The organism is Bradyrhizobium sp. Kon56, assembly GCF_055807635.1.
Genome location: NZ_JBVVOU010000004.1, coordinates 282309 through 394301, shown reverse-complemented (window position 1 = coordinate 394301; position 111993 = coordinate 282309). Strand labels below are relative to the sequence as shown.

At 64.5% G+C, this 111993-nt stretch carries 109 protein-coding genes, 1 tRNA gene, 4 pseudogenes and 1 riboswitch (1 of these 115 cut by a window edge); of the genes and pseudogenes, 45 read left to right on the top strand and 69 right to left on the bottom strand.

The window, feature by feature from the left end:
- A protein-coding gene (locus AC0L3B_RS09645) for a type III secretion system chaperone family protein (RefSeq protein WP_018453509.1) crosses the window boundary here: on the bottom strand, positions 1-325 show its 5' portion. The gene continues 176 nt to the left of window position 1, outside the view; the window shows 325 of its 501 coding nt (coding positions 1-325); it begins with the start codon at positions 323-325; the stop codon falls past the left edge of the window.
- Positions 326-712: 387 nt separating this feature from the next.
- Positions 713-870, top strand: a riboswitch (FMN riboswitch).
- A 76-nt stretch (positions 871-946) separates the two neighbouring features.
- Here AC0L3B_RS09645 and AC0L3B_RS09640 point away from each other — a divergent pair.
- Complete coding sequence (locus AC0L3B_RS09640) at positions 947-1510, top strand: 6,7-dimethyl-8-ribityllumazine synthase (protein WP_026232546.1); 564 nt, start codon at positions 947-949, stop codon at positions 1508-1510.
- Between the two features lie 75 nt (positions 1511-1585).
- Here the strand turns inward: AC0L3B_RS09640 and AC0L3B_RS09635 are convergent, their stop codons facing one another.
- The 8 genes from AC0L3B_RS09635 to AC0L3B_RS09600 form a co-directional block, all read right to left on the bottom strand.
- The gene (locus AC0L3B_RS09635; protein WP_085383806.1) at positions 1586-2620 is read right to left on the bottom strand and encodes a D-alanine--D-alanine ligase family protein; all 1035 of its coding nucleotides are present in this window, start codon (positions 2618-2620) and stop codon (positions 1586-1588) included.
- Positions 2617-3645 carry a putative zinc-binding metallopeptidase gene (locus tag AC0L3B_RS09630; RefSeq protein ID WP_085350066.1) on the bottom strand — a complete coding sequence of 343 codons (1029 nt, stop codon included), beginning with the start codon at positions 3643-3645 and terminating at the stop codon, positions 2617-2619. Before AC0L3B_RS09630 ends, AC0L3B_RS09635 begins: the two co-directional genes overlap by 4 nt.
- Before the next feature lie 239 nt (positions 3646-3884).
- Positions 3885-4838: a ribose-phosphate pyrophosphokinase gene (locus AC0L3B_RS09625; protein ID WP_007614838.1), complete on the bottom strand. Its 954-nt coding sequence runs from the start codon at positions 4836-4838 to the stop codon at positions 3885-3887.
- 193 nt (positions 4839-5031) lie between these two features.
- A complete protein-coding gene (locus AC0L3B_RS09620; protein ID WP_247489244.1) occupies positions 5032-5646 on the bottom strand; it encodes a hypothetical protein in 615 nt (204 codons plus the stop codon).
- Positions 5647-5759: 113 nt separating this feature from the next.
- On the bottom strand, positions 5760-6527 hold the full coding sequence (gene pgeF, locus AC0L3B_RS09615) for a peptidoglycan editing factor PgeF (protein WP_473380327.1): 768 nt from the start codon (positions 6525-6527) through the stop codon (positions 5760-5762).
- Positions 6524-7642 (bottom strand): class I SAM-dependent methyltransferase, encoded by a 1119-nt coding sequence (locus AC0L3B_RS09610; RefSeq protein WP_473380326.1) that lies wholly within the window; start codon positions 7640-7642, stop codon positions 6524-6526. Before AC0L3B_RS09610 ends, pgeF begins: the two co-directional genes overlap by 4 nt.
- Positions 7643-7663: 21 nt before the next feature.
- Positions 7664-8509, bottom strand: coding sequence for a prolipoprotein diacylglyceryl transferase (gene lgt, locus AC0L3B_RS09605; RefSeq protein WP_247489247.1), 846 nt, complete (start codon positions 8507-8509; stop codon positions 7664-7666).
- Positions 8510-8517: 8 nt separating this feature from the next.
- Complete coding sequence (locus AC0L3B_RS09600) at positions 8518-9255, bottom strand: dienelactone hydrolase family protein (protein WP_085350060.1); 738 nt, start codon at positions 9253-9255, stop codon at positions 8518-8520.
- Between the two features lie 169 nt (positions 9256-9424).
- Between AC0L3B_RS09600 and AC0L3B_RS09595 the strand changes: the two genes are divergently transcribed.
- The 4 genes from AC0L3B_RS09595 to ychF all read left to right on the top strand — a co-directional run bounded on the left by AC0L3B_RS09595 (position 9425) and on the right by ychF (position 12346).
- Positions 9425-9676, top strand: coding sequence for an accessory factor UbiK family protein (locus tag AC0L3B_RS09595; protein ID WP_007596812.1), 252 nt, complete (start codon positions 9425-9427; stop codon positions 9674-9676).
- A 183-nt stretch (positions 9677-9859) separates the two neighbouring features.
- Positions 9860-10579, top strand: coding sequence for a 50S ribosomal protein L25/general stress protein Ctc (locus AC0L3B_RS09590; protein WP_085358102.1), 720 nt, complete (start codon positions 9860-9862; stop codon positions 10577-10579).
- Positions 10580-10637: 58 nt separating this feature from the next.
- The gene (pth, locus tag AC0L3B_RS09585) at positions 10638-11243 is read left to right on the top strand and encodes an aminoacyl-tRNA hydrolase (RefSeq protein ID WP_085358104.1); all 606 of its coding nucleotides are present in this window, start codon (positions 10638-10640) and stop codon (positions 11241-11243) included.
- Positions 11244-11248: 5 nt separating this feature from the next.
- Positions 11249-12346, top strand: coding sequence for a redox-regulated ATPase YchF (gene ychF / locus AC0L3B_RS09580; protein ID WP_026232547.1), 1098 nt, complete (start codon positions 11249-11251; stop codon positions 12344-12346).
- A 29-nt stretch (positions 12347-12375) separates the two neighbouring features.
- Here ychF and AC0L3B_RS09575 read toward each other — a convergent pair whose 3' ends face one another.
- On the bottom strand, positions 12376-12672 hold the full coding sequence (locus AC0L3B_RS09575; RefSeq protein WP_018453524.1) for a DUF4282 domain-containing protein: 297 nt from the start codon (positions 12670-12672) through the stop codon (positions 12376-12378).
- Between the two features lie 178 nt (positions 12673-12850).
- Here AC0L3B_RS09575 and AC0L3B_RS09570 point away from each other — a divergent pair, with 178 nt between their 5' ends.
- The 3 genes from AC0L3B_RS09570 to AC0L3B_RS09560 all read left to right on the top strand — a co-directional run bounded on the left by AC0L3B_RS09570 (position 12851) and on the right by AC0L3B_RS09560 (position 14130).
- Positions 12851-13303, top strand: coding sequence for a MaoC family dehydratase (locus AC0L3B_RS09570; protein ID WP_473380325.1), 453 nt, complete (start codon positions 12851-12853; stop codon positions 13301-13303).
- Entirely contained in the window at positions 13303-13785 is a 483-nt protein-coding gene (locus tag AC0L3B_RS09565) for a MaoC family dehydratase (RefSeq protein WP_018453526.1), read from the top strand. The genes AC0L3B_RS09570 and AC0L3B_RS09565 overlap by 1 nt, the downstream gene beginning before the upstream one ends.
- Before the next feature lie 198 nt (positions 13786-13983).
- The gene (locus tag AC0L3B_RS09560; protein WP_007596790.1) at positions 13984-14130 is read left to right on the top strand and encodes a hypothetical protein; all 147 of its coding nucleotides are present in this window, start codon (positions 13984-13986) and stop codon (positions 14128-14130) included.
- A gap of 27 nt (positions 14131-14157) precedes the next feature.
- On the opposite strand, the gene AC0L3B_RS09555 is transcribed toward AC0L3B_RS09560, so the two are convergent.
- The 5 genes from AC0L3B_RS09555 to AC0L3B_RS09535 all read right to left on the bottom strand — a co-directional run bounded on the left by AC0L3B_RS09555 (position 14158) and on the right by AC0L3B_RS09535 (position 17481).
- A complete protein-coding gene (locus AC0L3B_RS09555; RefSeq protein WP_007614812.1) occupies positions 14158-14295 on the bottom strand; it encodes a hypothetical protein in 138 nt (45 codons plus the stop codon).
- A gap of 282 nt (positions 14296-14577) precedes the next feature.
- Positions 14578-15000: a hypothetical protein gene (locus tag AC0L3B_RS09550; protein WP_018453528.1), complete on the bottom strand. Its 423-nt coding sequence runs from the start codon at positions 14998-15000 to the stop codon at positions 14578-14580.
- Positions 15001-15240: 240 nt separating this feature from the next.
- Positions 15241-16158, bottom strand: coding sequence for a hypothetical protein (locus AC0L3B_RS09545; protein ID WP_026232548.1), 918 nt, complete (start codon positions 16156-16158; stop codon positions 15241-15243).
- 212 nt (positions 16159-16370) lie between these two features.
- Complete coding sequence (locus tag AC0L3B_RS09540; protein ID WP_018453530.1) at positions 16371-16811, bottom strand: nuclear transport factor 2 family protein; 441 nt, start codon at positions 16809-16811, stop codon at positions 16371-16373.
- Between the two features lie 217 nt (positions 16812-17028).
- Positions 17029-17481, bottom strand: a complete 453-nt coding sequence (locus AC0L3B_RS09535) for a nuclear transport factor 2 family protein (protein ID WP_473380324.1) — start codon at positions 17479-17481, stop codon at positions 17029-17031.
- Positions 17482-17756: 275 nt separating this feature from the next.
- On the opposite strand from AC0L3B_RS09535, the gene AC0L3B_RS09530 reads away from it, so the two are divergent.
- A complete protein-coding gene (locus AC0L3B_RS09530) occupies positions 17757-17996 on the top strand; it encodes a hypothetical protein (protein ID WP_018453532.1) in 240 nt (79 codons plus the stop codon).
- 166 nt (positions 17997-18162) lie between these two features.
- On the opposite strand, the gene AC0L3B_RS09525 is transcribed toward AC0L3B_RS09530, so the two are convergent.
- Positions 18163-18285, bottom strand: a complete 123-nt coding sequence (locus tag AC0L3B_RS09525; RefSeq protein WP_456653374.1) for a hypothetical protein — start codon at positions 18283-18285, stop codon at positions 18163-18165.
- A 28-nt stretch (positions 18286-18313) separates the two neighbouring features.
- Between AC0L3B_RS09525 and AC0L3B_RS09520 the strand changes: the two genes are divergently transcribed.
- Positions 18314-18487: a hypothetical protein gene (locus tag AC0L3B_RS09520; RefSeq protein WP_473380323.1), complete on the top strand. Its 174-nt coding sequence runs from the start codon at positions 18314-18316 to the stop codon at positions 18485-18487.
- Positions 18488-18556: 69 nt separating this feature from the next.
- Here AC0L3B_RS09520 and uvrB read toward each other — a convergent pair whose 3' ends face one another.
- The 4 genes from uvrB to AC0L3B_RS09500 all read right to left on the bottom strand — a co-directional run bounded on the left by uvrB (position 18557) and on the right by AC0L3B_RS09500 (position 23191).
- Positions 18557-21532 carry an excinuclease ABC subunit UvrB gene (uvrB, locus tag AC0L3B_RS09515; protein WP_473380322.1) on the bottom strand — a complete coding sequence of 992 codons (2976 nt, stop codon included), beginning with the start codon at positions 21530-21532 and terminating at the stop codon, positions 18557-18559.
- Between the two features lie 101 nt (positions 21533-21633).
- Positions 21634-21864 carry a hypothetical protein gene (locus AC0L3B_RS09510; protein WP_018453534.1) on the bottom strand — a complete coding sequence of 77 codons (231 nt, stop codon included), beginning with the start codon at positions 21862-21864 and terminating at the stop codon, positions 21634-21636.
- Between the two features lie 58 nt (positions 21865-21922).
- Positions 21923-22150, bottom strand: a complete 228-nt coding sequence (locus AC0L3B_RS09505; protein WP_007596778.1) for a hypothetical protein — start codon at positions 22148-22150, stop codon at positions 21923-21925.
- 123 nt (positions 22151-22273) lie between these two features.
- Positions 22274-23191 (bottom strand): LysR substrate-binding domain-containing protein, encoded by a 918-nt coding sequence (locus AC0L3B_RS09500; RefSeq protein WP_018453535.1) that lies wholly within the window; start codon positions 23189-23191, stop codon positions 22274-22276.
- A 122-nt stretch (positions 23192-23313) separates the two neighbouring features.
- On the opposite strand from AC0L3B_RS09500, the gene AC0L3B_RS09495 reads away from it, so the two are divergent.
- The 3 genes from AC0L3B_RS09495 (at position 23314) to AC0L3B_RS09485 (ending at position 25132) form a co-directional block, all read left to right on the top strand.
- Positions 23314-24093: a TSUP family transporter gene (locus tag AC0L3B_RS09495; protein ID WP_368507074.1), complete on the top strand. Its 780-nt coding sequence runs from the start codon at positions 23314-23316 to the stop codon at positions 24091-24093.
- Positions 24090-24320: a hypothetical protein gene (locus tag AC0L3B_RS09490; protein ID WP_473380321.1), complete on the top strand. Its 231-nt coding sequence runs from the start codon at positions 24090-24092 to the stop codon at positions 24318-24320. The genes AC0L3B_RS09495 and AC0L3B_RS09490 overlap by 4 nt, the downstream gene beginning before the upstream one ends.
- Before the next feature lie 113 nt (positions 24321-24433).
- Positions 24434-25132 carry a glutathione S-transferase family protein gene (locus AC0L3B_RS09485; protein ID WP_018453538.1) on the top strand — a complete coding sequence of 233 codons (699 nt, stop codon included), beginning with the start codon at positions 24434-24436 and terminating at the stop codon, positions 25130-25132.
- Positions 25133-25201: 69 nt separating this feature from the next.
- On the opposite strand, the gene AC0L3B_RS09480 is transcribed toward AC0L3B_RS09485, so the two are convergent.
- Complete coding sequence (locus AC0L3B_RS09480) at positions 25202-25393, bottom strand: cysteine-rich CWC family protein (RefSeq protein ID WP_083926324.1); 192 nt, start codon at positions 25391-25393, stop codon at positions 25202-25204.
- Positions 25394-25507: 114 nt separating this feature from the next.
- Here AC0L3B_RS09480 and AC0L3B_RS09475 point away from each other — a divergent pair, with 114 nt between their 5' ends.
- From AC0L3B_RS09475 to hmuQ, 3 genes are all read left to right on the top strand, one after another.
- Positions 25508-27112 carry a DUF1800 domain-containing protein gene (locus AC0L3B_RS09475; protein WP_473380320.1) on the top strand — a complete coding sequence of 535 codons (1605 nt, stop codon included), beginning with the start codon at positions 25508-25510 and terminating at the stop codon, positions 27110-27112.
- A gap of 2 nt (positions 27113-27114) precedes the next feature.
- On the top strand, positions 27115-28332 hold the full coding sequence (locus tag AC0L3B_RS09470; RefSeq protein WP_026232550.1) for a DUF1501 domain-containing protein: 1218 nt from the start codon (positions 27115-27117) through the stop codon (positions 28330-28332).
- Between the two features lie 80 nt (positions 28333-28412).
- On the top strand, positions 28413-28736 hold the full coding sequence (gene hmuQ, locus AC0L3B_RS09465; protein WP_007596764.1) for a heme-degrading protein HmuQ: 324 nt from the start codon (positions 28413-28415) through the stop codon (positions 28734-28736).
- 18 nt (positions 28737-28754) lie between these two features.
- On the opposite strand, the gene AC0L3B_RS09460 is transcribed toward hmuQ, so the two are convergent.
- From AC0L3B_RS09460 to AC0L3B_RS09435, 6 genes are all read right to left on the bottom strand, one after another.
- Positions 28755-29696, bottom strand: coding sequence for an aldo/keto reductase (locus AC0L3B_RS09460; RefSeq protein WP_018453541.1), 942 nt, complete (start codon positions 29694-29696; stop codon positions 28755-28757).
- A 274-nt stretch (positions 29697-29970) separates the two neighbouring features.
- On the bottom strand, positions 29971-30426 hold the full coding sequence (locus AC0L3B_RS09455) for a GNAT family N-acetyltransferase (protein WP_085348803.1): 456 nt from the start codon (positions 30424-30426) through the stop codon (positions 29971-29973).
- 66 nt (positions 30427-30492) lie between these two features.
- A complete protein-coding gene (locus tag AC0L3B_RS09450; protein ID WP_085360574.1) occupies positions 30493-31305 on the bottom strand; it encodes a PAS-domain containing protein in 813 nt (270 codons plus the stop codon).
- 129 nt (positions 31306-31434) lie between these two features.
- The gene (locus AC0L3B_RS09445; protein ID WP_018453544.1) at positions 31435-31629 is read right to left on the bottom strand and encodes a hypothetical protein; all 195 of its coding nucleotides are present in this window, start codon (positions 31627-31629) and stop codon (positions 31435-31437) included.
- 37 nt (positions 31630-31666) lie between these two features.
- Positions 31667-31843: a hypothetical protein gene (locus tag AC0L3B_RS09440; protein WP_007614766.1), complete on the bottom strand. Its 177-nt coding sequence runs from the start codon at positions 31841-31843 to the stop codon at positions 31667-31669.
- A gap of 155 nt (positions 31844-31998) precedes the next feature.
- Entirely contained in the window at positions 31999-32649 is a 651-nt protein-coding gene (locus tag AC0L3B_RS09435; RefSeq protein ID WP_018453545.1) for a glutathione S-transferase family protein, read from the bottom strand.
- 635 nt (positions 32650-33284) lie between these two features.
- Between AC0L3B_RS09435 and AC0L3B_RS09430 the strand changes: the two genes are divergently transcribed.
- The 8 genes from AC0L3B_RS09430 to AC0L3B_RS09395 all read left to right on the top strand — a co-directional run bounded on the left by AC0L3B_RS09430 (position 33285) and on the right by AC0L3B_RS09395 (position 42098).
- A complete protein-coding gene (locus AC0L3B_RS09430) occupies positions 33285-34487 on the top strand; it encodes a pyridoxal phosphate-dependent aminotransferase (protein WP_007596745.1) in 1203 nt (400 codons plus the stop codon).
- Between the two features lie 160 nt (positions 34488-34647).
- Positions 34648-35127: a DUF992 domain-containing protein gene (locus AC0L3B_RS09425; protein ID WP_027565351.1), complete on the top strand. Its 480-nt coding sequence runs from the start codon at positions 34648-34650 to the stop codon at positions 35125-35127.
- Positions 35128-35295: 168 nt separating this feature from the next.
- A complete protein-coding gene (locus AC0L3B_RS09420) occupies positions 35296-37344 on the top strand; it encodes an elongation factor G (protein WP_473380319.1) in 2049 nt (682 codons plus the stop codon).
- A 358-nt stretch (positions 37345-37702) separates the two neighbouring features.
- Positions 37703-37975, top strand: coding sequence for a helix-turn-helix domain-containing protein (locus AC0L3B_RS09415; RefSeq protein ID WP_007614761.1), 273 nt, complete (start codon positions 37703-37705; stop codon positions 37973-37975).
- Between the two features lie 109 nt (positions 37976-38084).
- On the top strand, positions 38085-39839 hold the full coding sequence (locus AC0L3B_RS09410; protein ID WP_018453548.1) for a SulP family inorganic anion transporter: 1755 nt from the start codon (positions 38085-38087) through the stop codon (positions 39837-39839).
- 93 nt (positions 39840-39932) lie between these two features.
- Complete coding sequence (locus AC0L3B_RS09405) at positions 39933-40766, top strand: shikimate dehydrogenase (RefSeq protein WP_085348799.1); 834 nt, start codon at positions 39933-39935, stop codon at positions 40764-40766.
- A 66-nt stretch (positions 40767-40832) separates the two neighbouring features.
- On the top strand, positions 40833-41459 hold the full coding sequence (locus AC0L3B_RS09400) for a hypothetical protein (RefSeq protein ID WP_085348798.1): 627 nt from the start codon (positions 40833-40835) through the stop codon (positions 41457-41459).
- Positions 41460-41474: 15 nt separating this feature from the next.
- Positions 41475-42098 (top strand): single stranded DNA-binding domain-containing protein, encoded by a 624-nt coding sequence (locus tag AC0L3B_RS09395; RefSeq protein ID WP_026232553.1) that lies wholly within the window; start codon positions 41475-41477, stop codon positions 42096-42098.
- 116 nt (positions 42099-42214) lie between these two features.
- Here AC0L3B_RS09395 and AC0L3B_RS09390 read toward each other — a convergent pair whose 3' ends face one another.
- Positions 42215-43351, bottom strand: a complete 1137-nt coding sequence (locus tag AC0L3B_RS09390; protein WP_018453552.1) for an alpha-hydroxy acid oxidase — start codon at positions 43349-43351, stop codon at positions 42215-42217.
- 134 nt (positions 43352-43485) lie between these two features.
- On the opposite strand from AC0L3B_RS09390, the gene AC0L3B_RS09385 reads away from it, so the two are divergent.
- From AC0L3B_RS09385 to AC0L3B_RS09335, 11 genes are all read left to right on the top strand, one after another.
- Entirely contained in the window at positions 43486-43653 is a 168-nt protein-coding gene (locus tag AC0L3B_RS09385) for a hypothetical protein (RefSeq protein ID WP_018453553.1), read from the top strand.
- A 220-nt stretch (positions 43654-43873) separates the two neighbouring features.
- Positions 43874-45217, top strand: coding sequence for a phosphoglucosamine mutase (gene glmM / locus AC0L3B_RS09380; protein WP_085348797.1), 1344 nt, complete (start codon positions 43874-43876; stop codon positions 45215-45217).
- A gap of 227 nt (positions 45218-45444) precedes the next feature.
- Positions 45445-46695, top strand: coding sequence for an MFS transporter (locus AC0L3B_RS09375; RefSeq protein WP_473380318.1), 1251 nt, complete (start codon positions 45445-45447; stop codon positions 46693-46695).
- Between the two features lie 235 nt (positions 46696-46930).
- Positions 46931-47770 carry an outer membrane protein gene (locus AC0L3B_RS09370; RefSeq protein WP_204512350.1) on the top strand — a complete coding sequence of 280 codons (840 nt, stop codon included), beginning with the start codon at positions 46931-46933 and terminating at the stop codon, positions 47768-47770.
- A gap of 167 nt (positions 47771-47937) precedes the next feature.
- Positions 47938-48816, top strand: coding sequence for an outer membrane protein (locus tag AC0L3B_RS09365; protein ID WP_231190258.1), 879 nt, complete (start codon positions 47938-47940; stop codon positions 48814-48816).
- Positions 48817-48884: 68 nt separating this feature from the next.
- Positions 48885-49475, top strand: coding sequence for a glutathione S-transferase family protein (locus AC0L3B_RS09360; RefSeq protein ID WP_085348793.1), 591 nt, complete (start codon positions 48885-48887; stop codon positions 49473-49475).
- A 25-nt stretch (positions 49476-49500) separates the two neighbouring features.
- Complete coding sequence (locus tag AC0L3B_RS09355; RefSeq protein ID WP_204512348.1) at positions 49501-49965, top strand: GNAT family N-acetyltransferase; 465 nt, start codon at positions 49501-49503, stop codon at positions 49963-49965.
- Positions 49966-50136: 171 nt separating this feature from the next.
- A complete protein-coding gene (locus AC0L3B_RS09350; RefSeq protein WP_231190264.1) occupies positions 50137-50328 on the top strand; it encodes a hypothetical protein in 192 nt (63 codons plus the stop codon).
- A 79-nt stretch (positions 50329-50407) separates the two neighbouring features.
- Positions 50408-51580 (top strand): phosphoserine transaminase, encoded by a 1173-nt coding sequence (locus AC0L3B_RS09345; RefSeq protein WP_085348790.1) that lies wholly within the window; start codon positions 50408-50410, stop codon positions 51578-51580.
- Positions 51581-51792: 212 nt separating this feature from the next.
- On the top strand, positions 51793-53382 hold the full coding sequence (serA, locus tag AC0L3B_RS09340; RefSeq protein ID WP_473380317.1) for a phosphoglycerate dehydrogenase: 1590 nt from the start codon (positions 51793-51795) through the stop codon (positions 53380-53382).
- 151 nt (positions 53383-53533) lie between these two features.
- Complete coding sequence (locus AC0L3B_RS09335) at positions 53534-54706, top strand: thiolase family protein (RefSeq protein WP_085360557.1); 1173 nt, start codon at positions 53534-53536, stop codon at positions 54704-54706.
- Between the two features lie 87 nt (positions 54707-54793).
- Here AC0L3B_RS09335 and AC0L3B_RS09330 read toward each other — a convergent pair whose 3' ends face one another.
- From AC0L3B_RS09330 to AC0L3B_RS09320, 3 genes are all read right to left on the bottom strand, one after another.
- Entirely contained in the window at positions 54794-55699 is a 906-nt protein-coding gene (locus AC0L3B_RS09330) for a hypothetical protein (RefSeq protein WP_377791877.1), read from the bottom strand.
- 570 nt (positions 55700-56269) lie between these two features.
- Positions 56270-56497, bottom strand: a complete 228-nt coding sequence (locus AC0L3B_RS09325) for a hypothetical protein (protein ID WP_085348786.1) — start codon at positions 56495-56497, stop codon at positions 56270-56272.
- Between the two features lie 42 nt (positions 56498-56539).
- Positions 56540-56728 (bottom strand): hypothetical protein, encoded by a 189-nt coding sequence (locus AC0L3B_RS09320; protein ID WP_018453567.1) that lies wholly within the window; start codon positions 56726-56728, stop codon positions 56540-56542.
- 151 nt (positions 56729-56879) lie between these two features.
- On the opposite strand from AC0L3B_RS09320, the gene AC0L3B_RS09315 reads away from it, so the two are divergent.
- The gene (locus AC0L3B_RS09315) at positions 56880-58883 is read left to right on the top strand and encodes a BTAD domain-containing putative transcriptional regulator (RefSeq protein ID WP_085360553.1); all 2004 of its coding nucleotides are present in this window, start codon (positions 56880-56882) and stop codon (positions 58881-58883) included.
- Between the two features lie 3 nt (positions 58884-58886).
- Here the strand turns inward: AC0L3B_RS09315 and AC0L3B_RS09310 are convergent, their stop codons facing one another.
- Positions 58887-59381 carry an MAPEG family protein gene (locus AC0L3B_RS09310; protein WP_143273320.1) on the bottom strand — a complete coding sequence of 165 codons (495 nt, stop codon included), beginning with the start codon at positions 59379-59381 and terminating at the stop codon, positions 58887-58889.
- Positions 59382-59471: 90 nt separating this feature from the next.
- Here AC0L3B_RS09310 and AC0L3B_RS09305 point away from each other — a divergent pair.
- Positions 59472-59618: pseudogene (locus AC0L3B_RS09305) on the top strand (acetyl-CoA C-acyltransferase); the annotation flags it as partial.
- Positions 59619-59708: 90 nt separating this feature from the next.
- Here the strand turns inward: AC0L3B_RS09305 and AC0L3B_RS09300 are convergent.
- Together AC0L3B_RS09300 and AC0L3B_RS09295 are read right to left on the bottom strand one after the other, a co-directional pair.
- On the bottom strand, positions 59709-60878 hold the full coding sequence (locus tag AC0L3B_RS09300) for an AI-2E family transporter (protein ID WP_473380316.1): 1170 nt from the start codon (positions 60876-60878) through the stop codon (positions 59709-59711).
- 190 nt (positions 60879-61068) lie between these two features.
- Positions 61069-64482, bottom strand: a complete 3414-nt coding sequence (locus AC0L3B_RS09295; protein ID WP_473380315.1) for a PAS domain-containing sensor histidine kinase — start codon at positions 64480-64482, stop codon at positions 61069-61071.
- Positions 64483-65009: 527 nt separating this feature from the next.
- On the opposite strand from AC0L3B_RS09295, the gene AC0L3B_RS09290 reads away from it, so the two are divergent.
- From AC0L3B_RS09290 to tcmP, 3 genes are all read left to right on the top strand, one after another.
- Positions 65010-65441, top strand: coding sequence for a phasin (locus AC0L3B_RS09290; RefSeq protein WP_018453573.1), 432 nt, complete (start codon positions 65010-65012; stop codon positions 65439-65441).
- A gap of 193 nt (positions 65442-65634) precedes the next feature.
- Positions 65635-65711, top strand: a tRNA-His gene (locus AC0L3B_RS09285).
- A gap of 250 nt (positions 65712-65961) precedes the next feature.
- Positions 65962-66852, top strand: a complete 891-nt coding sequence (gene tcmP / locus AC0L3B_RS09280) for a three-Cys-motif partner protein TcmP (protein ID WP_456653383.1) — start codon at positions 65962-65964, stop codon at positions 66850-66852.
- On the opposite strand, the gene AC0L3B_RS09275 is transcribed toward tcmP, so the two are convergent.
- The 3 genes from AC0L3B_RS09275 to AC0L3B_RS09265 form a co-directional block, all read right to left on the bottom strand.
- Positions 66819-67574, bottom strand: coding sequence for a DUF5131 family protein (locus AC0L3B_RS09275; protein ID WP_456653384.1), 756 nt, complete (start codon positions 67572-67574; stop codon positions 66819-66821). The two genes, tcmP and AC0L3B_RS09275, sit on opposite strands and share 34 nt — an antisense overlap.
- Positions 67575-67769: 195 nt before the next feature.
- Positions 67770-68294 carry a hypothetical protein gene (locus tag AC0L3B_RS09270; RefSeq protein WP_473380314.1) on the bottom strand — a complete coding sequence of 175 codons (525 nt, stop codon included), beginning with the start codon at positions 68292-68294 and terminating at the stop codon, positions 67770-67772.
- 227 nt (positions 68295-68521) lie between these two features.
- A complete protein-coding gene (locus tag AC0L3B_RS09265; RefSeq protein ID WP_456653386.1) occupies positions 68522-68926 on the bottom strand; it encodes a nuclear transport factor 2 family protein in 405 nt (134 codons plus the stop codon).
- Positions 68927-69416: 490 nt separating this feature from the next.
- Here AC0L3B_RS09265 and tenA point away from each other — a divergent pair, with 490 nt between their 5' ends.
- Positions 69417-70091 (top strand): thiaminase II, encoded by a 675-nt coding sequence (gene tenA, locus AC0L3B_RS09260; protein ID WP_473380313.1) that lies wholly within the window; start codon positions 69417-69419, stop codon positions 70089-70091.
- A gap of 214 nt (positions 70092-70305) precedes the next feature.
- Here tenA and AC0L3B_RS09255 read toward each other — a convergent pair whose 3' ends face one another.
- From AC0L3B_RS09255 to AC0L3B_RS09240, 4 genes are all read right to left on the bottom strand, one after another.
- Positions 70306-71376 carry a hypothetical protein gene (locus tag AC0L3B_RS09255; protein WP_085354353.1) on the bottom strand — a complete coding sequence of 357 codons (1071 nt, stop codon included), beginning with the start codon at positions 71374-71376 and terminating at the stop codon, positions 70306-70308.
- A gap of 240 nt (positions 71377-71616) precedes the next feature.
- On the bottom strand, positions 71617-72555 hold the full coding sequence (locus AC0L3B_RS09250; RefSeq protein ID WP_085348775.1) for an AEC family transporter: 939 nt from the start codon (positions 72553-72555) through the stop codon (positions 71617-71619).
- A gap of 6 nt (positions 72556-72561) precedes the next feature.
- Positions 72562-73485, bottom strand: a complete 924-nt coding sequence (locus AC0L3B_RS09245) for an HpcH/HpaI aldolase/citrate lyase family protein (protein ID WP_085360601.1) — start codon at positions 73483-73485, stop codon at positions 72562-72564.
- A gap of 2 nt (positions 73486-73487) precedes the next feature.
- Positions 73488-74654 carry a CaiB/BaiF CoA transferase family protein gene (locus AC0L3B_RS09240; RefSeq protein WP_085348774.1) on the bottom strand — a complete coding sequence of 389 codons (1167 nt, stop codon included), beginning with the start codon at positions 74652-74654 and terminating at the stop codon, positions 73488-73490.
- 322 nt (positions 74655-74976) lie between these two features.
- Between AC0L3B_RS09240 and AC0L3B_RS09235 the strand changes: the two genes are divergently transcribed.
- Both AC0L3B_RS09235 and AC0L3B_RS09230 read left to right on the top strand, forming a co-directional pair.
- Positions 74977-75339 carry a hypothetical protein gene (locus AC0L3B_RS09235; RefSeq protein ID WP_473380312.1) on the top strand — a complete coding sequence of 121 codons (363 nt, stop codon included), beginning with the start codon at positions 74977-74979 and terminating at the stop codon, positions 75337-75339.
- Positions 75340-75799: 460 nt separating this feature from the next.
- Positions 75800-76477: a ParA family protein gene (locus AC0L3B_RS09230; protein WP_007596685.1), complete on the top strand. Its 678-nt coding sequence runs from the start codon at positions 75800-75802 to the stop codon at positions 76475-76477.
- Between the two features lie 129 nt (positions 76478-76606).
- Here the strand turns inward: AC0L3B_RS09230 and AC0L3B_RS09225 are convergent, their stop codons facing one another.
- From AC0L3B_RS09225 to trxB, 5 genes and pseudogenes are all read right to left on the bottom strand, one after another.
- Positions 76607-76753, bottom strand: coding sequence for a hypothetical protein (locus tag AC0L3B_RS09225; protein WP_456769894.1), 147 nt, complete (start codon positions 76751-76753; stop codon positions 76607-76609).
- 128 nt (positions 76754-76881) lie between these two features.
- Positions 76882-77028, bottom strand: a complete 147-nt coding sequence (locus AC0L3B_RS09220; protein ID WP_162847256.1) for a hypothetical protein — start codon at positions 77026-77028, stop codon at positions 76882-76884.
- A 172-nt stretch (positions 77029-77200) separates the two neighbouring features.
- A pseudogene (locus tag AC0L3B_RS09215) lies at positions 77201-78111 on the bottom strand (4-hydroxy-tetrahydrodipicolinate synthase family protein).
- Between the two features lie 462 nt (positions 78112-78573).
- On the bottom strand, positions 78574-79497 hold the full coding sequence (locus AC0L3B_RS09210; protein WP_007614700.1) for a LysR family transcriptional regulator: 924 nt from the start codon (positions 79495-79497) through the stop codon (positions 78574-78576).
- 5 nt (positions 79498-79502) lie between these two features.
- On the bottom strand, positions 79503-80468 hold the full coding sequence (gene trxB / locus AC0L3B_RS09205; RefSeq protein ID WP_018453588.1) for a thioredoxin-disulfide reductase: 966 nt from the start codon (positions 80466-80468) through the stop codon (positions 79503-79505).
- 264 nt (positions 80469-80732) lie between these two features.
- On the opposite strand from trxB, the gene AC0L3B_RS09200 reads away from it, so the two are divergent.
- The gene (locus tag AC0L3B_RS09200) at positions 80733-81212 is read left to right on the top strand and encodes an Lrp/AsnC family transcriptional regulator (protein WP_007596676.1); all 480 of its coding nucleotides are present in this window, start codon (positions 80733-80735) and stop codon (positions 81210-81212) included.
- A gap of 116 nt (positions 81213-81328) precedes the next feature.
- Here AC0L3B_RS09200 and greA read toward each other — a convergent pair whose 3' ends face one another.
- From greA to rsmH, 21 genes and pseudogenes are all read right to left on the bottom strand, one after another.
- Positions 81329-81802, bottom strand: a complete 474-nt coding sequence (gene greA, locus AC0L3B_RS09195) for a transcription elongation factor GreA (protein ID WP_007596674.1) — start codon at positions 81800-81802, stop codon at positions 81329-81331.
- Positions 81803-82014: 212 nt separating this feature from the next.
- Positions 82015-84000: pseudogene (gene carB / locus AC0L3B_RS09190) on the bottom strand (carbamoyl-phosphate synthase large subunit); the annotation flags it as partial.
- A gap of 3 nt (positions 84001-84003) precedes the next feature.
- Positions 84004-85029: pseudogene (ligA, locus tag AC0L3B_RS09185) on the bottom strand (NAD-dependent DNA ligase LigA); the annotation flags it as partial.
- 162 nt (positions 85030-85191) lie between these two features.
- Positions 85192-86865, bottom strand: coding sequence for a DNA repair protein RecN (gene recN / locus AC0L3B_RS09180; protein ID WP_473380311.1), 1674 nt, complete (start codon positions 86863-86865; stop codon positions 85192-85194).
- A 13-nt stretch (positions 86866-86878) separates the two neighbouring features.
- A complete protein-coding gene (locus tag AC0L3B_RS09175; RefSeq protein WP_026232697.1) occupies positions 86879-87784 on the bottom strand; it encodes an outer membrane protein assembly factor BamD in 906 nt (301 codons plus the stop codon).
- A gap of 296 nt (positions 87785-88080) precedes the next feature.
- Positions 88081-89043: a UDP-3-O-acyl-N-acetylglucosamine deacetylase gene (gene lpxC / locus AC0L3B_RS09170; RefSeq protein ID WP_026232696.1), complete on the bottom strand. Its 963-nt coding sequence runs from the start codon at positions 89041-89043 to the stop codon at positions 88081-88083.
- Positions 89044-89400: 357 nt separating this feature from the next.
- Positions 89401-91206 (bottom strand): cell division protein FtsZ, encoded by a 1806-nt coding sequence (gene ftsZ / locus AC0L3B_RS09165; protein WP_018454245.1) that lies wholly within the window; start codon positions 91204-91206, stop codon positions 89401-89403.
- 87 nt (positions 91207-91293) lie between these two features.
- The gene (ftsA, locus tag AC0L3B_RS09160; protein WP_018454244.1) at positions 91294-92616 is read right to left on the bottom strand and encodes a cell division protein FtsA; all 1323 of its coding nucleotides are present in this window, start codon (positions 92614-92616) and stop codon (positions 91294-91296) included.
- Positions 92613-93641 (bottom strand): cell division protein FtsQ/DivIB, encoded by a 1029-nt coding sequence (locus AC0L3B_RS09155; RefSeq protein ID WP_026232695.1) that lies wholly within the window; start codon positions 93639-93641, stop codon positions 92613-92615. The genes ftsA and AC0L3B_RS09155 overlap by 4 nt, the downstream gene beginning before the upstream one ends.
- A 350-nt stretch (positions 93642-93991) precedes the next feature.
- The gene (locus tag AC0L3B_RS09150; protein WP_085349138.1) at positions 93992-94978 is read right to left on the bottom strand and encodes a D-alanine--D-alanine ligase family protein; all 987 of its coding nucleotides are present in this window, start codon (positions 94976-94978) and stop codon (positions 93992-93994) included.
- 22 nt (positions 94979-95000) lie between these two features.
- Positions 95001-95921 (bottom strand): UDP-N-acetylmuramate dehydrogenase, encoded by a 921-nt coding sequence (gene murB, locus AC0L3B_RS09145; RefSeq protein ID WP_473380310.1) that lies wholly within the window; start codon positions 95919-95921, stop codon positions 95001-95003.
- A 4-nt stretch (positions 95922-95925) separates the two neighbouring features.
- The gene (gene murC, locus AC0L3B_RS09140; protein ID WP_026232694.1) at positions 95926-97329 is read right to left on the bottom strand and encodes a UDP-N-acetylmuramate--L-alanine ligase; all 1404 of its coding nucleotides are present in this window, start codon (positions 97327-97329) and stop codon (positions 95926-95928) included.
- Positions 97330-97467: 138 nt separating this feature from the next.
- Complete coding sequence (gene murG / locus AC0L3B_RS09135) at positions 97468-98568, bottom strand: undecaprenyldiphospho-muramoylpentapeptide beta-N-acetylglucosaminyltransferase (RefSeq protein WP_473380309.1); 1101 nt, start codon at positions 98566-98568, stop codon at positions 97468-97470.
- Between the two features lie 111 nt (positions 98569-98679).
- Entirely contained in the window at positions 98680-99831 is a 1152-nt protein-coding gene (gene ftsW / locus AC0L3B_RS09130) for a putative lipid II flippase FtsW (protein WP_018454238.1), read from the bottom strand.
- 238 nt (positions 99832-100069) lie between these two features.
- Positions 100070-101470, bottom strand: coding sequence for a UDP-N-acetylmuramoyl-L-alanine--D-glutamate ligase (murD, locus tag AC0L3B_RS09125; protein WP_018454237.1), 1401 nt, complete (start codon positions 101468-101470; stop codon positions 100070-100072).
- A 7-nt stretch (positions 101471-101477) separates the two neighbouring features.
- The gene (mraY, locus tag AC0L3B_RS09120; RefSeq protein WP_007600847.1) at positions 101478-102581 is read right to left on the bottom strand and encodes a phospho-N-acetylmuramoyl-pentapeptide-transferase; all 1104 of its coding nucleotides are present in this window, start codon (positions 102579-102581) and stop codon (positions 101478-101480) included.
- Positions 102582-102744: 163 nt separating this feature from the next.
- Positions 102745-104124, bottom strand: a complete 1380-nt coding sequence (locus tag AC0L3B_RS09115) for a UDP-N-acetylmuramoyl-tripeptide--D-alanyl-D-alanine ligase (protein WP_018454236.1) — start codon at positions 104122-104124, stop codon at positions 102745-102747.
- Positions 104121-105593 carry a UDP-N-acetylmuramoyl-L-alanyl-D-glutamate--2,6-diaminopimelate ligase gene (locus tag AC0L3B_RS09110; protein ID WP_018454235.1) on the bottom strand — a complete coding sequence of 491 codons (1473 nt, stop codon included), beginning with the start codon at positions 105591-105593 and terminating at the stop codon, positions 104121-104123. The genes AC0L3B_RS09115 and AC0L3B_RS09110 overlap by 4 nt, the downstream gene beginning before the upstream one ends.
- Positions 105594-105677: 84 nt before the next feature.
- Entirely contained in the window at positions 105678-107432 is a 1755-nt protein-coding gene (locus AC0L3B_RS09105; RefSeq protein ID WP_018454234.1) for a peptidoglycan D,D-transpeptidase FtsI family protein, read from the bottom strand.
- On the bottom strand, positions 107429-107821 hold the full coding sequence (ftsL, locus tag AC0L3B_RS09100; RefSeq protein ID WP_018454233.1) for a cell division protein FtsL: 393 nt from the start codon (positions 107819-107821) through the stop codon (positions 107429-107431). The genes AC0L3B_RS09105 and ftsL overlap by 4 nt, the downstream gene beginning before the upstream one ends.
- Before the next feature lie 3 nt (positions 107822-107824).
- On the bottom strand, positions 107825-108814 hold the full coding sequence (gene rsmH, locus AC0L3B_RS09095; protein ID WP_018454232.1) for a 16S rRNA (cytosine(1402)-N(4))-methyltransferase RsmH: 990 nt from the start codon (positions 108812-108814) through the stop codon (positions 107825-107827).
- 524 nt (positions 108815-109338) lie between these two features.
- On the opposite strand from rsmH, the gene AC0L3B_RS09090 reads away from it, so the two are divergent.
- The gene (locus AC0L3B_RS09090) at positions 109339-110121 is read left to right on the top strand and encodes an N-acetylmuramoyl-L-alanine amidase (RefSeq protein ID WP_085349089.1); all 783 of its coding nucleotides are present in this window, start codon (positions 109339-109341) and stop codon (positions 110119-110121) included.
- A 120-nt stretch (positions 110122-110241) separates the two neighbouring features.
- Here AC0L3B_RS09090 and AC0L3B_RS09085 read toward each other — a convergent pair whose 3' ends face one another.
- Complete coding sequence (locus AC0L3B_RS09085; protein ID WP_247294871.1) at positions 110242-111474, bottom strand: RNA polymerase sigma factor; 1233 nt, start codon at positions 111472-111474, stop codon at positions 110242-110244.
- A 22-nt stretch (positions 111475-111496) separates the two neighbouring features.
- The gene (locus tag AC0L3B_RS09080) at positions 111497-111850 is read right to left on the bottom strand and encodes a YciI family protein (RefSeq protein WP_018454229.1); all 354 of its coding nucleotides are present in this window, start codon (positions 111848-111850) and stop codon (positions 111497-111499) included.
- Positions 111851-111993 lie beyond the last annotated feature (143 nt).

The window sequence follows — 111993 nt, the reverse complement described above, 5'->3', positions numbered from 1 at the left end:
CCTGCCGGTGCATGATCATGCCGGTGGTGGTCCACAGGTCGAAGTGCCCGACCCACAATTGCTCGTTGACCGCGGCCACGAGCCGCTGGACCTCCGGTCGCCGCGCAACCGGGATCTTCATGTCGAACGCGCAGGCCAGATGCAGCGCCTCGATCTCGCCCATCCAGGTGAAGGAGATCTGGTAGTCGGTCCATTGTCCCTTGGAGACAATCGTGAGTTCGTCTTCGCCGGAGCGTTCGAACGGCCAGTTGTTGCTGGCAGCGATATCCTCGACCACCGCGAGCGGATGGTTTTTGGAATCGATGGTGCCTTCGAGCAGGGACATGCCGTCTCGACCTCTTGCCTTTTTGTTGTCTTTGATACGCACGCGGTTGGTCCGGCGCGCGCTCCCTTAAATCTTGCTAAGGCGATCCATTCGGATCAGCGCGGGCTTGTCGCGGATCAACTGATGTGATTTGCGGAATCTGCGCAACTGGCTGCCGAGTCCGTCCACAAGTCAGGACTCGTTCGTCCACAGCTCATCTCCGCCACAATTATTAACGGGAAGAACAAATCGGAATCGGATTCGATGGCCCGCCAATCGCTAATTCCGTCGCGTGCCCCCTGGACCGCCATGGCGGCATGGGACCATGCGGTTTTCCCATGCGGAACCCGCTTGCCGCGGCCCCGAACCGGCGTCATATTTGCAGTCAGGCCGTTCATCCCGGGCGGCCGATGTTCTCAGGGCGGGGTGAAAGTCCCCACCGGCGGTAAGGGCCGTAAGGCCTAAGCCCGCGAGCGCCTTCCTCAAAGCCTTGCTGAGGGGAAGGGTCAGCAGATTCGGTGCAACTCCGAAGCCGACGGTTAAAGTCCGGATGAAAGAGAACGGTCGGTGGCAGACGCATCGCAGGATGCGGCTGTTTGTCGTTCCGTGTGCCCTGATTCTGGTCCTTAACTGAGGAAAGCCATGAATCAGATGTTGCAAGATCCCCAAGCCGAAACGTCCCAACCAACTCAAACGCCACCGCCGGTTCCGCAAGATCCGGTGCCCGACCATCCGCGCTTCGCGAAACCGCAGCGGGTGGCCTTCGTGCAGGCATGCTGGCACCGCGACGTGGTCGAGGAGGCCCGCATCGCCTTCGCGAAGGAGGCAGAAGCGCGCCACCTCAATCATGTCGACGTGTTCGAGGTGCCGGGCTCGTTCGAGATCCCGCTGCATGCGCAGATCCTGGCCAAGACACGACGCTACACCGCGATCGTCGCGGCCGGCCTCGTCGTCGACGGCGGCATCTACCGCCATGAGTTCGTCGCCGATACCGTGATCAAGGCGTTGATGGACGTGCAGCTGCGCACCGAGGTGCCCGTGTTCTCCGCGGTGCTGACGCCGCAGCAATTCCACGAGACCGAGGTGCACTACGATTTCTTCCGCAAGCATTTTGCCATCAAGGGCGTCGAAGTGGCAGCCGCCTGCGCGGAGACACTGCTCGGGCTCGAACGCCTGCGCGGCCAGGTCGCCGCGGGAATCGTGTAACGCAGCGCAACGACCATCCCTCATCCCGAGGGGCGCGAAACGCGTCTCGAAGGATGAGGGCGATCGCCGCCGTCATCACCCCAGTGACACCCCCGCTTTGGCGCGGCTGATCCCAAGCGTCAGGATGCGCTGCAGGAGAGCCGGATATTTCAGTCCGTCATGTAGAGCGGCCGTGGCGAACTCCTGGCTCTTGGCGATCTCGGGATTGGGATTGGCTTCGATGAAATATGGCGTGCCGTCGGCAGTGAGACGAAAATCGATGCGCGCATAGCCGTCGAGGCCGAGCACCCGGTAGATGCGTTTCGCGGCCCGCTGGATCCTGGCGGTCACTTCCGGCGCCAGATCCTTCGCAGGCCCGTCGACGATGCCGACCTTCTCCTGATAGTCGGTGTCGTGCTTGGCCTTCTCCGTGGCGATATGCCGTGACGAGCGGCCGCCCATGCTGCCGAATTTCAGCTCCCAGACCGGCAGAACGCGCAAGCGATTGTTGCCGAGCACGCCGACGTAAAGCTCTCGCCCCTCGATGAACTGCTCGGCAATGGCGGCGGATTCGACCCGCTCATGGATGAAGGCAACCCGCTCCGCCAGCTTCTCATCGGTGTCGACGATGGATGCTTGCGAGATGCCGAACGAGCCATCCATGTTCAGGCTCTTGACGATCAGCGGCAGCGCAAGGCGTGTCGGGCGTTTCACCTTGCGGCGCATCGGGAAGACCGCAAAGGCCGGCGCGGCGATCCGGCGGTGATGCACCAGCGTCTTGGACAAATCCTTGCCGCGGGCGAGGGTCAGGCCGCGCGGATTGCACCCGGTATAAGGGACCTTCATCAGCTCGAGATAGCTCGCGATGTGCTGGTCGAAGGCGACGTTGTTGTGGAATTCCTCCAGCAGCGTGAACACCACGTGCGGCTTGAATTCCTCGATAGCTTCGCGCACCGGCTTGATTTCCTCCTGCGCGCCGAGTGGGCGAACCTCATGGCCCGCCGCGCGCAAGGTACTCACCACGTCGTATTCCGTTTTCCACGCGTTGATTTCCTGCGCGGTGTGCCCGTCGCTGGAGTCCGGCGGCACGAAGTCCGGATGCATGAGCACCAGAATGCGTAGACGTCTCATAGCGCGATCCATTTTCGTCGAGACGGGCCAAACATCGTGTGCATCGTCTTGGCGGTCACGAGGACGATGAAGTCGAGAACAAGCTTCTGTTCAGGGCCGACGGCACGCAGATCGAGCTCGCGACAACGAGAGATCATCTCGTCAAGCACGGCATCGAGCGTAAGCTGATTCTCGCCGGTCCATCGCGAGACCAATTGCCTGATCTGGGAGCGGTGGCGCCTGATCAGGGCTGAAGCCGGCTTTGAGCGGTGGTGCCTTGGATCGGCTGAAAACAGCCGGGAGAGATCGCGGTCGTAGGTCTTGGGGGGCGTGAAGGCGTAGAACGCCTGCTTCTTCTTGTAGTGCTCTTCGAGCGTCTGGCTGAGCCGACCCAGCGTATCGACACGCTCCCGCGTCGTGATCGGCGGCCGCTTTCCCGCGATCTCGCCCATCAGCTCGTCGACATATTCAAGCTTCTTCAGTGCCGGCCAGCCCGCATATCGCGTTCGCCAGTTCGAGCGCGGCCGCAGCCACACCGCAAAGGTCTCGGCGAAATCCTCGTCCGGATGGCTCTGCGCGTACCACAGCCGCAGATGCTGGACGTAACGCCGGCTGGCCGGATTGGGCCGGTAATAGCGCGGATAATGTTTCGACGACGGGCCGAACAGTTGCTGCCAGCGCCGGCGGCGCTGCAACTGGTAGCCGTGCTGGATCGCATGGCCCGCTTCGTGACGAAGGATGGCCATGCATTCGCGCCAGGTTCCGCCCTCGACGTCGAACATCATCTTCTTCTCGAGCTTCATCAGGCGGGGATGAGCGAGATAGAACGGAATGGCGATGCCGGGAACGCCGCCCGGACTGAACCATTCGCTCGACATCCAGGTGTGCGGCCGCAGCCGGATGCCGCGCTCCTCGAGTTCCTCGTAGAGCGTTCTGACGCAGTCCTCGAGCCAGGTGCCTTCGACCGTAACCCTCAGGCTGGAGAGGCGTTGCTTGAGCAACTCATCATCCGACAGCTTCTCCCAGGCAAATTTCCGGCGTGGCATCGGGCATCCAGAGGGCAGAGATGACTCGGGATTCGGATGATGTCATGGGCGCTCGTTGGCAACAACCCGGGGGGCGGCGGCGCGTGAGGCCGTAGGGGGCAAAGCGACTTGTCCGCCGGAGCTCGACGAGCGAAGGCGGAAGCGTGCTCACCGTCTTCATGGCCACAAAAAAGGTGGGCACGGCGCGTTGCGCATTTGCCCACCCTACGATTTTCCGCAAGCGGCCAGAGGCGAAAACCTCAGTCAAACAGGCTCGACACCGACTCTTCCGCCGCGGTGCGCGCGATCGCGTCGGAGATCAGGCTGGCGATCGGCAGCGTGCGGATGTTCGGGGCCTTGCTCACCGCATCCGTCGGCAGGATCGAGTCGGTGATCACCAGCTCCTTCAGCCTGGAGTTCGTGATCCGGGCCGCCGCGCCGCCGGAGAGCACGCCGTGGGTGATGTAGGCGTAGACGTCCTTGGCGCCCTTGGCGATCAGCGCGTCAGCGGCGTTCACCAGCGTGCCGCCGGAGTCCACGATGTCGTCGATCAAGATACAAGTGTAGCCGGCGACGTCGCCGATCACGTTCATGACCTCGGATTCACCCGCCCTCTCGCGGCGCTTGTCGACGATCGCGAGCGGGGTGTTGATGCGCTTGGCGAGGCCGCGTGCGCGCGCCACGCCGCCGACGTCGGGCGAGATCACCATTGTCCTGGAGAGGTCGAACTTGTCCTTGATGTCGCGCACCATCAGCGGCGCCGCGTAGAGGTTGTCGGTCGGGATGTCGAAGAAGCCCTGGATCTGGCCGGCATGCAGGTCGAGCGTCATGACGCGGTCGACGCCAGCCTGGGTGATCAAATTGGCGACGAGTTTTGCCGAGATCGGCGTGCGCGAACCCGATTTGCGGTCCTGCCGGGCGTAGCCGAAATAGGGCAACACCGCGGTGATGCGGCGCGCCGAGGAGCGGCGCAGTGCGTCGGTGATGATCAGCAATTCCATCAGATGGTCGTTCGCCGGAAACGAGGTCGACTGGATGACGAAGGCATCCGAGCCGCGCACGTTCTCCTGGATCTCGACGAAGATCTCCATGTCGGCGAAGCGCCGTACCACCGCCTTGGTCAGCGGCAGGTCGAGACCTTGCGCGATGGCCTGAGCGAGAGCCGGATTGGAGTTGCCGGCGACGAGCTTGATGGAGCCGTTCTTGGCCGACATGGACGCTTCCTCCCGCGCTTTGCTGGACACGATGTTCAACATCAAACAATACCCACTGGAAGCACGGTTACGACGGGCGAGGAAATATCAGGCCGGGGGCTGCAATGGCAACCCGGGGCACTACGTTTTCCCTGCGAAATCCCGAGTCCGGCCAACGGTTTGGCCGGAAAATGGGGCCGTGGTTTCGCGGGGGTTAGCGCTCGGCATAGCCCAGCGCCGAGGCCGGCATGTCGGCCAATGGAGCCTCCGGGATCACGCTCGCCACGGCCGGCCCGCGCAAGCCGGGAGCCGAGTTCGGCGCATCCGGCGTGCCGTTGATCATGTTGGAAAGTCCGCTGAATCCGGCCTGGGCGATCTTCCGCAGCACGAGGTCGTCGGCCGCGCCCCAAGGATCCCGGCCGCCCTTGGCCGCGGTCGGTTCCTCGCCTGAAAGGCGCAGCGCCCGCTGCTGGTTGGCGTCGTAGACGTCCCAGACCCAGGCGATCACGGTCTTGCCACGAACGATCTGGGCGGAGAGGTAGCTGCGCACGCGGTAGGCAGCCGTCCCCTCGCGGGAGACCACGGACAGGCTGCGCAGCTTGGATTCGCTGTCGAGCACGCCGACCATGCGGTCGAACACTTGCGGCGGCGGCCCATCGATCGATTCGAACGCGACTGTCGCCCCCGAGCCGGCGCTCGGCGCCATCGCATAGGAGTTCGCGGCACCACCGCCACCGGCACAGCCGCCAAGCGCGGCCGCCGCCGTCAGCAGCATGATCGCCAGCACGCGCGAACCCGCGCGGCGCAAGATGAATGACGCGTCCCTCATTATGGAGGGCAGCGATATCGTTAAAACGCATTAACGTCTAGGGCGGGAGCGCCACAGGCCACCATCATCGCGCGCAGGCATCGCCCCGGAATGACACGGGGTTGCCTTTGTGTTCACGCTTCGAGCGCGATCGCGTGAACGTGGCGGCCGTAATCCGGCTCCTTGCGATGTACCGAGCGGCGGTAGCTGAAGAAGCGTTCGTCGGCGTAGGTGTCCAGACCAAGATCGTCGATCATCAGGATGCCCGCAGCCTCCAGACGCTTGCGGATGAAGCCGGCGAGGTCGAACATCGCGTGGCTCTCTCGCACCGACGGGATGAAGAACACGGCGTTGTCCGCATCCGCCTCGATGAAGCGCGCCACGAACTCGTTGCCGACTTCATAACTGTCCTGGCGGATCAGCGGGCCGATCGCGGCGATGATGCGGCTCCGCGAGGCGCCGAGTTTTTCCATCGCCGAAATGGTCTGCTCCAGCACGCCGGTGAGCGCGCCCTTCCAGCCGGCATGCGCGCCGCCGATCACGCCCGCATTGGGATCGACGAACAGCACCGGTCCGCAATCGGCGGTGGAGACGCCGAGCGCGATGCCGGGCACCTTCGTCACCAGCGCATCGCCCTTCGCGCGCGGCCCGCTCGGCCACGGAGCGTCGGCCACGAGCACGTCGGGCGAATGGATCTGGTGCAGGCTGAGAAAGCGTTCGGGTGCGACGCCGACGTGCTCGGCCATGCGGCGGCGGTTCTCCGCGACAAGGGCCTGATCGTCGTTGGAGCCGAGCCCGCCGTTCAGCGCGGAATAGATGCCGCCCGAGACGCCGCCCTCGCGGGTGAAGAAGGCGTGGCGCAGGCCGGGCACCGCGGACAGCAGCGAGGAGGCAAGCGTCATGAATCGTCTCCGGCGCGTTCGAGATCGCTGAGTCCCGCAAGGCCCGTCAGCCGCGGCTCGGAGATGCCGAGCACCTTGAACATCGAACCCATGCCGCTGCGCCCGGTTTCGGTCAGGCGCTTGAGCGCGATCGAAATGTCGGTGGCGACGTCAGGTGCCGCCTTCTGCATCAAGGCGGCTGCACGGGTCTCGATGCCGACGCGTTTGAGGAAATCGCCCTGCGTCACCGGCCCGTGCACGCGGGCGCCCACGTCCTCCGCCCCGCGCGCGAGCGCCTGGAAGTCGACATGGGCTGTGACGTCGGCCTGGCCCGGCGCCTTCAGGGGATCGGTGAAGGTGTGGCGCGCGATCGCCTGGAAGGTGTCGCCGGCATCGCTGCGCAGATGACCGTAGTCGATGATCAGCGCCGCGCCGTCCTGGTCGCGCACGCGGCTGGCGAGCTTCATGATCTCGGCATCGGGCCGCCATTCGAACACGGCCCCGACGGGCGCGGCGCGCACCAGAGGCGGCAGCAGCACCTCGAAGCGTGGCGTCGGCTCGGCCGCCGCGCCGAATTGAAGTTTTCCGTTGGCGTCGACCTCGATCACGCGCTCGTGCCAGCCGTTCTCGTGACGGACCATCTGGTGGATCGGCAGCACGTCGAAATATTCGTTGGCGAGGATGATGCTCGGCCCCTCAGGCACGTCGTCGATGCTGTCGTGCCAGGCGATGTTGCGCACGGCCGACAGCGTCGCACTCTGCCGCTCGCGCAGGACCGGATTGACCTCGACCATGTGAATGTGGAGTGCCTGATAGAGCGGCGGCAGCACGCGGAGCGCACGCAGCGCATCCGCCATCATGGTGCCGCGGCCGGGACCGAGCTCGATCAGCCGCAGGAATTGCGGTGACCCCATCTGCTTCCACACCGAGGCGGTCCACAGGCCCAGGAGCTCGCCGAACATCTGGCTGACCTCCGGCGCAGTGGTGAAGTCGCCTTCTCGTCCCAATGGATCGCGCGAGACGTAGTAGCCGTAGCGCGGATGCATCAGGCACAGTTCCATGTACCGCCAGACCGGCATGGGGCCTGAGGATTTGATCAGCGCCTTGATCTCGTCGAGTAACGGCTGGTCGGTCACGGCCTATCTTCTCAATAGGAATTAACGAATAGCCCCTGCGGGCCTCGGCGCATCGCGCCTCACTGCCAATACAATAAGTATGAGGCCTACAATAAGCATCGGGATCGACAACAGCATGCCCATGGTTAATCCGCCCCAGAGGAAGCCGAGCTGGACATCCGGTTCGCGGAAATGCTCGCCGGCGATCCGGCTCAAACCATAGATCAGGATGAAGGCGCCGAGGATCATGCCCGGCCGCTTCAGGGCACCGAAGCGGATCATGACCGCGAGCACTGTGAACAGCAAAATGCCCTCCATGCCGGCCTCGTAGAGCTGGCTCGGATGGCGCGGCAGCTGGGCGGGATCGTTGGGGAAGATCATCGCCCAGGGCAGCTCCGGGTCGGCGGCGCGGCCCCACAATTCGCCATTGATGAAATTGGCGATGCGGCCGAGCAGCAGCCCGACCGGGGCGACGGCGGTGGTGATGTCGCCGAGCGACAGGATCGAGATGCGGTTGCGATAGGCGAACCACATCACCGCGACGACGCAGCCGAGGAAGCCGCCGTGGAAGGACATGCCGCCTTCCCACAGCCTGAAAATCGCGGCGGGATGGTCGATGAAGAAGGGCAGGTTGTAGAACAGCACATAACCGGTGCGGCCGCCGAGGATGATGCCGAGCGTGACCCACAGAATGAAGTCGTCGATCTGCACCAGCGACATCGGCGCCGGGCCGCCCCACAGCCGCTCCCTTTTCAGGAGCGAGCGCGCATAGAGCCAGCCGAACACGATGCCGCAGATATAGGCCAGGGCATACCAGCGGATCGCGAACGGGCCGATCTCGATCGCGATCGGCTTGAAGGCGGGAAAGTCGATGAGAAGAAGTTGCATCGCGCCTTCTATGTCTGGACGAGATTGCGGCGATAGAGCGCCAGCAGACGCTCCCAATGCCGCTCGGCGGCGTCGCGGTGATAGACCGGACGCTTGGGGAAGGCGAAGCCGTGATGGGTGCCGGGATAGATCTCGACTTCGGCTTTGGCGCCGCTCATGCCCTGCTTCACCTTCTCGATGATCTCGGCGGGCGCGTAGATGTCGGTCTCGGCGCAGGCGAAGTAGAGTTCGGCCTTGGTCTTGGCTGCCGCCAGATGCGGGCTGTCGTCCTGGTCGGTTGCGAGCTGCGTGCCGTAGACCGAAGCGGCGGCCTTGACGCGATCGGGGAAATGCGTGGCGGCGTTGACGGCGTAGCGGCCGCTCATGCAGTAGCCGACTGTACCGATCAGCTTGGTGTTCGCGGCCGCCTGGCCCTCGGCATAGGTGAGCAACGCCCGGGTGTCGTCCATGATCATGGGGATCGTGAGCGATCCCATCAGCGCGAACATGCGCTTGCGCTCCGGCGCGTTCGGATCGGCCGGCAGCGCGCCGAGCTCCATCACGCCGGAGCGGTAATAGAGGTTCGGCAGCATCACGTAATAGCCCGACGTCGCGAGCCGGCGCGCCATGTCGCGCAGCTCTTCGCGGATCGCCGGCGCGTCCATGTAGAACAGGATGACCGGAAACGGCCCGCCGCGTTCGGGATGGCTGATGAAGGTTGCGGTGTGACCGTCCTTGGTGGGGATCGCGATCTGCTGGTCGATCATCTCGAGCGCCTTTTGTGATTCTTCTTATGCAGGGACGTTGAATACGATTGCAAGGAAACCGGGGCATGACAAGGATACCGCCGATCGGCCATTGAACCGGCCCAAACGGATTGCCATTGTCTTCCCGCGCGTTCGCGCAGAGTTCATCGAAAGCCGCCAGGAGACCGACATGACCCAGACCAACAACCGGTTTTTCGACGAGATCGGCCGCCTGATGAACGATGCCGCCGGCGCCGCGCAGGGCGTCAAGCGCGAGTTCGACACGGTGATGCGCACCCAGGCCGAAAAATTCCTGCGCGATATGGACCTGGTCAAGCGCGAGGAGTTCGAGGCGGTCAAGGATATGGCGCGCTTGGCGCGCGAGGAGAACGAGGCCCTGAAGGCGCGCATCGCGGCGCTGGAGGCCAAGCTCGGCGGGTAACTCCGCCGGCTCCGTCCGGGCGATCCGGTTCCTTCCGGCCGCCCATTCTCCTTGTTATTTCCGCGTCTTCCGGGTAAAAGCCCGCCACGTCCGCAGCCCCCGCACCCCTGGAGGCTTGCTGCGGCGTATGCCATGGGCCGCGTTGCGGCCCATTAACTTTTGCAAAAACAAGGACTTAACGTTATGGCGACCGTCAAGGAATTGAAGGCGACCGCACGTCCGAAGAGCGGCAAGGGGGCCGCCCGGGCTGAGCGTCGCGCCGGGAGAGTGCCCGGAGTGATCTACGGCAACAACCAGCCCCCGCTGACCATCTCGGTTGACGATCGCGAACTGCGCTCGCGCATCCTCGCCGGCCGGTTCCTGACCACGCTGGTCGACATCGACCTCGAAGGCAACAAGCACCGCGTGATTCCGCGCGACTACCACCTCGATCCGGTCAAGGATTTCCCGATCCACGTCGACTTCATGCGGCTCGGCGAAGGCGCCACCATCCGCATCAGCGTTCCCTTGCACGTGGTGAAGGCTGAAGGTTCGCCCGGCGTGAAGCGCGGCGGCGCCGTGAACATCGTTGCGCACGCGATCGAGCTCGAGTGCGGCGTGGAGAACATCCCGCAGTTCATCGAGGCTGACGTCGGTTCGCTCGAAATCGGCCACTCGCTGCATCTCTCTGACATCAAGCTGCCGGCAGGCGTAAAGGCGCTGACCGCCGAGGACGCGACCCTCGTCACCATCGTGCCGCCGTCCGGCTACGCCGAAGAGCTGAAGGCCGCGGCTGCTGCTCCGGCTGCAGGTGCTGCTGCTCCGGCGGCTGGTACTGCCGCTCCTGCTGCGGGTGCTGCTCCGGCAGCGGCTGCCAAGGCCCCGGCTGCCAAGGCTCCCGCCGGCGGCGACAAGAAGAAGTAATCTCTCAAAGCTGGCGCGCGGTCCCTGATCGCGCGCCGAGCGAGGGGCGCGCCGCGTCATGCGACTGTTTGTTGGGCTCGGCAATCCCGGCCCGAAATTCGCACGTAACCGGCACAATGTCGGCTTCATGGCCGTCGACGAGATCGCGCGGCGTCATGGTTTCGCACCCTGGCGCCGCAGGTTTCAGGGCGAGACCTCGGAAGGCACGCTCGGCACCGAGCGCGTGATCCTGCTCAAGCCGATGACCTACATGAATGATTCCGGCCGCAGCGTTCAGGAAGCGGCAAGCTTCTTCAAGATCGCGCCGGGCGACGTCACCGTATTCCATGACGAACTCGAACTGCCGCCGGGCAAGGTGCGGGTGAAGATCGGCGGCGGCATCGCCGGCCACAACGGCCTGCGCTCGATCTCCGCCCATATCGGCAACGAGTACCGCCGGGTGCGGCTCGGCATCGGTCATCCCGGCGTCAAGGAATTGGTGCACGGCCATGTGCTGTCGGACTTCGCCAAAGCGGACAACGACTGGGTGGCGACGCTCTGCGACGCGGTGGCCGAGCACGTGGCATTGGTTGCCAAAGGCACGGACGCGACCTTCGCCAACAGGGTGCACCTCGCCATGCAGGCGAAGGGATTTTTGACCAAGGACGACAACGGCAAGGAATAACGCTCGTGGGATTTAAATGCGGGATCGTCGGGTTGCCCAATGTCGGCAAGTCGACCTTGTTCAACGCGCTGACCGAGACGGCCGCGGCGCAGGCCGCGAACTATCCGTTCTGCACGATCGAGCCGAATGTCGGCGAGGTCGCGGTGCCGGATCCGCGGCTCGATAAGCTCGCAGCGATCGCCAAGTCGGGCCAGATCATCCCGACCCGGCTGACCTTCGTTGACATCGCCGGCCTCGTGCGCGGCGCGTCCAAGGGTGAAGGCCTCGGCAACCAGTTCCTCGCCAACATCCGTGAGGTCGACGCCATCGCGCATGTCGTGCGCTGCTTCGAGGACTCCGACATTACCCATGTCGAAGGCAAGATCGCCCCGCTCGCCGATATCGAGACCATCGAGACCGAGCTGATGCTCGCCGATCTCGACAGCCTCGAGAAGCGCGTCGACAATTTGTCCAAGAAGGCCAAGGGCAACGACAAGGACGCCAAGGAGCAGCTCGACCTCGTCAATCGCACGCTGGTGCTGCTGCGCGAAGGCAAGCCCGCGCGCCTCGTCGAGCGCAAGGCGGAGGAGGAGCGCGCCTTCGGGATGCTCGGCCTGCTGTCGTCCAAGCCCGTGCTCTACGTCTGCAACGTCGAGGAAGGCTCGGCCGCATCAGGCAATTCGTTCTCGAAGGCGGTGCAGGACCAGGCTGCCAAGGAAGGCGCCATTGCGGTCGTCATCTCGGCAAAAATCGAATCCGAGATCGCCACCATTTCGCGCGACGAACGCGCCGACTTCCTGGAGACGCTGGGTCTCGAAGAGGCCGGCCTCGATCGCCTGATCCGCGCCGGCTACACGCTGCTCGACCTCATCACCTATTTCACGGTGGGCCCGAAGGAAGCGCGCGCCTGGACCATCTATCGCGGCACCAAGGCGCCGGGCGCGGCCGGCGTGATCCACACCGACTTCGAGAAGGGTTTTATCCGCGCCGAGACCATCGCGTATGAGGACTACGTCGCGCTGAACGGCGAAGCCGGCGCCCGCGATGCCGGCAAGCTCCGCCTCGAAGGCAAGGAATACGTCGTCGCCGACGGCGACGTGATGCATTTCAGGTTCAACACGTAAGACGCTGGAGTTCGTGCCCCGGAAGCGCCCTACCGCACCCCGCCGCCTTGATCCCTGATCGCGCCAAGATGCTCGTTGATGCGGAAGATGATCAGGATCAGCTCGGCGAGAATGCGCGAGAACACGATTCCGACGACGACGCTCGCGATCGACGACAGCAGCATCAGGAAGCCGCCGAACGGGCTGATCGCCATCATTGCGAGGCCGGAGAAGATGCCGGAGAGGCCGAACAGGCAGATCAGCGCGATCACCAGCCAGTAGAAGGTCTTGATGATCGTCGGCGTGATAAAGCGGTCCCATTGAAACAGGTCGCTGAATGAAAACATTGCTCTCCCCAGGGCAATTCAGGTGTTGTCGGGCCTTGCAAATGGATCGTGGCCCCTGCTCGATCCGACTCAAGACCGACGCCGGCGCGCCGAATGTAGCACGAGCCATGCGGGCCGGCGGGTTGAGATTGCCGCAAAGTGCGGCCACAATCTGTCGTTCCCTCAAACCTTTCCCAAGATGACCCTGACCTTCGAAGATTTCCCGCCCGGCCGGTTCGGAACATTCGGCCCGCGCCATGTCACGCGCGACGAGATCGTGGCCTTTGCCGCCGAGTTCGATCCGCAGCCGATGCACCTCGACGAGGACGCCGCCAGCAAAAGCATGCTGAGCGGCCTGTCCGGCTCGGGCTGGCATCTCTGTTCGCTGATGATGCGGATGATGGCCGACGGTTTCATCACCCGCGCCGCTTCGCTGGGATCTCCCGGCGTCGACGAAGTGCGGTGGCTGTCGCCGCTCAGACCCGGCGACGATCTCATGCTCGAAGTCGACGTCGTGGAGGCCCGCACCTCGAAGAGCCGCCCGGAGCTCGGCATCGTCAAATTCAAATGCACCGTGCGCAACGCCGGGGGTGATGCGCTGTGCGAGATGACGTCGCCGATCCTGATCAAGCGGCGCGAAGGGGCGGTCTGATGCCGTTTTTCGAGGAGATCGAGATTGGGCATCGCCGTGAGATCGGCGCCTATACGTTCACGGCCGAGTCGATCAAGACATTCGCCGCAAAGTTCGATCCGCAGCGTTTTCACCTCGACGAGGAGGAGGGCAAGAACTCCTTGTTTGGCGGGCTCGCGGCCTCGGGCTGGCACGTCGGGTCGGCCTGCATGAGCCTGCTTGTCGCCGACGGCCAGCGCCTGGCGCGGGAAGCCGCTTCGCGCGGCGAGGAGGTCGCGGTGTGGGGCCCGTCGCCGGGCTTTCGCGACCTGCGCTGGATCAGGCCAGTGCTCGCCGGCGACATCGTCACCTACGTCAACGTCGTCATCGACAAGCGCAGCTCCGCCTCGCGACCCGGTTGGGGCATCCTGACCGCGCGCACCACCGGCACCAACCAGCGCGGCGAGGACGTCTACGCCATCACCGCAACCGCCTTCGTGCCGATGCGTGTGAACGGCGGTTAGATTCGTTCCAGGATGAACGGCGAAAACAGCGCGCGAGTGTTGCCCCCGCGCTATGGACGCGATTCCGGGTGGCTGCCATAAGCCTGCGCAACATGGTTTTCCCGCGAAGCAATGCGCGGAACCATCGAGTTGCTAACCAATTATGAACCTGTCGCTGTCTATTTGAACGAACTGGGCAGAGTACAGGGGACGAGGACCATGGCAGACCGCGGCGCACTCAAGCTGGTCGGATTCATCTTTGCTACCGCGACGCTGGCCGTGATGCTGGTGGCCGGCATGGTGGTGAAGGGCTATGCCGACGGCGCCTACACCCTGGAAGCTTCGACCGTGGAAGCCGCCCGGTAAGATTTCGTTAACTCCGCGGCCTCCGCCTCAGCGGCTATAGACGAACGCCAATATCGCGATCGCAACCGCCAGCAATCCGACAAAACGCAGCATGATCGTGCCGAACTGGTTCGGCGCGGGTCGCAGCGGTATCGGGTCGGTGGTGTCGGGCCGAATGCTTTCCATGAAATGTCCCCAGGCCCGGCCGCGATGGCAAGAGCGCTTGGCGTTAGTCGCCGGATGGATGCGGGAAGTTCAAACCCCTCCGCTGTTATGCCCCGCCAAAGCGGGGCATCCGGTACGCCGCGCGTCACAGTTCTAGCCTCGCTGCCTCTGGAATACTGGATCACCCGCTTTCGCGGGTGATGACACTTTTCGTGGGGCGCGTGCGCACCGTCACACACCCCACGAATCAAAACCGCCGCGCCCCTTTCGGAACGCGGCGGCTGGTGATGCGGGATGCAGCGATCAACTGTTGCGCAGGCCGTCGGCGGCGCGCTTCCACTGCGAGACGTTGTCGGCGATCATGCGGGTCGACTTCATCGCGGCCTGGCTGAGCTGGGCGTAGCCGGAGATCTCGCGCTGGACGCGCTGGCCTTCGGCGTGGAGCAGGTCGCGCAGGCTCTCGAGCTCGGAGATCAAATTCTCGATCTCGGCGAGGGAGGTGCCGGCGACGCGCTGGATCAGCGAGTTGACGTTGGTGACGGTGGCCTCCGCGCTCGGATCGAGCGGCGGCGCGTCCGCGGCGGTCGCTGCCGGACGGCGCAGATAGGCGATGTCGTTGCGGACGAAGTCACGGATGCCGGCTTCGACTTCCGTCACTGCGGCAAGGTTGGTGTCGATGGTCTCGGTCTCGGTGGCTTCGGTCTTTTCCGGACGCATGGCGTTCATCGTTATTCCCCTGTTCGCGTTGAGCGCAGCGCGAGTGTCCCCCGCACGACGACGTCGGTCTGGGACTAGGGCGCCGGATTTTGGCCGCAACTTGGCCGAGGTGCGGCAAGGGCGGTCCATTCGGGGGCTTTGCCGTGGCGTATGGTTACCGGAGTCTGAACGCGGCCGCCGCGCCGAAGTGAATGCGCGGCCGCTCGGTGCTCGACTCCCTCGCCCCGCAGGGGGGAGAGGCGAAAACAGCTACCAGCTCTTCTTGAAACCCGCCGTCAGGCTCTTGTTGATCGCCCCTTGCGAGGTTTCGCCGACCGAACCGGAGACGGTGACGTTGTCGAACAGCTTCTGTTCCGCGCCGACCTTGCGCAGCCATTTGTCGTCCGTGGTCGACAGCGACTGGCCCGCGGTGATGCTGGTGCCGGTATCGGTGAGAGTGACCTTGGCCGACTGCTCGGTCTCGTAATTGCGCGTGACGTGACCGCCGACGCCGGGGAGCGCCGTGGTGCCCTGCTGGTTGACGCTGTAGCCGTTCTGCAGCGTCAGCGACGTGTCGCCCGACAGCGGCACCGACTTGATCAGCGAGGCCCCGAGCTTGCTCTGCTCCGCGCCGGGATCGACGCGAGCCTCCACCGCGGTCTTGTCCCAGATCGCGCCGGCGCCCGGCGCGGTCGCGGCCGCCCAGGCGCTGCCGGACGATTGAGGCACGCTGCCGCCATTGCTGGCCTTCTGTGCCAGCAGCTCGGACATCGTCCGCGGCTCGCTCGTCACCGTCATGTCGGCGCCGATGCGGGCGTCCCAGAATGAGGATACCGACTGCTTCACCGTCACCGCCGAGGAGCCGTTGGCGTTGGCGTTCGTCGCCCAGTTCAGCCCGTCCTTGGCGGCGGCCTGCGCGCGCTTCTTGGCGGCGATGATGTCGTTGAGCGTGCCGGCGTCGATCGCGAGCTGGCCCCAGTCGAGCTTGTCAACGTCGATGCCGCTCAGCACGTCGGGGTCGTTGACGTCGGGGGCCTCCGCCGCTTCGGCGTCGTCGTCGGGCGCTGCGGCCGGGCCGGGGGAGAAGGGCGGAATGATCTGCGCCGAAACCGTCAGCACCGATCCCAAGATCAAAGCGGCCGCCAGCATCGGCAGCCTGGTCCAGCCAAACCCTGTCGCGAATTCCATCGTCCTGCCCGTCAGCCCAGTTCCCGCCGAGGATGCGGAACCATCATTGCGAAATTGTGGCGGTTCCATCAGACGCGAACCAACGGGCCGCGCGAAAGGCGCGCGCCCGATGACGAGCTTCTCCACGATTGCATCGGCGGGGCTGGAGGCCAGGACGCGTCGTGGGGTGCTCAGCCATCGGTCCCGAAGTGCGGGGCCCGTTGGTGTTCCGTTCAGCCGACGCTGGTCATCTTCGGCAGATGAATGGCGCGGCCAAGTGCCTGCTCGACCAGATCAAACGTGTCGATCAGCACGCGCATGCTGGTGAGCTTGCCCGCCCTGAACTGGGCAAACTGCGCCACCCGCAAGCTGATCGGCTTGCTGGAATCCAGTGCGGTCAGCGAATAGCGCAGCATCGAGGCGGCGGAATCGACACCGAGCATGATGCTCTCGCGGTCGAAGCGGCGGACCTGGAAATTGTCGGCGAATTGGCGGATGACGTCGAGCACGGCGTCCTTGCCCTGGCGCGCGCCGAGGAACGGAAACATGTCGATCGGCCCATAGAGCGCCCACTCGACGTCCTCGTCGATCAGGGCCTCGATGTCCTCGAAATGCCGGTCGTTGATCGCGCGGTGCAACGCACGCGAGAAACGCCAGAGGCTGTGCTCTGTCATCTTGGGCAGTCCTGAAGCTGGCTTGCGAAAAAGCGAAAAACAACCCCAAGCGCACAGGAAAGATGCCGCGGGGTCGCTCAACTCATTTGTATACGAACAAAATACGTCAATTCGGCCAAAACGCAATTCACGTTTTCGCAATGCACAATTGATTCCGGCGTGTGAGATTTACAATAGAACCCCGTATTTTCCCGGTCCGGGCCGGTTTGGGAGAGAGCTAGCCCCCGTCCACCCGCTCGCCCACGATCAGGGGGCCGATCTCACGTTCCAGCACCTGCTGCACCAGGTCGTAGGAATCGATGATCTCGCGGATCTGCGCCACCTTGCCGCGGCGAAAAGTGTAGAAGACGGCCATGTCGACCTGAATGATGCGGTCGTTGCTGCGCTTCCTGAAGAACACGCGCAGATAGGCCGCGACCGTGTCCCCCTCGGCGACGATCTGCGGCACCTCGTAGCGGATCTCGGCGTATCGCTCCTGCACGGTGCGCCAGAATTCGCCGAGCTCCTGCTTGCCGTGGCAGGGGCCCATGTGCGGCAGCACGTCGATCGGCGCGTGGGTGAGGAAGTCGACGTCCTCGGTGCAGCACGACAGCGCGGCCGCGAGATCGCTGCGCGAGATGGCGTCGAGCAGATGCAGCACGCGCTGGCGATTGAGCTTCTCGACCGTCATTCCGCCCGCCCTCATCGGCCGTGTGGAGTTCGCGCAAGGCTAACGCGCTGCCTCGGACACCGGCAATCCGCAAACCACAGGGGATATTGCTGACGTATGACGCGCCAGCGCAATGCCAGGTTCATGGCTGCAATTTATGATTGAGCGAGCGCGAGCCTTCACGAATTCGTGCAGGCGTTCGGCTGCATGGTCTAGCGAAGCATCGCGTGCGCGCGGGAACCGGGACGGGCCCGTGCCTGTTGAGAGTGCGACACCGCATCCGGAGACATCGATCCATGAAATCCCTCGCCGCCATCGCCGTACTTCTCATCTGTGGCGCGACGTCCGCCGCCAACGCCAAGGGCTGCATCAAGGGCGCCGTCGTCGGCGGCGTTGCCGGCCACTATGCCGGCCATCACGGCGTCCTCGGCGCCGCCGCCGGGTGCCTCTACGGCCGCCACCATGCCAAGGAGCAGCAAGAGCAGGAGAGACAGCGGCAACAGCAGAGCCAGGTGAACGGGCAGGGCAAGCTGTAACCCCTGGTCATTCGGGAGGCGCGCCTTGTTCCCGCAGAGGAAATGGACGTGACGCATCTCACATCATGCCTCCCTGATGGCGGCTGGATTCATCTGCATGTCCTCAGGGAGACGTGCCATGGCCGCCATCGCCAGAGTCAGAAATTCCAGCCTGCATAACGCGCTCCTAGGCCTCGCGCTGACCGCGACGCTGCAGAGCTTCCCGACCTTCGCCGCCGCCGCCTTCCTGCTCAAGCTGGTCGGCAATCACGACCTGGTCGGCGATCGGCGTCGCCATCTTCGACGCCATCGCCTCGCTCGCCCATGCGCTGCTTGCGGTGAGCTTCCCGCATTTGTTCAAGACCGTCTACGAACCGAAGTTCTTCGAGGCCCATCTGTCGCTCGCCGACAAGATCACGGCATGGCGCACCCAGCCGGTCGCCTCGCTGCAACTGATGACAACCGTGCTGCTGCTGTCGGTGATGGCGGTGGTGACGGCGAGCCTGGGGTGAGTTCGCGTTCTCATGATTCTCCGACGCCGCCATGAACAACCATGGGCGGCGCCGGCGCTCCGCGCCCCCTTACCTCTTCTTCCACCCACCCCTATGCCCCGGCGCCCCACCGCTCGACCTCGGCGATGGCCCGAACTCCGGCCCTGACTGCCTTGAATCCGTCGGCTGGATGATGCGGCTCTCGCCACCGAACGGCTTCGACGGCAGCGCGCGGTCGCCCCGATATGGCAACGATTCCGGGCCGTGCATCTCGTCGAGATGCGGCTTGTGGATTCGCGAGCCCTTGCTGCCGCTGGCCTTGAGCGCTGTGGCGGCGCTCTTGTTCTTCAGCGCGCTGACCGGCAAATTGGCGGCGTCGCCGTATTTCTTCGCGCCCGCATAGGCTCCGGCCTTGCCCTGCACCGTGCGCTGCTTGACGGTGGGATCGTCGACCACCGCGAGCTCGGTGGCGCGCAGGCGCTTGACCTCGTCGCGCAGGCGCGCGGCTTCCTCGAAGTTCAGATCGGCGGCGGCCTCGCGCATCCTCGTCTCGAGATCGCCGAGCACGGCTTCAAAATTGTGGCCGATCGAGATGACGTCGTCGGTCATGTCGTGGCCGCCGATCTCGACCAGCACGTGATCGCGCTCGTAGACGCTGTTCATGATGTCGCCGATCGACTTCTTGATGCTCTCCGGCGTGATGCCATGCGCCGTGTTGTACTCGACCTGCTTCTCGCGGCGGCGGTCGGTTTCGGCGATGGCGCGCTCCATCGATCCCGTCATCTGGTCGGCATAGAGGATCACCTTGCCGTCGACGTTGCGCGCGGCGCGGCCGATGGTCTGGATCAGCGAGGTTTCGCTGCGCAGGAAGCCTTCCTTGTCGGCGTCGAGGATCGCGACCAGCGCGCATTCGGGAATGTCGAGGCCTTCGCGCAGCAAATTGATGCCGACCAGCGCGTCGAACGCGCCGAGCCGCAGATCGCGAATGATCTCGATGCGTTCGATGGTGTCGATATCGCTGTGCATGTAGCGAACGCGAATGCCCTGCTCATGCAGATATTCGGTGAGATCCTCCGCCATGCGCTTTGTCAGCACCGTAATCAGCGAGCGATAGCCGGCCTGCGCCGTGGCCCGGACCTCGCCGACGAGATCGTCGACTTGGGTGCGGGCCGGGCGGATGTGGACCGGCGGATCAATCAGACCGGTCGGGCGAATCACCTGCTCGACGAACACGCCGCCGCTCTCGTTGATCTCCCAGGCGCTGGGCGTCGCGGAGACCGCGATGGTCTGCGGCCGCATCATGTCCCATTCCTCGAAGCGCAGCGGGCGGTTGTCCATGCAAGAGGGCAGCCGGAAGCCATATTCGGCGAGCGTCGCCTTGCGGCGGAAGTCGCCGCGGAACATGCCGCCGATCTGGGGAACGGTGACGTGGCTCTCGTCGGCGAACACCAGCGCGTTGTCGGGCACATATTCGAACAGCGTCGGCGGCGGCTCGCCGGGCAGGCGCCCGGTGAGATAGCGCGAATAGTTCTCGATGCCGGCGCAGCTTCCGGTTGCCTCCATCATCTCGAGGTCGAAGGTGGTGCGTTGCTCCAGTCTTTGCGCTTCCAGCAGGCGGCCCTGGTCGTGGAGCTGGTCCAGCCGCATCTTCAATTCGGATTTGATCGACTTGATCGCCTGCACCAGCGTCGGGCGCGGCGTCACATAGTGCGAGTTGGCGTAGATCTTGATGAATTCGAGCTCGTCCTGCTTGTGGCCGGTGAGCGGGTCGAACTCCTCGATGGTCTCGACGGTGTCGCCGAACAGGTTCACGCGCCAGGCACGGTCTTCATAGTGCGCCGGGAAGATGTCGATGACATCGCCGCGCACGCGAAATGTGCCGCGGGTAAAATCGGCCTGGGTGCGCTTGTACTGCAGCGCGACGAGGTCGGCGATCAGCTGGCGCTGGTCGATGCGCTCGCCCTTCTTCAGGGCAAAGGTCATCGCGGTGTAGGTTTCGACCGAGCCGATACCGTAGATGCAGGACACCGAGGCAACGATGATGACGTCGTCGCGTTCGAGCAGCGCGCGCGTCGCCGAGTGGCGCATGCGGTCGATCTGCTCGTTGATCGAGGAGTCCTTTTCTATGTAGGTGTCGGTGCGAGGGACATACGCTTCCGGCTGGTAATAGTCGTAATAGCTGACGAAATACTCGACCGCGTTGTCGGGGAAGAAGCTCTTGAACTCGCCATAGAGCTGGGCGGCGAGCGTCTTGTTCGGTGCCAGGATGATGGCGGGCCGCTGCGTCGCCTCGATCACCTTGGCCATGGTGTAGGTCTTGCCGGAGCCGGTCACGCCGAGCAGCACCTGCGAGCGGTCGTTGCGGTTGATGCCCTCGACCAGCTCGGCGATCGCGGTTGGCTGGTCGCCGCGCGGCTCATAATGCGACTTGATCTCGAAGCGCACGCCGCCTTCGGACTTTTCCGGGCGCGGCGGCCGATGCGGGGTCCACACCCTGGTGGAGCCGTCGTCCTTGCGGAACTCCGGCCGGCCCTCGCGGATCAGCGATTCCAGCGCGTCGGCGGTGGCCTTGACGCCGAGCGCCTCCATCTTGCTGCGCGGCGGACGAGCCAGGGCTTCGGCATCGTCCTCTTCCGTCGGGAGGCCGAGCTGACGCGCCAGTTCCGGATCGAGCGTCGGTATCGTGGCCGCGGTTCCGTAATTGGCCTGCGGCGCCTCGTCGAAACCCGCGTCGCGGGCGCCGGGCGGCTGCGGATTGGGCCGCAGCGGCATTGGCCTCGTATTGTCCTGCGGAAACTCTTTCGGCGTCGAGGCCCGCGCGCGATGCGCGGCGGCCTCGCCTCCGGAGCGGCGGTCGCGCGAATTGTCCGGCGGCGGCTGCAGTCCGGTGCCCGATCCGAGCCCGGCATCGCCGCGATTGATCGCGGGATTGAGCAACTCGGCCAACGCCGGCCCGATCGGCTGCACGTCGGGGCGAGACGCCTTGGAATTCGGCGCCTTCGCGTTCGGAGCCTTGGCCTTGGGGGATTTGCCGGATTTTTCGAAGGATGCAGGTTTCTTCGCCATGCTCCGAATATGGGGCGAGTCCGCCTCGCAATAAAGAGCGAATGCCCGGCAATGCTCAGACTGCTGACAGCAGGTTGGCAGCAGGCCTTGGGATCTTGCGATCAGGCCGCCGGCAGCGGTCCCTCATCGTCCCCGGCTGCCTGACGCGGCTCGAGGATGTCGAGATGGATGCCGCCGCAATCGGTGCAGCGCATGGTCCAATACTCGCATCCGGCACGGCCGCCGATCACGCGGAGCACCGTGAGATCGCCCTCGCATTCCGGGCAGCTGGACAACACATTGCGGGTGTAAATCCTCGGCCGCGGCGTGTCTTCGAATTCGATGACTGACATGACCGATTTCCCCCTTTGACCCTGCGCCGTTCCTTGGTTCGCCTGCAGTCCCGCTCGCTTATTCGTCGTCGCTGTCGTCGGCCCGCCGGCGGAAGCGATCGATGTGGTGCTTGGCATGGGCAATCGCGGCATCGGGATCAGGCCAGGCGAAGCCGACTTCCATGGCCGGAAACAGCACGCCGTCGATGGCAACCGGGCTGAAATCGGCACGCCGGATCCGGGCGTGCCACAGCCCCTGGCCAGCTTCGAAGGATTCGATGTCAAAGCCGTCGTAAAGGGTCGTCATTGCAGTCCCCAAAATGTTTTATTCGAGCGCCTTGTTGGAGGGTCAGGGGACCACGTTTGCGGATTTCAGGATGTGAAGCCGTTCACAAGCGGCGGGCTTTTTTGCCAAAGTCCGATAGCAGCGTCAGTTCCGCGCGCTGGTGCGGCCGGGCCGCCGGACGGGACGGGCGGCGGGTTCCGACGCCGCGCGCATGATCCACCGGCGGAACGCGGCAAAGTCGCGCTGCTCGGTCTGGAAGCTGCGATAGAGCAGGTACCAGCGCATGCCCTTGGGCACCGAGAGCTCGAATGGCGCCACCAGCCGGCCGGCGGCGAGGTCGTCGTCGATATAGGGTCGGATGCCCATGGCGATTCCGAGCCCGTCGGCGGCAGCCTGAAGCGCCTGGCCGTAGAACTGGAACTCCGGTCCCCGCGCGTTGACGCGCGCGAGGTTTGCGGCCTTGAGCCAGATCGGCCAGTCCTCGGGCGAATGCGCGACGCGGATCAGGCTCGGTGCCTTGAGATCGGCCGGGCGCTTCAGCGAGGAGGCGAGGCGGGGCACGCAGACCGGCGTGAGGTCGCCGGCGAACAGCGGCTCGGCCACCAGCCCCGGCCAGTCGCCGGTGCCGAGCTGGATGCCGCAGCTCCAGTCCTCGCCGAACGGCACCGACGCGCCGCCGGTGGTGAAGCGCACCTCGATGTCGGGCTCTTCGCTGCGAAACTCCGACAGGCGCGGGATCAGCCAGCGCATCGCAAAGGTGTGGCCGATGCCGATGGTGAGCACGCGGACGCTCGAGGGCGCCGTCACCTGCGCGGTGAGGCTTGCGAGCGCATCGAAGATCGGCGTCAGCCCGCTCTGATAGGCGCGGCCCGCCTGCGTCAGCAGCAGCTTGTTGGCCTTGCGCTCGAACAGCGCGACGCCGAGCCGTTCTTCCAGGATGTGCACCATGCGGCTGACGGCGGCTGCCGATACGCTCAGCTCGAGGCCGGCCGCGGCAAAGCTGCCGGCCCGCGCCGCGGCCTCGAATGCCTTGATGCCGTTGAGAAACAGCAAGCGCCGCAAATGATCGACCCTCAGGAAAGCTGATGCCGGGCCAAGATAACTCAGTTTGCGTAGACGGGGCAAGCGGGGCACGTTTCCTTCGCTTCGCGCCGCGAGCGGGGAGAAGGCCGGGAGATTTTTACGTGACGCCCATCATGATCGCTGCCCTTGGATTGCTGATGGTCGGCACCGCGTTCCTGTCGGGGCTGTTCGGCATGGCGGGCGGGCTGATCCTGATCGGCGTGCTGCTGGCCTTGATGCCGCTGCCGACCGCGATGGTGCTGCATGCGATCACGCAGATGGCCTCCAACGGCTGGCGCGCCTTTCTCTGGCGGACGCATATCCGCTGGCGCCCGGTCGCGAACTATATGGTCGGCGCGGCCGTCGCGCTCGCGGCGTGGTCGCTCACGCGCTACGTACCGGACAAGCCGGTCGCGCTGCTGCTGCTCGGGATCACGCCGTTCATGGCGCGGCTGCTGCCCGCCAACATCAAGCCGGATCCCGACCGTCTCTGGCAGGGCACCGTCTATGGCACGATCTGCATGGGCCTCATGCTGATGACCGGCGTGTCGGGGCCGCTGCTCGACACCTTCTTCCTCGGCGGCGATTTCGGCCGGCGCGAGAAGGTGGCGACCAAGGCGATGTGCCAGCTCGTCAGCCATTTCAGCAAGCTGATCTATTTCGGCGGCGTGATCGACCAGGCGGCGACGCTCGATCCCGTGCTCGCGGCCGTCGCGATCGCAGCATCCATGCTCGGCACCACGCTGGCGCGGCGCATCCTCGAAGCCATGACCGACCAGCAATTCGTGGCCTGGTCGATGAATCTGATCACCACCATCGCCTGCTACTATATCGCCTATGGCAGCTGGCTGCTGGTCCGCACGCCGGTGCTGGCAGCCTTCGACAAGGGAGGTTTGCAATGAGCGAGACTGCCGACCCGCTGGTGCTGGACTTCGTCGAGTGGGTTGCGCGCGAGCCCCGCGCCTATGCCGAGGTGATCGCGACCTGGAAGACGTCGTGCCCGCGCCTCACCATCTGGGAAGACGCCGCCGACCGCGGCTATGTCGCGCGCGAGACGCTGCCCGGAATGGGGCTGGTGATCGCGGTGACGGAGCACGGCGAGAGGCTGCTGCGCACGAACGGGCGCTAGCTCTCCACATCCGTCGTTGCGAGCGCAAGCGAAGCAATCCAGAATGCTTCCGCGGCGGCAGTCCTGGATTGCTTCGCTTCGCGTGCAATGACGGAATACCGGGAGACCCTTTCATGTCGCTCAAACTCTTCGAACTCGTCGGCACAGACGCCTCGCGACCGTTCAGCCCGTTCTGCTGGCGCACGCGAATGGCGCTGGCGCACAAGGGCCTTTCGGCGGAAACGTTGCCCTGGCGCTTCACCGAGAAGAGCGCGATCGCGCCACATGGCTCGGAGAAGGTTCCGGTGCTGCTGCATCACGACCAGCCGGTGGTCGATTCCTGGACGATCGCGATCTATCTCGAAGACAAGTTTCCGGATCGTCCGTCGCTGTTTGGCGGCGAGGGCGGGCGCGCCATGGCACGCATGCTCAATGTCTGGGGCGACATCGCCATCGTCGGCGGCATCTTTCCATTGATCATCGCCGACATTCCGAACAATCTGGACGAGGTCGACGCCGCCTATTTCCGCCAGTCGCGCGAGGCCCGTTTCGGCGGCAAGAGGCTGGAAGAGATCATGGCCAGCCGCGATGCCGGCGTGGTCGCCTTCCGCAAATCGCTCGAGGTGATGCGGCAGACCCTCAAGAAGCAGCCCTTCATCGGCGGCGCCGCACCGAACTATGCCGACTACATCGTGTTCGGCGGTTTTCAGTGGGCGCGCGCGACGAGCCCTTTCAAGCTGCTGGAAGCGGACGACCCGGTTTACGCCTGGCGCGAAAAGCTGCTGGATGCGTTCGACGGCATGGCACGGAAGTCCCCGGGGCATCCAGTGTAGTTGTCGCGAGCCGTCTCTCCTCAACGTCGTCCTGGCGAAAGCTAGGACCCATACCGCGGACGCGGAGGGTTATGTTGCCTCCGCCGCCGCACGCAAGCACGCCCGGCACAAGCAATCCTCGCCCTTGACCGGCATCGGCAGCCGCGCCGTTTCTTCCGCGCACCAGCAGGTGCCGGAGAGGTCGCAGCCGAACTCGGCGCCGCAACGAGAGCAGGCGAGGCGGCGGGGTTGCTGCGCCGGAATGTCTTGCCGATTTGTCATGATTTGCGCAAAAGCCGGGCTGTCGTTTTCATGCCGGGTTCATCTCCCGCTGCGGTATATTAGGCCTCGCGCACGTATCGGGAAAGCGGTTGGCAGCGCGCGAAGGACATATCGATGGCCCGCGATTCGCAAGCCGCGCTCGTCGCGCTCAACCGTTTCGGCTTCGGCGCCCGCGGCGGCGCATCCGGCGATCTCATCAACGCGGCCTCCGATCCTCGCGGCTTTGTGAAGGCGGAACTCACTCGTCCCAACGGTGTGCTGCTGGAGGCGCCGGGCCTGCAATCCGCGCCGCAGCTCGGGCAGGCCGTGTTCGCCTATCAGGATCAGGTCAATCAGGCGCGCGAGGCCGCCGCGAAGGCCGGCGCGCCGACTGAAGCGCCGTTGCAAGCGCCGGCCGATCAGAGGCCCGGACCGCGCCGCAATCTCTCGCTGAACGCCGTGGCAACCGAGATCGCCGGCCAGATGGCCGAGGCCAAGCCCGGTAACAATAAGCCGGCTGACAACAAGCCGGCTGACAACAAGCCGGCGGACAATATGGCCAAGCCGGACACTATGCAGCCCAACGCGGCCGCGCCGCCTGCCGCAAAACCCGCCCCGCAGCCGCTCAACGTCATCCAAAAAACCTTTCGCGCCGAGGCACTGGCGCGGTTGCAGCGCGCGACGCTGGTCGAGTGCGGCTTCACCGAACGGCTGGTCGTGTTCTGGTCCAACCATTTCTGCATCTCCGCCAGCAAGGGCGAGCTGGCGCGGATCTGGGCCGGTGCGTTCGAGCGCGAGGCGATCAGGCCGCATGTGCTCGGACGTTTCGCCGACATGCTGAAAGCGGTGGAGCAGCATCCGGCGATGCTGTTCTTCCTCGACAACCAGCAATCGCTCGGACCGGACTCGCGCGCGGGCCAGAACCGCAAGCGCGGGCTGAACGAAAATCTCGCGCGCGAGATCATGGAGCTGCATACGCTCGGCGTCGGCGGCGGCTATACGCAGGACGACGTCACCTCGCTCGCGCGCATCATCACCGGCTGGACCTTTGCTGGCCGGCAGGGACAGCTGGGAGCGCCCGGTTCGTTCGTGTTCAACGTCAATGCGCACCAGCCCGGGCCGCAAATGCTGCTCGGCAAGACCTACGAGCCGACCGGCCTTGCGCAAGGCGAAGCCGCCCTCGCGGACATCGCACGCCATCCCTCGACCGCGAGCTTCATCGCCACCAAATTCGTCCGCCACTTCGTCGCCGACGATCCGCCGCCGGCGCTGGTGGCGCGACTGCGCGATGTCTTCATCAAGACCGACGGGGATCTCAAAGCGCTGGCAACCGCACTGGTCGATTCCGACGAGGCGTGGAAGGCGCCACTGACCAAGATGCGCAGCCCTTATGATTTCCTGGTCGCGAGCGGCCGGCTGCTCGCGCGCGTGCCGGAGGATCCCGGCGCCTATCTCAACAACCTCAATCTGCTGGGCCAGCCGCTGTGGTCGCCGGCCGGCCCGAATGGTTTCGCCGACACCAGCGCCGCCTGGGCTGCGCCGGAAGGCATCAAGCTCCGGCTCGACATTGCCGCGCAAATGGGCGCGCGGCTTGGGCCCAACATCGACCCGCTCGATTTGTTGGAATTTGCCGCCGCGGATGCGGCCTCGATCGAAACGCGGCGGACCATCGAGCGCGCGGAGTCGCGGCAGCAGGCGCTGGCGCTGCTGTTGATGTCGCCCGAAATGCAGAGGAGATGATGATGATCGACTGCGTCGAGAACCGGCTCCTCACCTCGCGGCGCGGCCTCCTGCTTGGCGGCGCCTCGTTCGCGGCCTGGGCTTACTTGCCGAAATTCGCGCGCGCCGCGGATGGCCGCGATCCTCGCCTGATCGTGGTGATCCTGCGCGGCGCGCTTGATGGGCTTTCGACCGTCGCGCCCGTCGGCGATCCCGATTATGCCGGCCTGCACGGGGCGATCGCGCTCACGGCGGACGGTGCGCATCCCGCGATCATGCTCGATACTTTCTTTGCGCTGCATCCGGCGATGCCTGAGTTCGCACGCATGTATCGCGACAGGCACGCCGCGGTGATCCACGCGGTCGCGACGCCCTATCGCGACCGCTCGCATTTCGACGGCCAGGACGTGCTCGAAAGCGGCTATGCCGGCCCGGGGCGCGTGCAATCCGGTTGGCTCAACCGCGCGCTGGAAGCGCTGCCGCGCGGCGAGCGGGTGTCGAGTGCTCTTGCCGTCGGCCCGACCACGCCGCTGGTGCTGCGCGGCAATGCGCCGACCGTCGGCTGGGCGCCGGTGGCGCTGCCGCAAGCCGATGACGACACCGCAATGCGTCTGGTCGAGCTCTATCGTCACCGCGATCCCGCGCTGGCGGCTGTGCTGTCGCAGGGCCTTGCGCTGGAAAAGGCCGCGAGCGGCGACGACATGAAGCCGAAGCCGGGCAACGCGGTCGCGCAGATGCGGCAGGTCGCGCGCGGCGCCGCAAAACTGATGGCGTCGGACGACGGCCCGCGCATCGCGGCGCTCGCGTTCGATGGCTGGGACACGCACGCCAATGAAGGCGGCCCTGTCGGTCGCCTCGCATTCCTGCTCGGCGGGCTCGACGGTGCGCTCGCCGAGTTCGAAAGCGGCTTAGGGGAACGCTGGCGCGACACCGTCGTCGTGGTCGCCACCGAATTCGGCCGCACCGCGCGCATCAACGGCACAGACGGCACCGATCACGGCACGGGAACGATCGCGCTGCTCGCCGGCGGCGCGGTGAAGGGCGGCCGCGTCATCGCCGACTGGCCCGGCCTCAAGCCCGCCAACCTTTTCGAGGCCCGCGACCTCAAGCCCACCACCGATCTGCGCTCCGTGATCAAGGGCGTGCTGCAGGGCCAGTTCGGCCTGTCGGATCGCGTGCTGGCCGAGACGGTGTTTCCAGATAGCGCAAGCGCACGTCCGATGAAGGGGTTGGTTGCTTAACCTACGATTCCGGGGCCCGCACCTTGCGGCGCGTCCCGGAATGACGACATGATCGGCCGAACGTCAGGAGACCATCACCCATGTACATCGCCATGAACCGCTTCCGCGTCGCCAAGGGCTCCGAGGCTGCTTTCGAACAGGTCTGGCTTTCGCGCGATACTCATTTGGACAAGGTGCCAGGCTTCGTCGAGTTTCATCTGCTGCGTGGCCCCGAGCTCGAGGATCACACGCTGTACGCCTCGCACACGGTGTGGGCGAACCATGCGGCGTTCGAGGCCTGGACCAAATCGGATGCCTTTCGTGCCGCGCACGCGCGGGCCGGCGACACCAAGCCGACCTATCTCGGCCATCCCCAGTTCGAGGGCTTCGAGGTGATGCAGACGGTGGGGCGCGGCGCCAAGTAGCGCGCGCCGCCGCAAAGATCAGCCCAGCGTGATCTTGTCGATCTCCGCCATCTCCTCCGCACCGAGTTTCCACGCAATCGCCTTCACGTTCTCCTCGACCTGCGCGACGCGGGTGGCGCCGGCAATCACGCTCGACACTTGCGGGCGCGCGGCGAGCCAGGAGAAGGCGAGCTCGAGCATGCTGTGCCCGCGCGCTTTCGCAAATGCCGTGAGCTTCTCGACGATGTCCTCGTTGCGCGGCGTGACATAGCGGTCGCGTAATGCCGGTACCTTGCCGAAGCGCGTATCGGTCGGGGCGGCCGCGCCGCGCTGGTACTTGCCGGTGAGCAGCCCGCTTGCGAGCGGGAAGAACGGCAGCAGGCCGAGCTTGTACTCTTGTGCCGCCGGCAGCAGATCCTTTTCGATGTCGCGCACCAGCAGGCTGTATTCGTCCTGGCAAGAGACGAAGCGGCTGACATTCATCGCGCGCGCGGTGAACTCGGCCTCCGCCAGGCGCCAGGCCGGAAAATTGGAATTGCCGATGTAGCGCACCTTGCCTTGACGGACGAGATCGTCGAGCGCGCGCAGCGTCTCCTCCATCGGAGTCAGCGGGTCGTAATCGTGCTGCTGATAGAGATCGATGTAGTCGGTCTTGAGCCGCGTCAGGCTCGCCTCGACTGCGTTCATGATGTAGCGGCGCGAAGCGCCCTGCTTGGTTCCGTCGGCCGCCATCGGCTTGGAGAATTTGGTGGCGAGCACGATCTCCTTGCGGCGGTCGCCGAGCACGGTGCCGAGCACCGTTTCCGAACCGCCCATGCCGGCATAGATGTCGGCGGTGTCGAACAGCGTGATGCCGAGATCGAGCGCGCCGTGGATCACCTTGCGCGAGGTCTCCAGGTCCGTGCGCTGGCCGAAATTGTTGCAGCCAAGCCCGACCGCAGACACGCGCAGGCCGGAGGCGCCGAGATTGCGAATTTCCATGGGAGATCCCCGTCGGAGATGGGCAGGGGCGCATTGTGACCGCGGTGCCCCGCCGCAGCAAGCCGTGCGCCGCGTTGCTGCCATGCTGACAAGGCTGCCGACAAGGACTGCCGACAAAAAAATGCGGCCCCTGTCAGACGCGGCGACTGACGGGGACCGCTTTGGGGCGCTTGATCGGTGACGGGGGGCTGACCAGACGCAGCTGCAGCCTAGTCCCGCTATGTTACGCGCAGGTGACAGACAGAGTTATCCACAGGCGGCGCGATCGCGAGGATCAGAAGATCTTGCGATAGACGATGAACCCGGAACGCTCGGCGACCTTGTCGTACAGGCGCTGCGCCGTCACGTTGGTCTCGTGCGTCTGCCAGTACACGCGCGGCGATCCCACGAGCTTTGCGCGCTCGTAGACGCCGTGGATCAGCGCCGAGCCGACGCCCTTGCCGCGCGCGGCCTCGGTCGTGAACAGATCCTGCAGATAGCAGGACGGCTCGATCGCGGTGGTGCTGCGGTGAAACAGGTAATTCGTCATCCCGAGCAGGCGGCCGTCACTCTCGGCGACCAATCCGTGCACCGGCTCATAGGCATCGAAAAAGCGCTGCCATGTCACGCGCGTGATTTCGGGCGAGAGCGCGGTCGGACCGGAGCGGCCGTAGAAGGCGTTGTAGCCGTCCCACAGCGGCAGCCATTGATCGTAGTCCTGCCTGGTGACGGGGCGAATGGTGAGCGACATATGAAATTCCCGCGATCGATGAGGCGTCATTCATACGTGATGATGGACGTGCTGATCAATCGCGCATCACTCCGCGACGCGCAGATACCGGATCAGCTTGCGGCCTGCGGGATCGCGCAGCGAGCGGTAGTAGTCGGCGCGGGACGGCGCATCGGTGTGGCGCACGAGGTCGGTCACCGGCGTGTAGCTCAGCATGCGGCCGCCGTCGGGCAGCGCGGCACAGACGAAGCGCAACACCTCGCCATTGCGCAAGGCGATGTTGATCGGCGTGGCATCGCCGATCCGGACCATCTCCATGCGCTGAGCGATGAAGGTGCCGAGTTCGTCCTCGGGCAATTCGAACGCGCCGGTGTCGCGGCCGTGATACATCAGCGCGACGAACGGCGGCTTGCCGTCGGCGATGTCGTCCGGCACCGCAAAATAATCGCGGAACGCGCGGTTGATGAATTCGGCGCGCGTCTCGGCGTCGAGCAGCACGATGCCGATGTCGACCTGGTCGAGCGCGGCCGACAGCCGCGCGGCGATGGCGTGACTCCGACGCTCGGCGGCAAACGTGCCGAGCAGCCGCTGGCGCATCAGGCCGGTGATGCCTGCGGTGCCCGCGGCCGTCGCGGCCAGGAGGCCGAGCTGGATCATATCCGCCGTGGTAAGGCCTGCAACGCCGTGCCGGCTCAGGAGCAGCAGTGCCGCGCCGATGACGGCGATGGCTGCGCTGGCGACGGCGGAAGCGGGACCCGAGAGCGCGCCGGCGAGCGCCACGATGCAGACGAGCAGCGGCGCGGGGGAGGAAGCGGGGACGAAGCGATCGAAAAACATCGTCAGCAGCAAAGTCGCTGCGGTCAGCGCCGGACCGGAGATCGCACGCCATCCCAACCGCATGGGCCTGTCTCGCTCCTTCGTGAACGAGGTAAGGCGGCAACACTGACCGAAGATTGCGCCATTGCGATGCGGTTTCGCGCGGTGTGCTTAAGGTGCGCTTTGGGTCTCGCGCAAAGCTTTCGGATGATTTTAGACCAAGTGCGCGTGCTTGAGACGTTGTTGCAGCGCGGGCGCATTCAGCTTCGATGTCCCCTGGCCCTTGCGCGTGCCGACGAAGATCAACAGCGATGCCGCGACCAGGATGGCCGCGGTCAGGGTGATTGCAACGATGACCACAGGTGATTTCATCGACGTCCTGTCGCGATGCCGGTCGGCGCGGGCCATGCGGCGCCTTGAAGGCGGGTCCAGGATGAAGCGGGAATCAGACCGGCAGACCCATCGCCATGGTCGCCTTGGTCGACAGCACCGTCAGGGTGACGATCAGGCACAGCGAGAGCGCGGCGACGGCGAGCGAGGCCGCGACCGCGTTGGTCAGCCGGGAAGACGAAACGGTAGCGGGTGGGCCCTGAAAGCCTGCCGTGCCGGACGCCCGAATCATGGTCTAAATCCTTCAACGCGCGAGCGAATCACCCGCGACATCGAACAATTTCACTGTTGCAATCGGCAATATTGCGGCGGCCAATCGAGCGAAAATGGCGAGATTGCGGCAATGGTGACCTTTATGCCCGCTATTTGCCAGAGCGTGATCGCCCCTCAGGCACCAGCAGCGATGCTGGCGGGGTCCTCGATGTCGGCCGGCCGCCAGTCCATTGCGACGTAGCCGGGGGCCGCTTCCACGCGCTTCAGCCAGTCCCGGATCGCCGGGAAGGTCGAGAGGTCGAAGTCGCAGCGGTCGGCGAGGTGGGTATAGCCGTACAGCGCGATGTCGGCGACCGTGAGCTGGCGGGCGGCGAAATAGGCGTTGGTCCTGAGATGATTCTCCATCACCTGGAGCGCGCCATAGCCGCGCTCCATCCAGTCCTCCAGCGAATGAGTCTGGAGGTCGCGGCCGCCCCTCACCAGCGACAGCCAGAAATAGGCCGCGCCGATGTTCGGCTCCAGCGCGTGCTGCTCGAAGAACATCCATTGTAGCGCGTCGGCGCGATCGATGCGGTTCTCCGGCGCGAGCGGCGTGCCGACGGCGACGTACCAGAGAATGGCGTTGGACTCGGCGAGATAGCGGTCGTCGCCGACCTCGAGCAGCGGCACCTGGCCGGATGGGTTCTTGGCCAGGAAGTCCGGGGTGCGGCTCTCGCCGCGCAGAATGTCCACCTCGACCGCTTCGTAAGGCAAGTTCAGCAGCGCCAGCGCAAGGCGGACCTTGTAGCTGTTGCCCGAGCGCTGCATCGAATAGAGCTTGTACATTCTGGGGATGATTCCGGACGACGGGAGGGCGCGGCGCTTGTTGCCCCGCAACGCGGCTAAACAATGATGCCGATGCGAATCCGCCGCAAGACCCGGCCAATAGAAAAACTCGAAAACCCTACCGCATTGCAATGCGGCGGAAGATCATTTCCGTGCGACCATCCAACTCAGTTCACGCTTGCGTCAACGCGCAAGTGCGTTGCTCGACGCGATCGTGTGCGAGCACCGCGGTCGCGTTTTGGGCACTGAAGCTTCCGCATCGTCATGGCCCGGCTTGTCCCGGCCATCTACGCGCTGCACACGGCACGAAGAACGTGGATGCCCCGGGCCTTCGCCTCGCCGAAGCGGCTTCGGCCGCGCAGGCGAGACAGGCCCGGGCATGACGACGTTCTCGTTTCATAGCCCGCGAAGGCCGCAAAATTGCTCCGAGGACACGCGTTGTCGGATATGAGGGGTTTGCGCGGCAAAGTTACGGAATATTGCGGGAAATCGCGGCTCGAAACGCCAGACACGTAAACTTTTGCGGGATCGGACCGAAGTTTCTTGCGGTGCAACGGCACTCGTTTTAGGGTGGTTCATTCCCACAATCGGAGTCGTGAAGCCAAAGGGTTCACGACGCTTGTCAGGAGATGACGATGTCCTTCCTTGCCGCTGCGCTCGACCGTGTGAAGCCGTCCGCGACCATCGCGGTCACGGATAAAGCACGTGCGCTGAAAGCGGCGGGCCGCAACGTCATCGGTCTCGGCGCCGGCGAGCCCGACTTCGACACGCCCGCGAACATCAAGCTGGCCGCGATCCACGCCATCGAAGCCGGTAAGACCAAGTACACCGCGGTCGACGGCATTCCCGAGTTGAAGGAAGCCATTATCGCCAAGTTTCAGCGCGAGAACGGCGTCGTCTACAAGGCGAACCAGATCATCGTCGGCACCGGCGGCAAGCAGGTGCTCTACAACGCGCTGATGGCAACCATCAATCCGGGCGACGAGGTGATCATCCCCGCGCCGTACTGGGTCAGCTATCCCGAGATGGTGGCGCTCGCCGGCGGCGAGCCGGTGCCGGTGGTCTGCACCGCCGCGACCGGCTTCAAGCTCCAGGCCGAGGCGCTCGAGCGCGCGATCACGCCGAAGACCAAATGGGTGATCCTGTGCTCGCCGTCGAACCCGACGGGAGCTGCCTACACCAGAACCGAGCTGAAGGCGCTCACCGACGTGCTGGTCAAGCATCCGCATGTGTGGGTGATGACCGACGACATGTACGAGCACCTCGTCTATGACGACTTCCAGTTCACCACGGTCGCGCAGGTCGAGCCGAAACTCTACGACCGCACGCTCACCGTGAACGGCGTGTCGAAGGCCTATTGCATGACCGGCTGGCGCATCGGCTATGCCGGCGGTCCGGCGCAGCTCATCAAGGCGATGTCGACGATCCAGTCGCAGTCGACCTCGAACCCGTCGTCGATCGCGCAATGGGCCGCGGTTGAGGCGCTGAACGGTCCGCAGGACTTCATCCCCGCCAACAACAAGGTCTTCAAGGAGCGCCGCGATCTCGTCGTCTCCATGCTGAACCAGGCCAAGGGCATCGAGTGCCCGCGGCCCGAGGGCGCCTTCTACGTCTATCCGTCCTGCGCCGGCACCATCGGCAAGACCGCGCCGTCGGGCAAGGTGATCGACAATGACGAGACGTTCGTCACTGAACTGCTGGAGACCGAAGGCGTCGCCGTGGTGCAGGGTTCGGCCTTCGGCCTCGGCCCCGCGTTCCGCATCTCCTACGCGACCAAGACCTCGGACCTCGAAGACGCCTGCAAGCGCATCCAGCGCTTCTGCGGCAATCTGCGCTGAACTCACAGACATGAAGTGACATCAAAGGGCCCGCGCAATGCGGGCCCTTTTTCTTTCAAGTCTGCACGATCTGGCGCCACCGGAACTGTTGTGGCATAGACCATCGCGCGGCGTGTGCCGCGCCTCCATGCTCGCATCACATTCATCGCCGGAGATATTCATGCGCCGTTCACTCCTCCTCGCCGGGCTTGCCGTTGCGAGCCTCGTCGCCTCCGTTGCGGGCGCCAGCGCGCAATCGCGGATGGTGCAGGTGGGCGTGCTCGAATGCCGCGGCGGCGCCAGCGTGGGCTTCATCGTGGGATCGGTGACCCATCTCGGTTGCGTGCTGCGCGTCGATGGTTTGCCGGACGACCGTTACGTTGCGACGATCCGCAAGGTCGGTCTGGATATCGGCATCACACAGGAGACGGCTTTGGCGTGGGGCGTGTTCGCGCCGGTGAACCGGCTCGGCCCGGGCGACCTCGCCGGCAACTACGCCGGTGCGCAGGGCAGCGCCTCGGTCGGTGTCGGTCTCGGCGGCAACGTGCTGGTCGGCGGCTCCAACAATTCGATCGCGCTCCAGCCGCTCAGCGTGCAGGGCCAGGTCGGCCTCAACGTCGCCGCCGGCCTCGAGAGCCTGGAACTCCGCCCGGGACGTTGAGACTCGGCGCCAGCCGAAGCGCTCCTCCTCAACCTCTCTCCGGGAGAGGAGGAAATACCGACGACGCACCGCAGCGATTTTTGATGCTTGCCAAATCTCGGGGACGGGCAGAGCATCAGCGTTTGCCGACCCAATCATGGGCCGAGCTCCACACCAAGGAGGCGGCGAATGGGACAAGACGTCAGAAGTCCCCGAGGTCCACGGTGCATCGCGCTGGTGGGCCCTTTCCAAAGCGGTAAAACCACACTTCTCGAAGCCATCCTGGCGCGAACGGGCGCAATCCCGCGCGCCGGCAGCGTCGATGCCGGAACCTCCGTCGGCGACGCCACGCCAGAGGCCCGTCATCACAAGATGACCGTCGGGCTGACTGCCGTCACCACGAGTTTCATGGGCGACAGCTACACCTTCCTCGATTGTCCCGGTTCCGTCGAATTTGCCCACGACATGCGCGCCGCGCTGCCTGCGGTCGATGCCGCAATCGTGGTCTGCGAAGCCGACGAGAAGAAGCTGCCGCAGCTTCAGATCATCCTGCGCGAGCTGGAGGAGCTGGAGATCCCGCGTTTCCTGTTCCTCAACAAGATCGACCGCGCCAACAAGCGCATCCGCGAGACGCTCGAGATGCTCCAGCCCGCCTCGCGCGTACCGCTGGTGCTGCGCCAGATCCCGATCTGGAAGGACGAACTGATCGAGGGCTTCGTCGATCTCGCGCTGGAGCGTGCGTTCATTTACCGCGAGCACAAGGCCTCCGAAGTGGTCGCGCTCCAAGGCGGCGATCTCGATCGCGAGAAGGAGGCCCGCTTTTCGATGCTGGAGAAGCTCGCCGATCACGACGATGCGCTGATGGAGCAGCTGCTCGAGGACATCCAGCCGCCGCGCGATGCCGTGTTCGACGATCTCGCCCGCGAATTGCGCGACGGGCTGATCTGCCCCGTGCTGCTGGGCGCCGCCGCACGCGAAAACGGCGTGCTGCGTTTGATGAAAGCGTTGCGCCACGAGGCGCCCGGTATCGCGGAAACGGCAAAACGTCTCGGCGTTCCCGAAACGAGGGACGCCCTCGGCTTCGTCTTCAAGACGTTGCATTCGCAGCACGGCGGCAAGCTGTCGCTGACGCGCATGCTCACTGGCCATCTCGACGACGGTGCCACGCTGCAAGCCTCCTCCGGAGGGGCCAGCCGCATCTCCGGCATCCTCGCCGTCACCGGGGCCTACGACACCAAGCGTACCGCGGCGGAAGCCGGCGATACGGTGGCGCTCGCCAAGCTCGACCCGATCAAGACCGGCGACACGGTCTCGAGCGGCAAGATCCAGCCGGCAGCGCTAACCGCCGTAGAACCCACTCCGCCGGTGCTCGCGATCTCGGTTGCGGCCACCGACCGCAAGGACGACGTCAAGCTCGGCCAGGCGCTGATGCGGCTGCACGAGGAGGACCCCTCGCTCGTCTTCGTGATGAACGCGCAGACCCACGACACCGTGCTGTGGGGTCAGGGCGAGATGCACTTGCGCGTCGCGAGCGAGCGGCTGCGCGATCGTTTCGGCGTCAAGGTCGCTTCGCATCCCCCCGCGATCGGCTATCAGGAAACCATCCGCAAGCCGATCGTCCAGCGCGGCCGCCACAAGAAACAGTCTGGCGGGCATGGCCAGTTCGGCGATGTCGTGCTCGACATCAGGCCGCTGCCGCGCGGCGAGGGCTTCAAGTTCGCCGAGAAGGTGGTCGGCGGCGCGGTCCCGCGCAACTACATCGGCGCGGTGGAAGAGGGGGTCATCGACGGGCTCGCCCGCGGCCCGCTCGGTTTCCCGGTCACCGATTTGCAGGTGACGCTGACCGACGGCTCCTATCATAGCGTCGATTCCTCCGACCTCGCCTTCCGCACGGCGGCGCGGGTCGGGCTCACCGAGGGCCTGCCGCAATGCCAGTCGGTGCTGCTGGAGCCGATCCATGTGGTCGAGATCGTCTGCCCGACCGACGCCACCGCCAAGATCAATGCGATTCTGTCGGCACGGCGCGGCCAGATCCTCGGCTTTGACACCCGCGACGGCTGGAGCGGATGGGACTGCGTCCGCGCCATGATGCCGGAAGCCGAGATCGGCGAATTGATCGTTGAGTTGCGCTCGGCCACGGCAGGCGCCGGCAGCTTCACCCGCCAGTTCGACCACATGGCCGAAGTCACGGGGCGCGCCGCCGACCAGATCATCGCAGCGCATCAGCACGCGGCGTGATCGGTCTGCCGAAGTAAGGGACGCATCACTGTCTCACTCCCTCTCGCCGTTCTTACGGGGAGAGGGGTGGGGTGACGGGCTTCACAATGGGCGTGGCGAAGGTTGGACTCACGCTGCTCCTCCCAACCGTCATTGTGAGCGCAGCGACTTGTCCGCCGAAGCTTTAGCGAAGGCGGAAGCAATCCAGTCTTTCCCCGGAGGAATTCTGGATTGCTTCGTCGCTTCGCTCCTCGCAATGACGGTGGAGACGGATGGCTCGCATGGCGAGCTTCCCCTTGCGTTCGGTCGTTTATGATGTATTTTACATCATTGTGCATGCTCCAGACATCATTTATAATCTTTCATAGGTGAGGCCAAGGTGATCACGTCGTTCCAGATGCGGGCAGCGCGTGCGCTGCTCGGCATTGACCAGAGGGCCTTGGCGGAGCTCGCAGGCGTTTCGCTGCCGACCATTCAGCGGATGGAGGCGAGCACCGGCAATGTCCGCGGCGTGGTCGAGACCTTGATGAAAGTGGTCGAAGCCTTTGATCGCGCCGGCGTCGAGCTGATCGGCGAACAGGCGCGCAGCGAAGGCGGCGGACGTGGCGTTCGGCTTAAGGAGCCGGGGCCGCCGCGTCGGGTGGGAGCATGATCCCGCAATGATCATGCTCGGGAGCAGTCTTAACTAACGCACCGTCGCGCCCCGATACGCGGCCGCACGATGCATCGGAGCGTTGTGGGCAGCGGAGCATTTTGCTGAAATGAGCATCACAGGCGAACACGCAGGCAAGCTGCACCAGCCTCGTCGGCCGACCTTTACCGAACTCTATCTGCCAAAGCTCGTCACCGTATGGCGCGAGGGCTATGGCTTATCGGATTTCCGTGCCGATGTGTTCGCGGGCCTCACGGTCGCGATCGTCGCGCTGCCGTTGTCGATGGCGATCGCGATCGCCTCGGGCGTGACGCCGGACCGCGGACTCTACACCGCTGTTGTCGGCGGCTTCATTGCGTCACTGCTCGGCGGCAGCCGATTCCAGATCGGCGGTCCGGCCGGCGCCTTCATTGTGCTGGTTGCGGCGACCGCCGACCGTCACGGGGTTGACGGCGTGGTCCTGGCCACGCTGATGGCGGGCCTGTTCCTGATCGCTGCGGGCTTCCTGCGGATCGGCACCTATATCAAGTTCATTCCATATCCTGTGACGGTTGGCTTCACGGCCGGCATCGCCGTCATCATCTTCGCCAGCCAGCTGCGCGATCTCGGCGGGATCACGCTCCTCGCGAAGGAGCCCAGCGAATTCGTCCCGAAACTCGTCGCGCTTGCCGGGGGCCTGCACACCGTCAATCCGTCGGCGGTCGCGGTTGCGATCGTCAGCATTGCCATCATCGCCGGCCTGCGACGCTGGCTGCCGTCCTGGCCCGGTATCCTGATCGCGGTCGTGCTCGCGGCGGTCGCATGTGCCGTGCTGTCGCTGCCGGTCGAGACCGTCGGATCGCGCTTCGGCGGCATTCCGCGGGAACTGCCCTCGCCAGCCTTGCCTGCATTCTCGCTCGCGAAGGCGACCGCCGTGCTGCCCGATGCGATCTCCTTCGCACTGCTCGCCGCCATCGAATCGCTGCTGTCGGCGGTGGTGGCCGACGGCATGACCGGACGCCGTCACCGCTCCAATTGCGAGCTGGTGGCGCAAGGTGCCGCCAATGTCGGCGCGGCGGTGTTCGGCGGCATCTGTGTCACGGGGCTGATCGCGCGCACGGCGACCAACATCCGCGCCGGCGCGCGGGGGCCGCTCGCGGGCATGCTGCATTCGGTTTTCCTGCTGCTGTTCATGCTGATCGCAGCGCCGCTCGCGAGCTACATCCCGCTGGCCGCGCTCGCCGCCGTGCTCGTCGTGGTGGCCTGGACCATGGCGGAGAAGCACGAATTCGCGACGCTCCTTCGCTCGTCATGGGGCGATGCCGTCGTGCTGCTCGCAACCTTCCTGCTCACCATCTTCCGCGATCTGACCGAGGGCATTCTGGTTGGCTTCGCGCTTGGCGCGGTCCTGTTCATCCATCGCATGGCGGAAATGACGGGCATCGAGGAACGATCGCCACTGGTGGCCGCCGATCGTCCCGATGACGATAATGGCGGGCGCGTGCCTTACGACCCCGCACTCGCGGTCGATCGCGACGTGCTGGTCTATCGCATCACCGGCGCGTTCTTCTTCGGCGCGGCCTCGGCGATCGGCAGTGTGCTCGACGGCATCGCCGACAAGCGCAAGGGTTTTGTGGTCGATTTCGCCGACGTGCCGTTCCTAGATTCGACCGCGGCCAACGTGCTCGGCCGCGTCGCCGCCAAGGCCCACCGCCAGGGCATCCGGCTGTTCATCACAGGGGCGTCGCCTGCGGTCCGCCGTGCGCTGCTCACCCATGGCGTCACGCCGCCACGCGCGCGCTATCGCGAGACCATCGCGCGTGCGGTCGCCGACATCAAGGGCGGCGCGGCGCTGCCCGCGGGTGGTGAGGCGGGCACGACCTGACGTCGAGCCTCTCCCGAGACGCCCCGCGCGCTTGACAGCGCCTGCGGGACACGAAATGGATCGCCTCCGAAACGACCCCAGGGGAGGACGACCGTGACCAAGGCTCCCGCAGCCTGTCTGATCGGATGGCCGGCCGCGCATTCGCGCTCGCCGCTGATCCATCGATACTGGCTGCGCACGCTCGGGATCGAGGGCGGCTATGTCATCGAGGCGGTTCCACCCGATAATTTGCGTGACTTCGTCCTGCGGCTGTCGCTGCGCGGCTTCGTCGGCGCCAACGTCACCATCCCGCACAAGGAAGGCGTGCTCGAGCTGTCGACGCCCGATGCCCGCGCGCGAGCGGTCGGTGCGGCCAACACGCTGTGGTTTGCGGACGGCGAGCTGCGCTCGACCAACACCGACGTCGAGGGCTTTATCGGCAATCTCGATGCCAGCGCGCCCGGCTGGGACGCAGCCGAAGAGGCGCTGGTGCTCGGCGCCGGCGGCTCCTCGCGCGCCATCGTGTTCGGGTTGCTTGAACGCGGCATCAAGCGCGTCCATCTCGCCAATCGCACCGTCGGCCGGGCCGAGATGCTTGCAAGGCAGTTCGGGCCGAAGGTGCATCCTGTTGCGTGGGATGGCATCGACCACATTCTGCCGCGTGCAAAACTTCTCGTGAACACGACCTCGCTCGGCATGCACGGTCAGCCTTCACTCGACCTTAAAGTGGCGCGCCTGCCGGATGGCGCCGTGATCGCCGATCTCGTCTATGTCCCGCTGGTGACGCCGCTGCTGGCGGCCGCACAGGCGCGCGGGTTGAAGACCGCCGACGGGCTCGGCATGCTGCTGCATCAGGCGGTCCGCGGCTTCGAGCTGTGGTTCGGCCAGCGGCCGCAGGTCACGGCCGAGCTGCGTGCGCTGGTCGAGGCCGATCTCACAAAGACTTGAGAGAATAGCGCGTAATCTCCGGAGTTCTATGTCCGTAGGGACAATAGGGCGCAATCGGAGACCATCATGTCTGTTCAACGTGCAACTTTCACACGTCCGCTCATCGCCGTCGCGATGGTGGCCGTCTCGACCCTCTCGGCCCTTGCGCAAAGGGCGCCGGTGCCGACGCGCGTGCGAGGCACGATCGAAAGCGTCAATGGCGACACGATGCAGGTCAAGGCGCGCAGCGGCGAGGATGTCAAGCTGCACATCGCCTCCGACGTAAACGTGTCGGGCATTACCAGGATTTCACTTGCCGACATCAAGCCCGGCTCCTTCGTCGGCGCCACCACCGTGCCGGGACCGGACGGAGGCGCGAACGCGGTCGAGGTGCACGTGTTTCCGGAGAGCATGCGCGGCACCGGCGAGGGCTCGCGACCCTATGACCTCAAGCCCAATTCCAGCATGACCAATGCGACCGTGTCGGAGAGCGTGGTCGGCAATGACGGCCATACGCTGCTGGTCAAGTACAAGGACGGCGAGAAGAAGGTGTTCGTCGCCGACAATACGCCGGTGGTGACCTTTGTCCCCGGCGACAGATCCGATCTGAAGGCCGGCGCCAAGGTGATCGCCTTCATGAAGCAGCTGCCGGACGGCTCATTCGAAACCAACCGCGTCAGCGTCGGCCGCGACGGCCTGACGCCGCCGATGTAAATGGAGAATAACAACATGTCGAAGAGAACCTGGATATCACGCCTCGGCGTGGCCGCGTTCGCCGCCTGCATCGTCACGTCATCCGCCCTGGCGCAGCAGACGCCGACGGTCCGCATCCGCGGCACCATCGAGAGCGTCGACGGCAACACGCTCGGCATCAAGACCCGCGAAGGAACCGACGTGAAGGTGCGCATGACCGACAACGTCGCCGTCTTCGCGGTGGTGAAGACGTCGTTGTCGGAGATCAAGGACGGCTCCTATATCGGCGTCACCGGCCTGCCCGAGCCCGACGGCACCCAGAAGGCGATCGCGGTGCACATCTTCCCCGAAAACCAGCGCGGCGCGGCCGAAGGTTTTCGTCCCTGGGACGCGCGCGCCAACTCGACCATGACCAACGCCACCGTGGCGCAGACGGTGAAGGGCACCGACGGCCAGAACATCACGGTCAAGTACAAGGACGGCGAGAAGAAAGTCGTGGTGCCGCCGGACACGCCGATCGTCACCTTCGTCGCCAGCGACAAATCCGAGCTCAAGCCCGGCGCCAAGCTGATCATTTTCGGCGCGGTGAAGAAGGACGATGGTTCGCTTGAGGCCAACCGGGTGAATGTCGGCCGCGACGGGGTGACGCCGCCGATGTGAGGGCGAACGCTGAAATCTTAGGGTGGGCAAAGGCGCGAAGCGCCGTGCCCACCCTACGATTTGCGAATTGGTGGGCACGCTTCGCTTTGCCCACCCTACGGCACTGCCGCTGCGGTTCACATCGCGATGATATGTTCGTCGATTTCGTCAATCCGGTTGACGCCGCACAGGCCCATGGTGGTGAGCAGCTCCTTCTGGATGATGTCGATCGCCTTGGCGACGCCGGCCTGGCCGCCGGCGCCAAGGCCATAGGCGTAGGCGCGGCCGATCATGCAGGACTTCGCGCCGAGCGCGAGCGCGCGCATCACGTCCTGGCCGGAGCGGATGCCGCCGTCGAACATGATCTCCATCCTGTCACCGACCGCCTCGGCGATCTCGGGCAGCACCTCGATCGATGACGGCGCGCCGTCGAGCTGACGGCCGCCATGGTTCGAGACGACGAGAGCCTGCGCGCCGGTCTTGGCGGCTTCCTCGGCGTCCTCGACGTCCAGAATGCCCTTGATGATCAGCTTGCCCGGCCAGATGCTGCGGACCCACTCGACGTCCTTCCAGTTCAACGACGTGTCGAACTGCGAGGCGGTCCATTCGGCGAGGCGATTGAGGTCCTCGGTGTTCTTCACGTGGCCGGCGATGTTGCCGAAGGTACGGCGCTTGCCCCGCAGCACGCCGGAGACCCACGCGGGCTTTGTGGCGAAATCCAGAAATTTAGACATCGTCCACTCGGGGGGGATCGTCATGCCGTTCTTGATGTCCTGGTGGCGCTGGCCGATGACCTGGAGATCGACGGTCAGCACCAGCGCGGAGCATTTCGCCGCGATCGCGCGCTGGATCAACTCCTTGATGAAGCCGCGGTCCTTCATCACGTAGAGCTGGAACCAGAACGGCTTCTCGACATTGGCCGCGATGTCCTCGATCGAGCAGATCGACATCGTCGACTGCGTGAACGGGATACCGGCCGCTTGCGCGGCACGGCAGGCATGGATCTCGCCATCGCCATGCTGCATGCCGAGCAGGCCCACCGGCGCGAGGATCAGCGGCATGGTCGAGGGCTCGCCGAGGATCGTGGTCGCGGTGTCGCGTTTGGAGACGTCGACCAGAATGCGCTGGCGGAACTTGATCGCCTGCATGTCTTCGCGGTTGGCGCGCAGCGTTTCCTCGGCGTAGGAGCCGCGGTCGCAATAATCGAAGAACGCCTTCGGCACGCGGCGCTGATGCAGTGTGCGAAGATCGTCGATACAGGTGATGTGCTTCATGAACGTTTCCCGGCCCGTCTTGTCGGAAGAGTCTTGTATGGGAAGACTCTTGCATCGGAAGATCGAGGGGTCATCTAGCATGGTTGGATGCACAGCCAAATCGTTTGCAAATCCTTTGTGGAGAGGAGGGCGCCATGACCAGGCCGCACACCGGACCGACGCCGGAGGAGATCAAGGAGAAGCATGATCTCGAGGAAGCGCTGGAGGAGGGTCTGGAAGAGACCTTTCCGGGCTCCGATCCCGTCAGTGTCACCCAGCCGGCGCCGAGCCGCGCGGACGGCCATGTGAAGCGCTCGGACTAGGTGCCGGTTCCGCCCTGTTCCAGTATCTTCAACGGAAATATAATGTTAACAAGACGTTATTGGGGCCGGGAGCCGCCCGGTTCCGTAATGATTCATCATATTTTTTGAAGCCAAGTTAGCCGTGATGGCTCTATAAGACCTCAGCAAATCAGGGATGCGGGTCCCGCTTGGGCACCCGGAGGTTGCGCTGGGGATCCCTGGTTGTTGCGTGGGGGACGATATGAGCCGCAAATATTTCGGGACGGACGGGATCCGGGGCCGCGCCAACGGACTGATCACGCCGGAGCTCGCGCTCAAGGTCGGCCAGGCCGCAGGCCTGGCGTTTCAGCGCGGTGACCACCGCCACAGGGTCGTGATCGGCAAGGACACCCGCCTGTCCGGCTACATGATCGAATACGCGATGGTCGCGGGCTTCACTTCGGTCGGCATGGACGTGCTGCTGGTCGGCCCGATGCCGACGCCGGCGGTCGCGATGCTGACCAAGTCGATGCGCGCCGATCTCGGCGTGATGATCTCCGCCTCGCATAATCTGTTCGAGGACAACGGCATCAAGCTGTTCGGGCCGCAGGGCTTCAAGCTCTCCGACGACGTCGAGAAGCAGATCGAGCAGCTGCTCGATGAGCCCATCGACAAGCGTCTCGCCCAGAGCGCCAGTCTCGGCCGCGCCCGCCGCATCGACGGCGTGCATGACCGCTACATCGAATTCGCCAAGCGCACGCTGCCGCGCGATCTGTCGCTCGACGGCTTGCGCGTCGTGGTCGATTGCGCCAATGGCGCCGCCTACAAGGTGGTGCCGGAAGCGCTGTGGGAGCTGGGTGCCGACGTGATTCCGATCGGGGTCGAGCCCGACGGCTTCAACATCAACAAGGAATGCGGCTCCACCTCGCCCGAAGCGCTGTCGAAGAAGGTGCGCGAGATGCGCGCCGACATCGGTATCGCGCTCGACGGTGACGCCGATCGCGTCATCCTGGTCGACGAGCGCGGCCACATCGTCGACGGCGACCAGCTGCTCGCGGTGATCGCGCAGAGCTGGAAGGAAGACGGTCGGCTTTCGCGATCGGGCATCGTCGCCACCGTGATGTCGAACCTCGGGCTCGAGCGATTCCTCAATGCGCAGGGGCTCGATCTCGTGCGCACGCCGGTCGGCGATCGCTACGTGCTCGAGCAGATGCTGAACGGCGGCTACAATCTCGGTGGCGAGCAGTCCGGCCACATCATCCTGTCCGACTACGCCACCACCGGGGACGGCTTCGTGGCCGCATTGCAGGTGCTTGCCGTGGTGCAGAAGCTGCGCCGGCCGGTGTCGGAAGTCTGCCACCGCTTCGATCCGCTGCCGCAGATCCTGAAGAACGTCCGTTATAAAGGCGGCAAGCCGCTCGACAATTCCGACGTCAAGTCGGCGATCTCCGACGGCGAGCAGCGGCTCAACGGCCACGGCCGCCTGCTGATCCGCTCCTCCGGCACCGAGCCGGTGATCCGCGTCATGGGCGAGGGCGAGGATCGCATCCTGGTCGAGGACGTCGTCGATACCATCGTCTCGGCGCTCGGGAACGCCGCGGCCTGAGGCGCTACGCGAAGCACGATCGTAGCCCGGATGGAGCGCAGCGAAATCCGGGAATCGCGCAACAAGCGAACGGCCCCGGATTGCGCTGCGCTCCATCCGGGCTACGAACTACTGCAAGGGATGGAGCGAAGCGCATCCCAGCCATCGACGATTGGCGGTGGATCGGTCGCCGCGCGCATCGTAACTAGCTTGTCGCGGCAATCTGCCGCGCCCGCCGGGATGCTCCAGTGAACAAGCCTGTCGTCGTCTCAGAGGAAACACTGACGGAGCCCGTCCTCGTCAGCGACGTCGAGCCCGGCGCCAAAGGTGCCGCGGGGCCGGCCTATGTCGTGCTGGCCGGCATCAGCTTCTCGCACTTCCTCAACGACACCATGCAGTCGCTGATCGCCTCGGTGTATCCGATCCTGAAGGACACCTATGCGCTCGACTTCGCGCAGATCGGCATGATCACGCTGGCCTTCCAGTTCACGGCCTCGCTGCTCCAGCCGGTGGTCGGCCACTACACCGACAAGAAGGCGCAGCCCTATTCGCTGTCGATCGGCATGGCCTCGACCTTCTTCGGTCTGTTGCTGCTCAGCGCCGCCCACCAATATCTCGTCATCCTCGTCGCAGCCGCTCTGGTCGGCCTCGGCTCGGCGGTGTTTCACCCGGAGTCGGCGCGCATCGCGCGGCTCGCCTCCGGCGGCCGCTACGGTTTTGCGCAATCGGTGTTCCAGCTCGGCGGCAGTTTTGGCACCTCGATGGGACCGGTGCTCGCCGCGCTCATCGTCGTGCCGTTCGGGCAGGGCAGCATCGCCTGGTTCTCCTCGATCGCCTTCCTTGCGATCCTCATCCTCTGGCGCATCGGCCGCTGGTACGAACCGCAGATCAAGGCGAAGAAGACGGCGGTGGATCAAGACCATCCCGACGCGCCGAATTCGCGTCGCGTCGTCGTTGCGCTCCTCGTGCTGGTCGCGCTGCTGTTCTCGAAGCAGCTCTACGTCTCGAGCCTGTCGAGCTACTACATCTTCTATCTGATCGACCGCTTCGGCGTGTCGACGCAAGCCGCGCAGATGTATCTCTTCATTTTCCTCGCAGCGAACGCGGTCGGCGCTTTTCTCGGTGGTCCCCTGGGCGATCGCTTCGGCCGCAAGATCGTGATCTGGATCTCGATCCTGGGGGCGCTGCCGTTCACGCTGGCGCTGCCCTATGCCGGGCTCTATGCGAGCGCGGTGCTGTCCGTGATCATCGGCCTGATCATCTCCTCGACGACGTCGTCGATCATCGTGTTCGCGCAGGAGCTGGTCCCGCACCGCTTCGGGATGATCTCCGGCGTGTTCTTCGGTGTCGCCTTCGGCATCGGCGGCCTGGGCGCCGCCGTGCTCGGCAAGCTCGCGGACCACACCTCGATCGCGTTCGTCTACCAGGTTTGCGCCTATCTGCCGGCGATCGGCCTGCTTGCGGTGTTCCTGCCCAAGCTGCCGCGGCACGCGCGTTAACATATCCTGACTTGCTGCAACGCGGCTTCATACATCGTTAGGAAATGCGGCGACGGCGTCGCATTTGGCGCTGCATTTTTGCAACGCTCGCGCCGCCCGCGCGTGCGAGTTGAGAAAAAATCAACCTTAAAAATTAGGGTTAAGTGGCGCTTAAGCATTTGCTGGCATCGTCCGGGCCGTGAGTTTCCAGAACGTGAGGCGCCGTATTGCCTCACCGGCCAAAAGGACGAAGCCAATGCGTAGCGTTAAGTCTCTCCTTGCCGCGGGTGCGGCAACCCTGATCTCCTCGATGGCGTTCGCCGCCGACATGCCGATCGCGGCGCCCCCTCCGATGTACGCGCCCCCGGCTCCGCCCGCCGACTTCGGTGGCTGGTACCTGCGCGGCGACGTCGGCATGACCAACCAGAGCGCCAAGCGCATCGACGGCGCGGTAGCGCCTGGGTTTACTAAAACGACGGAGGGGCTTGGCTTCGACTCGTCACCGCTGTTCGACCTCGGCGTCGGCTATCGCTTCAACAACTGGTTTCGCACCGACGTGATCGGCCAATACCGGGGCAAGGCCAACCTGCACGGTGCTGATAACGTCATTGGGCCGGGCTTCGTTGGCTCGGACAATTATAGCGGCAGCAAGTCGGAGTGGGTCGTCATGGCCAACGCCTATGTCGATCTCGGCACCTGGTGGTGCATCACGCCGTTCATCGGCGCCGGTGTCGGCGGCTCCTACAACAAAATTAGCGGCTTCCGTGACGACGGCGTTGCATATCTCGCCGCGCTGACCCCGACCCCGAGCGCCAGCGTCGCCTACTTCGCCGACAGCGGAAAGTGGAACCTGGCTTGGGCCGCACACGCCGGTCTCGCTTACAAGGTCAACCCCGGCTTCACGGTCGAACTGGCCTACAGCTACATGAACCTCGGCGATGCTGCGCCCGGCAACTACCGCTTGTTCGACAACAGCGCCTCGGGTCCGTCCACAATCAAGATCAAGGAGCTCACCTCGCATGACGTCAAGCTCGGCGTGCGCTGGGATCTCAACAGCCCGCCGGCCTACATGCCGCCGCTCGTCACCAAGGGCTGATCGTCAGCCTGATCGGTTAGGACTTCTTAACGGCGCGGGATCATCCCGCGCCGTTTTGCTTTGCGTATTTTTCATGGCGGGCGGCGACGAAAGCCTCCTACGCAACCATTGGTTAAGGTTAACGAGCCATGATCACGAGTGAAAGTTCGAGTTCGATGGAGCGTTCGATGCGTAGGCTTTTGTTGGCGGCGGCGATGTTGGGGACGGTCTCCGCGGCGCACGCGGCCGATCTCTCCGATCTTCCCATCCTCCGAGGTAGCTTCACCGACGGGCTGTCAAAGACGTCCCACAATTGGGACGGTTTTTATGTTGGCGGCCAGTTCGGGTTTGCCACGACCGATGTTGATTTCAGTCATGCTCCGAAGACGATGACCGACTTCATGCTTCGCAACAGCATCCTTGAGGCGCCAGTCGGCGGCTGGTCGCTGCTGCCGAGTAACCACGTGCAGTCGACCGGGTTTGGCGCCTATGTCGGCCGCAATTGGCAGCTCTACGATGCAGTGTTCGGCGTCGAGGCCAATTACAGCTACATGAAGAATATATCGAGCTCGGCAAGTGATTCCATGACACGCATTCTCGACGGTGAGACGGCGCCAACGGGCCATACCTATACCTACGTCACTTCACTCGGTGGTGGTGCTGCGCTAAAGCTGAAGGATTACGCCACCTTCCGCGGTCGGGTCGGTTGGGACGGCGGCGACTTCATGCCCTATGCCTTCGCCGGTCTGGCGATTGGGCGCGCTGAAGTTTCGCGATTCGCGACCGTGTCCTACATCAAGCATGACGACTATGACGAGTCGATTGTCCTGGGCGGTGTTACGGCGACGATCCATCGACAGGTCACGATTGACACGGGTACGTTTAACAAGACTGAGCTGCGCACCAACAGCTTCATGTATGGATGGACGGCCGGTATCGGTGTCGAGTACGCGATCTGCAACAACATCCTGGTTCGCGGCGAATGGGAGCATGTCGGCTTCTCGGACGTGAAGGACATCACTGTCGGCCTGAATAACTTCCGCGTCGGCATTGGCTACCAGTTCTGAGTCGCCCGCTTTCTGTTGACAGGTTCCTTCTGTCCTGATGCTCTGTCGCCGAATGCGCGGGGGCACCGATGCGGATCTACGGCGATAGCAATTCCGGCAATTGTCTGAAGGTGAAGTGGGTCTGCGACAAGCTCGCGGTGCTCTACGAGTGGATCGAGATCGACACCCGCAAGGGCGAGACCCGTACGCCGCAATTCCTCCAGATGAACGGTGCCGGCCAGGTGCCCACCGTCGCTTTCGACGACGGTCGCACGCTGGCGCAGTCCAATGCCATCATCCGCTATCTCGCGCGCGACAGTGCGCTCATTCCGGGCGACGCCTTCACTGCCGCCAAGATGGACGAATGGCTGTTCTGGGAACAATACAGCCACGAGCCCTATATCGCGGTGTGCCGCTTCCAGCTCGTCTATCTCGGCAAGGACGCCTCCGAGCTCGATCCTGAAAAGGTCAAGCGCGGCTACGCGGCGCTCGATCGCATGGAGCAGCATCTGGCGGCAAACCGCTTCTTCGCCGGTGATGACGTTTCGCTTGCCGACGTCTCGCTGCTTGCCTATACGCGCGTCGCGCATGAAGGCGGCTTCGATCTCGGTCGCTATGCCGCCATCCGCCGCTGGATCGGCGAAGCCGAGACCTTTCTCGGGATACCCAAGGTGCGTTAGGCGCGCTTGAGGCAGGAGTAACTTTATGAACGCCCAATCTGTCTCCATTCGTCCCGCGCGCCGCGAAGATGTTGCTGCGATCGTGACGATGCTCGCCGACGATCATCTCGGGAGCGCACGCGAGCGCGTGGAAGACCCGTTGCATGCGTCCTATTACGAGGCATTCGCGCGGATCGAGCGCGATCAAAATATCCAGCTTGTGGTTGTCGAGAGTGAGGGCAGGGTGGTCGGCTGCCTGCAGCTCGCGATCCTGCCGGGTCTCAGCTCGCAAGGCGGCTTGCGCGGTCTGCTCGAAGACGTCCGCGTCGCTTCCGATTGCCGCAGCCGCGGCATCGGCGAGCAATTGGTGCAATGGGCGGTGACGGAAGCGAAAGCGCGCGGTTGCAATCTCGTCGAACTGCTGACGCATCAGACGCGAACAGATGCGCAGCGCTTCTACAAGCGGCTTGGGTTCACGGCGAGTCACGTCGGCATGACTGTCCGCTTTTGACGCAGCACGCTATGAGCCTTGCGCGATCAGCGAAATCGGATCGCGCGTACGTTCATATTAAGAGCTGATAAACCACCGTCACGGCGTTCACGTTGGTGAAGGAACGAACGGTGCTACGGGGCGTCGAAACCGGGCTCGATCGGTTCGGGGATTTCGATGACAAGCTATTCGATGATCAAGGTCGGCAACGACTACGTCGTGCAGGCCAATGACAAATGCATTTTGAAAGTCGGCAGCCGCCGCCGCGCCGCGCAATTGATCAGCGATGCCACGGGCTTGCTGAACGCGCTGGCGGTGGTCGATTCCCCCAAGATCGCACCGGAGGCGCCATCACCCGCGCGTGAACCGCCGGAACTTCCTTGACGACTCTTCCCGTTTCCCGTATCAGCCGCGGCGGGACACCTCCCCCCAACGGGAGGCTTACTATCTGGAAGGGTAGACGATGACTGTAGCGAAGCCCGCTTCGCGGCCGAACGTGCCGCATTTTTCCTCCGGCCCCTGCGCCAAGCGCCCCGGATGGAATGCCCAAAATCTCAAGGACGCAGCGCTCGGCCGTTCGCATCGCGCGAAGGTCGGCAAGACCAAGCTCAAGCTCGCGATCGATTTGACGCGCGAAGTGCTCGAAGTGCCCGCTGATTATCGCATCGGCATCGTGCCGGCCTCCGATACCGGCGCGGTCGAGATGGCGCTGTGGTCGATGCTGGGTGCGCGGCCCGTCACCACGCTCGCCTGGGAATCCTTTGGCGAGGGCTGGGTCAGCGACATCGTCAAGGAATTGAAGCTCAAGGACGTCACCAAGCTCAACGCGGCTTACGGTGAGATCCCCGACCTCTCCAAGGTCGATCCGAAGTCCGACGTCGTCTTCACCTGGAACGGCACCACCTCGGGCGTGCGCGTGCCGAACGCCGACTGGATCAGCGCGACCCGCGAAGGCCTGACCATCTGCGACGCCACCTCGGCCGCGTTCGCGCAACCCCTCGACTGGGCCAAGCTCGACGTCGTCACCTTCTCCTGGCAGAAGGCGCTCGGCGGCGAAGCCGCGCATGGCATGCTGATCCTGTCGCCCCGCGCGGTGGAGCGGCTCGAAACCTACAAGCCGGCCTGGCCGCTGCCGAAGATTTTCCGCATGACCAAGGGCGGCAAGATCAACGAAGGCATTTTCGTCGGCGAGACCATCAACACGCCGTCGATGCTCTGCGTCGAGGATTATCTCGACGCACTGAACTGGGCCAAGTCGATCGGCGGTCTGAAGGCGTTGATCGCGCGCGCCGACGCCAACACCAAGGTGCTCGCCGACTGGAAGGCTAAGACGCCTTGGATCGACTTCCTCGCCAAGGACGCCGCAATCCGCTCCAACACTTCGGTGTGCCTGAAGTTCACCGATCCCGCGATCACCTCACTCTCCGAGGACGCGCAGGCCGAGTTCAGCAAGAAGCTGGTGGCGCTGGTCGAGAAAGAGGGCGCGGGCTACGACTTCGCCTACTATCGCGATGCGCCCGCCGGCCTGCGTATCTGGTGCGGCGCCACCGTCGAGGCCAGTGATGTCGCGCTGCTGACCCAGTGGATCGACTGGGCCTTCGCCGAGACCAAGGCCGCGCTCGCCAAGGCGGCGTAGTTTTTACCTCTCCCCGTTCTTACGGGGAGAGGTCGGGTCGCGCAGCGATCCGGGTGAGGGGCTCTCTCCGCGAGCACCCCGCCTGTGGCTGCCCCTCACCCCGACCCTCTCCCCGTAAGAACGGGGAGAGGGAGAGCAAAGAGCTTCCGAGCAATTCCCCATTCCGGCCCTCAGGCCGATCTCCCTCTAGGGACGGCGAAGGACACATCTCCATGACCAAACCCAAAGTTCTCATTTCCGACGCGCTCTCTCCCGCTGCCGTGCAGATATTCAAAGACCGCGGCGTCGAGGTCGACTTCCAGCCCAATCTCGGCAAGGACAAGGACAAGCTCGCCGAGATCATCGGCAATTACGACGGCCTCGCGATCCGCTCCGCAACCAAGGCGACCGCGAAGATCCTCGAGAAGGCGACCAACCTCAAGGTGATCGGCCGCGCCGGCATCGGCGTCGACAACGTCGAGATTCCCGCCGCCACGGCCAAGGGCATCATCGTGATGAACACGCCGTTCGGCAATTCGATCACGACCGCCGAGCACGCCATCACCCTGATGCTGGCGCTGGCGCGCGAGATTCCGCAGGCGGACGCTTCGACCCAAGCCGGCAAATGGGAGAAGAACCGCTTCATGGGCGTCGAGATCACCGGCAAGGTGCTCGGCGTCGTCGGCTGCGGCAACATCGGCTCGATCGTCGCCGACCGTGCGCTCGGCCTGCGCATGAAGGTGATCGCGTTCGATCCGTTCCTGTCGCCGGAGCGCGCCAGGGACATCGGCGTCGAGAAGGTCGAGCTCGACGACCTGCTCAAGCGCGCCGACTTCATCACCCTGCACACCCCGCTGACCGAGAAGACCAAGAACATCATCGACGCATCCGCGATCGCCAAGATGAAGAAGGGCGTGCGCCTGATCAACTGCGCCCGCGGCGGTCTCGTCGACGAGCAGGCCGTGGTCAACGCTTTGAATTCCAAGCACATCGCCGGCGCCGCTTTCGACGTCTTTGTCGAGGAGCCCGCCACCGCGAATGTGCTGTTCGGTCATCCCAACGTGATCTGCACGCCGCATCTCGGCGCGTCCACCACCGAGGCGCAGGAGAACGTCGCGCTCCAGGTTGCCGAGCAGATGTCGGATTACCTGCTCACCGGCGCGATCTCGAATGCCGTCAACTTCCCCTCGATCACGGCGGAAGAGGCGCCGAAGCTGAAGCCGTTCATCGCGCTCGCTGAAAAGCTCGGTTCGTTCGCGGGACAGCTCACCGAGAGCGGCATCCTCAAGGTCGAGATCACCTATGAGGGCCACGTGGCCGAGATGAAGATCAAGGCGATCACCTCCGCCGTGCTGTCGGGCCTGCTGCGGCCGATGCTGGGTGAGGTCAACGTCGTCTCCGCGCCCGTCGTCGCCAAGGAGCGCGGCATGGTGGTGGACGAGATCGTCCGCGCCGCCCAGAGTGACTATGAAAGCCTGATCACCGTCACCGTCACCACCGAGCGGCAGGAGCGGTCGGTCTCGGGCACGGTCTATGCCGACGGCAAGCCGCGCCTGGTCGACATCAAGGGCATCCGCGTCGACGCTGAATTTGGCAAGTCGATGATCTACGTGACCAACGAGGACAAGCCGGGTTTCATAGGCAAGTTCGCGAGCCTGCTCGGCGATGCCAAGATCAACATCGCGACCTTCCATCTTGGCCGCGTTGCGCCGGGCTCCGATGCCATCGCGCTGATCGAGGTCGACGGCGCGGTGCCGGCCGATCTGCTTGCCAAGGTGCAGGCTCTGCCGCAGGTCAAGCAGGTCAAGGCGCTGACGTTCTGATCCGCCGACATATTCCGACCCGCGGAACAACGCCGCCCTCTCGCGAGGGCGGCGTTTTTATTTCTCCCGCGACCGCCGGACATTGTGTACCAATGGCGCCGAGAAACCTCGACCGATGCTCCGGTCAAAATCGTTCGAAAGGGAGAAAACAATGCGTGAAGCCGTCATCGTTTCCTATGCACGCACGGGCCTCGCGAAATCCGGCCGCGGCGGGTTCAACATCACCCCGCCGATGTCGCTCGCGGCCCACGCCATTCACCACGCAGTCGACCGAGCCGGCGTCGAGAAGGACTATGTCGAGGATTGCTATCTCGGCAATTGCGCTCATGGCGCGCCGAACATCGGCCGCCAGGCCGCGCTGCTGGCGGGAATGCCGAAATCGACCGGGGGCGTCTCGGTGAACCGGTTCTGCTCGTCCGGTCTCCAGACCATCGCGATGGCCGCCAACTCGATCCGCTCGGACGGTTCCGACTGCATCGTCGCAGGCGGCGTCGAGAGCATCTCGATGCCGGGCGGCGGCACGCCGAAGGAGACGATCGATCCCGAACTGCTCAAGACGGCACCGGCGATCTTCATGGCGATGATTGACACCGCCGATATCGTCGCCGAGCGCTACAATCTCAGCCGTGAATATCAGGACGAGTATTCGCTGGAGTCGCAGCGCCGCATGGCCGCCGCGCAGCAGGCCGGCAAGTTCAAGGACGAGATCGTCCCGATGAAGACTAAGATGAAGGTGGTCGACAAGGCGACCAAGGCCGAGTCGATCGTCGATTACGTCGTCGACCGCGACGAGTGCAACCGGCCCGAGACCACGCTGGAAGGTCTCGCCAAGCTCGAGCCCGTCAGGGGCCCCGGCAAGTTCGTCACGGCCGGCAACGCCAGCCAGCTGTCGGACGGCGCCGCGGCCGTGGTGCTGATGGAAGCCAAGGACGCGGAGAAGCGCGGCCTCAATCCCATGGGCCGCTTCGTCGCCTGGGCGGCCGCGGGTTGCGAGCCGGACGAGATGGGCATCGGCCCGATCTTTGCCGTGCCGAAGCTGTTGAAGCGTCATGGCCTGAAGATCGACGACATCGATCTCTGGGAGCTCAATGAAGCCTTCGCCAGCCAGTGTCTCTATTCGCGCGACAAGCTCGGCATCGATCCCGCCAAGTACAATGTCAACGGCGGATCGATCGCGATCGGCCATCCGTTCGGCATGACCGGCGCGCGGCTCACCGGCCACATCCTCCAGGAGGGCAAGCGCCGCAAGGCGAAGTGGGGCGTCGTGACGATGTGCATCGGCGGCGGCCAGGGCGGCGCGGGACTGTTCGAAATCTACAGCTGAGATCGAGCCTCATGAATGCGGAAGGCACGGCGTCGCAAGCGCCGTGCCTTGTTGTTTGAGCACCAGGTCAGGCGTGTACTCTTTGAGTCATCGGTTTTGTGGGATGAAGCGGCTGAAGGATGGTAGTCTAAGACAAAGCTTGATGATGAGGGGAAGCGCGAGGACCGGGATGACGCACGCAGCGACATAACCTTCCGCCAGCGACGGCAGACCGAAGCTCGCCGCTGCCCACACGAGCGTGACGTTGCGGTTTCCGCTCACGAGACCGATGGTACCGGCGGTTTGCCACCCCAGCCTCGCGAACGTCAGGGCAGCGAGGACGCACAGACCGAAATTGAACACGATCGCCGCGGCGAGCATCACGTCGAAACGCAGGGCGTTGCTGGTCCATTGCGCCCGTATGCCTTGCGAGGTGGCAAGCCCCACGATCATGAGCCCGACAACGGCGATCCCGGTGGCGGCGCTTTGATCGGGCAGAACGGGAATCACATGACGACGAAACCTCATGGCTAAGAAGGCCACCAGGCCTGCAGCGCCGATAATGCTGAAGAGCCGGATTGCCAGCCCGCCCATGTCGAATGCAATTCCAAGCCCGAGCACCGTGGCAAAACTCGGAATCGAGATCGGCGTGAGCAAGGTCAGTGCGATGGAAACGAGCAGTGCAAGACGTGGTCGCAAACCGAGCATTCCGGCGATCGCAGCGGCGCTTCCGACCGGCGGCGCCAGCAGTGAAAGCAGAACGCCGGCCCGCAGCGCAGGATCAAGCGGAGCAAAGGACAGCAGAATCGCAGCAGCGAATGGCAGCACCAGGCCAACCCAGGCAAGTACCACGCCCATCAGGAGCGGACGAATGCTGGCTTCAGAGGGGGCAAGACCCGCCGTAAGAAACGAGCCCAGCGTCAGAAGAAATGCCGAAAAAGGCAAAAGATCGTAGCCGAGATGAGCGAAGGGAGTGATCATCAGCCCTGCGCAAAGCGAGATCACCAGGAGCATAGGTCCTTGTCCGCCAAGCGTGGACAATATCCGGCCAACGTACATCTCAGCTCCTCAGGACTTGCGCATCGACGACGATGCGTCTTCAGATTTCAGTCATGTCGGCCACCATTGCGAACGTCAGAAGAATCCGGCGCTCAAATCCAGGCCGTAGGTTCGTGAGAGCACGAACACAAAGGCGCACGCTGCGCATAACAGGAGGGCGTGCTTCGCCAATTCGGCACCGATGACCGAGAGGACCGTGCGGGAAATCGTGCGTATGATTGCTGGCAATGTTGCCTCCTGGTTTTCAAATCCCATGAACCGGCTGCATGTGGCGGCCGTCAGTCGGTGTGCGAAGCGAGGATCAGGGGCGGATCACCTCGCTCGGTCGACGCGCGCTGAATGAGGATCGCGCCGATCACGTGAACGAGGCCGAATCCCAGCAGAACGAGAATCATCAGGCGCGTCTCGCCGCCTGTTCGCTTTCTGTCGTGCGATGCCGGAGATCTGGCCCGAATTGGAGACGCAGCACGGTTGTGATTGTTCACGATTGTCCTCATATGCTTTGCTGTCGCTCGTCCCGATCGCCTACGGCGCCGGCGGGTTCGAAATGTAGTGGGTAACGAAATCGTCGGAGGCCAGGTTGGCTTGGCGCTCTCGGGGCGCCTTGCTCATTGCCGCGAAGGCAATCACCAGCGCCAGGAGCGAGCCATAGAAGGCGACCACTCCAAGTCTCCACATCGCAACCAATCGCTGTTCTTGATCGGACGCGAGAAACCTCTGCGATTGTCTTCCCTGCTGTGCGATGTCGGTCAATGCGACCTCCTGTTTGATGGCTGTTGTGATGCCAGCGTGCGATCAGTCGCCTCCGAAAAGGAGCGGTGCGACGGGCGGCGCCGACTGCGAAGCGGCCCTGAGTGTCGGGTGTGCAAAGGTCGTCAACGCTGCGTCGAATCCGGCGAGAACCACGAACAAGCCAACGACGATCATGATGAGGTGATGCGCGCGCACGCTGACTTCCGGATGAAATTGCTCCGCGTCGATCAACCAACCGGCATCTCGTCGCGATGCGATCTGAACCCACTGTCGTCGTCGCCGGCGTCACTCGGCCGTCACTGCAGCGTTAATATTGTTCGCTAAGGCGGCAATTCGTGTAGGATGTATATCCGTGAGCGCATCTGCTTATTTTTGAGGCGGAATGACCGAAACTGCACCCGCGCCCAGCCCAAGTTTTACTCTCGCACTTCTTGGACGTTTTGAACTGATCGGGCCGGACGGTGCCGTCAGCTTACCGAACAAGAAGCTCGCGGGATTGCTGGCCTATCTGGCCTGCACGGCACCTCAGCCTCAGCACCGCGAAAAACTCTCGACCTTGCTGTGGGGATCGCACTTCGAAGCGCAGGCGAAGCAAAACCTGCGACAGGCCCTGTTCAAGCTGCGTCAAGTTCTTGGTCAGAGTGCTCTCAGGAGTGACGGCGAATTCATTTCGTTGAATGCCGTTGTGATCACCTGCGATGTGCCGCAATTCGAGCGGCTTGTCAGAAAGGGCAGCCGTGACGCGCTGACCGCGGCGGCAGATCTCTATCGCGGGCGCCTCGTCGATGACATCGCGGTCAACGCTGAGGGCTGGAGCGAGTGGGTGGCCGGCGAACGCGAGCGGTTATCGGAGCTGGCTGTCGGCGCGATGGTAGCGCTCGGCGACCAGGAACTGTCCGACGGACGTGCCGGCGATGCCCTGCTCGCCGGCCAGCGCGCCAATGCACTCAACAGCATGCGTGAGGATGCGCACCGCCTGATCATGCGCGCGTTGTCCGCGGCCGGCCGCAACGCCGAGGCGCTCAAATATTATCAGGCCGTCGTTGCCTTTCTGAAGCAAGAGCTCGGCACCGCGCCCGATGCCACAACCAGCGCGCTGGCTGCGGAATTGCGCAAGGTCCAGGAGCAGAAGATCGTTCTGCCGGCAGCGGACCCGACGGCAGACCTTTCGCACCAGGCGGAGCACGTGTTCGGCAACGACAGGCCCTCCGTGGCGGTGCTTCCGTTCCGCAACATGGGTGATGAAACCGAACAGGACTACTTCGCCGATGGCGTCACTGCAGACATCATCACCGCTCTATCGCGCTTTCGCGAGCTGGTGGTGATCGCGGCCGGATCGAGCTTTGCCCTTCGGGACAAGGGAATGACCAGCCGGCAGATTGCGCAGCAACTCGGTGCGCAATACGTCCTGAGCGGTCATATTCGCAAGGCGGGCAACCGCATTCGCGTCTCGGCCGAGCTCACTCATACCGGAAGCGAGGCCCAGGTCTGGTCCAATCGCTACGATCGCCCCCTGGTCGACATCTTCGACCTGCAGGACGACGTCAGCAGCAGTGTTGCCGCAGTCGTCGATCCCGCCGTTCGTAGCGCCGAGATCGAACGCGCACGCCGCAAGCCGCCAACTGATCTTTCGGCCTATGATCTGTATTTGCGCGGCCTTCACCATTTATGGGGCGGCACCCGCGAAGGTATCGTCAAGGCCATCGATCTGCTTCGGCGGTCTCTGAGCCTCGATCAGGAGCGAACGGCGACGCTGGCGGCGCTGGCTTGGGGACTCGTGATGGCTCCGCCGCTCGGCGCCAACATGTCTGCGGATGCCGCGTCCGAGGCGGTCGGTCTGGCGCGCCGCGCCGTCGAGCAGGATAGTGGGGACGCTTTCGCCCACGCTGTCTATGGCTTCACGCTGTTTGGGCCCGCCGGCGACAACGATCAGGGGCGCATTCACGCCAGCGAAGCCGCAAGGCTCAATCCGAGTTCGGCTTTCGCATGGGGTGTACTCGGAATGATCGACAGCATGGGAGGCGATTATGCCAACGCACTCGCATGCCTGCATCGGTCTCTCGTCCTCAGCCCCGAGGACAGCATGCTCCATATGTGGATGACGGGATTGACCGCGTCCTACTTTGCCCTCGGGCAGTACGAGGAGGGCGTTGCCTGGGCGCGCAAGTCGGTTCGGCACAATCCGAGCAACGGCACCGGACATCGCATGCTCGCGGCCAACCTGGTCGGGGTCGGCCGGCTGGAGGAAGCCCGCGAGGTCACCCGGGTTCGCGATGCGGCACAAAAAACGACGATCCGCGATCTGCGCGCCATGCGCTTTTTCAAGCAGCACGAGGCGCTTGAACGCTACCTTTCGGCCCAGCAGATCGCCGGCGTGGCCGACTGAGCCTCAAGCGCCGAGTGCAACGAGCAGCGTGCGCACGGTCATGAAGACCAGGATGACCGAGCCGACGGTCCACAGCATTGCGCGAATGTCGTGAATTTGCCCGGTGAGATAGGCGAGAAAATGCAGCAGGCGTGAGGCAACGTAGCCGTAGAGCAGGCATTGCGCGAGAAGCAGCGACGGCTTTGTGAGAACATAAAGAAAGCCCGCGGCCAGGAAATACGGCAGGCTCTCGAGATCGTTCATCTGGATCCGGCGGATCCGCTCCACATCTTCGTTGGGAAGAAGCTGCGCCGGATCGGGTGCGGGATTCAGTGGTGTCTTCTTGATGTCCTCCGGCGAACGGTAGCCGCCCTGGGCCCTCACCATCCGGACCACGGTGAGCCACGACATCGCCACGGCCTTGAGGATGATCAAGCTGGCGGCAACGACATAGGTGGCGAAGAGGGGATCGTGAAGATTGATTCCGTCCAATTTGGTACCCCGCTCCGGCAGGGCCATACTACATGTCCGAGCGGGTTGCGCCACTACGTAAAGGCAGCCGCCAGTCCAGTCCCAGCCTGATCTCGCCTTATGCCTTCGCCAGCGCCGATCGGCCATCCGTTCGGCATGACCGGCGCGCGGCTCACCGGCCACATCCTCCAGGAAGGCAAGCGCCGCAAGGCGAAGTGGGGCGTCGTGACGATGTGCATCGGCGGCGGCCAGGGCGGCGCGGGACTGTTCGAAATCTACAGCTGAGATCGAGCCTCATGAATGCGGAAGGCACGGCGTCGCAAGCGCCGTGCCTTTTGCTTTCTGGCGTGTGCTTGGGGATACGCCCGCGGCAACTCAACCGTTCTTCTCGGGCGCGACAGGTCGGAACACCCACTCGCGCCAGACCACCAGCAACGCCGACATGATCACCGGGCCGAGAAACAAGCCCAGAAGGCCGAAGGCAGCCAAGCCTCCGAAGATCCCGACAAACGCGAACAGAAACGGCAGCCGCGCCGAGTCGCCGACCAGGGTCGGCCAGACGAAATGATCGCCGGCCAACATGACGATCGCGCCCCAGAAGAAGACGCCCGCGGCTGCGAAGCCGCTGCCTCCGCCAGAGACCAGCACCACCGCCGCAGCGGTGAAAGCGAGCCAGGCGCCGAACGGAAGCATGGCGAAGGCCGTGGTCAATATCGTGAATACGATGGCATGCGGCACGCCCGCGACGAAATAGGCCACGCCGATCAATAATCCCTCACCCGCGGCGACCAGCACCGTACCGTTCACGGTGCCGCGGATCGCATCGACCATTTGCTCGGCGAGACCCTCTCCCGCCTCACCGAAAAGCCGATCGCAGGTTTCCAGCACGCGGTCCGAGATCGACCGGCCGTTGCGCAGCAAGACGAACAAGGCGATCAGCGAAAAGAACAGAAGAAACAGGCGATGAAGCAGCTGTCCGCCGAACGTTCGAACCAGTTCCGATGCGTTGTCTGCGTTGACGCTTTTCAGCCATGCGGTCGCGGCTTTGGGATCGGAAAGATTGCTGCGCCACCACTGCTCGATGCTCTCTGCGGCGATCGGAAGGCGGGCGAGCCAATCAGGCACTTCGATCCCGCTCTCTCCGGCCTGTTTCATCCAGCCCACGAGCAGATCGCCTTGCTGCGCGATCTGATAGACGGCAAGCGACATCGGTGTAAACAGGATGAGGGCGACGACGAGCGTGAAGACCAGCGGGGCCAGGCTGGACCGGCCGGAGGTCACGCGTGCCGCAAACTTGGTGTAGAGCGGCCACAGGCTGGTTGCGAGAATCGCGGCCCAGATCACTGCGGGCAGAAAGCCCACCGCCGTCCACAACGCGAGTGCGACCAGCGCAAGGGCAAGCACGACCCGTGCGTTCATGCGCGCGCCCGCGCCGGTAGGCAGCGGCTTTCGCTCGGTCGTGGTCGGGCCGCCCTCGCTCCGCGCCGCCTCGCTCCGCTTGGGCGGACGCTGCTTCGATGCCACGGATTTCGCTCGGTCGGTCATTTGAAGTCGCTGGAGTGCGGAGCTGCAGTGTCGAACTGATCAGCAGGAGAAACGCTGGGTCCAGGCTTCAAGCCGCAACGAGGGGCTTCGGTTCCGCTCGGGAAGAAGTCGCAATGAGCTGGCGCCCTTCGTCGGGCGCGGCTCGGCCGAAGCCGCCCGTGCACCGCGGGCAGGAAATCGCGTTCGCCGCTTACGCCTGCGCCAGCGCCGGTGCGAACACCACCTCGATCAGCGAGCCGGAGTTCGCCGCGCTCTTGATGTTGAAGCGGGCGCGGTTGGCTTCGACCAGGGCCTTGGTCAGCGACAAGCTCAGCGCCGAACTGTCTTCGGCGTCGCCGGGCGGCGGCGTGCGGAACGGCTCCATCGCGGCGGCGACTTCGCGCTCGCTGAGGCCGTGACCGGTGTCGCGGATGCGAAGTGCGACCTCGCCGCGGTCGGTGAGCGCGGTCGAGACGATGACCTGGCCGCCGGCGCTGGCGAGCCGGATCGAGTTCGAGATCAGGTTCATGGTGATCTGCCGCATCGCGCGCGCATCCGCGCTCACCTGCGGCAGGGCATGGCCGAGCGAGGTGCGGATGATGATGCGCTCGCGATTGGCCTGCGGCTGCATCACGACAACGCAGGCCTCGACCAGATCGTTGAGGTTGAGGTTGGCGAAGTCGAGGTCGAGCTTGCCGGTCTCGATCCGCGACAGCTCGAGCAGGTCGTCGATGATGGCGATGACGCGCTCGCCGGAGGCGCGGATGTCCTTCATGTACTCGCCGTAGCGCTCGTTGCCGAGCGTGCCGAAGCGTTCCGAGATCATCACCTCCGAGAAGCCGATGATGGCGTTCAGCGGCGTGCGGATCTCGTGGCTGATCCGCGCCAGCATGTCGGCCTTGGCATTGGCCGCGCCGTCGACCAGACGTCGCGCCTGCGTCAGCTCGCTCTCGCCCTGCTTGCTGTGCGAGAGATCGCGGAACACGGCGAAGAAGTTCGGGCCGTCGGGCCGGGTGCGGCCCATGATCATCGCGAGCGGAATGACGCCGCCCTTCTTCTCGCGCCCCAGCACCTCGCGGCCGTGGTCGAGCAGGCTCGCGATGTCCTGGCTCTTGAGGTTTTCCAGATAGTCGATCACGACATGCTGGCTCTCCGGCGCGAACAGCGTCACCAGATTCTGCTGCATCAGCGTCTCGCCGTCATGGCCGAACAGCGCCTCGGCGCTGCGGTTGCAGGCGTGGATGTTGCCTTCGGCATCGAACATCACGATGCCCTCGGCCGTGGTGTCGAGGATCGCGGCGAGATCTTCCGCGGCCGCCTCGCCGGCGTCGGGCTCCGGCGCGGTGGGGAAGGTCTCGGGGACAATGGTCTCGGCGGTGACGGTCTCGGCGATGACGGGCGCAGCGGGCGCTGCCTGCGGCAGCGCGCAGATCAGCGCATGCGCGCTCTCGCCGTCCCAGTCGATCGCGTGCAGATGCGCCTCGGTGGTCGGCAGCGGCGCTTCGCCATTGGCGAGCGTCGCGCTGATCGTGACAGGCGTGCCGGCTTGCGACGTGCTGCTGGCCGCGGACACGCCCGGCTCGACATAGAGCGCATCGAGCCCGCCGGCATTCTCCAGTGCGCTCAGGCTGCCATAGCCCATGCGCGCGAGAAACGCGGAATTGGCGTAGAGCAGGCGGTCGAGCCGATAGATCAGGATGCCGGTCGGCAGCAGGTCGAGCAGCGCGCGGTCGCGCGGGCTGTGGCCGTGCGCGGGCGGCGCGGGCGCGGTCAGCCATTCGGCCGGCGCGTGCGGCGTCTCAGGCTCGGGCTCCGGCGTCGGCGCCTCAGGCGTGATCTCGGCATCCGGCGGCTCGGACGATGCCGCGATGGTTTCCTTGTCGCGTTCGAGGCGCTCGGACAATTGCCGGGCGAGCTCGTTGAACGCGCTGTTCTCGACCGGCGTCAGCGTCGGCGATCGCGTGTCGCCGGGCGCGCGGAACGGCAGGACATTGGGAGGCGTTTCCACTGGCGTTTCCGGATCGGTTGGGTGTGAATTCGCGTCGGTGATGAGTGCGGACAGTTCAGCTTCAGGCTCAGGTGCGGGCGGCTCGATCGGCGGAGGCGGCGGCGCCTCTAGCTCTGGCTCTGGCTCGGGCTCCGGCTCGACCACATCGGCGGACAGGCTTTGCGGCGCCGCCGGTTCGGCCAAAAGCTCAAAACGCCTGAGCGCACCGAGCCGGTTGAGGCCGTCGAGATCGCGGCAGACGCCAAATCCCCTGAAGCCCGCGAAATTGCGGTCGCCGTCATAAACCGGAAGCCCGGCAAGCTCGACCGGCAGATGCTCGCCGCCATCGGCTGGCCAGTTCACGGTGATCCCGGCCCAGGTATCCTTGCTCGCAAGCGCCTGCGCCACGCGGCTCTCAGGATCGAGCGCGAATGCGTCGGCGATCTGGCGCCAGGGGCGGTCGAAGCCGGCCGCCGTGCGCGGGCCGATCAGGTGGATGAACTCGTTGGAGAGCAGCGCAAAGCGGCCCTCTGCATCCACCTTCCAGAGGAAGCGCAGCGGATGCTGACGCGGTGCGGGCGGCTCTTCGTGGCCCGACGGCGGCTCGACCATGCCGGTTACGGTCGGCGCGGCCTGCGGCGACACCATGGCTTCGGCCGAGTTTTCAACCGGAGTTTCTGGCGCGGCTTCGGCCGCTTGCTCGACGGCTTGCTGGATCGAGACGATCTCGGTCGCCGGCTCGCTTGCGGGCGGTTCGTGCGCGATCGTTGCTTGCGGCGCGTCGACCGGCTCGGCGAAGGCGTCGAACAGCGCGATTTCGGATGGCGCCTCGTGCGACGGCGCCGCTTGCACATCCTGCGGCACGGCGGCTGGAGCAGCGGGCGGCGCAGCCTCATGCTGATCGATGTCTTCTCGGGCGATCTCTTCGCGCGCGACCTCTTCAGTGGCCTCGGGCTCGACCTCATCAGTCGCAGCCGCCGCCTGCTGCACGGCAGGCTCGATCAGCGCGACCAGCCCGACATCGGCCCCGCTGCCGACACGCTGCAGCACCATCTGCCCGATGCCGATCGGCGTCTCGGCGCGGCCCTGGCGAAGCGCGTCGCTGCGCGCCTGTTCGAGGCCGCCCTCGGTGAGATCGCGGAAGCCGAGCAGGGTGCGGGCCGTTTCGCTGGCGCCGACGAACAGGCCGTCGGGTGCGAACGCCGCCATCGGCGTCTTGGCGCCGTCGACCAGACGAAGCAGCCGCTCGACCAGCGGCATGGTGCGCAAGCCGGGGTCCATCGCGGTGACCAGCACGGCGCGGCCGCCATCGGCGAAGTCGAGCCGGGCGCAGGCGCAGGTCATCAGCATGCCCAACCGCGCGCCGAAGCCGCGCAGCCGTTCGAGCCGGATCGCGCCGTTCGGAGGCAGCCGGCCGGCAAGCCGGATGATCTGGCGGCGGTGGCTGTCGGCGGGGCCAAAGGTCTTGTCCGCGAGCGCCGTGGCATGGGCCGCGCCGAACAGTCTTGCCCCGACCGGATTGGCCCAGAGCACGCGCGTGCCGTCGATCGACCACAGCCAGACGGGCAGCGGCGAGGTCGCGTGCACGGCCAGCCGGGGATCGCCCACGCCTCGCAACTGGAAATCCGAACTCGTCATCCGACCGGCTTCGCGTCCCGCTTGTGCGCATCAGGCTGCCGGGAATGACAGCCTTAAGAAAGGGTTAGTATCGCCCGCAGCCGCGGGCAGGTCCACGGCCGAAGCCTAGGCGCCAAGGCCTAAAGCCGCGATAACCTTAATGTCCCTGACCCCGCAAGCCGTAGTCCGTTCGCATCCCCATCCTTCGAGATCCCCGCGTCCGCAGATACCCATGCCGCCCCAGCCTCATCCTGAGGAGACCGCGCAGCGGTCGTCTCGAAGGACGAGGCGCGCGCTCAGGCGCCACCTGATTACCTCAACCACCGGTTCCCCATCCCGGGAACCTCATCCTCCCCGCGATTAAATTTGCGCAATGCACCCCAGAACCCGTTGCGTTGCACAATGTTGACATCTTAGGCAGGCATGGTCTCCGCGCTGGGCGAGCCATCATTCGTTTTGTGTTTCCAGTCTTCGCACCCGTCACCCGGTTGGCCGGCGGGCGCGCCTGAAGGCTCACTCCGTTTTTTCATTAGTGTGAGGGACAAAGCATGACAGGTACGACTGATCCATTCTCCGCCTCCGTCATTCCGTTCGAGGTTCCGGAGCAGATGCGTGCGTTCGCCGAAAAGGGCGTGTCGCAGGCCCGCGAGAACTACGCCAAGTTCAAGGACGCCGCCGAGACCCACAACGGCACCGTCGAGGCCGTGTTCGCGTCCGCCCACAAGGGCGTGAGCGAATACACCGCCAAGCTGATGGAGTTCGCGAAGGCCAACACCAAGGCCCATCTCGACTTCACCCAGGAGCTGTTCAGCGTGAAGGCGCCGCAGGATGCGTTCGCGCTGTGGACCAACCATTCCAAGACGCAGCTCGAGACCTTCCAGGCCCAGGCCCGGGAGCTCGCCGAGATCACCCAGCGCGCGGCCACTGCCGCCGCCGAGCCGATCAAGGCTTCCGCCGCGAAGCTCTACCCCGCCGCCTGATCTGGCGCAGCCGTCTCAATTAAGAAACCCGGGCCTAGAGCCCGGGTTTTGCTTTGGAAATAACCTCGCTTGCGGGACGTTTTGAGGGTGTTGCGGCCTTGCCAAAAACGCCCGTTGCACCTAGTTTCCGCCCCGTCCAGCCCCCTCGGTGACCGGCCCTATCAAGGGCGCCCCTCGGGCGGCTCGCAAGGATGCAGTTGTAGCTCAGTTGGTTAGAGCGCCTGTCTGTGGAACAGGAGGTCGGTGGTTCGAGCCCACCCAACTGTACCAGTGATTTCAGCATCTTGTGGGATCAGGCGTCAGTAGCGATGATGCCTACACACCAACTAGCAACCGGTAGCGCCTGCGCCGTCACAGCGCGCCACCCCTTGTCCTGAACACGCCGGCTCTAGGCGTGCTGAATGTGTAATCTCGATGCGCCGGCACCTGGCCAACGGCCGCCCCTCAGGGGCCGCGCCGCGAAAGCCGCCGCATTGCGGGCAGGGAACGACTCGTGGTTGAAGGAGTGGCAGGGGGCCACATGCCAGTCGATCACGAATTTGGAGACCAGCACACCGAGTTGAAGCTTTCGATTGTCGAGAAATATTTGCACTTCTTCACCACCGCCCTCGGAGGAAAATTCGCCGAGCTTTGGTACATCGACGCCTTTGCCGGCACTGGCTCGCGAACGGTTCGGCACGAGGAACGGCAAGCTGGCCTTTTAGACGCTGGAGAGCCGGAAAGAGTGGAGCGTCGCCGCGGCTCTGCCAAGATCGCCATCGATGTGCGGCCGCCTTTCGACTTTGTCGTCTTCATCGAAAATAAATCGACGTATTTCGCGGCTTTGGAGGAGTTGAGGGCAATCCACTCGGGCCGAAGGATCGCCGTCATCAAGAACGACGCCAACGACGCGCTGCAATCGCTCATCGCCGGCAACAGCTGGCATTCCAAGCGGGCCGTCCTATTCCTTGATCCGTACGGGATGCAGTTGGACTGGTCGACCCTCGAGAAGGTAGCGGCGACGAAGGCCATCGACGTTTGGTTTCTGTTTCCGCTGTCTGGCCTCTACCGCCAAGCAACGCGCGACTTGGCCAATATTGACCAGCATAAGCGCGCCGCCCTCACTCGGATGTTTGGATCCGATGCATGGGAAGAAGAACTCTATCCGAAGACGGTCCGAGACGATCTGTTCGATGGCTTCACCGAGGAACCCCGGCAGCGATCGGCGGACGTCGCGGGCCTCGAGGCCTACGCCAAAAAGCGCCTCGAAACCATTTTCGCGGCCGTGCTCAAACCACTGCCATTGCCGCTACATGACCGACCGCAACGCTTTTCGTTGTTCTTCTGCGTCTCCAACGATGATCCGAAAGCGATAGGACTGGCCAGCCGCGTTGCCAGTCAAATACTCAAAGCAGGCGGCATGGCGTCGTAAGTGCGGCCGTGGAGCAAGCGACCCGCGGCCTTCTTGTTCCTGCCACCCCATTGCTTGAAGAAGAATGCCGTTCCAGCGCGCTGGCACATGGCTTCGATCTCATCTACCCACTCGGGCTTCATCACGCGCGATCGAGGTCCGCTCTCTCCACCTACAATTGCCCAATCGATACCGGATAAGTCGCCGGCGGCGACAGAGCCAATTAGCGGTTCAAAGGATACGAACCGTATTGCAGCCGGCACCGTTCGGAGCGCGTCGAGCCGCGCTAATACCCGCCCATCTTCTACGCTCGCACCAAGCCACACGTTCGGCAAATTGCCAAACCGAGAATCTGAAAGCATCTCCGCCATGATCTCGGGACGCTTTGTCAGTATCTGGTAGGTGTGCCGCGGTGTTTCCCTCATCACCTCCCACACGCGCAAAATGAACGTTTTCGAGACCTTCGGATGAAAAAGGTCAGACATGGAATTGACGAACACTCTTCGAGGCTTCGACCACGATCGCGGAACGTTGAGCGATTTTTCATCGAGGCGAACACTGCCAGTCCAAATCGCTCGGCCTCCGCTTTTGCGGGTAAGACCGTTGTACTTTTTGAGGCCCATCGCTTCTAGCCTGGCCGCCATACGCATGGCGTAGCAGTTTGTGCAGCCTGCTGTCAGCACAGTGCAGCCGGCTACCGGATTCCAAGTCGCATCAGTCCATTCGATGGAAGTTTCGGCCATGGAAGCATTGAATCAGAAGACAGCGAGCCTGTGAATCGAAACTTTACTGTTGCCGATTGCTCCCAGGGCGGGACCCCTGGGCTGGCCAGCTCAGGCATTGTCGATCCAAAGCAGCAGCCGCCAGCATGGATGTCCGGTATGACCGAGCGCAATTAGGTCGTACCTTAGATGCGAAGGTCGCCCTGCGACAATACGCTAGCCGAACAAGCCGCGCTTCCGCGCCGGCTGCGGCTCTTCTTTCTTTGCGCGGGAATGAATGAAGTAAAGTTGGCCGTTATCGACGTAAAGCTTGCTTTCGGGCTTCACATCCCATGCCCATCCCGCGCCTTTATGCTGCATCGGTCCCACCTCGAGCGTGACGGTGCACGAGGTGTAGTTATCGTCGGCCACTTGCCGCCACACCTCGTCATAATCCTCCGGCGCGAGGCAGAACCAGCCTATGATCATCGCCTCGCTGTACTCATCGCTTGGCCGCCTTTCGTTGAACACAAATAGGCCGATGCCGGCCTCGAGCGGCTTCCCGTCGCCCATCGTTGGCTCGCCCGAGTGGATACCGATGTGGGCAACGATGTCTCCCAGCTTCTCGTCTGTATTAAGAAGCTCGATATCCCGCACGTCCGTCATGCGTGCCGACAGTTGCATGCCGCGGCCGGCGTACTTCTTCGTCTCGTCGCCGCGCAACGACTGCCGCCACTCGTACGGTTCCAGGTTGATGAACATCGTGCTTTTCACTAGGTCCGCCTCCCAGAAGCCATGCCAGAGGGCCCCTCTTCTTTCACCAAGGGTACCAGCGCGTCGGCAGTGGTTTCCACGCTGATAACGCTGCCGGTAAACCGGTCTCACACCTTCTGCAAGAGCTCAATTCCGCACGTCAATAGGCGTCGGGCAAAAACGGAGGCGCCGTTCTTTTGGGGTCTTGGATAGTTGCTTATCCAACCTCATCCCCCTCAGGAAATCATCGCCTTGATCTGCGCAGTGTCCGCAAACTCAACCAGCTCGACGATCTTGCCGTCCTGAAATCTGAACAGGTCCAGGATCTCGGTGCTGGAAGCCCGCCCGGTCGGACGGTATCGAACGTCGACGCGGGAATGGACAGCAACGCGATCTCCGTCCACCAACTCGGCCAGGATCTCGCGACCTTCAAAGCCGAATTCATCGATCAATTTACTGAAGGCGCCACGCAGGGTCTCATGTCCCTGCATACTCCCTGTCAGTTCGAGCGCGCTCTTGTCGCCCATCAGGGTGAACAGACCCTCGGGATGAAAGGCTGTCACCAAGCCCTCGGCGTCACTGCCGTCGCGCGCCGCGTAAGCGCTTCTGATCAATGCCAGCATCTCTTCACGCTGTCCCATGTCACCCTCCCTGCAGGACGTATCAAGGCAGCCTAGCGACCTTTGCGTGTAAACGCAAAATCATCGAATTGAGGGGGGCGAGGGCTCAGCACGCCACGAAGCAGGGTCGTTCGCTTTCGTTCCCGAGTTCAGGAGAAAACGGTGTCAGGCTACGCCCGAACCTTTTCACGACCTTGGTGTTTGTGTTGCGGCAGGACGGACAACGCTGAGGAGCTGAGACATGAACGGAATTATCTATCTGGTCGGACTCGTCGTCGTGATTGGTGTGGTGCTCTCGTTCCTGGGCCTGCGCTGATTGGCTATTTGGGCGTTGGTGCGGCGCACTCTCCAGCATTGCGGTGACAGTGCACAAAGCTCTCGACGCGGGGAGTGTCCGCAACGCCGCTCAAAGCCAGTATTGTGCGCGGTCACCGTAGCTCCTCGGTCGGCAATGCGCTATCGGTAGCGAACCAAAGACGTTTACCGACAAGCAAGCCGGGCAAAAAAGATCGTGAGTTTCTTCGAGCGTCTCAAGACAGCAGCCTCCGTCGAATGGCGGGCTTACACCGAGCATCCCTTCACGAACGGATTGGCGGACGGTTCGCTCCCCAAAGCGGCGTTTCGTCACTACCTTGTTCAGGACTATTTGTTCCTCATCGAGTTTGCTCGCGCCTACGCGCTCGCGGTCTACAAGTCGCCTCGACTTGCCGACATGCGTGAAGCTGCGGCCGGCCTTTCGGCCATCCTTGACGTCGAGATGAACCTGCATGTGAAGCTCTGTGCCGATTGGGGTCTGTCCCCGACCGACCTTGAACAGGCTCCTCCGGCGGCCGAGATGCTGGCCTATACACGCTACGTGCTCGACGCGGGAATGCGCGGCGATCTGCTGGCTCTCAAGGTGGCGCTTGCCCCCTGCGTGATCGGGTACGCGGAGATCGCAACGCGGCTCGCCTCGCTCCCCCTCGCGGCCGCTGCGACGAACGCCTACCGCGTCTGGATCGCCGAGTATGCCGGCGCGCCGTACCAGGAGGTCGCTGCTAAAGCGCGGGCGCATATGGAGCATCTCGCCGATCTCTACGCCACACCGGCCCGCGAGGCAGAGCTGATTGCGATCTTCAAGGAAGCCACCCGACTCGAGGCAGACTTCTGGGAGATGGTCTGGCGCGAGGGCCAGCGTGTTCAATAATTCTTTCGGCCGGCCAGCAGCGTGCCCGGAGCCACCGCAACTGACACCGGGTTCACCCGCCGCTGATACTGCACCGCGAAGATGTACGTATTCGCGCAGGTCGGCACCTGCAGTGGCTCGAGCGCGCATCCCGCCAGGATGCTCGGCTTCTCGCCCCCTCGAAGCACGAAGCCACAGCTCCGTCGGGAAATCAGTCTGCCAGCTACCCGCCCCATCACGGCGTCGGGGCGACCACATCCTTGAAGTCAGACAAAGCGCGAATGGCTGCCGTTCTGTTCAACACAAATCGCTTCACTTCCTCTTGCTGGCTCGAACTCAAATCCGTCCAGTGATGTTTTTCAGTTGGGAAGCTGATCAGAAGGCCTTCGCTGCGGTGCTGTGCGACTTGGACAGGAACGACGTCATCAGGTGTGTCGACGAGATACTGGTCTGACGGATGATTTTCGGCTTTGAGTGTTCCGGATTGCACCTGATTGGATACCTCGGGAATACCCAACGAGAAACCGAGCGCCTTCAGATCGAAGACCAATGAGCCGGGATGAGTATCGACGCTGACGAACTGGAGAAAGCTCGTCTGCGACTTGGTCACGCCGGTTTTAAGATGACCGTGAACGACCCGCACGAGCTGGCCTTCCGATCCGTTGATCCAGTCGTCGAAGTCCATGAGCGGCGTCGTGAACACGACCGGCTTGCCCACTTGCGCATCCCGCAATTGTTTGGGATCGAACTTGTCGAAGCTCACGGGCGACACCTTGGGCACCTTCTTGAACATGCCGGCACCGATGGTCAGATCACCGCCGATAATCGGCCCAAAAAGCGAAAGTTCGCGCCCTGTACTCAAGTTCTTGATCTTCACGCGGAGCAAGCTCGATTTGACGCCGATACCCGAGGCGCCAAAGAGCGCTGCGATTTTCATCTCCCAGAAGGTGCTCGGCGCATAAACAAGCCGAGGCGGACGGTGCACCTTCTTGTAACCGCCCGTACCTGTCCAAACCAGGTCGACCATGAGGACGACACTGCGATCGATGGCGGCGTTATCTTCGCCGGCCGTCGGAAACGGTTCCGTGCTCCCGACTGCCTTTTGGCCAAGCGCGACGGGCAATCCCGGCAGCTGCATTTTGACGATGGGATCGACCTGGTCGAAGATCGTTTTCGCCCTGAATTCCGACAGGCGCTGATTCAATGCGGACGCCGCCGCCTTCGTGCGGGCACCTCTCCAGCGTCGGCTGGCGTGACCAACGCATGTGATGCGGACCGAAACCGTCCCATCTTTGGGAATGCCCATGGAACTGCTCCTATATTGCAGATCTCTTTTTGGTCAGCTGAGCGTTTCGACCGGTTCAATGCGCCGAAATGGATTTATCACGCGTGTGCTGTCAGGGGTTCCACGCAGATCACACAGCTTTGGACAGCGACGACAAGGTGTCGCCACGAACGCTGATGTGCGGATTGCGTTCGGTGCCAAACAGCTGGACGACATCAAAGAAGTTTTTGCTCCAAAGCGAGTTATCGCGCACAGCCTGCCTCACCTCGCCACCACCCACACCACCACCGGCAACGTCACCGCCGCCAGCAGCGTGCCCAGCGCCACCGCGCCCGACACCGGGTTCACCAGCCGCTGATATTGTACCGCGAAGATGTACGCATTCGCGCCGGTCGGCATGGCCGCGAACAGCACGACCACGCCGGCTGCGAGCGGCGGCAGGTCGAGCAGTTTTGCCAGCACGAAGGCGGCCGCCGGCATCGCCAGCAGCTTGAGCGCGCTCATCACGACCACGCTCAACATCTCGCCCTTGACCTCGAACCTGAACAGATTGATGCCGAGCGCGATCAGCGCCGCCGGTGATCCCGCCTGCGCCAATAGCTCGACGGTCCGGTCGACGACGGGATGAAGGCCGAGGCCGGTGAGGCGCCAGACGAGGCCGAAGCCGATCGCGAGCATGATCGGGTTACGGGAAAGATCCAGCAGCACCGGCACGATCAGCGACGCGGCCGAGGCGGTCTGCTTGCGGTCGACCAGCTCCATCTGCAGCGTGCCGCAGAGCCAGAGCAGCGGCGTGTTCACCGACAGGATCAGCGCCATCGGGCCTGCCGCCTCATTGCCGAGCGCCGAGAGCGTGAGGGGAATGCCGAGCATCACGATGTTGCCGTAGACCGAGCCGATCGCGAACACGACGCCGTCCTCGCGATCCTCGCGCCGTTGCCGCAGCAGCGCCGACAGGATGAGCGCCGCGATCCAGGTCAGCGCGAGCGCGCCATAATAGGCGCCCCACATCCGCCAGGGGCTGACGCCGGAAAATTCCGAGACGACGATGGTGCGGAACAGCAGCGCGGGAATCGCGATGCTGAAGGCGAATTCGGAGATGCCCTTGTGCGCGGTCTCCGAGACGAAGCGAAACAGCACCGCGGCATAGCCGGCCGCGATCAGCGCAAACACCGGCGCGACGATCAGCACCGTGGTCATGCGCCGCTACGACCCCATCTCGATGATCCTGCGCGCCATCCGCACATTGGCATAGTCGATCATCTTGCCGTCGAGCGTCACCGCGCCCTGGCCCTGCGCCTCGGCGTGCTCCATGGCCGCGACCACCCGCCGCGCGTGCGCGAGCTCGGTGTCGGACGGGACGAACGCCCGCAGCGTCGGCTCGATCTGGTCGGGATGGATCACCTGCTTGCCGTCGAAACCCATCGCAGCCGCCTTGAGCGCGCTGCTTTCAGTCAGTTTGCCGTCCCGGAACGCGCCGCACGGACCGTCGATCGCGCGTAGCCCGAACGCGCGCGCGGCCACCAGCAGGCGCATCATCGGATAGGCGAACAGATCGAGCGGCGCCGAGGCATAGCCGCTCTGGGCGGAGCCCACGTGGCGGTAGCCGTCCGGCGACGCGCCGATTTCCGAGGAGCGGGCGCCGATCGACGCCGCGAAATCGCCGACACCGAGATGAAGGGCCGCGACGCTGTCGTGCGCGGCGGCGAGCGCGTCGACATTGACGAGACCCAGCGCGGTCTCGATCAGCAGTTCGAGCGCAACAGGCGAGGGGCGATCGGGCGCGGCCGCACGCAGCTGATCGGCAATGGCGGCGATGTCGCTCGCCCGCTCCGCCTTCGGCACGATCACCGAATCCAATCTGGGAAGCGCAGCGAGCGTGCCGATTTCCTGCGCGATGAAGGGGCTGTCGACGGCGTTGAGCCTGACCGCGACGACCTTGTTGCCCCAATCCAGAGAAGATAAAGCCCCCGCAGCTTCCTCCAGCGCCGCGCCCTTCTCGGACGGCGGCACGGCGTCCTCGAGGTCCATGAACACCGCATCCGCGGCCGAGGTAGCCGCCTTGGCGACGAGACGGGAGCGATGCGCGGGAACGGCCAGATAGACCCGCGTCGGCCGCTGAGGGGCCATCGTCATGTCTCCTTTGCGAGACCGAGTTCGCTGAGGATGGATTGGTTGTGTTGCCCGACGTCAGGCACGGGATCCATCCGGGGCGACAGGCCGGGAATGGTGAGAGCCGGCAGGAAGCTCATCACCGGGCCGCAACGAGATCCCACCGTTTGCACCCGGGAGCGGGCGCGGAGCTGCTCGTGCTCCAGGAACGCCTCGACCGAATTCAGATGCGCGTTGGCGATCGAGGCCTCGTCGAGCAGCCGCAGCACCTCGTCACTGGTCATCGCTGCAAAACGCTGCTCGATATGGACCTGCAGATCGTCCCTGTTCTGCATGCGCAGCGGATTGCTGCGGAAGCGGGGGTGGTCGGCAAGGGCCGCCTCGCCAAGCACGACGGCGCACAGCGATCGCCATTCCCGGTCGTTCTGGATGCCGAAGAAAATCGTGTTGCCGTCTCCGACGCGGAACGGGCCATACGGCGCTATCGTTGCGTGCCTTGCCCCGGTTCGCGGCAGTGGCCGGCCCGTACTCTGCGTGTAGAAGGCGGGATAGCTCATCCAGTCCGTGATGGAATCGAACAGCGAGGCCTGGAAGGCGGTGCCCTTGCCGGTGCGCTCGCGGCGATATAGCGCCATCAGCACGCCGTTGAGGATGTACATGCCGGTGGCGATATCGACCACCGACAGCCCAACCTTGGCGGGCTCCGCCTCGGTGCCGTTGATGGCGAGAACGCCGGCCTCGCACTGCACGAGGAGATCGTAGGCCTTCTTGTTGCTGTAGGGTCCGCCCGCGCCATAGCCCGACACGTCGCAGGCGATGATCCGGGGAAACTTCCGCAGCAGCGAAGCGGCATCGAGGCCCAGCCGCTCCGCCGCACCGGGCGCCAGGTTCTGGATGAAGACGTCGGCCTGCGGCAGCAGGGCCTCGAGCACCTTCTGGCCATCAGGGCTCTTGATGTCGATGGCGAGGCTCTCCTTCGACCTGTTGGTCCAGACGAACTGGCTCGACATCCCGTTCATCACGTGATCGTAGTCGCGGCAGAAATCGCCGTCGCCCGGCCGCTCGATCTTGATGACGCGGGCGCCCCAGTCCGCAAGATGCCGGCTGGCCAGAGGAGCCGCGATCGCCTGCTCGAGCGAGACCACCGTCACGCCCGACAGCGGCAGGTCCGCCTCATGTCGCTCCATGCAATCGTCTCCGCTCCTGCTCACGCTTTTGTCCAGCGCAGGAGACAAGCCGACCACCCCACGCACGTTCTGTGATGATGGCATCATGCTCCTGTTTTGCCCGACGAGTCAAACGCGATTCGTAAAATCCGCAAAAATGCGATCCGCAAAGTTCAATCGCCACATGGACTTGGCTACTGTGCATGGGGTTGTTTTCGCGTTTTTTGTTTTGGGGGTCCCTGTTGCCGAGACCGCACACGTCCCGCCTTTCGCATCTCCCCTCGGTTGCCAACGAACCCCCGTTCACCCACTATCGTCTCCGACTCGACATTTGGGGGGATCGATGCCGGCGTTCCGTTTCAAGAAAACCTTGGCTGCCGCGATCACGGGGATCGCCCTGGCCGTCCTGATCCAGCCGGGTGAAGGCTTTGCCTACTCCCAGGAGGAGCAGCAGGCCTGCACGCCGGATGCGATGCGGCTGTGCGGCGAGTTCGTTCCGAACGTCGACGCCATCACCGCCTGCATGATCCAGAAGAAGTCGCAGCTCTCGCCGCAGTGCCGCGCGTTCTTCCGGCCGGGACCGGAGCCGGGCATGGCGGCCGCGCCCCGCGCCGGCAAGCCGACCAGCATCGCGCCCAGGAGCTCAGCCCGGACGGCGAAGAAGAACACCAAGCCGGCCAAGAAGAAGAAAGCCAGCGAAGGCTGAACGCGGGCGCCGCGTTCCCTTTTTGAAACTCGATCATGCCCGGGCCACAGCGCGCAGTGCGTTTGAAGTCCCGGGCATTTGCGTGTCTGACTCCTCGCTCGCTGTCTTCTGAGTCAAACTGACCCAGGCATCAGCCCCACACCAGCCCCCCGGACTCCTTTTGTTCGCCTCCGCGCGCAGACGCTTGCGACAAGGCGGGATGGAAACGGCTAGCGGAACGGATTGCGCGGCGAGGTTGCATTTCGCTTCGTCCTGCCAAGGCTGCTCAAAAAACGCACGATTGCTGGCGCGAAAGGTGTTGCGATGCAGCTCGCAGCCGTCGTCGCACGCAGTAGTGTGACTCAAAAGCCAACGCGCTTTGTTATTTCATGGCGCCAGCATAACTTATGATAAATTTTTCTTTCCCGAATCACCGCGGTGATTCATTTTCGCCGCCTGGGGTCAATCTGGAGGCAGAGGTATGAACGTTATTGTTTTTGCATCGCGTAAAGGTGGCTCAGGCAAGAGTACGCTGGCCGCACATCTCGCCGCGCAGATCAAGGCGACCAAGCCGATCCTGCTCGTCGATGCCGATCCGCAAGGCTCGCTCACGCTGTGGCACAAGCTGCGCGGCACCAACGAACCGCCGATCAAGTCCGCGGTGAACTCGGTCAGCGGCATCGTCTCCGCTGCCAAGCGCGACGGTTATGAATGGGTGTTGATCGACACGCCGCCGAACCTGTCGGCCGTCGTCGACGATGCCATCCGCAATGCCACCATGGTGGTGATTCCCGCCCGTCCCGGCGTGTTCGACGTCAACGCGGTGCAGGAAACGATCCAGATGTGCCGTGCGGCGCGCAAGCCCTACGCGGTCGTGCTCAACGGTGCGCCGGCGCGCCGCGACGAGTCCGAAAGCCCGATCGTCACCATCGCCCGCGAGGCGCTGGCGAAGTTCCGTGCTCCGGTGTGGGGCGGCCAGATCACCAACCGTTCGGATCTGCTGATGGCGCTGAGCCACGGCGAGGGCGCGCGGGAATACCAGGCCGAGAGCCGTGCGGCGCAGGAAATCGCAAGGCTATGGGCGGCGATCGAGCGTTCGGTAAAAGCTATTCGCGGGACGGCGTCGGCGTCCGGCGCAATGCACAAGCAGGCGGCGTAATTTTCATAAATCATTCCCCGGACGAAAAACGCGCGGACATCCGCGCGTTTTGCGTTTTTGGGCGAGCACGATCCGGAAAAGTGTGAAGCGGTTTTCCGATAAGATCGTGCTCAAGAAAGTGGATGGAAGTTACGCCACCATCAGCATGTAGAACACGATCACCGGCGACAGAGTGAGGATCACCGACCAGATGCCGGCGGCCCACAGAATGTCCTCGGTGGTAAAGCCCTGCTGTCCAGCGTCGTAATGCGACGCCATCTCGTTATGACTATTCACAAACGCCCCGCGATTTCTTCGCTTATGGGCATGAACGCTACACGGGATATTTTAAAATTCCGGGTCGCAGTTTCGCGCGCTTTTGAACACAGCTGCTACCACGAGTTAACCATCGCGGCGCGCTGGCATCACGCCAGCCAGACTCGAAACACCAGCACCGGCATCAGGCCGAGCATCACCGCCCAGAAGCCGAACGACGACACCACCACAATTCCCCGCAAGAAATCAGCCGACGCGAACGTGTCTGCCGCCGTCGGGCGGATGCGTTGCCCCATGATCATTCCCCCATTGAAAAGACTTTGAATGAAGACGATAGGCGCGTTTGCGTAAACGAGCCGTGGATGCGCCATGCGGCAGCAGCGAAGGCCGTTGGGGCGGGGTTAACCACGGTGCGTCTTCCCTTCTCCCGCAAGAGAGAAGGGAAGCCTGCCGGGAGAGGTGAAGCATCTAAGCCGCGACTTGCATCCGCCGTTCGATCTCGCAATCGAGCTGCACGGCGAGTTCGCTGCCGATCTCGACCATCGGCAGGCGCACTTCGGGGCTGTCGATCAGGCCCGCGCGCCACAGCCAGTATTTTGCCGGGGCGGGACTGGGCTCGGTGAACAACAGGCGCGTCAGGTCCGCGAGCTCCTGCCAGCGCGCCAGCGCTGCATCGTGAGATTGCCGCGCTTCAGCTCTGCATGGACAGCCGCGAACGTCGCGGTCTCGAGATGGGCTGACAGCACGATGCCGCCATCGGCGCCGTCGCTGAGCGCCTCGAAATAATTCGCATCCTCGCCGGTCAGCACGCGAAAGTCCGCAGGCCTGTCGCGCAGCAGCGCGATGGATTGCTCGCGGCTTGCGCCGCAATCCTTCAGGCCGATGATGTTCGGATGCCCGGCAAGCCGCAGCAGCGTCTGGTTGGTGATGTTGACCGAGGTGCGATAGGGGATGTTGTAGAGCGCGAGCGGCCAGGCGGCGTGATCGGCGAGCGCCTCGAAATGCGCCAGCAACCCGCGCTGCGACGGCCGCACGTAATACGGACTCGCGATCAGATAACCGTCAATCGGCCAGTCCGCGGTCTCGTCGAGACGCTCCTTCAGCCGCGAGGTGTCCGCGCCTGAAAGTCCGAGGCAGATCGGAAGCTTGCTGTGGGCGGTGGTCACCTCGTCGCGCACGATGGCGACGAGGCGTTCGAGCTCGGCGTCGCGCAGCGTCATGCCTTCACCGGAGGTCGCCCCCACGATGAAGCCGTCAACGGCCTGTCCGCTGTAATGCCGGGTCAGCCGCCGCAGCGACCTCTCGTCGAGGGCACCGTCGCGAAACGGCGTGATCAGCGGCAGCCAGAGCCCGTGCAAATGTTCCTGTAGTCCGGTCATGTTCCATCTCCTTCTCGGGAAAAATCCTGAGACGGGGCACATGAAAAAACCCCGTCCAGGCGGCGGGGTTTTCGAAGTTTCGGCTCGCGATGACGAAGGCTGTTAGCGCGCGCAAAAATCCGAGGTCCCCGAATGGGGGCCTTTTTTCGAGGCGATTGCCTGCGACGAGATTGCGCACGACTTCGTGATCATTCGCAAATGATGCGGGGTAAGCATGGAACTGTCAATACACGTGGAGGGCGAAGGCCGGATTTGCCAAAAAAAAGCCGGGCTCGATCGAGCCCGGCTTAAGGTATTGGCCACGTGAGGCCGACACAATCACCTTCCAAGAGGGATTACTGAACTCCCGCGCCACTGGAGGAGGGGGACAAATGCGCAACGCGAAGGCTCAGCGTAGAAACATTATGGGCTAGCCTCGCGCCATGCATCAAGCGTCCAAGCCGCATGTCAGACATGCGGAAATCAGGACGGCCAGCGCTGCGCTTTGCTCACTACGAAGTCGCGGAACACTTGCACGCGCGCGACCGTCTTCAGCTCTTCCGGATAGACAAAATACGTATCGAGCTGGATCGAATCCGATTCGCCGAACAGCTGCACGAGGCGGCTCTGTTCTTCGATCAGATAATCCGGCAGCGCCGCGATGCCGAGGCCCTGCTGACAGGCGCGGACGAGGCCAAGAATGTTGTTGACCCTGAAATAGGCTTCGCGCGGACCCGAGCCGTTGCGCCCCGCTTCGACCAGCCAGTTGCGGTTCTGAAGATGCGGCGCGAAGTTGCCGTCGGAGAGCGTGATGATGCGGTGGGAGTCGAGCTCCTCCAGCGTGCGCGGCGTGCCGAAGCGCTTGATGTAATCGGGCGAGCAATAGGCGTGGAAGCCCATCGCGAACAGCTTGCGCTGGATGAGATCCGGCTGTGTCGGCTTGCGGGTGCGGATCGCGACGTCGGCCTCGCGCATCGACAGGTCGAGCTCCTCGTCGGTGACGATCAGCGAGATCCGGATTTCCGGATAGAGCGCGGTGAATTCGCCGAGCCTGGGGATCAGCCAGTTGATGCCGACGCCGGGCGTGGTGGTGATCTTGAGATCGCCGCTCGGCCGCTCGCGGCTGTCGGTCAGTTTCGCGCGCGCCGCCTGCAGCTGCATGAAGACGTCATGGGCGGTGCGGAACAGGAGGTCGCCCTGTTCGGTGAGGATCAGGCCGCGGGCGTGGCGGTGGAACAGCGAGACCGAGAGCTCCTGCTCCAGTGCCGAGACCTGGCGTGACACCGCCGATTGCGACAGGCCGAGCTGCTCGCCCGCGTGCGTGAAGCTGCCCGCTTCCGCCGCGGCGTGAAACACCTTCAGCTTGTCCCAGTCCATATCCGTAAATCCGTCGCGTGTTCTTGCCATGATGTCTATTCCGCTGCCGCGCGCTCGCTGGCGCGCAGGGCCAAAAATCGTTCCGCCTCGAGCGCCGCCATGCAGCCGAGGCCGGCCGCCGTGACCGCTTGACGATAGGTCTCGTCGGCGACGTCCCCGGCGGCGAACAGGCCGGGGACCGAGGTCGCGGTCGAGTTCGGGGCGACCTCGACATAGCCCGACGGTTTCAGCTTGACCTGCCCAGCCACGAGCTCGGTCGCCGGGGCATGCCCGATGGCGATGAAGACGCCGTCGGTCGGCACATCGGTCAACGCGCCGGACTTGACGTTCTTCAGTCGCACATGGGTGACCTTGTTCGGGTTCTCGGTGCCGCAGATCTCGTCGACGGCTGAGTCCCAGACCACCTTGATCTTCGGGTGCTTGAACAGACGCTCCTGCAGGATGCGTTCGGCGCGGAAGTGATCGCGACGATGCACGATGGTGACCTGCGAGGCATGGTTGGTGAGATACAGGGCTTCTTCGACCGCGGTATTGCCGCCGCCGACCACCACGACTTGCTTGTTGCGGTAGAAGAAGCCGTCACAGGTGGCACAGGCCGACACGCCGCCGCCCTGGAATTTCGCTTCGGACGGCAGCCCGAGCCAGCGCGCCTGGGCGCCGGTGGCGAGGATCACGGTGTCGGCGAGATAGACGTCACCGCTATCGCAGGTGAGGCGAAAGGGTCGCTGCGAGGTGTCGAGCTTCGTCACCAGATCGGTCTTGATCTGGGTGCCCACATGCAGCGCCTGCTTCTCCATCTGCTCCATCAGCCAGGGGCCCTGGATCACGTCGGCGAAGCCGGGATAGTTCTCGACGTCGGTGGTGATGGTGAGCTGGCCGCCTGCCTGGATGCCCTGGATCAGGATCGGCTCGAGCATCGCGCGCGCGGCGTAGATCGCCGCCGTGTAGCCTGCGGGGCCGGAGCCGATGATGACGACCTTTGCATGGACAGCGGCGGACATTTCGACAGATGCCTTTCACGGGGGACTGCAGCGCGGGCGCGGAACGTGCCGGGAGGCCTCGCGGAGGCGCTGAAATATCAGAGGTAATCTAAGCCTTCTGGTGAGCTATGCAAGAATTGCATTCCCTATCGGCGGATTTTTCCAACAGGGAACAAAAGTCGATTGCGCTGCACGCGCAATAAAATTGCGCCGGTCGTGCGGTCTGGGCTATGAGGATTGCGACAAAGCCACCGATACCGCCGCAAGACCAGGAGTTCCAATCACGTGTCGCGGAACCTAGACGAGATCGACCTGAAGATTCTCACCGAGATTCAGGCCGACGGTCGAATCACGAATGTCGAGCTGGCCAAGCGCGTCGGCATTTCGCCCCCGCCCTGCCTGCGCCGCGTGCGGGCGCTGGAGGAGGAGGGGTATATCCACGGCTATCGCGGGCTTCTGGATGCACGCAAGCTCGGCTTCGACGTCACGGTGTTTGCCGCAGTGCACCTCTCCAGCCAGGCGGAGGCCGATTTGCGCGCCTTCGAGGAGTTCGTCCGCGCCGAGCCGCTGGTGCGCGAGTGCTGGATGCTGTCGGGCGAAGTCGATTTCATCCTGAAATGCGTCGCACCCGACATGGCCACCTTCCAGGATTTCGTCACCCACCTGACCGCCGCCCCGCACGTCCGCAACGTGCGGACCTCGCTGGTGCTGCACAATTCGAAATACGAGGCGGCCGTGCCGCTCGACGTGAGAGGAAGAAGGTAGTTCGTCCTCTCCCCGCAGGCGGAGCGAGGTGGAGTAAGCCGCACCCCCTCGGCAACACTAGATACAAAAGGCCGCGCATCGCGCGGCCTTTTCAAATCACGCGCGACGGCAAATCGTTACCGCCACTCCACCTTGGTGATCTCATAAGCCTTGGCGCCGCCGGGTGCGTTGACCTCGACTGTTGAGCCCTTCTTCTTGCCGATCAGCGCGCGCGCGAGCGGCGAGGTGATGGAGATGCGGCCCTTCTTGGCGTCGGCCTCGACCTCGCCGACGATCTGCCACACCGTCTTCTTTTCGGTGTCCTCGTCGACCAGTGTCACGGTCGCGCCGAACTTGATGGTGTCGCCGGACAGCTTCGAGATGTCGATGATGTCGGCGCGCGCCAGCTTGTCCTCGAGCTCGGCGATGCGGCCTTCATTGTGGGACTGCTCTTCCTTCGCGGCGTGGTATTCCGCGTTCTCCGAAAGGTCTCCGTGCGAGCGCGCCTCGGCGATATGCTCGATGATCCGCGGACGGTCCTCCGACTGGCGCTTCTTCAGTTCTTCCCCGAGCGCGGCAAAGCCGCCCGCTGTCATCGGTACCTTTTCCATCTCTTCTCTCGTCCTTCGGTCGCGCGCGCCCTGAAAAGTCAGCGCGCACGCAACTTGATTCGTCAGTCTGTCCGGGGGCTCAACGCGCGTGCCGCCGAACGTTCATATGGGCTTGGCACCGGAACAGAACAACCATATGTCCGGACAGTTCCTCCGGCCATAGTGGCTTCACCGCCAATCACTTAACAGAAGGTTGGGCCTTCCGCTCGCGATCAGGTTTCCGAAAAGTAGCTCTGCAGGGTCCGAACCTCAAGGTCCCCGCCCAGATAGGCGCGGATGCCCTGCGCGGCCGCCACGGCCCCGGAAAGAGTGGTGTAATACGGCACTTTATGCAAGAGGGCCGCGCGCCGCAGAGAACGGCTGTCGGCGAGCGCCTGCGGGCCTTCGGTGGTGTTGAAGACGAGCTGGACGTCGCCATTGGTGATGGCATCGACGATGTGCGGCCGGCCCTCCAGCACCTTGTTCACCTTCTCGGTCGGGATCCCCTGGTCGGTCAGGAAGCGGGCCGTGCCCGACGTCGCCAGCACCTTGAAGCCGAGCGAATGCAGCTCGCGAACGGCCTCGGTGATGCGCGTCTTGTCGCTCTCGCGAACCGAAACGAACACCGTGCCCTTGCGCGGCACCCGCGTGCCGCCGCCGAGCTGGCTCTTGGCGAACGCCACCGCAAAGGAGCGGTCGATGCCCATGACCTCGCCGGTCGAGCGCATCTCGGGGCCGAGCACGGTATCGACCCCGGGGAAGCGGGCGAACGGAAACACCGATTCCTTCACGCCGACATGATCGAGGTTCGCCTTCTTCAGCTTGAAATCGGCAAGCTTCTCGCCGGCCATGACGCGCGCCGCGATCTTCGCGACAGGCGTACCGACCACCTTGGCGACAAAGGGCACCGTGCGCGAGGCCCGCGGATTGACTTCGAGCACGTAGATCTCGCCGTCCTTGATGGCGTATTGCACATTCATCAGGCCGACGACGTCGAGGCCGAGGGCCAGCTCGCGGGTCTGCCGCTCCAGCTCCTCGATCATCTTGTCGTCCAGCGAGTGCGGCGGCAGCGAGCAGGCGCTGTCGCCGGAATGGATGCCGGCTTCCTCGATGTGCTCCATGATGCCGACGATGAAGGTGTCCTTGCCGTCGCAGAGGCAGTCGACGTCGATCTCGGTCGCATCGGACAGATAGCGGTCGAACAGCAGCGGATTCTTGCCGAGCACGGTGTTGATCTGGCCGGTCTTGTCGTTCGGGTAGCGCGCCTTGACGTCGCCCGGCACCAGCTCCGGCAGCGTGCCGAGCAGGTAATCGCTGAGCTGGTTTTCCTCGCGGATGATTTGCATCGCGCGGCCGCCGAGCACGTAGGACGGGCGCACCACCAGGGGCAGCCCGAGATCGGTTGCGACCAGGCGCGCTTGCTCCACCGAATAGGCGATGCCGTTCTTGGGCTGCTTCAGCCGCAGCTTGTCGAGCACCCGCTTGAAGCGGTCGCGGTCTTCCGCAAGGTCGATGGCGTCGGGCGAGGTGCCGAGGATCGGCACTTCGGCGGCTTCCAGCGCACGCGCGAGCTTGAGCGGGGTCTGGCCGCCGAACTGCACGATGACGCCGTGCAGCGTGCCGTTGGTGCGTTCCTTCGCGATGATCTCCAGCACGTCCTCGGCGGTGAGCGGCTCGAAATAGAGCCGATCGGCGGTGTCGTAGTCGGTCGACACCGTCTCCGGGTTGCAGTTGACCATGATGGATTCGTAGCCGGCGTCGTGCAGCGCGAAGCAGGCGTGACAGCAGCAATAGTCGAACTCGATGCCCTGGCCGATGCGGTTCGGTCCGCCGCCGAGGATGATGACCTTCTTCTTGTCGGACGGCGAGCTCTCGTCCGCAGGCGTGCCCGCGAATGGCGCCTCATAGGTCGAGTACATGTAGGCGGTGGGCGAAGCGAACTCGGCCGCGCAGGTATCGATGCGCTTGTAGACCGGGCGAACGCCGAGCGCGTGGCGCTTCGCCGTGACCTCGGCCTCCGTCGTCTCCGCGATCACCGCGAGCCGGGCATCGGAGAAGCCCATGGCCTTGAGCGTGCGCATGCCGAAGGCGTTGCCCGGCAGGCCGTTCTTGCGGACCTTCGCTTCCATCTCGACGATGCCGCGCATCTCGCTGAGGAACCACGGATCGATCTTGCAGGAATTGAAGATCTCCTCGTCCGACCAGCCGAGCCGCATCGCCTACACCGTCGTGGCGCGCTCGGCCGGGAATTTGTGGGCAATGCCCCAGCGCGGCGTGCGCGAGACGAAGCCGAGCCGCTCCTGCCAGTCGATGCGATCGACCTTGTAGACGACGCCGTCGATGTCGTAGTCGAGCTTTGCGCGCTGCTCCTCGATCGCATGATGAAACGCCAGCAGCTCCTCGACGGAGTGACAGAGCCTGGTCAGCGGGTTGGTCTTGAATCCGCAGCGCTCGAACCAGCCGATCATGCCGCTCTGCGTGCCCTCCGGCATCGCGCTCATCTCGCCCCAGGCATAGGCGAAGAAGCCGAGGGGGCGCGAGGCGGTGATGGTCGGATCCTTCTGCCGGAGCGAGCCCGCGGCCGAATTGCGCGGATTGGCGAAGATGGTGCTGCCTTCCGCCTTCTGCCGCTCGTTGAGCGCGAGGAAGGCCTTCTTGGTCATGTAGACCTCGCCGCGCACCTCGCAGATATCGGGGACGTTGCGGCCCTTCAGCCTCTTCGGCACGTCCTCGAGCGTGCGGATGTTGGCGGTGACGTCCTCGCCGACCGCGCCGTCGCCGCGAGTCGCCGCGGTGACGAGTTCACCGCCCTCGTAGCGCAGCGACATCGAGAGGCCGTCGATCTTCGGCTCGGCCGAGAAATCGATCTTGTCGTCGTCGAGCTTCAGGAAGCGCACGATGCGGCCGACGAAGTCGCGCAGATCCTCTTCCGCAAAGGCGTTGTCGAGCGACAGCATGGGGACGGCATGCCGCACCTTCTTGAAGCGGCCTGATGGTGCAGCACCGACTTTCTGCGACGGAGAGTCCGCGCTGACGAATTCCGGAAAGCGCTTCTCGATCGCGTTGAAGCGCTGGCGTAGCGCGTCATACTCGGCGTCGGTGACGGTGGGCGCGTCGTCCTGGTAGTAGCGTTCGTTATGCCCCTCGATCTCGAGCGCGAGCCGCATGTGCTCGACCTTGGCCTGCGCCTTGGTGAGATCGGCAACGTCGCGAAGCGGTGTTGGTTTGGATTTTGCTGCTCTGGCCATGGTGCTTGGATACGATGGAGCGGACGGGAGGGTAAAGGCGTGTTGAGGTCTCGCGCCCCGGACGCAGCGCAGCGCTTCTTGAGCGGTGCGCTGCAGAGCCGGAGCCCATCGGGGCGACATTCTGGGTCCCGGCTCGCGCTTGCGCGCGTCCGGGACACGAAATCAAGCCGTCGCCGCCTTGAGCAACCGGTCCGCGGCAGCCCTCGCCTCGGCGGTGATCTCGGCGCCGGCGAGCATCCGCGCGATCTCCTCGCGGCGGTGGTCGGCGGCGAGCGCATTGACGCGGGTGGCGACGCGCTTGCCCTTGTCCAGCGCGTCCTTGGAGATCAGCAAATGCTGGTCGGCACGGGCAGCGACCTGCGGGGCATGGGTTACGGCCATCACCTGAACCTTGCCGGCGAGCCGCGCCAACCGTCCGCCGATCGCGTCCGCAACCGCGCCGCCGACGCCGGTGTCGATCTCGTCGAAGACCAAAGTCGGCGCCGAGCCGCGGTCGGACAGCACGACCTTCAGCGCCAGCAGGAAACGAGACAGCTCGCCGCCGGAGGCGACCTTCATCATCGGCCCTGGCTTGGTGCCCGGGTTGGTCTGCACCCAGAACTCGACGCGATCGAACCCCTGCGGGCCTGGAGCTGCCTCGTCGGTCTGGACCTGGGTCATGAACTTGGCGCGTTCGAGTTTGAGCGGCGCGAGCTCGGCATTGACCGCCTTGTTGAGCTTCTCCGCCGATTTCTGCCGCGCCATCGACAGCTTCTTCGCAGCCGCCGCATAGCGCGCGTCGGCTTCGATCGCGGCCTGCTCCAGCTTTTTCAGCCGTGAGGCGCCGGCATCGATCAGAACGACATCGGCGGCGTATCTGGCAGCAAGCGCGGCGAGCCCGTCGACCGGCGTCGAATATTTGCGCGAGGCTGCACGCAGCGCGAACAAGCGCTCCTCGATGCGTTCGAGCTCCGAGGGATCGAAATCGGTCGCGGCAAGCGCCGCCTGGAGATGCTGGTCGGCTTCCTCCAGCGCGTTGATGGCGATGTCGATCGCCCTCACCGCGGGCTCGACCAGCGCCGGCGCGTTGACGCCGCGACGCTCCAGCCGGCGCACGGCCGCCGACAGCGAGGCGACCGGCGAATGGTGGCCGCCGACCGCCTCCTGCGCCTCGCGGAGGTCGGAGGCGATCTTCTCGCCCTGCATCATCGTGGTCCGACGGGAGGCCAGCGAGGTCTCCTCGCCGTCCTTGGGCGCGAGCTGCTTCAATTCGTCGGACGCGTGGCGGAGGTAATCGGCTTCGCGCGCGGCGCGTTCCATGCCGGCGCGATGCTCCTCCAGCGCGGTGTTGGCGGTGCGGCGGGCCTCCCAGAGCGCCTCGACCGCCGAGACGTCCTTTTCGAGACCGGCGAAGGCGTCGAGCAGGCGGCGGTGGGTGGCGGCATCGACCAGCGCGCGCTCATCGTGCTGGCCGTGGATCTCGACCAGGGCGGCACCGACAGCCTTCAGCGTCTGCACGCTGATCGCCTGGTCGTTGATGAAGGCGCGGGTGCGGCCGTCGGCGAGCTGGACCCGGCGGAGAATCATCTCGCCGGTATCGTCCAGCCCGTTCTCCGCGAGGATTTTGGCCGCGGGATGGTTTTTTGGGATATCGAATACGGCAGTGACCTGCCCCTGCTCCGCCCCATGCCGCACGAGGCCGGCATCGCCGCGGCCGCCGAGCGCCAACGCAAAGGCATCGAGCAGGATGGATTTGCCCGCACCGGTCTCGCCGGTCAAAACCGCGAGGCCCGGTGCGAATTCGATATCGAGCCGTTCGATCAGGACGATGTCACGGATCGACAGACGCGCCAGCATGGAATTCTATTTCCTAGCCGAGACCCATTTTCTTGAAGGTCTTGCTAATCCAGGACCCCTGATTCTCGCTCGGTTCGAGACCGCCTGATTTTACAAGATTATAGGCGTCCTTGTACCAGCGACTGTCAGGAAAATTGTGCCCGAGCACGGCGGCGGCCGTCTGGGCCTCGCCAACGATGCCGATCGCCATATAGGCCTCGGTCAGGCGGTACAGCGCCTCCTCGACATGGCGGGTGGTCTGGTACTGCGTCACCACGGCCTTGTACCGGTTGATCGCCGCCGTGTAGTCGCGCTTCTGCGCGTAATAGCGGCCGACGTTCATTTCCTTGCCGGCGAGCTGGTCGCGCGCACCTTCGATCTTGGCCTTGGCCGAGGTCGCATATTCGGAGGTCGGATATTTGCGCACCACCTCTTCCAGCGAGGCGATCGCCTTCTCGGTGCGGGTCTGGTCGCGGCTGATGTCCGGAATCTGGTCGTAATGCGAGGCGGCGATCAGATATTGCGCGTAGGCCGCATCCGGGCTGCCGGGATGCAGCGTGACGTAGCGGGTGGCCGCGCCGATACAATTGTCATAATCGCCACCCTGGTAGGACGCGTAGGCCGACATCAGCAATGATTTGCGGGCCCAGTCGGAATAAGGATGCTGGCGGTCGACCTCTTCGAACTTCTTGTTCGCCGCCTTCATGTCCTTCTTCTCGTTCATGAGGTACAGGCCCTCATTGTAGATCTTGTCGGCGGGCTCCTCGACGAAGGTGTCGTCCTTGGCGGTGAACTTGTCCCAAAGCGCGCCGGTGCCGCAGCCGGCCAGCGGCAGCGCGAGCACGAAGAGGGCGACAACCTGAAGCAGCCCACGGGCTCGAGACGAGACTTCTCGAGACGGGACTTGAAGATATCCGCGCGTCATACGCTGTGCCGACATGAGTATTGCCCTGACGCCCTGTGGTGCGGTGTCCGCCAGCCCATGAACCCCGTCCTGGGCGCGAAATATAGCCGTGGTGCCTGCCGTGCGACCACGCCGGTGTAACCGAAAAACGATCTTCAACCAACCGGATAGGCAGGCATTCCGCCCGGATTAAGGCGAACGCGCCGCAATCCTAGCCGATCATCGTTACCAGGAGTTTCCCGGGGAAAGCCGCCGCCAAACGCCCGCGGCGACGGGTCTCTTCAGGACGCGTCTCTCGTCTAGGAAACGTCCGCTGCAGGAAACGTCTCTCTTCAGGAAACGTCCGGCCCGTAGACCGCGGCGATCCGGCCACCGACGATGCCGCGACCGGTTTCGGCCACCGGACGCGTGGTGCGGCGGGCTGCCTCGCCCTCGACCACCCGCCAAGCGGTGCGGTCGGCGAGCAGCGCGGTCAGAACGGCGTGGTTGAGCTTGTGGCCGCCACGTACCGAGCGGTAGGCGCCGAGCAGCGGCAGACCCGCCAGCGCGAGGTCGCCGATCACGTCCAGCACCTTGTGGCGGGCGCATTCGTCGGCGTAGCGCAGGCCCTCGGTGTTGAGCAGCCGCTCCTCGTCGAACACGACGGTGTTGTCGAATGAGGCACCGAGCGCATAGCCGGCGCTCCAGAGCCGCGCGACGTCGCACATCAGACCGAAAGTCCGGGCCCGGCCGACTTCGCGGCGGAAACGCTCCGGGTTGAGGTCGAAGGCATAGCTCTGCTGGCCGATGACAGGATTGGTGAAGTCGATCTCGACCTCGGCGCGGAACCCGTCGGCATAGGGCCTGATCTCACCGAAGGAGTCGCCGATCTTGACCGAGATCGGCTTCAAAACCTGGATGAAGCGGCGCTGCGCCGGCTGGGTCACGATGCCGGCCTGGTCGATCGCCGCAACGAAGGCTGCCGCGCTGCCGTCCATGATCGGCACTTCCGGCCCATCGATCTCAATGATGGCGTTGTCGACGCCCATTCCCCGCAGCGCAGCAAGGACATGCTCGGCGGTGGAAACCAGCGGACCGTTGCGATCACCGAGGACGGTGGCGAAATCCGTCGCGATCACCTGCTCGGCGGTGGCCTGAACTTCGCGGTCGCTTCCCTCGAGCCCGGTGCGGATAAAAACAAAGCCCGCGTCGACAGGCGCGGGTCCAAGCGTGAGCGTGACGGGAAGACCGGAATGAACGCCGACGCCTGCCACACTGGCTTGCGCGCGAAGCGTTGTTTGCCGGCTAAATTTCATCAGGAACCGCCCCACTACGACCATCGCGACTTATACTGAACCCGACTGCGGCCTAGACCGCTGTTCCGAATCCGTATCCCCAAGTCACGGCAAACCATAGTCACTGCCCTAAACAGCGCCAACTCACGCTTTTTTACCGATTGTTACCCCAAACCCGCCGTATTCGCGCCAAGGCTTAACCAAATTGGACCGGAGTTCGGGACCGTTTTCGGTAGTTTTACTGAACCATCGAATACGTAATTAATGATTTAAAATCAGTTGTTTGGCCACGCAATCCGGATATGCACGGGGCAAAAGAAAAGGCCCCGGCAAGCTTCCCGCCGGGACCTTTTTTCGTCCGCCTTATTGTAACAATCCTCAGGTCGCCTGCCGCCGCAGGAAGGCCGGGATATCAAGATGGTCATCTCCCTGTGGCGCCGGGGCAACAGGCGCGGGACGGCCGTGCATGTCCAGGCCCTGCGGCGCGGGACGACGTGCATACTCGGACACCGGCTCGGTAGAAGCGATTTGCTGCGCCACGGTCTTCTGGGGGCGGCGATCGGGCAGTGGCGGCATCGCGGGACCGGCGGTGCGGGCCGCGATCGGCGCCTCGGTCTCCTCGTCACGACGGCCGAGGCCGACATTGGCGAGGCGCTGCAGCAGCGACAGCCGGGTCTTCTGCGGGGTCTCCTCCTCGACCTCGCCGCGGGCCTGGCGAAGCTCGGCCTGGGCGGGCATCGGAAGTTCCTCGATCCGCGGCATCCGCGGTGTGCGGACCGGTGCACGCTCGGCCTGCGGAGGGATGAAGGTTTCCGGCGTCATCGGCTCTTGCATGGCCATCGGCGCCTGCTCGGGCTCGGGGAACAGCGTGGGCTTCTGCGCGATCGGGCGCACGGTAACGTCGCCATAGGTCTGCATCGGCGCGGGAGCCTGCGGAACGTCCGCAACGGCGGCGGCGATGGCGGCAAGCGCAGCGCGCTCGACGTTCGGACGCGGAGCCGTGGGAGCGGCGGCAAATTGGCCGGTTCCTGTGGCCGGGGTCTGTCCTTCGAACTTCTGGGCGCGCTCGGCCATGCGCTGATTGTCAGCGCGCAGCCGCGCGGTCAAATCGGCAAGACGGCTCTCGGCAGCCGCGGCGGGAGCGGCGGGAGCCTGCTGCGCCTGCGGAGCAGGATTCGCCACGGGAGCGCTGGTGGCCTGGCTGTTGCGCGCGATCGCGGCCTGTTCGATGCCGGTGGCGACGACCGAGACGCGGATCAGACCGTCGAGGGCTTCGTCGAAGGTGGCGCCGACGATGATGTTGGCGTCCTGATCGACTTCCTCGCGGATGCGGGTCGCAGCTTCGTCGACCTCGAACAGGGTGAGATCCTTGCCGCCGGTGATGGAGATCAGGAGGCCCTTGGCGCCCTTCATCGAGCTATCGTCGATCAGCGGGTTGGCGATCGCGGCTTCGGCGGCGGTCAGCGCGCGCTTGTCGCCGGAGGCTTCGCCCGTGCCCATCATCGCCTTGCCCATCTCGCGCATGACGGCGCGAACGTCGGCGAAGTCGAGATTGATCAGGCCTTCCTTGACCATCAGGTCGGTGATGCAGGCAACGCCCGAATAGAGCACCTGGTCGGCCATCGCGAAGGCGTCGGCGAAGGTGGTCTTCTCGTTCGCGACCCGGAACAGGTTCTGGTTCGGGATGATCAGCAGCGTATCAACGACCTTGTGCAGCTCATTGATGCCCGCTTCCGCGGTGCGCATGCGGCGGCCGCCCTCGAAGTGGAAGGGCTTGGTCACGACGCCGACGGTGAGGATGCCCATCTCGCGCGCGATCTTGGCGATCACGGGAGCTGCGCCGGTGCCGGTGCCGCCGCCCATGCCGGCGGTGACGAACACCATGTTGGCGCCCGAGAGATGGTCACGGAGTTCGTCCATGACTTCTTCGGCCGCGGCCGCGCCGACCACCGGCTGCGAACCTGCGCCCAACCCTTGCGTGGCCGCCGTGCCCATCTGCACGATGCGCTGCGCCTTCGACATCGTCAGCGCCTGCGCGTCGGTGTTGGCGACCACGAAGTCGACGCCCTGGAGGCCCGCCGTGATCATGTTGTTGACGGCGTTACCACCGGCGCCGCCGACGCCGAACACGGTGATGCGGGGCTTCAGTTCGTGAATATCAGGAACATTGATGCTGATGGTCATGTTTGCCTCTCGATCACGCGCGCGTGGGTTCGCCCCGGCCGGCGGCCGCGGGAGTTGGTGAAAATCGAATATTGCGGGAAGGAGTCATCAGAAGCCCTCGCGTAGCCATCGTCCGACCTTTCCGAAATACCCGCCGGTCCCCGTCCTGACCTGCTGCCGCGTATGCCGCGGTTCGACATGTTCGTGGTGAACATATTGCGGGTAGACGAGCAGTCCGGCCGGCACCGCGAAGGCGGCGTTCTTCGCCTCGTTGGGCAGCCGGCCGAAACCGAGCGGACGTCCGACCCGCACGGGCCGGCCGAGAATCTGCGTTCCGAGCTCAACGAGACCCGTGAGCTGCGAGGCCCCGCCCGAGAGCACGACGCGGCCGTTCGGCTCCGAGGCGAAGGGCGAATCCTTCAGCTTGTCCCGAACCATTTCGAAGACTTCCTCGGCACGATGCTTGACGATGTTGGCGATGGTAGCGCGGGAGACGATCTGCGGCAGATCCTGCTCGTCACCGGCTGTCGGTACAGACATCAGCTCACGCGAGTCCGATCCGCCGGTGATGACGGTCCCGTATAACGTCTTGATTCGCTCGGCATCGGCAATGGTCGCGGAGAGTCCGCGCGCCAGATCCATCGTGATGTGTTGCCCGCCGACCGCAAAACCCGCGGCATGCACGAAGTGGCCGCCGGAAAAGACCGCGATCGTGGTGGTGCCCGCGCCCATTTCGACCACGGCGGCGCCGAGATCGGCCTCGTCGTCGGTCAGCACCGACAGGCCTGCCACATAGGGGCTTGCCGCCATGGCTTCGACGTTGATGTGGCAGCGTTCGACCGCCAGCATCAGGTTCCGCGCCACCGTGGCGTCGCAGGTGACGACATTCATGTCGATGCCGAACTGATGCGCAACCATGCCGCGGGGGTCGCGGATACCTTTGACGCCGTCAAGCGTGTAGCCGACCGGCAGCGCGTGCAGCACGGTGCGGCCTTCGCCGGTGGCGTGGCGCATGCCGGTGGAGGTGACGCGGCTGACATCGGCCGGTGTCACGGCGCCGCCGCGGATGTCGGCCGCAGCTTCGACCAGCTGACCGGAGAGCCGGCCGCCGGAGACCGACAGCAGCACGGACTCGACCCGCACCTTGGCCATTTTCTCTGCAAGCCCGACGGCCTGTCGCACCGCCTGCTCGCATTCGCCGAGATCGATCACGGCGCCGGCCTTCATGCCGCGCGACTGAATCTGGCTGTAGCCGATCAGCTCCACCGCATGGGTCCGGTCGCGCAGGGCTTCGCTCGGCGCCGACGGCTTCAGCCGGGCGATCATGCAGGCGATCTTGCTGGTGCCGATGTCGAGGCAGGCGACGAGGCCGCCGCGCTTGTGCGGCATCGGGCGTGTCTTCGGTGTCTGGGTGCGATCAAGACCGGTCATGCAGCGTCCCCGGCCTTTTTCTTCTTCTTGTCCTTGAACAAATCGTCGCGCGCCTTGGCGGCGTCCTCGGACAGCTGCACCACCAGCCGATCGGGCAGGCGCAGGTCGACGGCGACGATGTCGCGGGAGAACAGCCTGTCCTCCTTGTCGAGCCTGGACAGCATCGCAAGCGCGTTGCCGACGTCCTGTTCGGGCAGGCGGATGTCGAGGCCGTCCTTGAGCCTCAGGTTCCAGCGCCGCTCACCGACGAAGATCGCGGCCTTGGTAATGGAATTGACCTGCGGATAGCGCGCCAGCAAAGCGAGGAAATCGCGGGCCTGCGTCTCGGCGCCCTTGCCGACCACGAGCGGCAGCGACAGGAAGCGGCGCGAGACATAGGGTTCGAGCACGGCGCCGTCATCGGCGATGACGGAGAGCCGGCCGGCCTCCTGCCACAGCGCGAACGCCTTGCGCTCGGTGAGCTCGATCATGAGCTGGCCCGGATAGAGCTTCAGCACGGTCGCATCCGCGATCCAGGGATTGGCCTTGAGCTTGTCGCGCACGGCGTCGGCGTCGAGAAACAGCAGCGAGGATCGGCCGCTGACGCCGCCGATCGCGAGGATCTCGTCCTGGCTGAGCTGCTTGCGACCGTTGATCACGACGGAGGTGATGCGGAAGCCGGCGGAATTGGCCAGCGCGTTGCGGGTGTCGTTGACCGCCGTGATGAAATCCTGGAGATGGCCGCCCTTGACGATACCGAAGCCGCAGCTTCCGATCAGGAGCAGCACCGTCATGCTGATCCCGACCCGGCGCGGCAGATAGCGCTCGACCAGCGCGACCAACCGCGGCGGCGGCTCGCGCTCGACGATGGCTTTGGCCCTGGTCTTTTCCTTGGCGGCAGCACGGGCGCCGAGAACTCTTTCCTGACGCTTGTCCTGCACCCACTCGCGCAGAAGCACGACCGCTCCGATAGCGGCCGCCTTCAGGTCAGCTTGGGGCCTCAGCGATCTGAAAAGCGACCGAGTGAGGCTTCCTGCTCCATCCATTGCACGAGCTCGTCAACAGTTTGCCCGCGACATCGCGCGGGTCCTGGCGAACATGACGTCTCGGACTTGCCGGGCCGGGTGCTGGTCTTCAGCAGAAGAAAACCTCTCCCCTTCAGAGCGTTCGCTGGGGGTGACAACACCCGCAACGGTCCACGCGCCGGCAGCCAAAGCGTCATATGCGCCGCCAGCGTTAACCTTCGGACGTCCTGGTAAACAAAAGGTAAAGTTCGTTAACGACGTGAGCTTTTTGCCCAGGCCTGTGAGGCATTTATGCCGCAATATCCGGCATTTTACCGGTTTTGGGTTCCAAAACCGGCCGTTTCGCCAGTTCGGCCGTTAACCAGTCCTAATTATTTTCGCACACCGGCCACAGCGAGCTCGATCAGGCCGCGCAGGAAGTCGACGAACTCGATGCTCTCGGCCTTCAGCGCCTTGGGGTAAAGCGAGGACTTGGTCAGGCCGGGCAGCGTGTTGGTTTCGAGATAGACCAGCCCCTTGTCCGAGACGATGAAGTCCGAACGGGAATAGCCGGTACACGACATCGCCCGGTGCGCCAGCATCGCCTGGTGCTTCAGCGCGGCGGTGATTTCGGGTGCGAAACGGCCGGGACAGATCTCTTGGGTCGACTTCAAAAGATATTTCGCCGCGTAGTCGAAACTGCCCTCGCCCGGAATGATCTCGATCGGCGGCAGCGAGATGATCGAGCCGTCCGGCCGCTCCAGCACGCCGCAGGTCGCCTCGACGCCGGAGATGTAGGGCTCGATCACGTACTCTTCGTGCTTGGCCGCATTGCGAACGGCGACGAGATCCTGCTTGGCGTTGACGAAGATCAGGCCGTAGCTCGAGCCATCCCTGGCGGGCTTTGCGATCAGCCGGCCGTATTCGGCGAAGGCCTCGTCGATCTGGTCCAGCGCAATGTTGGCCGGCGGCGTCACGCCGCCGAGCGCGGCGAAATGCTTGGCCGCGATCTTGTCGAACGCGAGATGCGAGGAGGCCGAGCCCGATCCGGTGAACGGCACGCCGCGCGCTTCGCACATCACCTGCAATTCGCCGTTCTCGGCACGCCCGCCATGCAGGCCGAGCACCAGCACGCGGTCCTCCGCCCTGGCCTGGTCGAGCGCCTGCTCCAACGGAATGCCCGACGTGCCCGGCTTGAACTCGTCCTCGAACGGGCGGGCATGTTCGAGCAGCTGTTTGGACTGCACGACATGCACCTTGTCCTCGACGTCCCACCACCAGAGATCGGCCTCGGGCAGCGCCTGATGCAGCGCCTGGGCTGAGGCGACGGAAACCAGACGTTCGCGGTTGGAGCCGCCGAAGAGGATGGTGATGCGCATGTTCTCTCGTCGCTTGTCCAAATTAGCCGGGAATTCCGATCCGCTTGATTTCCCAGTGTAGCTCAATTCCGGAATTTGCCTTCACCCGTTCACGTACGGTCTCGCCCAGCGTCTCGATATCGTGCGCGGTGGCATTGCCCGTGTTGATCAGGAAATTGCAGTGCATCTCGGAGACTTCTGCACCGCCGACGCGCAAACCGCGGCAGCCGGCGGCATCGACCAGCTTCCAGGCGGAATGGCCGGGCGGATTCTTGAAGGTCGAGCCGCCGGTCTTTTCGCGGATCGGCTGCGCGGTCTCGCGATGGGTTTGCACTTCCGCCATGCGCGCGCGGATCGCCTCGGCATCCCCCATCTCGCCGCGAAAACGCGCGGAGGTGAAGACGATGGAAGCATCGACGCCGCTGCTGCGGTAGACAAACTTCATGTCGGCATTGGAGAAGATGTGCTTCGTGCCGTCGCGCCCGACGCCACGCGCCTCGATCAACACGTCCTTGGTCTCGCCGCCATTGGCGCCCGCATTCATGCGCAGCGCGCCGCCGATCGTGCCGGGAATGCCGAAGTAAAATTCGAGCCCGCCGATATTGGCCGACGCGGCGACTTCCGCCACGCGCTTGTCGAGCGCGGCTGCGCCCGCGGTGACGACATCGCCGCTCGCGCTCGCCTCGCCAAAGGCGCGCGGCGCAAGCCGGATCACCACGCCCGCCATGCCGCCGTCGCGCACGATCAGGTTGGAGCCGACGCCGACGACATAGACGGGAATGTCGCTTGCGAGATGCGCGAGGAAATAAGAGAGATCGTCCTCATCCGTCGGCGTGAACAGCACCTGCGCGGGACCTCCGACGCGAAACCAGGTGAGCTCGGCGAGCGACTGGTTCGCCAGCAGCCGGCCGCGAAGATCGGGCATCACGGCTTTGAGGTCGGGTGTGATGTCGGGGAAGCTCACTGCGCTACCCCAGCGCCTTCAATTCGCCGGGCAAGGCATACGCCCATTGCGTGATGTTGCCGGCGCCCAGACACACGACGAGATCGCCGGACTTCGCCACGCCCTTGACGATGCCAGCGAGATCGGACGCCGCGGGCAGCGGGATCACCTCGCGGTGGCCGTGGGCGCGCAGGCCCGCGGCGAAATGGTCGCGATCGATGCCTTCGATCGGCGTCTCGCCCGCAGCATAGACCTCGGCGACGATCACCGCATCCGCATCGTTGAAGCAGGTGCAGAATTCCTCGAACAGCGACTGCAGGCGGGTGTAGCGATGCGGCTGCACCACCGCGACGATCTTGCCGTTGGTGGATTCCCGCGCCGCCTTCAGCACCGCCGCGATCTCGACCGGATGATGGCCGTAGTCGTCGATGACGGTGACGCCGTTCCACTCGCCGGTCTTGGTGAAGCGGCGCTTGACGCCGCCGAAGCCGGCGATCGCCTTGCGGATCGCCTCGTCCGACACGCCGAGCTCGCGCGCGACCGCAATCGCGGCGGTCGCGTTGGAGGCATTGTGGCGCCCCGGCATCGGCAGCATGAGATCGGAGATCTCGTGCACGGCGCCCGTCTTGCGATCGCGGAAGGCAACCTTGAACTTCGATCCGCCGCCCGTCGGGGTCAGGTCGACGAAGCGCACATCGGCCTGCGGATTCTCACCATAGGTGATGATGCGTCGATCCTCGATCTTGCCGACAAGGGTTTGCACCACGGGATGATCGATGCACATCACGGCGAAGCCATAGAACGGCAGGTTCTCGACGAAATGGCGGAAGGCGTCCTGCACCGCCTCGAAGGTCTTGAAGTGATCGAGATGCTCGGGATCGACATTGGTGACGATCGCGACCTCGGTCGGCAGCTTCAGGAACGTGCCGTCGCTCTCGTCCGCTTCGACCACCATCCAGTCACCCGCACCGAGACGCGCATTGGAGCCGTAGGCATTGATGATGCCGCCGTTGATCACGGTGGGATCGAGGCCGCCGGCGTCGAGCAGCGTCGCGACCATCGTGGTCGTGGTGGTCTTGCCGTGGGTGCCGGCGATGGCGACGCAGCTCTTCAGCCGCATGAGCTCGGCCAGCATCTCGGCGCGGCGCACCACGGGGATGCGCCGTTCGCGCGCCGCCGTCAGTTCCGGATTGTCGCGCTTGATCGCGGTAGAAACCACGACGACCTCGGCGCCGTCGACGTTCTCCGCCTTGTGGCCGACCGAGACCCTCGCACCGTTCTTGCGCAGGCGGTCGAGATTGTAATTGTCGGAGGCGTCCGAACCCTGCACGGAATAGCCGAGATTGAGCAGCACCTCGGCGATTCCGCTCATGCCTATCCCGCCGATCCCGACGAAGTGGATAGGTCCGATCTCGCGCGGCAGTCTCATTGTGTATCCCGCAGTTCCCTTCGTCATGCCCGGGCTCGTCCCGGGCATCCACGAATCCTTACCACTTCTTGCAAGACGTGGATGGCCGGGACAAGCCCGGCCATGACGGCAAAAGTAGGAATTCCGGCCGATTTCGCGTCAGATTCCCGCGATTTTGGCCACCAGATCGGCCAGCCGCTCCGCTGCGTCGAGCCGGCCGGCGCCGCGGGCGGCCTGCGCCATGGCGGCAAGACGCGCGGGCTCGGCGGCGAAGGCGGAGATCTCGGCGGCGAGGCGATCGGAGGAAAACTCGGTCTGCGGAATGCGGATCGCACCGTCGACCTTGGCCAGCACGCCGGCATTGGCGAACTGGTCCTGGTCGATCGCGCCCGGCAGCGGCACCAGGATCGAGGGCCGCCCCATCGCGGCAAGTTCCGCCACGGTGCCGGCGCCTGAGCGCGACACCACCAGATGGTTGGAGGCCAGCCGTGCCGGAAGATCGGTGAAAAACGGCGCGAGCTCGGCCTTGATCTTCAGTCTGTCGTAGACCGCACGCACGCGCGCCATATCCTCGTCGCGCACCTGCTGGGTGAGGACGAGCCGGCTCCACAGCGCAGGCCCGAGGCGCTCGATCGCGCCCGGCACGATGTCGGCCATGATGCGCGCGCCCTGGCTGCCGCCGACGACGAGCAGGCGCAGCGGACCGTTCACTTCAGGCGCAGCATATGGCACGCCAGCTGCGGCGAGGATCGCCGGACGCATCGGCGTGCCGACCGTCGTGGTCTTGCCTGAAAGCGCCGGATCGCGATCGAGCACGCCGGGCAACGACGTCGCGATGGCTTGGACGCGGCTCGACAGGAACCGGTTGGCGCGGCCGAGCACCGCATTGGCGTCATGGATGATGCCGGGCACGCCGGCGAATTTTGCGGCGACCAGCGGCGGCAGCGTCGGATAGCCGCCGAAGCCGACGACGGCGACCGGCTTCAGTCGCTTGATCAGGCTGTAGGCGGACAGCGTGCCGGCCGCGAGCGTCAGGCCGGCATAGGCGAGCTGCAGCGGATTGCGTCCGCGCGCAGTCTCGCTCGAGACGACGTCGATCATGTCCTTGGTGAACAGTCCGCTGTAGCGCAGCGCGCGCTCGTCCGTGACGAGGCGGACGCGGAAGCCGCGCCGGATCAGCTCGACGCCGAGCGCCTCGGCCGGAAACAGATGGCCGCCGGTGCCGCCCGCGGCGAGAAGAATCAGGGGGGAGGTGTCCATGGTGGCGAGTTTTACAAGGACTCTTTCGTCATTGCGAGCGCAGCGAAGCAATCCAGACTGCCACCGCGGAGAGATTCTGGATTGCTTCGCTTCGCTCGCAATGACGAAAAACTATGCGTAGCTGCGCATCGCCTCGGCGTGGCCGCTCGCCTCGACTTCGGTGCGCGGGCGCAGCCGCGTCAGCGCGAGCATCATGCCGACACCATAGGCCAGCGACACGATCGAGGAGCCACCATAGGAGATGAAGGGCAGCGTCATGCCCTTGGCGGGGATGAGCTGGAGATTGACCGACATGTTGATGGCGGCCTGCACGCCGAACAGGATCGCCAAGCCCGAGGCCGCGAAGCGCGAGAACATGTCCTCGTTGGCATAGGCGCGCGACAGCGTCCGGATGACGACGAAAGCAAACAGTGCCAGCATCGCGAGGCACAGGATGATGCCGAACTCTTCGGCGGCAACCGCGAACACGAAATCGGTGTGGCTGTCGGGCAGGCTGCGCTTGGCGATGCCCTCGCCCGGTCCGAGGCCGAACCAGCCGCCATTGTAGAAGGCCTCCATGGCGGTATCGACCTGGAAGGTGTCGCCCGAGGCCGGATTCATGAAGCGCTTGATGCGGCCGGCGACGTGGGGAACAAAAAGATAGGCGCTGAACAGTCCGGCGGCGCCGAGGCCGGCGAGCCCGAACACCCAGATCATCCGCATGCCCGCGATGAAGAACAGCGAGCCCCACACCATCAGGATCAGCATGGTCTGGCCGAAGTCGGGCTCCATCACCAGCAGCGAGACCAGCATCAAGAGCAGCACCAGCGCCATCGAGGTCGCCGGCATTTCTGGCCGCCTAGTGGATTCCGCGAACAGCCAGGCGGCCATGACGACGAACGACGGTTTTGCGATCTCGGAGGCCTGGATATTGAGGCCGAGTAGCGTGATCCAGCGCCGCGAGCCCTTTACTTCGGGGCCGATCGCGAGCGTCAGCACGATCAGGACGATGCTGACCGCAAAGATGATCAGCGCCGAGCGACGGATCGCCCGCGGCGACAGGAAGGACACCCCGAGCAGCACGATGCAGGACGGCACCAGGAATAGCACGTGGCGGCTGAAGAAGTGGAAGGGATCGAGCCCGATGCGGGTCGCAACCGGCGGGCTCGCCGCCAGCGACAGGATCACGCCGGTCAGCATCAGCGCCAGGATGGCACCCATCAGCGGCTTGTCGACGGTCCACCACCACTCGGAAAAGGGGGTGCGTTCTTCACGGGAGAGCATGGCGGCCGCTTTCGGACAGAGGTCGGTCCATTGGTCGCCGAGGTTGGTTACCGGGGGGTTAAGGAAACGGGGATGATTGGAGATGAAGGCGAGCGCTTACCTCAAATGCCCGTCATGCCCCGCGAAAGCGGGGCATCCAGTATTCCAGAGACGTCGAGGGTTCATAACCACAGCCGCGGCGTACTGGATCACCCGGTCAAGCCGGGCGACGACAGCGGAGCAACAACCAGCAGCGTCCCTACACCACCGGCTTCATGCCCGGCAGCGCCTGCACCAGCTCGCGGAACCTGGTGCCGCGAATTTCGAAGTTGCGATACTGGTCGAAGGAGGCGCAGGCGGGCGACAGCAGGACGACCGCGTCAGCGATGCCTGACGCCTCCGCATCGCATGCGGCTTGCTCGACGGCGACGTCGAGGGTCTGGCTGATCTCGTGCGGCACCTTCGTGCCGAGCGTGCCCGAAAATTCCTGCGCGGCCTCGCCGATCAGATAGGCTTTTCGGATGCGCGGGAAGTAGCCGGTGAGGCCGGTGATTCCGCCGGCCTTCGGCTTGCCGCCCGCGATCCAGAAGATGTCCGAAAAGGACGACAGCGCATGCGCGGTGGCGTCGGCATTGGTGCCCTTGGAATCGTTGACGAACAGCACGTTGCCGCGGCGGCCGACCTGCTCCATGCGATGCGCAAGGCCGGGGAAGCTGCGCAGGCCGTTCTGCAAGACGTCGAGGCCGATGCCCATCGCGAGCGCGGCGGCTGCCGCGCACGCCGCGTTCTGCGCATTGTGCAAGCCGCGCAGAGAACCGATGCCGCCGAGCGCCGCGATTTCGCTGCGCGCGCCGCCCGAATTGCGCACGATATGGCCGTGCTCGACATGGATGCCGCTGGCCAGCGGATTCTTGACGGAGATCCGCACCACGTTCTTGCCGGCGCGATCGAGCCGGTCGGCGATATCGCGGCAAAAGCCGTCGTCGACGCCGACGATCGCGGTGCCGCCGGCCTGCACACCGGCAACGAGTCGCTCCTTCACCGCGGCGTAATGCGCGATGGTGCCGTGGCGATCGATGTGGTCTTCGCTGACATTGAGCAGAATGCCGACGGAGGGATCGAGTGAAGGCGTGAGGTCGATCTGATAGGACGACATCTCGATGACGTGGACGCGGCCCATGCCCGGCGGCTCCAGCGACAGGATCGCGGTGCCGATATTTCCGCCCATCTGGGTGTCATAGCCGGCGACCTTGGTGAGATGCGCGATCAAAGCCGTCGTCGTCGATTTGCCATTGGTGCCGGTGATGGCGACGAACGGCGCATCCGGCGCGTGCCGGCGCCTTTCGCGGCAGAACAGCTCGATGTCGCCGATCACCTCGATAGCGGCCTCGCGCGCCTTCAGCACGCTCCAATGCGGCACTGGGTGGGTCATCGGCACACCGGGCGCGAGCACCAGCGCGGCGAAATTCGCCCATGAGACGTTGCGCAAATCAGCCGTGATGAAGCCCGCTTGCGCGGCCTTGGCGACATTCTCGGCGCTGTCGTCGGCGGCGATCACCTCGGCGCCGCCCGCTTTCAACGCGTGACAGGAGGCGAGCCCCGAGCCGCCGAGGCCGAACACCGCGACCGTCTTGCCGGCAAAGGACGTGACGGGGATCATCGATCGTTCACCGCAGCTTCAGCGTGGATAGGCCAGCGAGCGCCAGCATCACCGAGATGATCCAGAACCGGATCACGATCTGGGGCTCGGTCCAGCCGAGTTGCTCGAAATGGTGATGGATCGGCGCCATCCGGAAGATGCGTTTTCCTGTCATCTTGAACGACACCACCTGCACGATGACGGAGACCGCCTCCAGCACGAACAGGCCGCCGATCACCGCGAGCACGATCTCGTGCTTCACCGCGACCGCGATCGCACCCAGCATGCCGCCGAGCGCGAGCGAGCCGGTGTCACCCATGAAGATCGAGGCCGGCGGCGCGTTGAACCAGAGGAAGCCGAGGCCCGCGCCCAGCAGGGCGCCGCAGAGCACGGCGAGCTCGCCGGTGCCGGCGACATATTTGATCTGGAGATAGTCGGCGAACACCGCGTTGCCGGCGAGATATGCGATCATGGCAAAGCTCGCAGTCGCGATCATCACCGGCACGATGGCAAGGCCGTCGAGACCGTCGGTCAGGTTCACCGCGTTGCCGGCGCCAACGATGACGAAGGCGCCGAACACGACGAAGAACCAGCCGAAATGCAGCACGGTGTCCTTCAGGAAAGGAATCGTCAGCGCGGTCGACGCGGGATCGCGGTTCAGCCGCACCAGCGCGTAGCAGGCCACCAGCGCGATCGCCGCCTCGATCAGCAGGCGAAGCTTGCTGCCGAACCCGGTCGTGGTCTGCTTCGTCACCTTGAGATAATCGTCATAGAAGCCGACGAAGCCGAAGCCAAGCGTCACCGCCAGCACGATCCAGACGTAAGGGTTGAGCGGATTGGCCCACAGCACCGTGCCGACCGTGAGACCGGACAGGATCATCAGCCCGCCCATGGTGGGCGTGCCTTTCTTGGCGAGATGCGATTGCGGACCATCGGCCCGGATCGGCTGGCCCTTGCCTTGCCGGATGCGCAGATGGTCGATGATCCAGGGTCCGAACAGGAATACGAACAGCGCGCCGGTGACGACGGCGCCGCCGGTGCGGAAGGTGATGTAGCGGAAGACGTTCAGGAAGGTGCGAACGGCACCGAAGCCCGGAAATGTGTTGGAGAGCTCGATCAGCCAGTAAAACATTCAGACGGTCCTATGGCGCCTTTGCACGCGCCTTGATCTTGGCCTTGTCAACCTGCCTCACGCGCATTCGCTGGTCTTCATCATCGGGTCGGGCGACCTCTAAAGAAAACGAACGGCTTCGCGCCGGAAAGGGGGGATTCGGGAACAGCGCCTTCCAAGCAGTTTACGCCCTTGCCTGCAAGGCGGCCACTAGGCCCGGCACAAACTTGTTCACCCAGAACATCTTCTTGCTGCCCTTGACAACCACGACATCGCCTGCCCTCAGCAGATTTGCGACCTCGCCCGGCTTCAGCGTGACGGGGTCGTCGTGCCAACCGAGACCCTTGCCGGCTGGAAGCACCTCGAACAGGTGACGCATCAGGGGTCCGACGCAATAGACGCCGTCGATGCCGTCGAGATGCCTGGCGAGGTCGATGTGATAGGTTGGTGCGCCGTCGCCCAGCTCCAGCATGTCGCCGAGCACGGCAATGCGGCGGCCACCGGTCGTGTTGCGCGCCTGCAAGCTTTGCAGCGCGGCAGCCACGCTGGCCGGATTACCGTTGAAGCTGTCGTCGATCACGGTGACGCCACCGGCCGCCTGCTCGACGCCACGGCCGCTCATGATACCGACCCGGTCGAGCTTGATCGCAAGCGTCGCCGCATCGAGGTTGGCCGCACGGATCGATGCGAGCGCGGCCAGCGCATTCTGAACGCGATGCGGCGCGCCCGGCGTCAGGCTGAACGCGATCTCCTTCTTGCCGAGCGCGGCCACGACCTGCCAGCTGTCGCCGTGCGGCGCGTGCGCGACTTCATGCACCTCGGCTTTCTCGCCGAAGCGTATGACCTTGCCCTTCCAGTCCGGCGCCTTGATCCCGGCGGGCAGCACCAGCACGCCTTCCGCGGGCAGGCCGAGTGCAATCGACACCTTCTCGCGACGGATGGCTTCGAGCGAGCCGAGCTTCTCCAGATGCACCGGCTGGACGTTGACGACGAGCGCGACCGTCGGCCGCGTCAGTTCGCTGAGCCGCGCGATCTCGCCGGCCTGGTTCATGCCCATCTCGACGACCCAGAGATTGGCATCGGGGCGCGCATTGCACAGCGTCAGCGGCACGCCCCAGAAATTATTGAAACTCGACGGGCTGGCATAGGCATTGGGATAGGCCGCGAGGAATTCCTTGGTGCTGGTTTTGCCCGCGCTGCCGGTGAGCCCGATCACCGGCCCGTTGAAGCGCGCGCGTGCCGCGCGCGCAAGGCCCCAGAGGCCGTCGATCAGCGTGTCCTTCACGACGATCTGGGGAATGCGGATGCCCGCGATCTCGTGCGGCACGATCATCGCGACCGCGCCCGAGGCTTCCGCCTTGTCCGCGAACTCCCAGCCGTCACGTGCGCTGGCGAAGGCCGAGATGAAGCCGCCGCTCGGGGTGCCGCTCAGCGCGACGAAGAGGCTGCCCGGCTTCACCAGCCGGCTGTCCTGGGTGACGAAGTCGATCGGCGTGTCCGGGAACGATCCGGCGGCGCCCAGCGCGCGCGCCACTTCGGCCACCGTCCATATGGGCGCGCTCATGCAATCCTCGACGCTAATGCGGCGGCGACCGCCTCGTGATCACTGAAGGGCAAAACCTCTCCGCCGACGATCTGCCCGGTCTCGTGGCCCTTGCCGGCGATGAGCAGCGCATCGCCATCTTCCAATTCGGCGATCGCGGTGCGGATCGCCGCGGCCCGGTCGCCGATTTCGCGGGCGCCCTTGGCGGCGGCGAGAATTTCGGCGCGGATCGATTCCGGCTTCTCGCTGCGCGGATTGTCGTCGGTGATGATGACACCGTCGGCGTTGCCGGCGGCGATCTCGCCCATGATCGGACGCTTGCCGGCATCGCGGTCGCCGCCGGCGCCGAACACGACGACCAGCCTGCGCCTGGCGTAGGGACGCAGCGCCTGCAGCGCCTTGGCCAGCGCATCGGGCTTGTGCGCATAGTCGACGAAGATCGGCGCACCGTTGCGCTCTCCGACGCGCTCTAACCGGCCCTTGGCGCCTTCGAGATGTTCGAGGCTCGCGAACACGTCCGCGGCGTCGCCGCCGGTGCCGATGGCGAGGCCAGCCGACACCAGCGCATTCTCGATCTGGAACTCGCCGACCAGCGGCAGCCGGATCGTATACCGCTTGCCGCGATGTTCGAGCGCGAGCACTTGCGAAAATCCTTCGACCTCCGCACCGGCGAGACGAATGCCCTCGCCCGCCCCGTCGCCGTTGCGACCGACTGCCATCACGCGCAAGCCGCGCGAATTCGCAGCACTGATCGCCTCCGCCGAGCAATCATGATCGGCGGAGATCACGGCCGCGCCCCCCGGCGGGACAAGTTCGCGGAACAGCCTGAGCTTGGCCGCGAGATAATGCGCGACGGTCGGATGGTAATCCATGTGGTCGCGCGAGAGATTGGTGAAGCCGCCGGCGGACACGCGCACGCCGTCGAGGCGATATTGGTCGAGCCCGTGAGAAGAGGCCTCGAAGGCGAGATGCGTGACGCCCTCGCGCGCGATCTCGTCCAACTGCCGGTGCAGCGCGATCGGATCGGGCGTCGTCAGCGAGCCGTAGACGGTACGTTTCGGCGAGACCAGGCCGATGGTTCCGATACTGGCGGAGGCGTGCCCGAGCCGTTCCCAGATCTGCCGGGTGAATGCGGCGACCGAGGTCTTGCCGCTGGTGCCGGTCACCGCCGCAATTGTCGCAGGCTGCGCGGGAAAAAATCTTGCCGCGGCCAGCGCCAGCGCGCGGCGCGGATTGGCAACTGTGATGAACGGCACCTTGCAGCCGTCAGGCGCATGGTCGCCGACGACCGCCACCGCGCCTGCGGCAATCGCGGCATCGATAAAGCGCGCACCGTCGGTCTTGCTGCCCGCAAGTGCGAAGAAGAGATCGTCTGGCTTGACCGCGCGGCTGTCGAGCGCAACGCCGGTCACGTCGAGCGCCGCGACCGCGGGCTCGATTGCGGCGTCATTGCCCTGAACGTCCTGATCGAGGAGGTCGCGCAGCTTCATGGTCTTCCAGTCGACATGCCGGACCGGATCGCCGAATCTGCAGGGAAATCCCGACTCAGCAGCGGCAACGGCCCACCCGGTTGATTACTGGGTTGTCCTGGATGCTGCAAGAATAAGGCGCTCGGACGGCGGCAGGTCGAACCGCGGCTCGACACCCAGAAGCGGCGCGATCCGCTCGATCACCTTGCCGCCCGTGGGCACCGCGTTCCAGCCCGAGGTGATGAAACCCTTCGTTTCGGGAATGGCCTGGGGCTCGTCCAGCATGATCAGGATCTGATATTTCGGATCGTCGCAGGGCATGATCGCGGTGAAGGAGTTGAGCACCCGTTTCTTGGCATAGCGGCCGTTGATGACCTTCTCGGACGTGCCGGTCTTGCCGCCAACGTAGTAACCCTTGACGTCGGCGGTCTTGGCGGTGCCGATTTCTGCATTGAGCCGCATCAGGAACCGCATCTTGTCGCTGGTCTCCGTCCTGATGACGCGCTTGGCCATCGCCGCCGCTTCGGCCTCGCTGCGCTTCATGAAGGTCGGCGGAATCAAATAGCCGCCGTTCACCAGCGCGTTGATGCCCATCACCGCCTGCAGCGGCGCCACCGACATGCCTTGGCCGAACGCGATGGTCACGGTGTTCAGCTCGCCCCAGCGGCGCGGTATCAGCGGAGCCGCGCTTTCCGGCAGTTCGGTGCGCAGCCGCGTCAACTGGCCCATCTTGCCGAGGAATGCCTTGTGCGCCTCGACGCCCTGCCCGAGCGCGATCCGCGCGGCGCCGATGTTGGACGAGAACGTGAACACTTCCTTGGTGTTGATGAAACGTCCGAGCGCGTGGCTGTCATGGATGGTGAACTTGCCGTAGTGCAGGTTTCCCCGTGCATCCCACATCGAGTTCAAATTGATTTTGCCGGAATCGAGCGCCATCGCCAGCGTGAACGCCTTGAAGGTCGAGCCCATCTCGTAGACGCCGGTGGTCAGGCGATTGATGCGGTCGGGATCGTGCGCTTCCTTCGGATTGTTGGGATCGAAATCCGGCAGCGAGACCATCGCCACGATCTCGCCGGTCTTGACGTTGGAGACGATGCCGGAGGCGGCCTTGGTGTGGTATTTCTCCTTGGCCTTCAGCAGCTCGTCACGCAGTGCGTGCTCGACCCGCAGATCCACCGATAGCTCGATCGGCTTTTGCAGCCGGTCGGTGGCAAAGCCCGCGCGGTGGAGATCGGCGAGCCCCTGATTGTCGAGCCACTTCTCCATGCCGGCGATGCCCTGGTTGTCGATGTTGACGAGACCAATGAGGTGGGCGACCTCGTTGCCGGTCGGATAGACGCGCTTGTTCTCGCGCAGGAAACCGATGCCGGGAATGCCGAGCTTGTGGATGTCCTGCTGCTGCTTCGCCGTAATCTCGCGCTTGAGCCAGACGAAGCCCTTGCGCGTCTTCAGGCGCTCGCGCACCTCGGCCTCGTCGAGGTCGGGCACCGTGGCGGTCAGAAGTTCGATTGCCTCGTCCTTGTCGATGATGCGACGCGGCTCGCCGAACAGGCTCGACGCCTTGACGTCGGTCGCGAGGATCGCGCCGTTGCGATCGACGATGTCGGGCCGCGCGGTCGCGACCACCTCCTGCGCCGCGGCGCGGCGCGCGCCGTGGGCGTCGGCGCCGATCGCGAACATCACTAGCCGGCCGCCGATCAGGGCGTAGACCGCGCCAAAGGCGAGCATCGCCAGGCCGACGCGCGCCCGCGCCTTGGCCGCGCGATCGACGTTGCGCCCGTACAGCAGGCTGCGGATCAGGCGCTGGCGCCAAGGCTCAGTCGGCTTTTCTGCCGGTTTGGCCGGGGTCACAGCATTCATGGCTTGTCCTCGGGCTGAGGTACGGCGCCCGTCACATTATCGGGATCGCTGGCGGCTTCGATGGTGTTGAGCATGGCGCCGATCGGATCCGGCTCGCCCGGCCTGAACATCCGCGGCGGGCGCTCGGGCAGATTCTTCAGTGAGTCATATTGCGTGCCGTTGACCGGCTTGAGCTGCAGATGCCGATCGGACAGGCCCTGCAGGCGCAGGGGCGCATCGAGCTTGGCCCATTCGGAGCGCAGCGCCGCGATCGCATCGCGCTGCTCGCGGATCTCCGCATGCAGCCGCAGCACCTTTTCGGTGCGCGCCGTGGAGTCCATCTTGATCCTATAGACATAGGCTGCCGCGAAGATCAGCGCGCCGATGACGAGGAGGTGGATGAAGCGCATGCGCTAGCCACCTCTCATGAGGTCGGAGAGTTTTGGCCAGGACGATTGCTCGCGCTCGTCATGCGCCGGCGCCGAGGTGCGCTCGCCGGCGCGCAGTTTTGCCGATCGCGCACGCGGGTTATGCGCGACTTCGTTTTCGCCCGCGATCACCGGCCGCCGCGTCAGCAGCTGAAAACTCGGCACCGCCTGAGACACTTCCGGCAAATGGCGTGAGCCGCCACCCGTCTTGCTGCGCAGGCTAAGGAAATTCTTGACGATGCGGTCTTCCAGCGAATGGAACGAGACGACAACGAGGCGACCACCGGGCTTGAGCACGCGCTCGGCAGCGATGAGCGCGCTCTGGAGTTCCTCGAGCTCTTCGTTGACGAAGATGCGCAGGGCCTGGAACGTCCGCGTCGCCGGGTGAATATCGCCGGGCTTGGACCGAACCACCCTGCCGACGAGCTCGGCGAGCGCGCGCGTGGTCGTGAACGGCGTCTCCTGACGGTCCGCGACGATAGCGCGGGCGATCCGGCGCGACTGCCGCTCTTCGCCGAGAAGATAAATGATGTCGGCGAGATCGCCTTCCGAGGCGCGCGCCACGACATCGGCCGCAGTCGGGCCTGCCTGCCCCATCCGCATGTCGAGCGGACCATCGAGGCGGAACGAGAAGCCGCGGCCGGGCTGGTCGAGCTGCATCGAGGATACCCCGACGTCCATCACGACGCCGTCGACGCTATCGATGCCTTGAGCCGCGCAGACCTCGGCGAGGTTGGAGAAACGATCTTCAACGAGGGTCAGCCTGCCCGCCGAGCGTGCGACGAGCTCGGCGCCGCCCTCGATCGCAGTACGGTCGCGATCAATGGCAATCACCTGGGTTCCCGGCAGGTCGAGGATCGCGCGGCTGTAGCCGCCGGCACCAAAGGTCGCGTCGATATAAAGGCCGCCTTCGCGCGGGGCGAGGTGGTCGATGGCCTCGCGGCCAAGAACGGGGATGTGCGGAGCCGAGCTCATGCGCCAGGCCTGCCGATCGCCCCGCCGGACTCCCAAGTGAGATCGGGGACGAACAAGCTCATAACGCCTCGAATGATTCCGCGTCGCGGCGGTTCCACGACCCAACCCCCGTCCGATATGGTTACCGTGCCCGGTGGTCCCGGGCCACCAACCCAGTATTCCCCTTGGAATTTGTCGGGCAGCCATGGGATTTCGAGCCAAAATACGCTTTGGCCGCCTCCGGACGCGGGTCGGCTCTTCATCTCTCAGTAACGGCCCTTAGCGTTAAGAAAGCGTTGATCGGCTCGCGACAAGTCGAAAAGCTGACGCGGCTGGTGATGCTTCATCCACACACATTCGCCAAAATGCATCCGTTAACCTCGTCGCGCGGTTGCGCACGGTGGAGGGTAAAGGAATAGTAAAGAAAAGGGCTTGGCCCACTCTCTGTCTGTCTCGAGCTATTTATGTCGTCCGGTTCGTCCACGCCGTCTGGATCTGATTCGAAGCGTCAACGCGTTCTGCCGGTTCCCAAAGCGGCCGCGAACATGCGGACGTTCGAGCCGGATTCCTCGATCGTCTCCGACATCATCCCCTCACCGAACCATGGCGACCGCAACAAGGGCCGCCAACCCGATATGATTGTGCTGCACTACACCGGCATGCCCGACGTCGAAGGTGCGCTGGCGCGGCTCTGCTCCGCGGGCACAGAGGTATCGGCACATTATGTCGTGCTGGAAGACGGCCGCATCGTGCAATGCGTGCCGGAGGCCAGGCGCGCCTGGCATGCCGGCGTCTCGTCCTGGTCCGGCGAGGACGACATCAATTCCTGCTCGATCGGGATCGAGATCGTCAATCGCGGCCACGATTGGGGCTATCCGGAGTTTCCGCTGCGCCAGATCGCCGCCGTGATCGCGCTGTGCCGCGGCATCATGCTCCGCCGCAAGGTGCCCGCGCACCGGGTGCTCGGCCATTCCGACGTGGCGCCGGCGCGCAAGAAAGATCCCGGCGAAAAATTTCCGTGGCATTCGCTGGCCAATTCCGGCGTCGGACACTGGGTCACGCCCGCGCCGGTGGTGCGCGGCGAAAGCCTGATGCTCGGCACCATCAGCGATGAGGTGCTGAGCCTGCAGCAAGCGCTCGCCAGATACGGCTACGGCGTTCCCCTCACCGGCAAATACGACGCCGCGACCATGGAAGTCGTCACCGCGTTCCAGCGCCATTTCCGCCCGGCGCGACTGGATGGGGTCGCGGATCACTCGACGCTCTCGACCTTGCAGGCGCTGTTGGGGAGTCTCCCTCAGGAGACAACGACCATCGTGACGAAGTAGCTGACGTCTTCGAGAACGTGACCTCTTGCTCCGTCATGCCCGGGCTTGTCCCGGGCATCCACGTCTTTGTCGCGCCGGAAGAACGTGGATGGCCGGGACAAGCCCCGCCATGACGGAAACTCAGTTCATCTCCCTCATCCTTCGCGCATAAAGCCGTCGCAGCGGCTCTAACTGCGTCGCCTCCGTCGCAGCGCGATAGGCCTCGCGCGCCTCCTCCTTCCGGCCAAGCCGCCGCAACAAATCCGCCCGCACCGCTGGCAGCAGCTCATAGCCATGAAGCGCGCCGCGTGCGGCGGTCGCATCCACGAGATCGAGCGCGCGCGCGGGCCCATCGACCATCGACACCGCCGCCGCGTGGTTGAGTTCGATCACCGGCGACGGATTGATCCGCAGCAGCACTTCATAGAGCCCGGCAATCTGCGGCCAGTCTGTCTGCTCGTAGCTCGGCGCACGCGCATGCAGCGCAGCGATCGCGGCTTGTACTGCATACGGCTGCGGCCGGCCGGGCACGCGCAGTGCGTCGTCCACCAGGCGCAGACCCTCCTCGATCTGTGCATGGTCCCACTGCGAACGATCCTGCTCTTCCAGCAGCACGATGTCGCCGGCGGCGGTCTGGCGCCCTGCGCGGCGCGCATCGTGCAGCAGCATCAGCGCCAGCAGGCCCTTGATCCCGGCTCGATCGGGTAGCAGCCGGTCGAGCAAGCGGCCAAGCCGGATCGCCTCGGCGGCAAGATCGGGTCGCATCAAATCCGCACCGGACGTCGCCACGTAGCCTTCGGTGAAGACGAGATAGATCACGGCAAGCACACCATCGAGCCGCGGCACCAGCGTGTCGCGCTCGGGGACCTCATAGGGAATGCCGGCGAGCCTGATCTTCTGCTTGGCGCGGACGAGACGCTGCGCCATCGCCTCCTCGCTGACGAGGAAGGCGCGCGCGACCTGCGCCGTGGAGAGCCCGCAGACGGTGCGCAGTGTCAGCGCGACCTGGACTTCGGGCGCGAACGCAGGATGGCAGCAGGTGAAGATCAGCCGCAGCATGTCGTCGTCGAGCATTGCCGGCGGCTCGGCGGGCGCCTGCGCGTTCAGCTCGAGCTCGTGCACGAGCGCCTGCTCCTTGCCGCGGAAAACGGCCTGGCGCCTGATACGGTCGATCGCCTTGTGCCTGGCGACATTGACCAGCCAGGCACGCGGATTGTCGGGGACCTCGCACGCCGGCCAGCGCGCCAGTGCCACCGCAAAGGCGTCCTGGAGCGCGTCCTCGGCGAGATCGAAATCGCCGACGAGGCGGATCAGCGTGGCCAGCGCCCGCCCCGCCTCGTCGCGGAAGATCTTGTCGATCTCGGACAGCGTCATGCGCCGATGCGCGACGGCGCCGTCACTTGTCGTAGACCCAGATCGGCCGCACCTCGATCGAGCCGATACGCGCCGACGGAATCCGCGACGCGATCTCGATCGCAGCATCGAGATCCTTGGCCTCCACCAGGTAATAGCCGCCGAGCTGCTCGCGTGTTTCGGCAAACGGGCCGTCGGTCGTCAGCGTCTTGCCGTCGCGCACGCGGACGGTCGTTGCAGTCGTGGTCGGCTGCAAACGGTCGCCGGCCTTGAAATTGCCGCTCTGGATGATGCCTTGCGTGAAGGTCTGATATTCCGCCGTCATCTGCTGGCCGGCCGCCGGACGCATATTCGCGTACTCGGCTTCGTTCTGGTAGATCATCAGCAAATACTGCATCGCTTAACTCCTGCTGCACGGCTGGATCGCCGACATCCAGTCGAACGGGACACGCGCCCAACGACATCTTCAGGATAAATTATTTCGGGCGAACCGTGCATGGCGATATCGGCTTGCGGAACCGACACAAATGCTTCATGCGT

What these genes read in the sequence shown, in the direction of transcription:
- AC0L3B_RS09640 (WP_026232546.1), top strand. Translation starts at nt 947, where the DNA reads ATGAATCAGATGTTGCAAGATCCCCAAGCCGAAACGTCCCAACCAACT.
- AC0L3B_RS09635 (WP_085383806.1), bottom strand. Translation starts at nt 2,620, where the DNA reads ATGAGACGTCTACGCATTCTGGTGCTCATGCATCCGGACTTCGTGCCG.
- AC0L3B_RS09630 (WP_085350066.1), bottom strand. Translation starts at nt 3,645, where the DNA reads ATGCCACGCCGGAAATTTGCCTGGGAGAAGCTGTCGGATGATGAGTTG.
- AC0L3B_RS09625 (WP_007614838.1), bottom strand. Translation starts at nt 4,838, where the DNA reads ATGTCGGCCAAGAACGGCTCCATCAAGCTCGTCGCCGGCAACTCCAAT.
- AC0L3B_RS09620 (WP_247489244.1), bottom strand. Translation starts at nt 5,646, where the DNA reads ATGAGGGACGCGTCATTCATCTTGCGCCGCGCGGGTTCGCGCGTGCTG.
- pgeF (WP_473380327.1), bottom strand. Translation starts at nt 6,527, where the DNA reads ATGACGCTTGCCTCCTCGCTGCTGTCCGCGGTGCCCGGCCTGCGCCAC.
- lgt (WP_247489247.1), bottom strand. Translation starts at nt 8,509, where the DNA reads ATGCAACTTCTTCTCATCGACTTTCCCGCCTTCAAGCCGATCGCGATC.
- AC0L3B_RS09600 (WP_085350060.1), bottom strand. Translation starts at nt 9,255, where the DNA reads ATGATCGACCAGCAGATCGCGATCCCCACCAAGGACGGTCACACCGCA.
- AC0L3B_RS09595 (WP_007596812.1), top strand. Translation starts at nt 9,425, where the DNA reads ATGACCCAGACCAACAACCGGTTTTTCGACGAGATCGGCCGCCTGATG.
- AC0L3B_RS09590 (WP_085358102.1), top strand. Translation starts at nt 9,860, where the DNA reads ATGGCGACCGTCAAGGAATTGAAGGCGACCGCACGTCCGAAGAGCGGC.
- pth (WP_085358104.1), top strand. Translation starts at nt 10,638, where the DNA reads ATGCGACTGTTTGTTGGGCTCGGCAATCCCGGCCCGAAATTCGCACGT.
- AC0L3B_RS09575 (WP_018453524.1), bottom strand. Translation starts at nt 12,672, where the DNA reads ATGTTTTCATTCAGCGACCTGTTTCAATGGGACCGCTTTATCACGCCG.
- AC0L3B_RS09570 (WP_473380325.1), top strand. Translation starts at nt 12,851, where the DNA reads ATGACCCTGACCTTCGAAGATTTCCCGCCCGGCCGGTTCGGAACATTC.
- AC0L3B_RS09565 (WP_018453526.1), top strand. Translation starts at nt 13,303, where the DNA reads ATGCCGTTTTTCGAGGAGATCGAGATTGGGCATCGCCGTGAGATCGGC.
- AC0L3B_RS09560 (WP_007596790.1), top strand. Translation starts at nt 13,984, where the DNA reads ATGGCAGACCGCGGCGCACTCAAGCTGGTCGGATTCATCTTTGCTACC.
- AC0L3B_RS09555 (WP_007614812.1), bottom strand. Translation starts at nt 14,295, where the DNA reads ATGGAAAGCATTCGGCCCGACACCACCGACCCGATACCGCTGCGACCC.
- AC0L3B_RS09550 (WP_018453528.1), bottom strand. Translation starts at nt 15,000, where the DNA reads ATGAACGCCATGCGTCCGGAAAAGACCGAAGCCACCGAGACCGAGACC.
- AC0L3B_RS09545 (WP_026232548.1), bottom strand. Translation starts at nt 16,158, where the DNA reads ATGGAATTCGCGACAGGGTTTGGCTGGACCAGGCTGCCGATGCTGGCG.
- AC0L3B_RS09540 (WP_018453530.1), bottom strand. Translation starts at nt 16,811, where the DNA reads ATGACAGAGCACAGCCTCTGGCGTTTCTCGCGTGCGTTGCACCGCGCG.
- AC0L3B_RS09535 (WP_473380324.1), bottom strand. Translation starts at nt 17,481, where the DNA reads ATGACGGTCGAGAAGCTCAATCGCCAGCGCGTGCTGCATCTGCTCGAC.
- AC0L3B_RS09530 (WP_018453532.1), top strand. Translation starts at nt 17,757, where the DNA reads ATGAAATCCCTCGCCGCCATCGCCGTACTTCTCATCTGTGGCGCGACG.
- AC0L3B_RS09525 (WP_456653374.1), bottom strand. Translation starts at nt 18,285, where the DNA reads ATGGCGTCGAAGATGGCGACGCCGATCGCCGACCAGGTCGTGATTGCC.
- uvrB (WP_473380322.1), bottom strand. Translation starts at nt 21,532, where the DNA reads ATGGCGAAGAAACCTGCATCCTTCGAAAAATCCGGCAAATCCCCCAAG.
- AC0L3B_RS09510 (WP_018453534.1), bottom strand. Translation starts at nt 21,864, where the DNA reads ATGTCAGTCATCGAATTCGAAGACACGCCGCGGCCGAGGATTTACACC.
- AC0L3B_RS09505 (WP_007596778.1), bottom strand. Translation starts at nt 22,150, where the DNA reads ATGACGACCCTTTACGACGGCTTTGACATCGAATCCTTCGAAGCTGGC.
- AC0L3B_RS09490 (WP_473380321.1), top strand. Translation starts at nt 24,090, where the DNA reads ATGAGCGAGACTGCCGACCCGCTGGTGCTGGACTTCGTCGAGTGGGTT.
- AC0L3B_RS09485 (WP_018453538.1), top strand. Translation starts at nt 24,434, where the DNA reads ATGTCGCTCAAACTCTTCGAACTCGTCGGCACAGACGCCTCGCGACCG.
- AC0L3B_RS09480 (WP_083926324.1), bottom strand. Translation starts at nt 25,393, where the DNA reads ATGACAAATCGGCAAGACATTCCGGCGCAGCAACCCCGCCGCCTCGCC.
- AC0L3B_RS09475 (WP_473380320.1), top strand. Translation starts at nt 25,508, where the DNA reads ATGGCCCGCGATTCGCAAGCCGCGCTCGTCGCGCTCAACCGTTTCGGC.
- AC0L3B_RS09470 (WP_026232550.1), top strand. Translation starts at nt 27,115, where the DNA reads ATGATCGACTGCGTCGAGAACCGGCTCCTCACCTCGCGGCGCGGCCTC.
- hmuQ (WP_007596764.1), top strand. Translation starts at nt 28,413, where the DNA reads ATGTACATCGCCATGAACCGCTTCCGCGTCGCCAAGGGCTCCGAGGCT.
- AC0L3B_RS09460 (WP_018453541.1), bottom strand. Translation starts at nt 29,696, where the DNA reads ATGGAAATTCGCAATCTCGGCGCCTCCGGCCTGCGCGTGTCTGCGGTC.
- AC0L3B_RS09455 (WP_085348803.1), bottom strand. Translation starts at nt 30,426, where the DNA reads ATGTCGCTCACCATTCGCCCCGTCACCAGGCAGGACTACGATCAATGG.
- AC0L3B_RS09450 (WP_085360574.1), bottom strand. Translation starts at nt 31,305, where the DNA reads ATGCGGTTGGGATGGCGTGCGATCTCCGGTCCGGCGCTGACCGCAGCG.
- AC0L3B_RS09445 (WP_018453544.1), bottom strand. Translation starts at nt 31,629, where the DNA reads ATGGCCCGCGCCGACCGGCATCGCGACAGGACGTCGATGAAATCACCT.
- AC0L3B_RS09440 (WP_007614766.1), bottom strand. Translation starts at nt 31,843, where the DNA reads ATGATTCGGGCGTCCGGCACGGCAGGCTTTCAGGGCCCACCCGCTACC.
- AC0L3B_RS09435 (WP_018453545.1), bottom strand. Translation starts at nt 32,649, where the DNA reads ATGTACAAGCTCTATTCGATGCAGCGCTCGGGCAACAGCTACAAGGTC.
- AC0L3B_RS09430 (WP_007596745.1), top strand. Translation starts at nt 33,285, where the DNA reads ATGTCCTTCCTTGCCGCTGCGCTCGACCGTGTGAAGCCGTCCGCGACC.
- AC0L3B_RS09425 (WP_027565351.1), top strand. Translation starts at nt 34,648, where the DNA reads ATGCGCCGTTCACTCCTCCTCGCCGGGCTTGCCGTTGCGAGCCTCGTC.
- AC0L3B_RS09420 (WP_473380319.1), top strand. Translation starts at nt 35,296, where the DNA reads ATGGGACAAGACGTCAGAAGTCCCCGAGGTCCACGGTGCATCGCGCTG.
- AC0L3B_RS09410 (WP_018453548.1), top strand. Translation starts at nt 38,085, where the DNA reads ATGAGCATCACAGGCGAACACGCAGGCAAGCTGCACCAGCCTCGTCGG.
- AC0L3B_RS09400 (WP_085348798.1), top strand. Translation starts at nt 40,833, where the DNA reads ATGTCTGTTCAACGTGCAACTTTCACACGTCCGCTCATCGCCGTCGCG.
- AC0L3B_RS09395 (WP_026232553.1), top strand. Translation starts at nt 41,475, where the DNA reads ATGTCGAAGAGAACCTGGATATCACGCCTCGGCGTGGCCGCGTTCGCC.
- AC0L3B_RS09390 (WP_018453552.1), bottom strand. Translation starts at nt 43,351, where the DNA reads ATGAAGCACATCACCTGTATCGACGATCTTCGCACACTGCATCAGCGC.
- AC0L3B_RS09385 (WP_018453553.1), top strand. Translation starts at nt 43,486, where the DNA reads ATGACCAGGCCGCACACCGGACCGACGCCGGAGGAGATCAAGGAGAAG.
- glmM (WP_085348797.1), top strand. Translation starts at nt 43,874, where the DNA reads ATGAGCCGCAAATATTTCGGGACGGACGGGATCCGGGGCCGCGCCAAC.
- AC0L3B_RS09370 (WP_204512350.1), top strand. Translation starts at nt 46,931, where the DNA reads ATGCGTAGCGTTAAGTCTCTCCTTGCCGCGGGTGCGGCAACCCTGATC.
- AC0L3B_RS09365 (WP_231190258.1), top strand. Translation starts at nt 47,938, where the DNA reads ATGCGTAGGCTTTTGTTGGCGGCGGCGATGTTGGGGACGGTCTCCGCG.
- AC0L3B_RS09360 (WP_085348793.1), top strand. Translation starts at nt 48,885, where the DNA reads ATGCGGATCTACGGCGATAGCAATTCCGGCAATTGTCTGAAGGTGAAG.
- AC0L3B_RS09355 (WP_204512348.1), top strand. Translation starts at nt 49,501, where the DNA reads ATGAACGCCCAATCTGTCTCCATTCGTCCCGCGCGCCGCGAAGATGTT.
- AC0L3B_RS09350 (WP_231190264.1), top strand. Translation starts at nt 50,137, where the DNA reads ATGATCAAGGTCGGCAACGACTACGTCGTGCAGGCCAATGACAAATGC.
- AC0L3B_RS09345 (WP_085348790.1), top strand. Translation starts at nt 50,408, where the DNA reads ATGACTGTAGCGAAGCCCGCTTCGCGGCCGAACGTGCCGCATTTTTCC.
- serA (WP_473380317.1), top strand. Translation starts at nt 51,793, where the DNA reads ATGACCAAACCCAAAGTTCTCATTTCCGACGCGCTCTCTCCCGCTGCC.
- AC0L3B_RS09335 (WP_085360557.1), top strand. Translation starts at nt 53,534, where the DNA reads ATGCGTGAAGCCGTCATCGTTTCCTATGCACGCACGGGCCTCGCGAAA.
- AC0L3B_RS09330 (WP_377791877.1), bottom strand. Translation starts at nt 55,699, where the DNA reads ATGCTCCTGGTGATCTCGCTTTGCGCAGGGCTGATGATCACTCCCTTC.
- AC0L3B_RS09315 (WP_085360553.1), top strand. Translation starts at nt 56,880, where the DNA reads ATGACCGAAACTGCACCCGCGCCCAGCCCAAGTTTTACTCTCGCACTT.
- AC0L3B_RS09310 (WP_143273320.1), bottom strand. Translation starts at nt 59,381, where the DNA reads ATGGCCCTGCCGGAGCGGGGTACCAAATTGGACGGAATCAATCTTCAC.
- AC0L3B_RS09300 (WP_473380316.1), bottom strand. Translation starts at nt 60,878, where the DNA reads ATGACCGACCGAGCGAAATCCGTGGCATCGAAGCAGCGTCCGCCCAAG.
- AC0L3B_RS09295 (WP_473380315.1), bottom strand. Translation starts at nt 64,482, where the DNA reads ATGACGAGTTCGGATTTCCAGTTGCGAGGCGTGGGCGATCCCCGGCTG.
- AC0L3B_RS09290 (WP_018453573.1), top strand. Translation starts at nt 65,010, where the DNA reads ATGACAGGTACGACTGATCCATTCTCCGCCTCCGTCATTCCGTTCGAG.
- tcmP (WP_456653383.1), top strand. Translation starts at nt 65,962, where the DNA reads ATGCCAGTCGATCACGAATTTGGAGACCAGCACACCGAGTTGAAGCTT.
- AC0L3B_RS09275 (WP_456653384.1), bottom strand. Translation starts at nt 67,574, where the DNA reads ATGGCCGAAACTTCCATCGAATGGACTGATGCGACTTGGAATCCGGTA.
- AC0L3B_RS09270 (WP_473380314.1), bottom strand. Translation starts at nt 68,294, where the DNA reads ATGTTCATCAACCTGGAACCGTACGAGTGGCGGCAGTCGTTGCGCGGC.
- AC0L3B_RS09265 (WP_456653386.1), bottom strand. Translation starts at nt 68,926, where the DNA reads ATGGGACAGCGTGAAGAGATGCTGGCATTGATCAGAAGCGCTTACGCG.
- AC0L3B_RS09255 (WP_085354353.1), bottom strand. Translation starts at nt 71,376, where the DNA reads ATGGGCATTCCCAAAGATGGGACGGTTTCGGTCCGCATCACATGCGTT.
- AC0L3B_RS09250 (WP_085348775.1), bottom strand. Translation starts at nt 72,555, where the DNA reads ATGACCACGGTGCTGATCGTCGCGCCGGTGTTTGCGCTGATCGCGGCC.
- AC0L3B_RS09245 (WP_085360601.1), bottom strand. Translation starts at nt 73,485, where the DNA reads ATGGCCCCTCAGCGGCCGACGCGGGTCTATCTGGCCGTTCCCGCGCAT.
- AC0L3B_RS09240 (WP_085348774.1), bottom strand. Translation starts at nt 74,654, where the DNA reads ATGGAGCGACATGAGGCGGACCTGCCGCTGTCGGGCGTGACGGTGGTC.
- AC0L3B_RS09235 (WP_473380312.1), top strand. Translation starts at nt 74,977, where the DNA reads ATGCCGGCGTTCCGTTTCAAGAAAACCTTGGCTGCCGCGATCACGGGG.
- AC0L3B_RS09230 (WP_007596685.1), top strand. Translation starts at nt 75,800, where the DNA reads ATGAACGTTATTGTTTTTGCATCGCGTAAAGGTGGCTCAGGCAAGAGT.
- AC0L3B_RS09220 (WP_162847256.1), bottom strand. Translation starts at nt 77,028, where the DNA reads ATGGGGCAACGCATCCGCCCGACGGCGGCAGACACGTTCGCGTCGGCT.
- AC0L3B_RS09210 (WP_007614700.1), bottom strand. Translation starts at nt 79,497, where the DNA reads ATGGCAAGAACACGCGACGGATTTACGGATATGGACTGGGACAAGCTG.
- trxB (WP_018453588.1), bottom strand. Translation starts at nt 80,468, where the DNA reads ATGTCCGCCGCTGTCCATGCAAAGGTCGTCATCATCGGCTCCGGCCCC.
- greA (WP_007596674.1), bottom strand. Translation starts at nt 81,802, where the DNA reads ATGGAAAAGGTACCGATGACAGCGGGCGGCTTTGCCGCGCTCGGGGAA.
- recN (WP_473380311.1), bottom strand. Translation starts at nt 86,865, where the DNA reads ATGCTGGCGCGTCTGTCGATCCGTGACATCGTCCTGATCGAACGGCTC.
- AC0L3B_RS09175 (WP_026232697.1), bottom strand. Translation starts at nt 87,784, where the DNA reads ATGTCGGCACAGCGTATGACGCGCGGATATCTTCAAGTCCCGTCTCGA.
- lpxC (WP_026232696.1), bottom strand. Translation starts at nt 89,043, where the DNA reads ATGAAATTTAGCCGGCAAACAACGCTTCGCGCGCAAGCCAGTGTGGCA.
- ftsZ (WP_018454245.1), bottom strand. Translation starts at nt 91,206, where the DNA reads ATGACCATCAGCATCAATGTTCCTGATATTCACGAACTGAAGCCCCGC.
- ftsA (WP_018454244.1), bottom strand. Translation starts at nt 92,616, where the DNA reads ATGACCGGTCTTGATCGCACCCAGACACCGAAGACACGCCCGATGCCG.
- AC0L3B_RS09155 (WP_026232695.1), bottom strand. Translation starts at nt 93,641, where the DNA reads ATGGATGGAGCAGGAAGCCTCACTCGGTCGCTTTTCAGATCGCTGAGG.
- AC0L3B_RS09150 (WP_085349138.1), bottom strand. Translation starts at nt 94,978, where the DNA reads ATGCGCATCACCATCCTCTTCGGCGGCTCCAACCGCGAACGTCTGGTT.
- murC (WP_026232694.1), bottom strand. Translation starts at nt 97,329, where the DNA reads ATGAGACTGCCGCGCGAGATCGGACCTATCCACTTCGTCGGGATCGGC.
- murG (WP_473380309.1), bottom strand. Translation starts at nt 98,568, where the DNA reads ATGGACACCTCCCCCCTGATTCTTCTCGCCGCGGGCGGCACCGGCGGC.
- ftsW (WP_018454238.1), bottom strand. Translation starts at nt 99,831, where the DNA reads ATGCTCTCCCGTGAAGAACGCACCCCCTTTTCCGAGTGGTGGTGGACC.
- murD (WP_018454237.1), bottom strand. Translation starts at nt 101,470, where the DNA reads ATGATCCCCGTCACGTCCTTTGCCGGCAAGACGGTCGCGGTGTTCGGC.
- mraY (WP_007600847.1), bottom strand. Translation starts at nt 102,581, where the DNA reads ATGTTTTACTGGCTGATCGAGCTCTCCAACACATTTCCGGGCTTCGGT.
- AC0L3B_RS09115 (WP_018454236.1), bottom strand. Translation starts at nt 104,124, where the DNA reads ATGAGCGCGCCCATATGGACGGTGGCCGAAGTGGCGCGCGCGCTGGGC.
- AC0L3B_RS09110 (WP_018454235.1), bottom strand. Translation starts at nt 105,593, where the DNA reads ATGAAGCTGCGCGACCTCCTCGATCAGGACGTTCAGGGCAATGACGCC.
- AC0L3B_RS09105 (WP_018454234.1), bottom strand. Translation starts at nt 107,432, where the DNA reads ATGAATGCTGTGACCCCGGCCAAACCGGCAGAAAAGCCGACTGAGCCT.
- ftsL (WP_018454233.1), bottom strand. Translation starts at nt 107,821, where the DNA reads ATGCGCTTCATCCACCTCCTCGTCATCGGCGCGCTGATCTTCGCGGCA.
- rsmH (WP_018454232.1), bottom strand. Translation starts at nt 108,814, where the DNA reads ATGAGCTCGGCTCCGCACATCCCCGTTCTTGGCCGCGAGGCCATCGAC.
- AC0L3B_RS09090 (WP_085349089.1), top strand. Translation starts at nt 109,339, where the DNA reads ATGCGGACGTTCGAGCCGGATTCCTCGATCGTCTCCGACATCATCCCC.
- AC0L3B_RS09085 (WP_247294871.1), bottom strand. Translation starts at nt 111,474, where the DNA reads ATGACGCTGTCCGAGATCGACAAGATCTTCCGCGACGAGGCGGGGCGG.
- AC0L3B_RS09080 (WP_018454229.1), bottom strand. Translation starts at nt 111,850, where the DNA reads ATGCAGTATTTGCTGATGATCTACCAGAACGAAGCCGAGTACGCGAAT.